The sequence below is a fragment of the Kribbella sp. VKM Ac-2566 genome, assembly GCF_004366005.1.
In the GTDB taxonomy this organism is placed as follows: Bacteria; Actinomycetota; Actinomycetes; order Propionibacteriales; family Kribbellaceae; genus Kribbella; species Kribbella pratensis.
Genome location: NZ_SODT01000013.1, coordinates 1 through 113,212 on the forward strand (window position 1 = coordinate 1; position 113,212 = coordinate 113,212).

Here is a 113,212-nt window from a genome sequence, read left to right on the forward strand (position 1 = left end):
GCCCAGGCTTCCATGCGGGCTGCGGCCTTCATGGCCTCGATCAGCGCGATCGGTGACTCGCACTGTGGCCGCAGCTCCTCCAGCGCCGCGGCGAGTTCGGCGCCGGGCGGCAGGAAGACCCAGGCGGGTGCTTTCAGGCGAAGCATCTCGCGTTCGGCCTCGTCCTGCTCGACCCCGGCCCACAGTTCCCACTCCAGCCCGTCCACCCGCGACATCGGCGGCAGGTCGTCGTACCAGTCCTCCTCGCCCAGATAACGCGGAGGACATGGATCCGCGAGGTCGGGCAAATCATCCGGCGGCACCAGCGCCCACGCAGCCTCGGCTCCGGCGAGTGCCTGCTCGCCGGGAAGCTGCGCCGTCACCACCGCCGTCATGGACCTATATTAGAACATGCGTTCGACTCAAGCAAACACGTGGATGCCGTGGTCGAGCTACCGATCGAGGGCGAGGAAGGTCTAGAAAGTCGCATGCTCGGTTGTCCTGACGACCGATCGCTAGTACTGCGCGCGGAGAAGTGCGGTGCTGTTGGCGGTGCCGCTCGTCGTAGGGCTGGCGGCTTGCGGGTCGGCCGAGCCACCTGCGGCCGGTGCCAAGATCTGCCAGGCGACCGACGCGAGCTGGTGGTACGACGCGACAGTGCCGGTCATCTCACCGGCGCCGTCGACGGCTCGAACCTGCCGCTAAGAATTGGCGACCGGGGCCTCATGTTCCAGCGGTCGGATTGCCGCGTGTTCTCCGGAGAGACGGCCGCTGCCACGCGAAGCAGCGGGTCGAGCTGACGAGGAAGCTTGTGCAGCAGGCGGCCGGCGTGGTCGGCTGTCTTCCTCGGATCCCGTGACCCGCGAGGCCTCCTCGGCGGTCAGATGTAGTGCAGTAGGTCGGCGTTTGACTGCGCTGGTTGTCCTTTGGGGGTGGTGAGCATGTCTTCCAGGCCGGCTCTGAGGTTGTACCCCTCCGACTGCGCCCAGCGCAGTACTGGCCAGGCCCACTCGTTCTCGCCGTGCACCAGTGTGTCGGCGGGTGGCAGGAGGTCCAGTACGGCGCGGGCCGCGGTGACGCCGTCCGGGCCGGGGGAGATGCCTGGGATCGCCTCTACGAGCACATGCGAGGTATTTCCGTGCCGCCTCAGGGGTGAACAGCCCTGCCTCTACACCGATGCCTTTGGCCAGCAAGAGGCCCGCGACGCGTTCGGCGCCTTTCTCGTGGAAGTTGACGCTCGCGAAGTCTGCTACCGATTCCCACGCTGTGATCAACCGGAGCCGCTCGTCCAGATCCGGGACGAGCGGCTTCTCTCGTTGACACGCCGACGGGCACGCCGGGGCAGTTCCGTCGTACGGCGGTCACCGCTGCCTGTACGTCGGCGTACTCGAGGGTCTCGAGCCCGCTCGCTCCGCGAGGGTGGATGTGCAGCGCGTCGGCTCCTGCGGCGACGGCTGCGGCGGCGTCCCGTCCCAGCTCGTCGGGTGTGATCGGCACGCCTTGGTGATCCTCCCCCGTGCGGTCGCCGTTGAGGCAGGCCTTGATCATGGGCACACGGTACGTGGTGAGTGCCACGTGACCGGGGGTGCGTTGTGGCGCGGGGGGATGTGTCATGATCGGGCCGACGGCTGTGGAGGAACACCGGTGACCAGCGTGCTGGGAGTCCGGGGCGGTCCCGCCACTGTGACCGGGAGGAATCCCGGAAGCCAGGACATCTGCCGCCGTCCGCAGGCTCGCGATCATCGTGGGCCGGCGTACCGGCCGTAGCGGGCGTGGACACCCGCTCGACGAAAGGGACCACCGCCGATGCGGGCTCCGTCATTCAGCGGACCGTCGAACTCGTTCCCGTTCACCGCGATCGTCGGGATGGACGATCTCCAGCTCGCGCTGATCCTGGCGACGATCTCGCCGGCCATCGGCGGTGTGCTGATCCGCGGCGAGAAGGGTACGGCGAAGTCGACCGCCGTCCGCGCCCTCACCGAGATCCTGCCGCCCGTCGACGTGGTGCCGGGCTGCCGCTTCTCGTGCGATCCGGACCACCCGGACTCGTCCTGTCCCGATGGCCCGCACGCAGTCCTGGAACCTGCCCCGGACCGTGACGCGCTGGGGCGGGCGGCTGCGGAGCGTGCTGCCTCGCAGGGTGCCGGCGGGCGGGGTGTGCGTGCCGCTCGGCTGGTGGAGTTGCCGGTGGGGGCGACCGAGGATCGGGTGCTCGGGTCGTTGCATCTGGAGAAGGCGCTCGCGGAGGGCGTGACGGCGTACGAGCCTGGTCTGCTCGCCGCGGCGCATCGCGGGTTGCTGTACGTCGACGAGGTCAACCTGCTCCACGACCACCTGGTCGACGTGCTCCTCGACGCCGCCGCGATGGGGCGTGCGAGCGTCGAGCGGGACGGTGTGTCGGTGACCCACCCGGCGCGGTTCGTGCTCGTCGGCACGATGAACCCCGAGGAGGGCGAGCTCCGGCCGCAGCTCCTCGACCGGTTCGGGCTGACCGTCGACGTGGTCGCCAGCCGCGATCCCGCCGTCCGCGTGGAGGTGATGCGCGCGCGGCTCACCTACGAGGCGGACCCGGAGAGCTTCGTTGCCCGGTACGACGGTGCGCAGCGGGAACTCGCCGAACGCATCGTGAAGGCGCGCGACCTGCTGACCGAGGTGATCCTGACCGACTCGGCGCTCCGCCAGATCGCGGAGATCTGCGCGTCGTTCGACGTCGACGGGATGCGCGCCGACCTGGTCACGGCCCGTACGGCGGTCGCCCACGCAGCCTGGTCCGGCCGCACGGTCGTCGAGGTCGACGATGTGCGGGCCGCGGCCAAACTCGCCCTCCCACACCGCCGCCGCCGGAACCCGTTCGACGCCCCCGGCCTGGACGACCAGCAGCTGGAAGAGGCCATCAACAACAGCACCCCACCCGAAGACCCGGACGACGACCCGAGCCCAGGCGGACCGGGCAGCTCCGGCGGATCGGACGGGAACGAGGCCGGCGACCACCGCCAAGCGGACGGATCGGGCGAGTCGACAGACAAGGGCGCTGAACCTGCCGGCACACAGCACGCCGGCACTGACACGGCGGATCCGACCACCGCTGCGGACGCCACCGCACCTGACCGCCTCCCGTCGAACGCGGGTGACCGCCGGAAGGGCCCGGAGGACCAGACGACCGAGTCGGACGGAGCGGGCGTCGCGCCGAGTGGTGAGGTTGTGGGGAGTTCTGCGCCGTACAAGGCTCGGCTGCTGAGTGTCCAGGTGGCAGGGGCGGGTGTTGCGGGGCGGCGGTCGCGGGCGATCACCGAGGTGGGGCGTGTCGTGGGGGATCGCGGCAGGGTTGGGCATGAGGCGGGGCGGCCGCATTTGCTCGGGACGATGCGCAACGCAGCGCCGTACCAGAAGGTTCGCGGGCGCAGCGGTCCTGGACTGGTGGTGCGGGCGGACGATGTGCGGCTCGCGGTGCGGGAAGGGCGTGAGGGCAATCTCGTGCTGTTCTGCGTCGACGCCTCCGGTTCGATGGGGACGAAGAAGCGGATGGGTGAGGTGAAGACGGCGATCGTCTCGCTCCTCCTCGACGCGTACCAGCGCCGCGACACGGTGGGCCTCGTCACGTTCGCCGGCGCCGGAGCGACGGTCGCGTTGCCGCCGACGGGCAGCGTCGAGACCGCCGTACGACGGCTCGAATCCCTCCCGACCGGTGGCCGTACGCCGCTCGCCGAAGGGCTGCTGCAGGCGGCCGAGGTACTGCGGATCGCCGCGATCCGCGATCCGCGCCGACGCCCGCTCCTCGTCCTCGTGACCGACGGCCGCGCGACCCACGGCGAGAACGCGTTCGCCCGCGCCCGCCAGGCGGCCGGATGGCTGGCGCAGCGCGGGATCGCGACCGTCGTGGTGGATTGCGAGCCGCGCCGCGGCATCCGTCTCGGACTTTCGGCGGAGCTCGCCGCGGACCTCGGAGCGGAGTACCTCGACCTCGGAGACGTTGCCGCGGGCAACCTCATCCGGACGGTCACCGAACGGAAGGCGGCCTGAGATGCCGAAGGGACAGCCGGTCGCCGTACCGGAGGACGGCCTGACCACCCGCCAGCGTCGCAACCGTCCGCTGCTGATGGTGCACACCGGCGAGATGAAGGGGAAGTCGACGGCGGCGTTCGGGATGGCGCTGCGGGCCTGGAACCAGGGCTGGAACCTCGGGGTCTTCCAGTTCGTGAAGAGCGCGAAGTGGAAGGTCGGCGAGGAGAGCGCGTTCAAGGCGCTCGGCCGGCTGCACGAATCGACCGGTGAGGGCGGGCCGGTCGAGTGGCACAAGATGGGCGAGGGCTGGAGCTGGTCCCGCAAGGCGGGTACCGAGGAGGACCACGCCGCCGACGCGGTCGAGGGCTGGCGGGAGATCCAGCGCCGGCTGGCCGCCGAGACCCATGACCTGTATGTGCTCGACGAGTTCACGTATCCGATGAAGTGGGGCTGGGTCGACGTGGACGAGGTCGTCGACACGCTCGTCAACCGTCCCGGACACCAGTACGTCGTGATCACCGGACGCGACGCCCATCCCAAGCTCCTCGAGGCCGCCGACCTCGCCACCCAGATGACGAAGCTCAAGCACCCGATGGACGCCGGCCAGAAGGGCCAGAAGGGCATCGAGTGGTGACCCAGGCGAGCCCGCGCGGAGTGGGGTCGGCGAGCCCGCGCGGACTGGGGGAGCAGTCATGATTCCGCGGGTGGTGGTTGCGGCGCCGGCGTCCGGGGCGGGTAAGACCACCGTTGCCGTTGGGTTGATGGCGGCGTTGCGGCGGGCCGGTCATGTGGTGGCCGGGTTCAAGGTGGGGCCGGACTACATCGATCCCGGGTTCCACGCGGTCGCGACCGGACGGCCGGGGCGGAACCTCGATCCGATGCTGTCGGGGGAGGAGCTGGTGGGACCCCTGTTCGAGCACGGTTCCGAGGGTGCGGACCTGGCCGTGGTCGAGGGTGTGATGGGGCTGTACGACGGTGCGCTCGGGACGGAAGGTTTCTCCTCGACGGCCCACGTCGCGAAGTTGCTGAAGGCACCTGTCGTGCTGGTCGTCGACGCGTCGGCGGCGGGCCGGAGCGTCGGCGCCGTAGTGCAAGGTTTCGTTGCCTTCGACACCGAGATCCGCATCGTCGGGGTGATCTTGAACAAGGTGGGTTCGGACCGCCACGAGGCCGAAGTACGAGCCGGGGTCGCGCCGACCGGCGTACCGGTCCTCGGTGTCCTCCGCCGCGACACCCGCCTGACAGTCCCCAGCCGCCACCTCGGCCTGGTTCCGGCCAACGAACAACACACCGAAGCCGAACAAGCCGTGGACGCCGCCGCAGAACTGGTCCGCCAAGGCGTAGACCTTCAGGCAGTAGTAGCCGCGGCCCACTCCGCTCCACCCCACCAAGCCACCCCCTGGACTCCAACCACCGCCCTTGACGCACCCCAGCGCACACCACCGCGAGCTGGCGCAGGTTCGACCGCCCCGGCGGCGAGCGCAGTTCGGCAGGTGCGGCCGGTGGTGGCTGTTGCGGCGGGGCCGGTGTTCTCGTTCCACTACACGGAGACGACCGAGCTGCTCACCGCTGCCGGAGCGGAGATCGTCACCTTCGACCCACTTGCCGATCCGTTGCCCGAGGCAACCGCTGCGCTCTACCTCGGCGGCGGCTTCCCGGAGTTGCATGCCGAGGCGCTCTCCGCGAACGTCGAGCTGCGCAAACAAGTGGCCGCCGCGGTCGCCGACGGTCTCCCGGTGATCGCCGAATGCGCCGGTCTGCTCTACCTCTGCCGCGAACTCGCCGGTCACCCGATGACCGGCGTACTCCCGGCGACCGCCCGCATGACCACCCGCCTCACCCTCGGCTACCGTACGGCGATCGCCGCGACGAGCACCGCGTTCTTCGACGAAGGACGCCGGGTGCGCGGCCACGAGTTCCACCGCACCACGGTCGACCTCGAGGCCGACGTACAACCGGCCTGGCATCTCCCCGGCGGCGTCGAGGGAATCACCCTTCCCCACGTCCACGCGTCGTACCTGCACCTGCACTGGACCGCCACCCCGGACGTCCCGGCCCGCCTGGTCGCTGCCGCCCGCGAGCGTGCGCGGTGAACCTGGTCGTCGGCGTTGGACTCCGCACCGGTACGCCGTCCGCGGAACTGCAGGATCTCGTGACGGCAGCCCTGCACGAACTCGCGGGCGAGGTCCGACTGGTCGTCACGATCACCGGCAAGGAGAACGAGCCTGCGCTGCAAGAACTGGTTGCGCAGCTCGGCGCTGGGCTTCGCACGTTCTCGAAGGACGAGCTCGCCAAGCAGTCGGCGCCGACCCCGAGCGCCCAGGTCGAGCAACTCAAAGGAACCCCGAGCGTCGCCGAAGCAGCCGTCCTCGCAACCGGCGCCCGACTCCTCGTCCCGAAACGGCAAACCCCCAACACCACCATCGCGATCGGTGTCCAGGCGGCGGCTGGGAACGAGGCCCCGGGTCGCGTGGTTGTGCAGCGGGCGGCTGGGAGCGAGGCACCTGGTCGCGCAGTGGTGCAGCGGGCGGCTGGGAGCGAGGCACCTGGTCGCGCAGTGGTGCAGCGGGCGGCTGGGTATGACGTGCGGGATCGGGACGTTGTGCAGCGGGTGATTGCCGAGCGGCGTGACGTACGGCGGGGATTCCTGGACCTGCCCGTCGACGACGTGACGCTCGGGCGGGTGCTGGAGGCCGCGCATCGGGCGCCGAGTGTCGGGCTGAGCCAGCCGTGGGACTTCCTGGTGATCCGCGACCTCGCGACCCGCCGCAAGGTGCACGATCTCGCGACCGCGCAACGGGACGTGTTCGCCGCGTCCCTCCCGGAAGATCGCCGCGCCGCGTTCGACGGACTCAAGATCGAGGCGATCCTCGACACCCCGCTGAACCTCGCGGTGACCTGCGACCCCGGCCGCGGCGGACGGCACGTCCTCGGCCGGCACGCGGATCCGCGGACGACCATGTTCTCCGCGGCGATCGCGATCCAGAACCTCTGGCTCGCCGCCCGCGCCGAGGGCCTCGGCGTCGGCTGGGTCTCGTTCTTCGAACCAGGTGAGGTCGCCGCGGTCCTCGACCTGCCCGCCCACATCGAGTTGGTCGGCTACCTCTGCGTCGGGTACGTCGACGAGTTCGCCGCAGCGCCCGAGCTCGTGCGTTCCGGATGGGCGAAGCGGCGCCCGCTGTCGTGGGCGGTCCACCACGAGGAATGGGGCCGCCGCGACACGTCGATCGTCGACGACGCCCTGCAGGCCGCGCAGAACGCCGTACCGGCAACCGGTCAGCGGGTCCACGTGATCGTCGGCGGCGACGCCACGCAGCTGCGGCAGGCCGAGGCACTGGTCGTCGATCTGAAGGCAGACCGGCCGCCCGCCGACTTCGGGGTGTTGTGGCGGCCGGCGCGCACACCCGCCGAGGCGGTCGAGTTCGGCGTCGAGATCGCCCGCGACCTCGCGCTGCAGGGTGTCGGCAACCTCGTCGTACAGATCGAAGAGAATTCGGAGCGCGCCGAGGCGCTCGCTCGCGGCCTGCAGGTCGGTGCGTCGGCCTGTGGTCTGACACACTCCACGACATGACTGCAGTTATGTACGTGCCCGCGTTCTCGATGAAGCAGCGTGTGACGTTGATGGCGAACAAGTACGAGCTGATCGCCACCAACCCGGACGGGACCGACGGGCAGTTGCTCGCGTTCGCGCAGCAGAAGCGGATGGCGTTCAAGGAGCAGGTGACGTTCTACAGCGACGACACCAAGACCCAGCCGGTGTTCTCGTTCAAGGCGCGCTCGGTGGTCGACCTCGGCTCCGGATACGACGTGTACGACGCCGGCGGGCAGCCGATCGGTGGTTTCAAGAAGGAGTTCGCGAAGAGCCTGCTCCGATCGAGCTGGCAGCTGGGCAACGGCGACGTGCACGCCTACGGGACCGAGCGGAATCAGACGATCGCGATCGTGCGCCGGGTCTGGGACTTCGTGCCGTTCGTCGGGGAGATCCCGCTACCGTTCATCTTCCACTTCGACTTCGTCGAGGACGGCTCCGGCAAGCCAGTGCTGTCGGTGGAGCGGAAGATGTCGGTCCGGGACCGCTACCGGATCACCGTCCAGGACGAGCGCCTGGACTTCCGCGTCGCCGCCGCGATGACGGTCGCCCTCGACGCCCTGCAGTCCCGCTGAGCTCCCCGGCGTACGACCACGGTCGTACGCCGGGCTCACTCTTTCGGGTGAACCTACCCTGAGTGGGCTTGGTTCCGGTCCGGCCCGGTGCGAGGCTGTATCCATGGGCGTAGCACAGCGCAGTCGACGGTGGTTGGTTCCGGTTACGGCAGTCGCGGTTGTGGCAGGGGTGGGGGCACTCGGACCAGTGGTCGCGGATGCCTCGCCGAAGCTGCCCGGGATCTCCGCGCAGGATCTGCTCGCAAAGGTGCAGACAGCGAAGGTCGACGGCCTCAGCGGCACGGTCCGCTCGGACGCGGACCTCGGCCTGCCGGCCATCCCCGGCGCGCCGGCCGGTAGCGAGCAGCTGACCGAGATGCTGAGCGGTCAGCACACCGCGCGGGTCGCGTTCGCGAGCCCGGACAAGGCGCGGGTCTCGGTGCTCGACAACCAGGCCGAGCGGGTCTGGACCACCGACGGCAAGTCCGCCTGGGCGTACGACTCCTCCCGGCGCGAGGCCGTGAAGCTGACGGTCCCCGAGCACAAGACGGCGAAGCCGGAGAAGGCGGTGCCGTCGTACGACCCGCAGGCCGTCGCCAAGCAGTTCCTCGACGCGATCGACCCGACCACCAAGGTCGAGGTCAGCGGCACCGAGAAGGTCGCCGGCCGGGATGCGTACAAGCTGCGCCTGGTGCCGAAGACCGACAAGACGACCGTGGGTTCTGTGACGCTGGCGATCGACTCCAAGACCTGGGTCCCGCTGGACGTGACGGTGATGCCGCGGACCGGCAACGACCCCGCGGTCGAGGTGGGCTTCAGCTCGGTGTCTTTCGACGTACCGTCCGCGAGCACGTTCACGTTCACGCCGCCGCAGGGTGTGAAGGTCACGGACAAGAAGGTGCCGTCGCAGGTCGGACCGAAGCGCGTCGCCCCGAAGCAGATCGAGCCGAAGCAGCTCAAGCCGGGTACGGCGAAGGCGGACGATCCGACCGTGATCGGTGAGGGCTGGGAGAGCGTCGCGATGATCCGCGGTGCGCAGACCGGCCGGCTGACCGGGAACGGGCCGCTCGCGCAGCTGCTCGCGAAGGCGCCGACCGTGTCGGGCACGTGGGGCAAGGGCAAGGTGCTGACCAGCAAGATGGTGAGCGCATTGATCACCGACGACGGCAGAGTCTTCGTCGGCCTGGTCACGCCGGACACCCTGCAGGCCGCCGCGGCGAAGGCCCCCCGCTGAACAGCCAGATGACGAGCGCGCCGGTCGTCACCCACGGGCTGACCAAGCGGTTCCACGGCGGAGAGGTCGCGGTGGACGCGGTCGACCTGGAGGTGCCGGCCGGCAGCGTGTTCGGCTTCCTCGGCCCGAACGGGTCGGGAAAGACGACGACGATCCGGATGCTGCTCGGCCTGATCGCGCCGACCTCCGGCGAGGTCGAGCTGCTCGGCGAGCCGATGCCGAAGGCGCACCTGCGGGTCCTGCCCCGGGTCGGCGCGCTGGTCGAAGGGCCGGCGTTCTACCCGTTCTGGACCGGCCAGGCGAACCTGCTCCGGTTCGACGCCGCCGACCGCACCGCCGATCCGAAGACCCGGAAGGCGCGCGCCGGCGAGGCGCTCGAACGGGTCGGGCTGTCGAACGCGGCCGGCAAGAAGGTCCGCGCATACTCGCTCGGTATGCGGCAACGGCTCGCGATCGCGGTCGCGCTGATGCAGCGCCGCGAGCTGCTCGTGCTGGACGAGCCGACGAACGGCCTCGACCCGCAGGGCACCCGCGAGGTCCGGCACCTGATCCAGGAGTTGGCGAGCGACGGTACGACGGTGTTCACGTCGACCCATCTGCTCGCCGAGGTCGAGCAGGTCTGCACGCACGCGGCCGTGATGAGCCGCGGGAAGCTGCTCCGGCAGTCGACGGTCGAGGACCTGCGCGCCGAGCTCCGCCCGCGGCTGGTCGTCCGTACGCCGGATGCCGGGACGGCGGCCGAGACGTTGCAGGGGCTGGGCGTGACGGATCTGAAGACGAGCGGTGACACGGTCGAGGGTGATCCCGGGGAGCTGCCGATCGAGAAGTTCGCGGCGGCGCTGGTCGCCGCCGACGTCCGCATCCACGGCTTCGGCCTGGAACGGCCAAGCCTCGAAGACGCCTTCGTAGCACTCACCGGGGAGGGCTTCGATGTCGCCGAATGAAGCAACAGCCGAACCGGCCCCGTTGGCCGATGCACAACGACCTGGTGCGGGGCGGCACACTCTCGCGTTGTTCCTCTCCGAACTGCGGCTGGTGTTCGCGCGGACTCGGACCCAGGTGGGGCTCGGGGTGCTGGCCGCCGTACCGCTGCTGATCGGGATCGCGATCAAGATCGCCGGCTCGGACAGCGGCGCCGAGGGCTTCATCGGGCAGATCGCCGGCAACGGCCTGTTCCTGATCGTCGCCAGCCTCGGCCTGTCGCTGCCGTTCTTCCTGCCGACGGCGGTGACCGTGATCTCGGGGGAGTCACTGGCCGGCGAGGCCAGCCTCGGCACGCTGCGCAACCTGCTCACCGCACCGGCCGGCCGGTCCCGGCTGCTCGCCGCCAAGATGGTCGCCCTCGCGGTCTTCTGCCTGGCCGCGACGATGACGATCTGGATCTCCGGCCTGATCGTCGGCTTCATCCTGTTCCCGGTCGGCGACGTCCTGCTGCTGTCCGGCTCGACGGTCTCGCTCGGCGAGGGCCTGCTCCGCGCGCTCGGGATCGCCGTCGTGATCTCGCTGTCGCTGCTCGGACTCGCCGGTATCGGCCTGTTCGTCTCGTCGCTGACCTCGACGCCGCTGGCCGCGATGGCGGCGACGTTCGGCACGTTCATCGTGCTCGGCATCCTGACCGCGATCCCACAGCTGCACGCGATCCACCCGTGGCTGCTGGTCTATCGCTGGCAGTCGTTCGCCGACCTGCTCCGCGACCCGCCGTACTGGCACGAGATAGGCCGCAACCTGCTCCTCCAAGGCGGGTACCTGGTCGTCTTCTACGCCGCCGCCTGGGCGCGAATCACCAGCCGCGACATAACCTAGGCCGCGTGCAAGCTGACCTGGTGGCCGTCCTGCGTTGTCCGGTGTGTGCTGACCGGCTGGCGCTGGACGACCGTACGGCGCGCTGCCCGCGCGGCCATGCCTACGACCTGGCCAAGCAGGGCTACCTGAACTTGTTGCCGTCGGCCTCGAACGGGATCGAGGGCGACTCGGCCGCGATGGTCGGCGCCCGCACGGTCTTCCTCGGCACCGGCCACTACGCCCCGATCCGGGACGCACTGATCCTGCAAGCCGGACTGGGCGAGGACGACCTGGTCGTCGAGGTCGGCGCCGGCACTGCCTACTACCTGTCCGGTGTCCTCGGCCTGTCCCCACGGCGCCGCGGGATCGCGCTGGACGTGTCGAAGTACGCCGCCCGTCGCGCGGCCCGAGCGGACCCGCGGATCGCGTCCGTGGTGTGCGACGCATGGCGTGAACTGCCGTTGATGGACGGCGCGGCGAAACTGCTGCTGAACGTGTTCGCTCCGCGCAACGCCGCCGAGATGGCCCGCGTCCTGGCCCCCGGCGGCCGGTTGCTCGTGGTCACACCGAACCAGCAGCACCTCGGCGAGCTCGTCGACGTACTCGGGATGGTGAGCGTCGACGAGCAGAAGGAACGCCGGCTGGAGGAGTCGCTCGCGGGGGAGTTCGAGCGCGTCGGCACCGAGCTGGTCGAGGAGACCATGCGCCTCGACCGCTCGGCCGTGGAGCAGCTCGTGCTGATGACGCCGAGCGCGCGCCACCTGAACTACCACGAGCTGCTCCAGCGGATCGCCGTACTCCCGGAGCCGGCCATGGTCACGTTGTCGGTGACCCTGTCGACCTGGTCGCGGACCTAGGTACTAGGCCGCCTGGCCGCCGATGAGTTCGCGGGCGACGACGGTGCCGTGGTTCTCGGCCTGCACGTGCGCCTCGGACTCCGAGACCTTGGACGCGTCGATCAGCTCCTCCATGCCCGGGGTGATCGGGGCGAGGGTGAGCTCCGCCGCGGCGGTTCGGATGTTCATCCCGAAGACGTCACCAAAGATGCGCTCGAGGTACGGCGTGGCGTGGTCCCAGCCGTGCTTCGGCGAACCGGGACCGTAGCCGCCGCCCCGGGCGATGGCGAAGATCGCCGGCCTGCCGACGAGCGGGCGCGAACCGAAGGCCAGGTCCTTGTCGATCACCAGCACGTCGATCCAGGTCTTCACGTTCTGTGCGATGCCGTAGTTGTACATCGGTACGGCGAGCAGGACCGCGTCGGCGTTCACGATCTCCGCCTTCAGTTCGTCGGCGATCGCCTGGGCCTCGGCGAGCGGCATCCGGTCCGATTCGGCGACCGGCTCCTGACCCACCTGGGCCGCGGCCAGCGTCGGCCACAAGGTTGCGGGCAGCGGGTGCCGTCCGAGGTCACGCCGTACCACGACACCGTCCGGGTGCTCAGCCTTCCAGGCGGCCTCGGCGCTGTCCGCGAGCGCGCGGGACACCGAGCCGTCCAGCCGGATGCTGGCGTCGACGCGTAGCAGGGTGCTCATTCGTTCTCCATCATGTTGAGGGGGCCGTGCTCTATTGAGCTGTATCGAAGATAATCTGTTGAGCAGAACATATTCAAGTCAGATCGTATTCCGGGTGTCGTACACCACGTACGATGGGGACATGTCCAGTACTCCGCCCGACGTCGCGACCCCAGGTACGCGAGGGGTCGAGCCCGCCGTCGCCAGTGGCGCACCGGTGGAGGCCGACCTCGGCTGGGCGCTGGGCGTCGTCTTCCGGCGGTACGCGAAGGCGTCCGCGGCGGCGCTGGAAGGGTTGCCCGGCGGACCGCGCGGCTACCAAGTGCTCGCCACGACGAGCGCCGAGGGACCGAAACGGCAGCTCGACCTGGCCGCTCAGCTCGGTGTCGACCGGACCGTGATGACCTACCTGCTCGACGACCTGGAGAAGGCAGGGCTGGTGCAGCGCCGGCCCGACCCGGCCGACCGCCGGGCGCGGCTGATCGCGCCCACCGACGAAGGCCACGAGGCCCTCTGTGATCTCGAGCGGCGGCTACGGGCCACCGAGGACGAGATGCTGGGCATCCTCGACGAGTCGGAGCGGTCCAGCTTCCGCATGCTCCTGCAGCGCCTGGCGATGAAGGCCAACGCCGTCGACCCGCTGCACAACGCCTGCACCCTCGCCGAGGCCGACGACCCCGCCAGCACCTAGTCCGGCGATCTAGTCCGGCGATCTAGTGCAGGGGCACGAAGCCTGACTCGTAGGCGCGGATCACCGCTTGGGTGCGATCCCGGGCATTGAGCTTGGCGAGCACGTTCGCGACGTGCGTCTTGACCGTTTGCAGGCCGAGGACCAGCTCCGCGGCGATCTCCGCGTTCGACAGTCCGCGCGCCATCAGCCGGAGCACCTCCTGCTCGCGCTCGGTCAGCTGGTACCGGTCGAGTCCGCTCGCCGCCGGGGCGCCGGCGTGGGCGAGGGCAAGCGCGCGGATCGCCTCCGGGAACAGCAGCGACTCGCTCTTCGCGACCGTCCGGATCGCCGCGATGATGTCGTCCGGCGGGGTCCGCTTGAGCAGGAACCCGGACGCTCCGGCGCGCAGCGCGTCGTACACGTAGTCGTCGTTCTCGAACGTCGTGACGACCAGGACGCGCGGTGCCGGGTCGAGGCTGTCCAGCAGCAGTCTCGTCGCCTGGATGCCGTCCACCGCGGGCATCCGGACGTCCATCAGCACGACGTCCGCGCCGGTACGACGTACCAGCGGGAGCACCTCGGCCCCGTCGCCGGCCTCACCGACGACCGTGAGGTCCTCCTCGGCGTTGATGATGGCCCGCAACCCGCTACGGATCAGCGGCTCGTCATCGACCACGACCACCGACAGGTTCATGTCATCCCTTCGTCACGCTGACGGGTAACCGGACTGCCAGTTGCCATCCCGGGTCGTCGGGCCGAGCGACCGGGCCGGCGTCGACGCTTCCCCGCAGTACGGCGACTCTTTCACGGATCCCGGCCAACCCGCGGCCGCCCCCGGAGTGATCCGACGTGCCGCTCACGGGGTTGGTCACGGGGTTGGTCACGACGAGCCGCAGCCCGGATGCGTCGAGGCAGATCGACAGGTGCACGGTCAGCTCGCCGGCCGGGCGTCCGGCATGCCGGATCGCGTTGGTCAGGCCCTCCTGGACGATCCGGTACGCCTCCCGGGAGACCGCGGCAGGCAGTTGGTCCAGCGCGCCCGACCGTTCGACCTCGATCGTGATCCCGCCGGCCCGGGTGGCGTCGACCAGCCGGTCCAGACCCCCGAGCGTGGTCTGCGGCGTGGTCCGGGAGCCTGGCCGCCGGTCGTCGCGGAGCAGACCGAGTACGTGGTCGAGATCTGCCAGCGCCGCGCGGGCGGAGGTCTCCATCGCGGCCAGCGCGGTCTCGGCGAACTCCGGATCGCTGGCCAGCACGCGACGCGCTGCCGCCGCCTGGATCGTGACCAGGCTCAGCGCATGCCCGACGCTGTCGTGCAGTTCGCGGGCCAGACGGTTGCGCTCGGCAAGGGTCGCGGTCTGCTTCTCGAGGAGCTCGATGCGCTCCGCCGCGGTCGGACCGAGCACGCGGGGCGCCAGGTACGCCAGCAGGGCGCCGACAGCGGCCGACAGCAGGAACAGCCCGACGAGACCGCCGATCGCGGCGGCCGGCATCCACAGGTCGGTCCAGTCGCCGTGGACGTCGTACGACCAGCCGGGGACGACGTCGCGAGCACCGGGGGAGCGGAACGGCGCGGCCAGCCAGATCGCGCCGAGGCCGAAGACGATCGTGCTGAGGATGCCGACGATGCCGCCCGCCAGCAGGTGCAGGCAGAACCACACTGTGGTCCGCCGCCGCTGCGGCCAGGTCCGCGCCGGGCCGAGCGGCCGCTCCTCGAACCGCACCGCGAGCAGCGACTCGACCGCGATGCCCTCGACCTCGCGGACGGCGGGCAGCAGGCCGAGCACGATCGGCGGCACCAGGCCCATCAGGACCCAGATGGTGCTGGTGGCAACCTTCGGCAGGCCGAGATCGGAGACCACCGCGCCGAGCGCGCTGCCGACCAGGATGAACGCCAGGACCAGCGCCGCGCCGAGCAGCAGGTACACCCAGCGCAGGTACGTCGACGGACGCCACAGGCAACTGATCGCCCGCCACACCCGTCGCGTCACCTCGTGCACGCTCACATCCTGTCAAAGCCGGCGGACCGCCACCTCCCTCCCCGGAGTGAACGGAGGTAAACCCGTGATTCCGGCCGGGACCGGGTGGGCCGGCTCACGAAGAAGTTGAGGTTTACGCAAATTTGACGGTGTGTCGCCGAGTTCGGTCTCTGCGGGCGTCGCGATCTGCTGCTGCGGCAGGTACGGTCTGTGGTCGGGGCGGGTGCCCGTCCGGTTACAGCATGTGTTTTCGGACAGGTATGGGGAACGGCTCCAGGACGGGTGGTCAGCAGGACCGCGAGGACCCGGCGCGGTGGACGTTAAGTCCCCGTGAAGACCCCGCGGGTGGATTGACCACCTTTCCGGATTTGATGTTTGATCAAATATCGGGACGAGAGAGGTCGATATGAGGTTGAGGCGTTCCGTCATCGCCCTGATGGCGGTCCTGGGGCTCGCCCTGGTGAGTGCGTGCAACGACGACGACAGCGGCAAGCAGGCCGGCGGCGACGGGTTGCAGAAGGTCAACTACCTGACGTCGTTCAACACCTTCGGGCGTGAGGCGTACGCGTACGTCGCCCTGGAGAAGGGGTACTTCAAGGACGCCGGTTTCGACGTCAAGATCACGCCCGGCAGCGGCACCGTCGACGTGATGAAGCTGGTCGCCGGCGGTCAGGCCGACTACGGCATCGGCGACTTCACCGCGATCGCGATCACCCTCGCCAAGCAGAAGCTCCCGGTCACCACGGCGGGCATGATCCACCAGCGGTCGATGGCCGCGATCATGTCGCTCGAGGGACTGGGCATCAACAGCCCGAAGGATCTGCCCGGCAAGACGATCGGCGACCAGCCGGGCTCCACCAACACGGTGATGTTCCCGGTCTACGCCAAGGCGGTCGGTATCGACCCGGCGTCGGTCACCTTCCTCCCCTCGCCGCCGCCCGGGCTGCCGGCCCTGCTGGCGTCGGGCAAGGTTCAGGGCATCGGGCAGTTCGTGGTCGGCCAGCCGCTGATCGAGAAGGCCGACAAGGACAAGCACCGCAAGGCGGTCGTGCTTCCGTACGGCAAGGCCCTGCCGGACCTGTACGGGAACGCGATCATCACCCGGACGGACATGGCCAAGGACCACCCGGACCAGGTGAAGAAGTTCACCAACGCGCTGCTGAAGGGCCTGCAGGACACGTACGACGACCCGGACGGCGCCGCCGAGATCCTGAAGAAGTACGTGCCGAACACCGATGTCGACGTCGCCAAAGCGGAACTGAAGATCATGAAGGACTACATCAAGCCGACGGGCTTCGAGGGTCCGCTGGGCGACGTCACGCAGGAGCGGGTGCAGAAGGTCATCTCGCTGCTCGAGGAGTCGAACGCGATCGGCAAGGGCGCGGTCAAGCCCGAGGATCTCGTGACGATGAGCCTCGCGCCGAAGAGCTGAGGTTAGGAGTACTGGAACCGGATGATTCGCCTGGACGGCGTGGGACAGGTCTTCGACGGACGCGAGGGCCAGGTGACCGCCCTGGAGAAGATCGACCTGCACGTTCGCGGCGGTGAGTTCGTCACGCTGATCGGCCGGTCCGGCTGTGGCAAGTCCACGCTGCTCCGGCTGATCGCGGGACTCCTGCCTCCGACGTCCGGTGCGGTTCAGGTGGCGGGGCAGCCCGTCACCGGACCGCGCCGGGACGTCTCGTTCATGTTCCAGCGGCCGGCCCTGCTGCCGTGGCGTTCGGTGCTGTCGAACGTGATGCTGCCGGTCGAGATCGACAAGGGCCAGGGGGATCGCGGCAAGGCGGCGTACCGGGACCGGGCCCGTCAGCTGCTCGAGCTGGTCGGGTTGCAGGGGTTCGAGCGGCGGCTGCCGCACGAGCTGTCCGGCGGCATGCAGCAGCGGGTGTCGTTGTGCCGGTCGCTGATCCGCGACCCGCAGGTGATGCTGATGGACGAGCCGTTCTCCGCGCTCGACGCGCTCACCCGGACCGAGCTGTCCGAGGAACTGCAGCGGATCAAGATGGAACTGTCCACCACGATCGTGTTCGTCACGCACTCGATCGAGGAGGCCGTCCTGCTGGCCGACCGGGTGGTCGTGCTGACCCCGCGGCCGGGCCGGATGCGGGAGGTCGTCGACATCGACATCCCGCGGCCGCGCAGCCTCGGCCAGAACGCGCACCTGACCGAGGTCGCCGCGATCAGCGGCCGGTTGCACGCGCTGCTGGCCGAGAAGGAGTCCGGCGAGCCGGGTGTGCCCGGCGAGGTGCGTCCGGTCGACGAGGTGCGGCCGTGACGACCCGGCGGACGATGCCGAAACGGACCTGGCTGACCGATTCCCCGGTGGCCGCCGTCGTACTCCCGATCATCGGCCTGGCCGCCGCGATCGGGTTGTGGTGGGGCGCGACGGTCGCGTTCTCGATCCAGCCGTACCTGCTGCCGAGCCCGTGGGACGTGGTGGTCAAGTTCTTCGAGCAGCCCGGTTACCTGCTGCAGGAAACCGGTACGTCGTTGCTCGAGACGATCGAGGGTTTCCTGCTCGCGATCGTGATCGGTGTGCCGATCGCGCTGGTGATCGTCCGCTCGGTGATCCTCGAGCGGCTGGCGTACCCGCTGCTGCTGATGGTGAACTCGATCCCGAAGGTGGCGATCGCGCCGCTGCTGGTGATCTGGATGGGCTTCGGGCAGTGGCCGAAGGTCGTGATGGTGCTGCTGATGTGCTTCTTCCCGATCGTCATCTCGACCGCGCAGGGCATGAAGTCGACGCCGACCGAGCTGGTCGAGCTGATGCGGTCGCTGAACGCGAGCCGGGCGCAGGAGTTCTTCAAGCTTCGGCTGCGGTACGCGATGCCGCAGATCTTCACCGGGTTCAAGGTGGCGATCTCGCTGGCGGTGATCGGTTCGGTGATCTCCGAGTTCGTTGGCGCCACCAAGGGGCTCGGGTACGTGATCCAGCAGTCCGGCGCGAGCGCGGACACCACCCTCGCGTTCGCCGCGATCACCCTGCTGAGCGTGATGAGCATCGTCTTGTTCTACGCCCTGGTCCTCCTTGAGCACTGGCTCCTGCCTTGGGCACAGGAGAAGCGATGACGGCTCAGGCTTCTGATGCGGATCGGCGGGTGCTGGTTCGGCCGGAGTGGCTGGAGGCGACCGTGGCGGGGGTGTTCACGGCGCTCGGATTCGACTCCGCGGACGCGACCGAGATCGCCACGGCGCTCGTCGAGGCCGACCTGCGGGGCGTCAGCTCGCACGGCGTGATGCTGGTCCCGATGTACGTCGAACGCCTGAACGCCGGCGGTGTGACCCGGGAACGCGAGCTCGACATCCTGTTCGACGCCGGTGCCGCGATGGTGGTGGACGCCCGCGGCGGGATGGGCCAGCTGTCCAGCCCGCAGGCGATGCGGCACGCGATCGAGCGCGCCGGCCGGTACGGGATCGGCATCGTCTCGGTGCGCAACGCCCACCACTTCGGCGCGGCCAGCCGCTGGGCGATGCAAGCCGGCCAGGCGGGGCGGATCGGTATCGCGATGTCGAACACCACGCCGCTGATGCCCGCCCCGGGCGGTGCGGAGCGGCTGGTCGGCAACAACCCCCTCGCCATCGCGGTGCCGACCACGGCCGGTGTGGAGATCGTCCTGGACATGGCGTTGTCGGCTGTTGCCCTGGGCAAGATCCGGCTCGCGGCCTCGGCCGGGCGGCCGATCCCGGACACCTGGGCCACCGACTCCTCGGGCACGCCGACCACGGACCCGGACGAGGCGGTGCTGGGCATGCTGCTGCCGGCCGCGGGCCACAAGGGCTTCGGGCTGGCGCTGATGATCGACGTGCTCACCGGCGTCCTGAGCGGCGGCGGGTGGGGCGACCAGGTCCGCCCGCTGTACCGGGAGCCGGACCGGCCGAACGACTGCGCGCACCTGTTCCTGGCGATCGACCCGGAGCTGATGGGCGGCGTCGAAGACTTCAAGCGCCGCTCGTCCGGGCTGGCCGCCCGGGTCCGGGGGAGTGCGACGGCGCCGGGGGTGAACCGGCTGTACCTGCCGGGGGAGATCGAGGCCGAGCGGGCGGCGCAGCAGCGGCGCAACGGCGTACGGATCGAAAGGTCGGGACTGGACGGGCTGCTGGCGACCGCACGCGCAGTCGGCGCCGTTGTCCCGTCGAGGATGGTGTGAGCTGATGCCGAAGACACAGATTTCTACCGACGCGCTGCGGAGCCCGAACGGGGTGTTCTCACAGGCGACCACGATCGAGGCGACCGGGCGGCTGGTGTTCGTCTCCGGGATGACCGCCCGCAGGCCGGACGGCAGCATCGCCGGCGTCGGGGACGTCCGCGAACAGACCCGGCAGGTGTGCGAGAACGTGAAGTCGGCGGTCGAGGCGGCCGGCGGCACGCTCGCGGACGTCTGCCGGGTGGACGTCTACGTGCGCAACATGGAGGACTTCGCCAAGATCCACGAGATCCGGGCGCAGTACTTCACCGAGCCGCTGCCGGCCTCGACGATGGTCGAGGTCAGCAAGCTCGCGCACCCCGACTACCTGATCGAGATCAACGCGATCGCCGTGGTCGCATGACCAGGGGGGAACTCGTGATGCGTGGCGTCGAGTGGACCTGAGATGAAGTACGTGATGGTGGAGTACGCCGGCAGCGAGCGGCCCGGCGTACTCGACGGCGATGCGGTTCTGTTGCTCGACGCAACGGATCTGACCGAGGTGATCGCCGGCCCGGCCGAGGTGGTGGACAAGATCCCTTACAGCGAAGGGATTCTGCGGGCGCCGCTGCGGCGGTTCCGGCGCGACATCCTGTGCACGGGGTGGAACTACTGGGACCACTTCGAGGAGAGCAAGGGCAAGCGCGAGGGCCAGGACGTGGACCGGCCCGAGCACCCGACGTTCTTCACCAAAGGTCCGGACGTGGTGATCGGCCCGTACGACGACATCGCCTGGGACCCGGCGATCTCGGCAAAGTGGGACTACGAGGCCGAGGTCGCGCTGGTGATCGGCAAGACGGGCAAGAACATCCCGGTCGACGAGGCGCTCGGCCACGTCTGGGGCTACACGCTCGCGAACGACGTGTCGCAGCGGGACCTGCAGCGTGCGCACGGCGGGCAGTGGCTGAAGGGCAAGAGCATCGACGACACCATGCCGCTGGGTCCCTGGATCGTCACCGCCGACGAGGTGGGCGACCCACAGGACATTCACCTGGAGTGCCTGGTGAACGACGAGGTGCGGCAGGACGCGTCGACGCGGCAGATGGCGTTCGATGTCGCAACGCTTATCAGTGAGCTGTCGTTCGGTATGACGTTGCGCCCGGGGGACCTGCTGCTCACGGGTACGCCGGCCGGTATCGGAAACGCCCGCGAGCCACAGGTGTTCCTGCAGGACGGTGACGTGATCGTCACCCGGTCCGACAAGCTCGGCTCGTTGCGTAATCGGGTGGCTCGGGTATGAGCGGGCCGTTGGAGCTGTTGCCAGGTGGCGGCAAGAGTGGTCGCCGTACTCTCGCGGAGCACGCGGCCGCGGAGCTGCACCAGCTGATCCTGTCCGGTGAGCTACCCAGTGGTACGCCTCTTCGCCTTGTGGAGCTGGCCAGTCGGCTCGAGATGAGCCAGATGCCAGTGCGTGAAGGTCTGCGCCGGCTGGAGGCATTGGGGCTGGTCGAGATCATCCCCCACCGTGGCGCGTGGGTGCGTGACCTGTCGCTGTCGGACCTGCGAGACACACACGAGACGCGGCTGGCGTTGGAGAGTCTCGCCGTACGCGCGGCTGCACTCCGCTTCACCGAAGAGGACCTGACGAAGGCAGCGGCCGCCTTGGCCGAGCACCTCCGGTTGTCACGCGCCGAGGACTCCACGGGTGCACGTGAGGCTCACGCGGACTTCCACTTCGCGATCTACCGGGCCAGTGGTTCACAGTGGTTGCCGCGAGCAATCGAGCCGGTCTGGCAGAACAGCGAGCGCTACCGGTTCGGCAGCCGTCCGACCGCGTTCCTGATCGAGCGGAGCCGGCAGGAGCACCAGGCGATCCTGGACGCGTGCGTGGCACGGGACCCGGACGCGGCCGAGCAGGCGCTGCGCAGTCACCTGGCCGGCGCGTTCCAGCGGATCACGGAGACCATGACGTCAAAGAAGGAGACGCCGTGAAGGTGCGCTTCGACGCGACCGGTGAGGTCGTGGTGATCACAGGTGGCGCCCGAGGAATCGGTGCGGCGCTGGCCACCGCAGTGAACGCTGCAGGTGGTACTGCGGTCGTCTTCGACGTCACTGCACCGGTGGAAGGCGTCGAGTACGTCGTGGTGGACGTGGCTGACCGGTCCGCGGTCGAGGCTGCGGTGGCGGGTGTGCTGGAGCGGTACGGGCGTATCGATGGTCTGGTCGCGGGTGCGGCGGTGCAGCCGCGGTCGACGGTGCTGGAGATGGATGCGGCCGAGTGGACCCGGACGTTGCAGGTGAATCTGGACGGTGTTGTCTGGGCGTGTCAGGCCGTCGTACCGCACATGGTGGCGCGGCAGTCCGGTTCGGTGGTGGTGTTCACGTCCGGGATGGCGTCGACCGGGTTTGCGGGCGCTGCGGCGTACGCGGCGAGCAAGGCGGCGCTGGTGGCGTTCGCCAAGACGCTGGCCGTGGAGGTGGCCGGCGACCGGGTCCGGGTGAACGTGGTCGCGCCAGGGGTGATCGACACGGAGCAGTTCCGAGGTGCGAACGCCGGTGCGGACCGGGACCACTGGGAGGACACCATAGGTATCGGCGACCCCGAGGACGTGGTCGGCCCGTTGCTGTTCCTGCTGTCCGACGCGGCCGCGATGACCGGGTCGCTGCTGACCCGGGAACGTGCCTTTGCCAAGCTCACGAGCTTTGTGGAGTAGTAAGTGACTGAACAGCTGCCTGTTGCCGTGGTGGGTGCCGGACCGATCGGTCTGACCACCGCGCTCGGTCTCGCGCACTACGGCATCCCGTACGTGCTGCTGGAGGAGGACGCCGTCCTGTCGTCCGACACCAAGGCCGGTACGACGCTCAGCCGGACGCTTGAGATCTGGAACCGGTACGGCGCGGTCGACGGCATCCTCGGCGCCGCGCTGCGGATCGACGAGATCGGCGACATCGACCGGGCCACCAACACTCCGCGCGCCTCGGTGCAGCTGGCCGAGCTTGTGAACGACACCCAGTTCCCGTTCGTCATCAACCTGCCGCAGCAGAAGATGGAGCCGCTGCTGGCGGCAGCTCTTCCGGAGCCGGTGCGGACGCAGCACCGGATGACGTCGTTCGAGGTCCGCGACGATCGCGTCGTACTGCAACTGGAGACCCCTGACGGCCCGCAGGAGCTGGAAGCGTCGTACCTGCTGGCCTGTGACGGCGGGCGTTCGCGGATCCGTGATGCGCTCGGGGTGAAGGTGGTGGGGGAGACCCTGCCCGAGCGGTACATGCTGATCGACGTCGTGGTGGACCTGGACGTCGACAACGCGCGGGACTACCCGTACCTCGCGTACTTCGCGGACAAGTCCGAGTGGATGGTGCTGATCCGGCAGCCGGACAACTGGCGGTTCCTGTTCCCGCTGGCACCCGGCGCCGACGCGCCGGGTGACGAGGACCTGCTGGTGAAGGTGAAGCAGTTCATCGGCGAGGTGGACCGGATCGAGCTCATGGGCTCGGTCGTCTACAACGTGCACCACCGGGTCGCCGAGCAGTGGACCAAGGACCGCAAGGTCTTCCTGATGGGTGACGCGGCACACCTGATCACTCCGATGTGGGCGCTCGGTCTGAACACGGGTGCGCTGGACGCGTCCAACCTGCCGTGGCGGCTGGCCTGGGTGCTGCGTGGCTGGGCTGATCCGTCGTTGCTGGACGGCTACGAGCGGGAGCAGCGGCCGGTAGCGATCGAGGGCTCGGGCGAGATGGCGGAGGCGGCCCGCAAGTACATGTCCTTCCAGCGCGGTGCTGTCACCGAGGACACGGGAGCGTGGGCCACGGCGTACAACAGGACGCTGCTGAGCGTGCGGCTGGATGTCGAGGGTGTGGGCGACTGGTCGATGGTGGCTACCTCCGCCGCACCGCCCGCCGTACGGGCGGGGGACCGGGCGCCCGACCTGGTGCTGCAGAGCCCGACCGGTCGTACGTCGATCCATGACCTGTGCCGCGACTCGTTCGTGGCGCTCTACTTCACCGACGTACGGCGCCGGCCGGAGATCCCGGTGAACGAGTCGCCCGCGTTGCAGCACTACGCGGTGTCCCGGTGGGATGCGCCGCACGACTCCGGTCTGCGTGACAGGGCCCTGTTCGATCCGGGCAGCGTCGCCACCAAGAGGTACGGCGTACCGGCGGACAGCGTCGTACTGATCCGGCCGGACGGTCACATCGCCGCGGTAGCTCCGATGGGTACTGGTGTGGCGGAGGAGCTGTACATGCGCGTCACAGGACGGGAGGCGCCATGAGTTTTGACCAGCCCTTGCAGGAGATTCTGCTGCAGACGGAGGACCTGGAGTGGGTGGAGAAGTCGCTGGACGGCCTGTCCCACAAGATGCTGTGGCGGGACCCGGTGACCGAGGCGTCGATCGCACTGGTGCGGTTCGAGAAGGGCTCGGGGATCCCGTCGGAGCACAAGCACGCCTCGAACCAGTTCATGTTCTGCCTGTCCGGCCGGTACGTGTACCTGCCGACCGGTACGACGCTGACCAAGGGCAGCTTCTACTGGAACCCGAAGGGCGTCGTCCACGGTCCCACGCGCGCCGAGGAGACCTCTGTCCTGCTGGAGGTGTACGACGGTCCGCACTACCCGGAGCGTCCGGACTTCTACGACAACGACGAGGACGCCCGCTGACATGGCCGGCTGGGACATCCACACGCACCTGATCCCGCCGACCGTGCTGGCGGCGGCACATCGGGGTGAGTTCGGGCTGTCCGTCGACAGAGGCTCGCTGGTCGTCGACGGGGAGCGGCTGCCGCTGCGCCGGCTCGCCGACCCGGCCGCACTGCTGCACTGGATCTCCTCACAGGACCTGGACGGTGCTGTGGTGTCAGTGCCGCCGGCCCTCTTCCGGTACGACGCCAGCCTCGAGTGGACCGAGCTGGTGAACCAGGGGCTCCGGGAGCTCGCCACACCGCAGCTGCGCGTGCTGGGGCACCTACCGCTGCTCGACCCGGCTGCACCCTCTGTAGCTGCCGGACTGGCCAGTGAGGGCGTCTTCAGCGGTTTTGCCCTCGGTACGCCGAGCTACGCCGGGCTGGATCCGGTGTGGCGAGTGCTGGACGCGCTGGAGGCGTTCACGCTGATTCACCCGGGACACAGTGACGACAAGCGCCTTGACTCGTTCTACCTGTCGAACCTGTTGGGGAATCCGTACGAGACCGGACTGGCGGCGGCTTCGCTCGTCTTCGCGGACGTGCCGGGGCGGTTCCCGGGAATCCGGTTCTGTCTGTGCCATGGGGGTGGTGTGACGGCGGCCGTCGCCGGACGGTGGCAGCGCGGGATCGACCAGGAACGCCCGGGGATCGAGCCGGTGTCCTTGCCGGTGGCCGAGGCCCTGCGCCGCTTCTACGTCGACGACCTGGTCCACGACGACGCCGTACTGGAGCTGCTGACGAAGACGTTCGGGCCCGAGCGGGTGCTGGCCGGGAGCGACTGGCCGTTCCCGATGGGCAGCGACGAAGTGTCCACCGACCGGTCCGCCGCGGCCGAGGTGCTGACGCGGCCGCTGGCGAAGGAGGTCGCCGAGTGGTGAGACGTGGGTTGCGTCTGGTCGTGGTTGTGATCAGATATCAAATCGTGGGGAACGGGGAAGAGGCGTGAGTACACGGGGGACTGTCCTGCGCAGTCATGGACCGGGAGAGCAGCTGAAGGCCGAAGAGGTCGAGCTGACCGCCGGTCCGGGTGAGACGTTGGTGGAGATGCGGCTGGCCGCGGTGACTCCACTGGACCGGTCGACACTGGCCGGAAAGCAGCCGTCCGTGCCGTTCATGCCGGGCTCCGAGGGAGCCGGTGTGGTCGTGAGGTCGGACGCTTTTGAGGCGGGCACGCCGGTCGTGGTCCGTGGTGAGGGCGTCGGCGTGACACGGGACGGTGTCTGGGGCCGGTACGCCGTCGTTCCGAATGCCGCCGTACACCGGCTGCCGTCCTCGCTGGAGCCGGGTACGGCGCTCGCGTTGATGACGCCGGCGTTGACGGCACACACCGCCGTACGACGGGTTGCCGACGTACAAGAGGGTGAGACGGTCGTGGTCACCGGTGTCACCGGTCTGGTCGGGCACATGTGTGCTGCGATCGCACGGTCGGCCGGTGCGTCCCGGGTGATCGGCCTGGTGTCGCTGGACGACCGCGCCGACGGTGCGACCGGAGTGGTGGATCAGCTGGTCCGTGTGGACGGTCTGGGACAGGTGGGCCGAGAGCTTCCGTGGTGCGACGCAGTCATCGACACGATGGGCGGTCCGGTGGCCGGTGGGGTGCTCGGGCACATCTCTCCGGGCGGACGGATCGCAGCACTGGGCTACAAGGCCGGTGAGTTCACCACGATCGACTTGCACCAGCTGATCGGCCGGGACCTGCGGGTGCTGCCCGTGAACCTGCAGCGGACCACGCTGGCGCCGGATGCGGTCGGTCAGGCGCTGGCCGATATCGCAGCGGTGTCCTGGCGAGCGGACTACGAGGTCGTACCGGCAGAGCGGATCGGCGACGTGCTGGACCGGCAAGCAGGCCGGGTTCTGCTCGACCTGACAGGTCTCTGAGAGAGCACCAGTGGCCTAGACCGCTCATGTTTGCTGGGCTTTGAGCTGAGCAATCTGTGGTCGAAGGCCGCCAGATACCCGGTCGGCGGCTACGGTACCTCCAGAGCTCAAGAGGAGAGAGGCAGCCCGCTACTGATGATCCGACGACTCGAGCTCACGCCTGGGGGGCCGACCGGGCGTCGTACGCTCGCCGAGGAAGCTGCCGCCGAGCTGCACGAACTCATCCTGTCCGGCGAACTTCCCAGCGGTACGGCGCTCCGGCTGGAGGAGCTCGCCAAGCGACTGGACATGAGCCAGATGCCGATCCGGGAAGGGCTCCGGCGGATGGCGGCGCTCGGACTGGTCGAGATCGTCCCGCACAAGGGCGCCTGGGTGCGTGAGCTGTCGATGGAGGACCTGCGCGACACCCACGAGACCCGGCTGGCACTGGAGTCCCTGGCAGTGCGTGCGGCCGCGACACGCTTCTCCGACTCGGACGCGGCGGCCGCCCGGACCGCACTGGCCGAGCACGTCCGGTTGTCGAAGCTGGGCGACAACATCGCGTCCCGGCAGGCGCACACCGAGTTCCACTTCGCGATCTACCGGGCCGGCGGTTCGCGGTGGCTGCCGCGGGCGATCGAGCCGGTCTGGCAGAACAGCGAGCGCTACCGGTTCGGTTCGCGGCAGACCAAGGCCCGGATCGAGCAGACCCGTCGCGAGCACCAGGCGATTCTCGACGCGTGCCTGGCGCACGACGAGGAGGGTGCGGAGGCAGCGCTGCGCGAGCACCTCGAAGGCGCCATGCAGCGCATCACCGAGACGATGGCGCGTCGCTCGAAGCAGTAAGGGCAGTGAGCTCCTCGAACCGGTCCTGCTGCCAGCCGGTCGCGTCGAACACCGCACGCAGCAGCAGCCCGTCGCTGCTCGCCCGGTGCACTCCTAGGAGTTCTTCGAGCGGCTTGCTGCCCAGGCCGTCGTAGTACTCGTCCAGTGCCTGCCGCCGTCGCTGCTCGGACGCTCCGCCGATCTCCTCCAGCGGTGCATCGCACCCTTTGACGTGGCCTGACCCGACCTGCTGACCCGGCGCGAGTTGCTGGATCAGTTGCTCACCCGCACGCACGTCCTGGGCTCTCACGCGTGCACCCAGCGCACGACAGTCGACGCGCCGGAGTGCGCGCTGCACCCCTTGTGAGATGGCGATGTGGTCCGGGTGACCTGTCAGCCCGTCACTGCCGACTGTGAGGATGAGCTCCGGCTCGATCACGGCGGCCGCGACCTCGATCGCTTCGGCCACGTCGTCCGGCGATGCCGCGGCCAATGACCGTGGTCCAGCGCGACCGCCGTCGTCGACCCACTGGTCCACCGCTCCCAGCCAGTCCCACTCGTTGATCCCGAGCAGTGCGCAGGAGGCGCCGAGATGATCGAGGGCTCCGTGCATGCCGGCGGTAGCGACCCGCAGTACGACGTGCCAGCCCTGCTCGTTCAGCACAGACGTGGCGGCGCCGGTGGCGAACACCTCGTCGTCGGGGTGTGCGTGGACTACCAGCGCCGTCCGCATCTAATCAGCGAGATGTGCTGGGAAGCCGCCGGTGGCGATCGGGCTCCAGCGCTCCGGGGTGATGCGGATGAGGCACTTGCCCTGCTTCACCATCGCCTCGCGGTACTCGTCCCAGTCCGGGTGCTCACCGGAGATGGAGCGGTAGTAGTCGACCAGCGCCTCCACCGCGTCCGGCAGCTCGATCACCTCACCGCTGCCGTCCACCTGCACCCACGCGCCGTTCCACTCGTCCGACAGCACGACCACGCTGGCCTTGCCGGCCCGCTTCACGTTCGTGCTCTTCGCCCGCTCCGGGTACGACGAGATGACGATCCGGCCCTCCGTGTCCACACCGCCCGACACCGGCGAAGCCTGCACCGTCCCGTCGGCCCGGGTGGTCATCAGCAGCATGTGATGACGCGGCCGCACAAACTCCAGCAACCCGTCGAGCCCGACCTTGGTATTGGTCGCAATAGTCCTCGGCATGCCTCCTACCCTATGTGCTGGGCGGCTGTGGGCGACCGGATTGACTTGTTCGAACAGGTGTTCGAACATGGGAGTATGACGGGGAGCGAGGCAACGGCGAGTCGGGTCACGGCGCTCGACCAGGCCCGTCTGCTCCTCGCTCAGGCCAAGGACCGGAAGTCTGCCCAGAAGTCATTGCTGAAGGCCGCCGCCGAGGCGCCGTCGGTGGCTCGGGTGCAGCAGGCTTTGGACACGGCGGGGGTGGACCGGGAGCTGCCGACGCATCCGGCAGTGGGTGAGCTGCTGGCGGGAGCGAGCCTGCGCGGCGGTTCGGTGTACTCGGTGCGGGGGAGTGCCGCGCTGGTGATGGCGCTGATGGCCGGTCCGTCCGCGGAGGGCGCCTGGTGCGGTGTGGTCGGCGTGCCGTCGTTCGGGGCCGAGGCGGCGCGCGGGCTCGGGGTGGACCTGGAGCGTCTCGTGCTCGTTCCGGATCCGGGGCCCGAGTGGCTGAGCGTCGTCGCCGCGCTGGTCGACGCGCTGACCGTGGTGGTCGTCCGCCCGCCCGGTGAGGTGACACCGGGGGAGGCGTCCCGGCTCGCCGCGCGGCTCCGGACCCGCGGCGCGATGCTGATCGCGTACGGGTCCTGGCCCGGCAGCGAGGCCCGGTTCGAGATCGAGAGCAACACCTGGACCGGACTCGGCGACGGCGAAGGCCTGCTCACCGCCCGCCGTGCGACCGTCGCGGTGACCGGCCGGCGCGCCGCCGTACGCGCTCGTCACGAGCTCTGGCTGCCCGCCCCCGACGGCACGATCCGCTCCACCGGGACCTCGGAAGCCCGGCCGGAGGAGTGGGCGGACCAGATCGGCGCGGTGGGCTGATGGGCGGGCTGATGAATGGGCTGGTGAACGGGCTGACCCGGACGATGGTGATCTGGGTGCCGGACTGGCCGGTGGCGGCGGCCGCGGTGGCGACCGGGCGATCACCGGACGAGCCGATCGCCGTACTGGAGAAGGGAAAGGTGCTTGCCACCTCCGCCACCGCGCGCGCCGAAGGGGTGCGGCGCGGGCAGCGGGCCCGGGACGCGCAGTCGCGGTGCCCGGAGCTGGTCGTGCTGAAGTACGACCCGGTGATCGACGCGCGGGCGTTCGACCCGGTGATCTCGTGCCTGGAGGCGATCACGCCGGGCGTGCAGGTGATCCGGCCGGGGATGTGCGCGTTGAAGGCGCGCGGCCCGGCACGGTTCTACGGCAGCGAGGAGGCGGCCGCGGGGAAGCTGCTCGACCGGCTCGAGACGTACGACGTGCACGGCAGCCGGATCGGGATCGCCGACGGGCCGTTCGCCGCGGAGCAGGCGGCCCGGGTGAGTTCCGCGCGGACCCGGGTGCACGTGGTGCCGCCGGACGGTTCACCGGAGTTCCTCGCGCCGCTGTCGGTCGACGTACTCGAGCAGCCGGCGCTCACGGATCTGCTGCGCCGGCTGGGGCTGCGGTCGCTGGGTGCGTTCGCGCAGTTGCCCCGGACCGAGGTGCTGACCCGGTTCGGTCCGGACGGCGCCTTCGCCCATCGGCTGGCCCGTGGGTACGACGACCGCCCGGTGACCGGCCGGGAGATCCCGCCGGAGCTCACCAGGACGCTCGACTTCGAGCCGTCCGTGGACCGGGTCGACCAGGTCGCGTTCGCGGTCCGGGCGGTCGCCGACGAGCTGATCGCCCGGCTGACCGAGCTCGGGCTGGTGTGTACGACGTTGCGGGTCGAGGTCGGCACCGAGTCCGGGCGGATCCACGAGCGGGAGTGGCTGCACCCGCGCTGGTTCACCGCGGCGGACGTGGTGGACCGGGTGCGCTGGCAACTGCAGGGGAGCGGTACGGCGACCAGCGAGCTGACGTCACCGGTCGTCCGGGTGCGGCTGGTCCCGGACCAGGCGGATCCGGTCGGCGCGCATGTCGACGGGTTGTGGGGCGGCGGTCCGGACGAGCGGATCCACCGGGCGTTGTCGCGGGTGCAGAGCATGCTCGGTCACGGTGCGGTGGTGTCGGTGGTGATCGGCGGCGGTCGCGGGTTCGCGGAGCGGCAGACGCTGGTCCCGTGGGGTGATCCGGCGGTCCCGGCACGGCCGCCGGACCAGCCCTGGCCCGGCTCGATCACCGGCTCGATCGGTACGGCGAAGCGCTGGCCGGCGCTGGCGCCGACCATGGTCTTCCCGGAGCCGATCCCCGCGAAGGTGTTCGCCTCGGACGGCACCCAGGTGTCGGTCAGTGCCCGCGGCGAGTTGTCCGGCGTACCCACCGCGTTCACCCTGCTCCCGGCCCGCGGCCCCGGCGTTCAAGTTGCCGACAGCAACAAGATCCACCCGATCACCGCCTGGGCCGGACCCTGGCTCACCGCGGAACGCTGGTGGGACCCCAGCACCGAGTCCCGCCAGGCCCGCTTCCAGTTCCAGACCGCCGACACCCGCGCCTGGCTCTTCACCCTCTGCCGAACCACCTGGCACGCCCAAGCCACTTACGACTGATCAACTCGCCAACATAGGTTGACTTCATGCATCGGAGCCGGATTTCCACGTTTCTGATCGACGTCAAGCGGGACGAGGTGCCGGACGCCACGGCGTTCTGGTCCAAGGCTCTCGGCGTACGGACGTCTTCGCCGGAGGGTGAGCCACAGTTCATCAGCCTCCACGACGCCGTCCCGGGGTACGTGACCGCGATCCAGTCGGTCGACGACGAGCCGCGGTACCACCTGGACATCGAGACCGACGACGTCGCCGCCGAGGTCGCCCGCCTGACCGGGCTCGGCGCGGTCGAGGTCGCGAGCTGGCAGGGGTGCCACACCCTCCGTGCCCCGGGCGGGCATCTGCTGTGCGTCATCCCGGTGCACAGCGACCCGGCGCACTTCGAGCAGCACTCGACCGTCTGGGACAGCGAGTAGGCCGTCAGGCGACGTGGACGGCGGGAGACTCGGCGCGCGCGAAGAGACGGTCGAACACCGCTACCCGGTCGAACTGCAACGCGTACTCCCGAGCGCGCCGCTCGGCCGCCACGCGCTGCTCGCGGGTCCAGTCGCACACGACCTCGTCAAGCACGGTCCGCAGCGTGGCCGGATCACGCTGCGGCACCAGCAAGGCCGTATCACCGACGGCCTCGGGCACACCGCCGGTCGCGCAGGTGATGATCGGCCCGCCACCGGCGAGAGCCTTCTCGACCAGCGCGATTCCGAACGTCTCCACGAACTCCGGCTGCTCGCGTGTCGGCAGCACGAACGCCGCGCTCCCGGCCATCAGCGCCGGCTTCTCCGCGTCGTCCACATCGGTCAGCACCCGCACTCGCTCGCCCAGCCCCGCTGCCGCCACCCGCGCCAGTACCTCGTCTTCCTGCGGACCGCGCCCGGCCAGGACCAGCTGCACCTGCTCGGCCGACCGCGACCCGGCGTAGGCGTCGATCAGGTCGTCGACGCCCTTCGCCGAGGCGATCCGGGACAGGAACAGCACGTACCCGTCCCGCGAAAGGCCCCGACGGGTAAGCGTTTCGCCGATCCCGTCATCGGTGAGTGACAGGTAGGACGAGGAATCGACCGCCGGGTAGGAGATGGCGATCCGCTCACGGCACTGCTGCGCGAACGTCGTGCCGTGCATACCGTCGAGGGTCGCCGCCGAGGCCACGATCAGGTCCCTGGTGTACTCCGAGACCGCCACGCAGTGGTCGGCCGCCAGGTAGACCGAAAGGATGTGCGCGGCCGCCCCGAACCGGCCGGTGTCCACGCACTCGCGCACCACGTTGGTGATGTCGGAGCCCACCGCCTCAGCCACCGTGGTGACCCGCGCCGGCCCGATCCGGCGCGCCACCTGGACGGCCTCCTGTACGGCGATCGCGTGCGGGCTCAGGTACAGCGACATCGCCACCGTCGGCACCCCGTCGCTGAACAGCTCGACCAGCCGCCCGATGAGCCCGGACAGGTAGCGCCCGTCCGGAACCCGGTAGTCGCCGACGGGATCGGGCCGCTCCACGGTGATCCCAGGGCTGTACGGCAGCACGCGGTCGAGTGGTTTCAACGGCAGCCCGGCCGCCTCCAGCGCGTCCAACGGCCAGGTCACGATCCGTACGTCGTCGTACCCGCGGGTGAGCGCCACCTCCGCGAGGCACCGGGCCTCACCGGAGTGCCCGCAGATCACCGGATCGGCGCGGACGACAACGACCAGACGGCGGTTGGGCGTGGACGGGATGTTCATGCGTCACCTCCAGTGGGGTGCAGCGGGTCGGATGTGGACGGTGGCCTGATCCGGGTGCCCCAGCCCGAGGGCCGAGGGCCGAGCTCGATGTGCAGGTTGCGGATGTGCCGCAGTTCCCGGCCGGAGATCCAGGGGCGTTCCAGGGTCTTGCCGTCCACCGCGATGGACTGGACGTAGGAGACCGGTCCTCCTGCCTCGACCGGCTCGAAACCTGTGGTGGTGATGGACAGCTCGCCCTCGGGCAGCCGGGTCGTGGACTCCGCCACGGCCGGCGCGCTCACCAGGAACAGGTTCTGGCCGGCCACCGGGAACAGCCCGAGCGTCGCCCACACGTACCACGCGGACAGCCCGCCGGAGTCGTCGTTACCCGGCAGCCCGCCCCGGCCGGTGCCGAACTGGTTGGCGACCGCAGCATGCACCACCTCGGCGGTTCGGTCCGGCCGTCCGGCGTAGTGGTAGGACCACGGCGCCTCGTAGTCCGGTTCGTTGTTCAGTCCCTCGAACCTGCACAGGCCGTACCCGGCGTCCATCTCGGCCACGCTCGGAGCCACTCCCGGCTGGGTGACCGGTACGGCGCCGTACCCGAAGAACCGGTCGAGCAGCCGGACGAACGCCTCGTCTCCGCCCGTCAGCGCGATCCGGGCGCGCATGTCGTGCAGCAGCCGGAAGGAGTAGTTCCACCGGCCGCCCTCGTAGAACGTCGAGTCGCGCAACAGGCCGGTGCCCGGGTCGTACGCCGCCCGCCAGCCCTGGGCGAGGTCGCGCATCTGCTGGGCCAGCATCCGGTCACGCACCTTGCCGGCGATCGCCGCGGTGCAGTGGTAGGCGTACGCCAGGTCGAGGGTGTGGCTGATCGGATGCGCCACACCGTGCACCAGATAGTCCTCGCCGTACGTCCGGCGCAGGTCCATCTCCAGGTGCACCATGGCCCAGTCCCAGTCGATCCCCGGCAGATCCAGTTGGCACAGGTCGGCGAAGAAGGTGTGCGCGAGGGCGCTGCCCTGCCGGGAGAACCGGTCGGCGCCCTTGGCCATCCGGTAGCCGATCGGCAGGTTGCCCTCCTGCTCGCAGATCGACAGCAGCGCGCCGGCCAGCTCGACCGAACGCTGCGGGAACAGCGTGGTCATCAGCGGCAGTTGGGTGCGGTAGATGTCCCACATGGTGCAGATGTCGAAGGCGTACGGGCCCTCGGTCGTCCACGACGGGCTCTCGTCCGGGGCGAAGCACGGCTTGATCAGCGAGTGGTAGAGCGCGGTGCCGAAAACCGTTGCCTGGTCATCGGACTCGGACTTGATCGAGACCTTGCCGAGGTGGTCGCGCCAGGTGGCTGCCGTGTGATCGCGCCGGCCGGCAAAGGTGGCCTGGATGCTGCCGACGTCCGCGTGCAGGTTGTCGCGGGCTGTCGCACACCCGCGCAGGGAGAACCCCAGCCGCACCTCGACGGTCTGCTCGGCGCGCGAAGGGCCCATGAACATCAGCCCGAAGGGCCGCAGTGTGGTCGGCCGGATGTAGTCGAAGTCGAGGCGGGTGCCGCCGGGCATGAGGCGCCGGTCGTACCACAGCAGCTGCCGCCAGCCGGGGGCGTCGACCTCCAGGTGTACGGCCAGCGGCACACCCTCGACGTGGATCTCCCCTTGAGCCACCCCCGGCTCCAGCATCGCCAGGTGCGCCTTCAGCGGCACGGTCTGGCTGTGCGGGATGGCCAGACCGCCGGTCGAGGCGTCGATGACGATCCGGGCGGCGTCATTCGCCGGGAAGGTGTACCGGTGGACGGCCGATTTGGGGCCGACGGTCACCTCGCACCGCACCCCTGAACTCAGCGTCGCCGCGTAGTACCCGGGCTCGGCCACCTCGTCGAGCAGGTCCCAGGCGGTGCCCAGGTCGTCGAGCGGGCCGAGCATCGGCGTGACCCGGAAGTAGTTGTAGTACTTGCGGATCGCGCCGGTGCCGGACTGCTGGAAGTGGGTGAAGCCGGAGGCGACCGGGCGGTCGTACAACAGGTCGGGCACGCCCTCGGTGTTGAAGTCGTACAGCCCGTAACCGGTCGGGTAGGCCCCGGAGTACGGGCTGGCCGACACCATCCCGAAGGGGTGCGTGGCGCCCGGATGGGTGTTGCCGACCTGCGGCTTGGGCCACCACCAGGTCGCGGCCAGGCCCTTGGGCGTGGGCAGGTCGGTGGCGCCGGTCCCGATGAACGGGTCGACGTGCTCGGACATCATCGGGCCTCACCGCCTCGTGCGGCTGATGTGGACTCTCAAAGTAGGAAGCGCGTGTTTCAGGCGCGTGTTCGAAGGAGTCGGGCAGGTTACGAGCGCGCTCGTCGGCCGGCAGCAGAATCCGGTGATCGGGTGGTGCGGCCCGGTCTAGGCTCCGAGACATGACTGAGCTTGCGGCGACGTTCCAGCAGGAGGCAGTGGCGGAGGCCTATCAGCATCGGCCGCCGTACCCGGACGAGGTGTTCGATCGGCTCGAGGAGCTGATCGCCGACGAGCCGCGGCGGGTGCTCGACATCGGCGCCGGTGAAGGCGCGATCGCGCGGCCGCTCGCGCCGCGGGTCGAGCACATCGACGCGATCGACTTCTCGGCGCCGATGGTCGCGGCGGGCAAGCAGCGCCCGGGTGGCGACCACCCGAACCTCACCTGGCAGGTCAACCCGATCGAGGCCGCCGACCTCGACGGCCCGTACGCACTGGTGACGGCCGGGGCGAGCATCCACTGGATGCCGTGGGAGCAGACGTTCGCGCGAATCGTCCCGCACCTGACGCCGAACGCCCAGCTCGTCGTCATCGAGCACGGCCCGGTCGAGGAGCCGTGGACGGCTGAGCTGATCCCGGTGATCGAGCGGCACTCGCGCAAACAGAACTACGACCCGAAGTTCAACGTCGTCGACGCGATCGTCGAACGCGGCCTGCTCGACCTCACCGGTACGGCGCGCACCACGCGCGTCGAATACCGGCAGACGGTCGCCAACTACATCGAGAGGCTGCACTCCACGTCCAGCCTGGCCCGCGACCTGATGCCCGCCGACGAGGCTGCCGCGTTCGACGCCGGTGTCGCGGAAGCGCTCCGTCCGTACGCGAAGGACGGCGTACTCGACCTGACGATCCAGGCCGAGCTCAGCTGGGGCCGGCCGAAGATCGCAGGTTAGCCGCGCGCGACCGCAGGTAGCGCTGCTCGGGAAGACTCTGGGTGAGCCGCGCGGCGAGCTCGTACGCCGATCGCGCGGCAGCCCCTTCGCCGGACAGGTCGAGCAGATGCGCCCGTACGGCGGCCAGCCGATGGTGCTCCTTCAACGCCGGATCCACGTCGTCGAGCAACGCCAGCCCGGCGGCGGGGCCGTGCACCATCGCGACCGCGACGATCCGGTTCAGCGTCACCATCGGACCCGGCGCGGTCGCCTCGAGCAGTTCGTACAGCATCAGGATCTCGCGCCAGTCGGTCTCGTCGGCGTCCGCCGCCGAGTCGTGGACCGCGGCGATCGCCGCCTGCAGCTGGTACCGCCCGACCGGCGCCGATCGCAACGTCGACTCGATCAACTCGGTGCCCTCGGCGATCGCCGCCTTGTCCCACAACGACCGGTCCTGCTCCGGCAACGGCACCAGCGCCCCGTCCGCCGTCGTACGGGCAGGCCGACGCGCGTCGGTCAGCAGCATCAACGCGAGCAGCCCGGTCACCTCACCCTCGGCCGGCAACGAAGCATGCAGCTGGCGTGTCAACCGGATCGCCTCCGCACTCAGCTCGACCCGGTGCAGCGACGTACCGGACGAGGCCGTGTAGCCCTCGTTGAAGACGAGATACAGCACATGCAGTACGGCGGCCAGCCGTTCGGGCTGCTCCGCCGCCGGCGGCATCGCGAACCGCGCACCCTGGAGCTTCGCCTTCGCCCGGCTGATCCGCTGCCCGATCGTTGCCTCCGGCACCAGAAAGGCCCGCGCGATCTCCCCGGTCGTCAACCCGCCGACGGCGCGCAGTGTGAGCGCCACCTGCGACTGCGGCGTCAGTGCCGGATGACAGCACAGCATCAGCAATGTCAGTGAGTCGTCCTCCGACGACGCAGGCTCCGGGGGAGTCCATGACGCGACGGTCTCCTCCCGCCGCGTCCGGGCCGCCTCGTTCCGCAGTACCTCGATCCGCCGCCGCGAAGCGACCGTGATCAGCCAGCTGCGCGGATTGGCCGGAACACCTTCACCCGGCCACTGCAGCGACGCGGCCAGCAGGGCCTCTTGTACGGCGTCCTCGCACGCGTCGAAGTCGCCGTACCGCCGGACCAGTGCGCCGAGCACCTGGGGCGCCTGCTCGCGGAGCAGCTCCTCGAGCATCAGCTGAACGCGCTGAGGTCACGTACGGGACGCACTTCCACGACGCTGAACGGCGCCTCCGGGATCTGCGCGACGATCTCCACCGCGCGGTCCATCGAGTCGCAGTCCAGCAGGTAGAAGCCGGCCAACTGCTCCTTCACCTCGGCGAACGGGCCGTCCGTCGTCAGCGGCTTACCGTCGCGGACCAGGACCTGTTTGGTCAGCTCCGGGGCGTCGAGCGACTCCGACGCGACCAGCTCACCCTGCACGGCGAGCGCCTCGTGCAGAGCGGCGTACCCGGCCATGCCTTCCTTCTTCTGCTCGTCGGTCAGCGAGTCCCAGACCGCGCGGGACTCCGGGTTGCCGTAGATCAGTACCAGGAACCTCATCTGCTCAGGGTAAGCATCACCCTTGGGTATCGATCGGGTCACCGGTTCGTCGCAGGCGTAGCGGCGGGGAAAACGGCGCGTTCTGGTATCAGGGGAAAGCCGGGGCGTGCCCCGGGACGGCCGGGCGTAAACCTGTCGGGGCTCCCCAGTAGAGTTACGACGGGTATCCAGGGTGGAGAGAGGGAGGGGTCGCGTGCCGGACTTGGAAGTGTCCGACCGGGTGTGGACGATCCCGAACGCGCTCAGCTTCCTGAGGTTGCTGGGGGTGCCACTGTTCCTGTGGCTGGTCCTCGGACCCAAGGAAGACGGCTGGGCCCTGCTCGTGCTGGCCGTGTCCGGGTTCACCGACTGGGCCGACGGCCAGATCGCCCGCCGGATGAACCAGACCAGTCGCCTGGGTCAGATGCTCGACCCGGTGGCCGACCGGCTGTACATCTTCGCGACCGTCATCGGCCTGGCCCTGCGCGACATCATCCCCTGGTGGCTGGCGATCGCGCTGCCGCTGCGGGACCTGCTGCTCACCTTCACGCTGCCGGCGCTGCACCGCCGCGGGTTCAACGCGCTGCCGGTGCACTTCCTCGGCAAGTCCGCCACGTTCTGCCTGCTGTACGCGTTCCCGCTGCTCCTGCTCGGCGACGGCGACAGCACCCTCAACCTGCTCGCCCGCGTGTTCGGCTGGGCGTTCGCGATCTGGGGGACCGGTCTGTACTACTGGGCCGGCGCGCTGTACTTCGCCCAGCTGCGGCACCTGATCCAGACGGTCAAACCGATCAAGGGCCCGGCAGGGTGACCCAGCAAGCCCCAGAGCAGCCGACCCAGCCGCCGACCCAGCAGCCACGGCGCGTCGACGCGTCGATGTCGCTGCTGAACAACCTGATGGCGCACCCCATCGACGAGGGGTACGCCGTCGCCGCTCGCACCCGTTCGAACCAGGACGGCAAGCAGGCCCGATCCCGGCACCGGATCATGCTCGTGGTGGCCGCCGCCGTACTCGGCTTCCTGCTCGCGGTCGCCGCCGCGCAGAACTACCGCAGCGCACCGGAGGCGGAGAAGCAGCGCAAGGAGCTGATCACCCGCATCAACCAGGCCGACAACCGGCTGACCGTGCTGCGCAACAACCAGTCCCGGCTCGCCGACGAGGTACGCCGGTTGCAGGCGAGCGGACTGAGCAACGACAGTACGGGCGCCGCGCTGCAGCAGAAGCTCGACGACCTCGAGCTGCAGACCGGAGCGATCGCGGTGACCGGCCCGGGGATCAAGGCGGTGATCGACGACGCCAAGAATGCCGACGCCAAGGAAGGCCGGCTGCTCGACGTCGACCTGCAGCAGCTGGTCAACGGCCTGTGGACGTCCGGTGCGGAGGCGATCGCGGTGAACGGTCACCGGATCACGTCGCTGACCGCGATCCGCGGTGCGGGCAGTGCCATCACCGTTGACTACAGTTCGCTGACCCCGCCGTACACGGTGCTCGCGATCGGGGACACCGCGACCATGCCGGCCCGGTTCGCGCAGAGCTCGGGCGGGCAGTGGGTGCAGTACCTGGTGAGCAACTTCGATGTCCGGATGACGATCACGACGGAGGACTCCTTGCTGGTGCCGGCCGATGCGACCATCGCGTTGCGCTACGCGAAGGTGGGAACGAGATGATCGCCGTACTCGGGCTGGTGATCGGTGTCGTCGTCGGTCTGCTGGTGGCGCCCGACGTACCGGACTGGGCGCAGCCGTACCTGCCGATCGCGGTCGTGGCCGCGCTGGACGCGGTGTTCGGCGCGCTGCGCGCGTTCCTCGACGGGATCTTCGACGACAAGGTGTTCGTCGTGTCGTTCGTGTCCAACGTGCTGATCGCGGCCCTGATCGTCTACCTGGGCGACCAGCTCGGCGTCGGGTCGCAGCTGTCCACCGGTGTGGTCGTCGTCCTCGGCATCCGCATCTTCACCAACATGGCCGCGATCCGCCGGCACATCTTCCGGGCCTGATCATGAGCGACGAGAAACCTGACAAACCGGACACGCCGGACCAGCCGGACAAGGCCGCGGTCGAGCCGCCGCAGCCGCAGACCCCGACGCCGATGCCGAAGCCGCGGACGCCGAACCTGGCGCTGCGCAGGCTGCGGGCCGGGTTCAAGCCGTCCCGCGGCCAGGCGATCGTCGCGGTCGTGCTCGCCCTGGTGGCCTGTGTCGCGGTCGTGCAGGTCCGGGTGAACCGGGCCGACGACGGCTACCAGAACGCCCGCCGCGAGGACCTGATCGCGATCCTCGACGGGCTCGGGCAGAACACCCGGCGGCTGGAGGGTGAGATCGCCGATCTGGAGGAGCGGAAGAACTCGCTGTCCTCCAGCGCCGACAAGGCACAGACGGCCCGCGAGCAGGCGGAGGCGCAGGTCCGCACCCTCGGCATCCTCGCCGGTACGCTGCCCGCGCAGGGCCCGGGGGTCCGGATCACGCTGAACGACCCGCAGGGCAAGATGACGTCGAGCAACCTGCTGGACGCGATCGAGGAACTGCGGGACGCCGGCGCCGAGGCCATCCAGATCAACGGAGCGGTCCGGGTGGTGGCCAGCACGGACTTCGTGGACGACGCCCCGGGAATCGGGATCGACGGCCAGAAGGTGAACTCGCCGTACGTCATCGAGGCGATCGGGGAGTCCCACAACCTGTCCGAGGCGGCGAACTTCCCGGGCGGTCTGGTCAGTGAGGTGACCGGCCCGCAGGTGGGGGGAACCGCCGAGGTCAACGAGCTCGAGAGCGTCTCGATCACTGCCTTGCACGCGCCGGAGGAGCATCGTTACGCTCGCCCGGCGCCCAGCCCCACGAAGTAGAAACGAGGACAAAGGTGTACCCCGAAGACCTGAAGTACACGGCCGAGCACGAGTGGCTGAAGGCAGGCGAGGAAGGGCCCGTGCGGGTCGGCATCACCGACTTCGCGCAGGACCAGCTCGGTGACATCGTGTTCGTGCAGCTGCCCGACGTCGGCAGCGTCGTGCGGGCCGGCGATGCCTGTGGCGAGCTGGAGTCGACCAAGAGCGTGAGTGACCTGTTCGCCCCGGTGAACGGAACGGTGACCGCTGTCAACGAGGCGCTGGCCGACCAGCCGGACCTGGTGAACAGCGACCCGTACGGCGAGGGCTGGCTGCTCGACATCGACGTCGAGGACACCGCCGAGGTGGCCGCGCTGATGGACGCCGAGGCCTACCAGGCCCAGCTCGACCAAGCCTGAATCAGGGCTGATAAGTTACGGACCTCAACCGCTGGTCGAGGGTTGAGGTCCATGTCCACACTGTTACCACGGGGTCTATCGAAAACGTCGCCGGACCACCGGCGATCGGGAGGATCACAGCATGCCGTTCTGCAACCAGTGCGGGCACGAGAACTCCGAGGGCAGCCGGTTCTGCTCGCAGTGCGGAGCGATGCTGCCTGGCGCGGACCGCCCGGCGGCAGCCCCGGCGGCTCACCAGCCGCAGCAGCCGACGCCGGGCGTCACCGACACGGCGATGCTGACCCCGATCGGCGCCGAGCCGGAGCCGGAACGTACCGGCGAGCCGCTGTCCGCGGACGACGCGGCCGCGGTCGGCGCGCTGCCGGCCGGATCCGCCCTGCTGATCGTCCAGCGCGGACCGAACGCGGGCAGCCGCTTCCTGCTCGACGTCGACGTGGTCACCGCCGGCCGGCACCCGGACAGCGACATCTTCCTCGACGACGTGACGGTGTCGCGCCGGCACGCCGAGTTCCGCCGCGACCCGTACGGCGTGAAGGTCCGCGACGTCGGCAGCCTGAACGGCACGTACGTCAACCGTGACCGGATCGACGAGGTCCAGCTGACCAACGGCGACGAGGTCCAGATCGGCAAGTACCGGCTGGTGTACTACGCCAGTGGCCAAGCCTGATCCCAGCGCCGAAGGCCCTGTGGGAGGCCGCGGCATCGGAGAGGTGCTGCAGCTCCTGCAGGCCGAGTTCGCCGACGTCACGATCTCCAAGATCCGGTTCCTGGAGGCCGAGGGGCTGGTGACGCCTGCCCGTACGGCGTCGGGCTACCGCAAGTTCAGTGCCGCCGACCTCGACCGGTTGCGGTACGTGCTGACGGCGCAACGCGATCAGTACCTGCCGCTGAAAGTGATCAAGGAACACCTCGGTGCGATCGACCGCGGTCTGCAGCCGGCTGCTGCCGGTCCGCCGGTCGCGCCGAGTTCGTTGCCGCAGACACCGGGTCAGCCCGTCCCTGAAGACTTCGGTGCTACCGGCACCGAGCTGCGGCTGACCCGGGACGAGCTGCGGGCCGCTGCCGGCGTACCGTCCGAACTGCTCGACGAGCTGGAGAGTCACGGGCTGGTGGTAGCCAGCGGCAACCACTACGGCGGTGACGCGATCGTGATCGCGCAGGTCGCGGCCGAGCTGGCGGCGTACGGTCTCGAACCTCGGCACCTGCGGGCGTTCCGTACGGCGGCGGACCGCGAGGTCGGCCTGATCGAACAGGTCACCGGGCCCCGCCGTACCGAGCAGACCGGCGAGCTGGCCGCCCTCACCGTCCGTCTCCACACCGCTCTGGTCCGCTCCCGCCTCCCGCGTTCGTAAGGCTGTCCACAGCGAACCCCCGTGGGCCTACCCGGGCCTTCGGCTCGGAGTAGGCTGAACGTGTGCGCGAAGTCGACGTGGTCGGAGTCCGGGTAGAGATGCCCTCGAGTCAGCCGATCGTGCTGCTGAAAGAGGTCGGAGGTGAGCGGTACCTGCCGATCTGGATCGGTGCGGCCGAGGCGAGTGCGATCGCCTTCGCCCAGCAGGGCATGGAGCCGCCCCGGCCGCTGACGCACGACCTGTTCGCGGAGACCATCCGGGTCCTCGGGCACACCCTCAGCCAGGTCCGGATCGTGAACCTGACCGACGGCATCTTCGAGGCGATCCTGGTGTTCGACGACAAGACCGAGATCTCGGCCAGGCCGTCGGACTCGATCGCGATCGCGCTGCGGACCGGGACGCCGGTGTTCTGCGCCGAGGAGATCCTCGCCGAGGCCGGGATCCCGGTCCCGGAGAGTGAGACGAACGGCGCCGACGAGGTGGAGGAGGAAGAGGAGGTCGAGCGGTTCCGGGAGTTTCTCGACCAGGTGACTCCGGAGGACTTCGACAAGAGCTGACAGCAACAGGACCGAGGTAACGATTCGTACGGCGGTCGCGACACGCTCCCGGCTCGATGCGGTTGTCGTTGACCCGGTCAGGGCGGCGGCTTACCGTGAAGAAGTCGTGGGGTGGTGTCACTCCACGGAGATGGCTCGTTCCAGTCGGTATCCAGGGAGGCTCAGGCGTGACACGCACCGGGGACACGGATCTGACGGCGCAGTCGACGTCCGACGCGCACGCAGAGGCTGTGGCAGCCGCTACTGCCACCGCCGGCGTTCAGGGTCTGCTGTTCGACGACGACCTGCGGCCGATGCCGGAGGACGTCGGGTTCCGCGGTCCGACGGCCTGCGCCGCGGCCGGGATCACCTACCGGCAGCTCGACTACTGGGCCCGCACCGGCCTGGTCTCCCCGTCCGTCCGCCCGGCGACCGGCTCGGGGACGCAACGGTTGTACGGTTTCCGTGACGTTCTGTTGCTGAAGGTCATCAAGCGGCTGCTCGACGCCGGGATCTCGCTGCAGCAGATCCGGACCGCGATCGCGCACCTCAGCAAGCGCGGGTTCGACGACCTGACCCAGATCACGCTGATGAGTGACGGCGCGTCGGTCTACATGTGCACGTCGCCCGACGAGGTCATCGACCTGCTGGCCGGCGGCCAGGGCGTGTTCGGGATCGCACTCGGTGGTGTCTGGCGCGAGGTCGAGGGTTCGCTCTCCGAGCTGCCGACCGAGCGGGCCGACGGTCACGACGAGGGTGACGGCGACTCCCACGCGAACGACGAGCTCGCCGCTCGCCGCCGCGCCCGGATGACCGGCTGACCCTGTCAGAACTGTTGCGGGGTTCCTGGTAGCCTCGAGGCAGCCGTTCACAGCACTCGGGAGAGTCCCGTGTCATCGGGCGCCGAAGGGGCAATTCCTCCCCGGAACCTCTCAGGCCCATGGACCGAGTGTCGCAGGCGACTCTGGAGCGCAGCGCGCGTGACAGAGGGGGAGGCCACCGGCAGCGTCTGTCAGCATCGGAGCCTCTAGTGAACGACACCCCCCAGCTCTCGGCGACCTTCGCCGACCGGCACATCGGGCCGCGCCCGGACGAGATCGCCCGGATGGTCGAACTCCTCGGGTACGACGACGTGGACGCGCTCGTGGACGCCGCGGTCCCGGCCTCGATCCGCTCGGCCGAGGCGCTGCGGCTGCCCGAACCGGCCTCCGAGGTCGACGCGCTGACCGAGCTCCGTCAGCTCGCGGCCCGCAACACCGTCGCCACGTCGATGATCGGCCAGGGGTACTACGGCACCTTCACCCCGTCCGTGATCGTCCGCCGCCTGGTCGAGAACCCGGCCTGGTACACGGCGTACACGCCGTACCAGCCGGAGATCTCCCAGGGCCGGCTCGAGGCGCTGCTGAACTTCCAGACCGTCGTCTCCGACCTGACCGGGCTGCCGACCGCGAACGCGTCGCTGCTCGACGAGGGCACCGCGGCCGCCGAGGCGATGACGCTGGCGCACCGGTCGAACAAGAAGAGCAAGTCCGACCGTTTCCTGGTCGACGCCGACACCTTCGCGCAGACGATCGCCGTCGTGCAGACCCGCGCCGAGGCGCTCGGCATCGAGGTCGTCGTCGCCGACACCACCGACGGCCTGCCCGACGGCGACTTCTTCGGCCTCCTCGTGCAGTACCCGGGGTCCAACGGTGTCGTCCGCGACCTCAAGCCGCTGATCGAGGCGGCACACGGGCGCGACACGTTGGTTGCCGTGGCCTCCGATCTGCTCGCCCTGACGGTGCTCGAGGCACCGGGGGAGGCGGGCGCCGACATCGTCATCGGTTCCTCGCAGCGTTTCGGCGTACCGCTGTTCTACGGTGGCCCGCACGCCGGCTTCATGTCGGTCCGGTCCGGCCTGGAGCGGTCGTTGCCAGGCCGCCTCGTCGGCGTATCGGTCGACACCGACGGTGCCCCGGCGTACCGGCTGGCACTGCAGACCCGTGAGCAGCACATCCGTCGCGAGAAGGCGACGTCGAACATCTGTACGGCGCAGGTCCTGCTCGCGGTCGTCGCGTCCATGTACGCCGTCTACCACGGTCCCGACGGACTGCGGGCGATCGCCGAGCGCGTGCACTCGTACGCCGGGAAGCTCGCCGCCTCGCTGCGCGCCGGCGGTGTCGAGGTCGTCCACGGCGACTTCTTCGACACCGTCCTCGCCCGGGTCCCGGGTCGCGCCGCCGACGTGGTGGACGCCGCCCGGCAGAACGGGATCTGGCTGCGGCTCGTCGACGCGGACCACGTCGGCATCTCCTGCGACGAGAAGACCGACGTCGCGACGCTGACCCGCGTCTGCCAGTCCTTCGGCGTGCAGTACGACGACACGCTCGAGGCTGCTGCCCTGAGCGTGCCGCGGACCACGGAGTACCTGACACACCCGGTGTTCAACACACATCGGTCCGAGACGGCGATGCTGCGGTACCTGCGCAAGCTGTCCGACAAGGACTACGCGCTCGACCGCGGCATGATCCCGCTCGGGTCCTGCACCATGAAGCTGAACGCGACCACCGAGATGGAGCCGGTCACCTGGCCGGAGTTCGCCGACCTGCACCCGCTCGCGCCGATCGAGGACGCGGCCGGCTACGTGAAGCTCATCGGTCAACTGGAGCGCTGGCTGGCCGAGGTCACCGGGTACGCGAAGGTCTCGATCCAGCCGAACGCGGGCTCACAGGGTGAACTGGCCGGCCTGCTGGCGATCCGCGGATACCACCGCGCCAACGGCTCCGAGGATCGCAACGTCTGCCTGATCCCGGCGTCCGCGCACGGCACCAACGCCGCCTCCGCGGTGATGGCCGGTATGAAGGTCGTTGTTGTCAAGGGCAACGACGACGGCACGATCGACCTCGACGACCTGCGCGCGAAGGCCTCCGAGCACGCGGCCAAGCTCGCGGCGATCATGATCACGTACCCGTCCACGCACGGCGTGTACGAGGAGAGCGTCCGCGAGGTCTGCCGGATCGTCCACGACCACGGCGGCCAGGTGTACGTCGACGGCGCGAACCTCAACGCCCTGCTCGGGCTCGCGAAGCCGGGCGAGTTCGGCGGCGACGTCAGCCACCTGAACCTGCACAAGACGTTCTGCATCCCGCACGGCGGCGGTGGCCCCGGTGTCGGCCCGGTCGCGGTCGCGGCGCACCTCGCGCCGTACCTGCCGAACCACCCGCTGCTCGACCAGGCCGGTCCGGACTCCGGTGTCGGCCCGATCAGCGCGGCGCCGTTCGGTTCGGCCGGTGTGCTGGCGATCTCCTGGGCGTACATCCGGATGATGGGCGCCGAGGGCCTGACGGCGGCGACGAAGGCCGCCGTACTGACCGCGAACTACGTGGCGAAGCGGCTCGAAGGTGCGTTCCCGGTGCTCTACACCGGCGAGAACGGCCTGGTCGCGCACGAGTGCATCCTGGACCTGCGGCCGATGACCAAGGAGACCGGGATCAGCGTCGACGACGTCGCGAAGCGGCTGATCGACTACGGCTTCCACGCGCCGACGATGTCGTTCCCGGTCGCGGGCACGCTGATGGTCGAGCCGACCGAGTCCGAGGACCTCGGTGAGCTGGACCGCTTCTGCGACGCGATGATCGCGATCCGGCACGAGATCGACCGGGTCGCCGCGGGCGAATGGCCGGCCGCCGACAACCCGCTGGTGAACGCGCCGCACACCGCGGAGTCGGTGATCAACGACAAGTGGGAGCACGCCTACACCCGCGAAGAGGCCGCCTTCCCCCGCTCGGTCGACCGCGCCTCGAAGTACTGGCCGCCGGTCCGCCGCATCGACGGCGCGTACGGCGACCGCAACCTCATCTGCTCCTGCCCTGCACCGGAGGCGTTCGAGTAAAACGGGCATACTGGTCTGCCCACGACCTGCCTGGAGACTCCAGTTGACTCAGCTGACCGACGTACGTCCGGACACCGCCGCTGCTCTGTTCGCCGAGATCGCGACAGCGCAGGGGGAGTCGAAGTTGCCGTCGGTGAACGCCGGGGTGCTGCGGGACGGGGAGCTGGTGTGGACCGGGGCGCGGGGCCGGTTCGCGACGGCTGACGGAGCCTTGCCGGGGGCGGATGTGCAGTACCGGATCGGGTCGATCACGAAGACGATGACGGCGGTCCTGATCATGCAGTGCCGCGACGACGGGCTGCTGTCGCTGAACGATGCTGTCGGCAAGCATCTGCCGGGGATCGCGTTCGGGGACCTGACGATCCGGCACCTGCTCGCGCACAGCGGCGGGATGAACGCGGAGCCCGAGGGCCCTTGGTGGGAACGGAATCCGGGCGTCACGTTCGACGAGCTGGCCGCCGCGATGAACGACTCGCAGGCGGCCGGCCCGGCGGATCGCCGGCACCACTACTCGAACCTCGGGTACGGTTTGCTCGGCGAGATCGTGGCGCGCCTGCGCGGGGTGTCCTGGCTGGAGCTGACGCAGGAGCGCATCCTCGATCCGCTCGAGATGCGGCGTACGTCGTACTTCCCGTCGGCCCCGGCCGCCGACGGATTCTCGGTGCACCCGTTCAGCGGGCAGCTGGACCCGGAGCCGGCGTACGACTCGGGTGCGATGGCACCGGCGGGGCAGTTGTGGAGCACGATCGAGGACCTGGCGCGGTACGCGACGTTCTGGATCGACCCGGTGCACGAGGTGCTGAGCCGGGAGTCGGTCGAGGAGATGGCGGCGCCGGTCGCGTCGGATCCGCGGGAGGGGCTGAATGCGTCGTACGGGCTCGGGCTGCGGCTGATCGCGGACGATCCACATCTGCTGATCGGTCACACCGGTTCGATGCCGGGTTTCCTCGCGGGGCTGTTCGTCGACCGGGTCCGCCGGGTCGGTGCGGTGACGCTCGGCAACGCGACGTACGGACGGGTGGCCTCGCTGGCTCCCGACCTGGTCCGCATCCTGACCCGGTACGAGCCGCCGATCACGCAGGAGTGGGTGCCGGAGCCGCCGCTGGCCCAGGGCGCCGAACTGCTCGGCCACTGGTACTGGGGCAACACGCCGCTGACGATCTCCGTCTGCGCGGGAATCCTGCAACTCTCCGGCGGCCTGACGACCCGCCTGTCACCCCTCGCCCCCGACCTCTACCAGGGCCGAGACGGCTACCTGGCCGGCGAAAAACTCCACGTGATCCGCAACGGCGAAGCCATCACCCACCTGACCGTCGCAACGTTTGTCCTCACGAGAACCCCCTACGGTCGTTAGGCTGTACCGAAGTTGCCTAGACCGCATGGAGTAGATCAGGGGTAGATCGCCCGGCTTCGGACCGGGAGGGCGCAGGTTCGAGTCCTGCCTCCATGTCGAAGCGTTGTTCCATCCAGAGAGCGGGGGGTTCCGGATGTACGCGACGGGCCGGCTTCAGCACGCGCTCGAACGGGCGCTGGTTGCGGACGATCCAGCGGTACGTCGGCGCGCCGCGGTCCGCGTCGATGCCTGGCGCACCGTTCTCGAGGGGATGGCGTCCGGACGGCTGACGATCGGGTCGCGGACGCCCGTCGCCGACACGCCTGTGTGGGTCACGCTGGAAGTGGTGACCGGAGGGTTCGCGACCGGACGGTACGTGGCGGAGTCGCCGCCGAGTGCCGACGAGCTGGCCCGGCTGCCGGTGAATGCGCCGGGGGAGACGGACCGGGAGCGGGTCAATCTCTGGTACCTCGGTGACGAAGGGCTTGCGGAGCTGGGGCAGGCGCTGCGCACCGGGCGTTGCCGCGTCGACGTACCGGAGGAGTCGGCGCTGCTGGTGGTCGCCTGGTTGCTCGAGCACGGGCACTTCGCCGCCGCGCTCGACCTGGTGGCCGAGCTGCGTCCGTTGATGCACCGGCTCCGTTTCACCCCGACGTTCGGTCCGTCGTCGGCTCCGGCCGGGGCGGTCGTACGGCGGCAGTCGGTGGACGAGGTCCGTGCTCAGTTGCGGCAGGCCATGGTGCCGCCGCGGATTGCCGCGATGCGGGAGACCCTCCAGGTCTGGAACCCGCTCCACGACCGGCTGGTGGCGCTGTGGTGCGACACCGTCGACGGTGACCTCCCGGAGCTGGTGTCGGGTACGGTGAGCGGTGGCTGGCCGTGCCGCGTCTGGCCGGACGACTGGGTGGAACGGCGGCGCCAGTGGCTGGACGACTACGCGACCGCGGCCGAGTTGCATCACGCGCGGCACCCGAAGAGCAACTTCGCACGGCTGCAGTCGGCCCTGGAGCGCTGTCGCGTCGACAGCTCGGCCCTGACCGGTCGCGAGGTCGGGTGGATCCGCCGCGCGCTGGCCAACACGATCAGCGCCCACGGAGCGCCCGGATCGGAGGCCCGCGCGGCCTTGCGTACGGCGCAGAACGAGGCGGCGGCGCGTCCGACGTACGCGACTTTGGCACACGTGCTGAGTACGCGGCTGGACCGCTACCCGCGCGACGGCGGACTGCCCGCGCTCGATCCGATCGCGGGGGACGTCGACGGCGCGGAACTACCCGCGGCCGCCGGCGTGGCGATGCCGCCGCACCTGCTGGCGAAGGCGGCCCGGGCGCTCGAGGCGCCGATCGGCGAGCTGGTGGATCGCGGCGTCATCGGCTCGGGGGAGGTGCTGGCCGAGGTCCTGCCGCAGGTCACGTCACAGTTGCTGGCGGCAAATATCGCGGATCCGGTGCTGGCCTCGGTCTATGCGCAGACCTACGCGGCCTTCCGTCGTCGGCGCAGTCTGCTGCTGCTGAACCTCGAACACCAGGTGCGGTTCGACGAGCTGCCGTGGATCTCCGCCGTCGCGCCGTACCGCGACCGCTCTCAGAAGGCGAAGCGAGCCGCCGCGCAGACGTTGCGGGAGACCACGACTGTCGCGCTCGGCGCGTTCCCGCAGACGATCCTGCCGAACCCGCTCGTCCGCGAGTTCCGCACGCTGGTCAAGCAGGCCGATCTCGGACTGCCGCTCGTCGAGGAGGTCGCTGCCGACATCTTCATGGGCACGTTCACGGCGAAGTGGCGGGAGGCGGCGTCGGTCGCGAGCCGGGTGCTGTCCGGAACGTTGTACGGGCGCTACTACGACCTGCCCGCTGCGTGGCCGGCCGCCGAGCAGCGTTCGCTGATCCGCTGGCGCAAGCTGACGTCCGACGACTTCGCGGAGATGTGCCACCGTCGTGCTCGGGAGGCGCACACCTCGCAGACTCCCGGGTACGTCGCCCAGAACGGGACGGTGCTGGAGCAGAGCCAGATCCTGACGTCGCACAACCTCGCCGTACTGATCGAGGCGCTCGACCTGACCGACTGGCTCCGCGAGGTCGGCCCCGAGCTCGCGGACCGCGCGTTCAGCTGGGCGATCCAGCGTCAGACCCAGCCGGTCTCGACCTGGATCAGCGGACTGCAGGGCCTGAAGAACACGGCGTACGCGTGGCGTCAGGGAATCTTCTTCCTCAGCTACAGCGACCAGACGGACGTCCTGACCAAGCTCGAGAAACAGGCTCGCGTCCTGGGCCCACCCTTCGAACCAGCCGTCACCGGGCTCCTCGACGTGGCCGCAGGCGCCCGCTTCGACTCCCAAGGCCGCACCCCCAACGGCGGCCGCCGCCTCCTCGGCTGGACCACCGGCCCCCACTGGTGTTCAGCTACGGCGGGCTGACAGCTCTTCGGCCTCCACGGTGAAGCCTGCTTCCCGCAGCCGATCGGCGGCCCGCGAGAGAGTTTCCGCGCTCAGGGCGTCGGTGTGCTCGCGGGCGACGGCGACCGCCTCGGCTGCCAACTCAGGTACGAGCGTCGTCTGCGTGGCTCGTGCGAGGTCGTCCAGCAGGTCGTCGTACTGTCGCGAATCGAGTGTCGCCAGCGTCCGCCGTACGTCGAGACCGGTACGGAAGACTGCCAGCGACTCCGTGGACTCGCCGACGACACCCAGGCCGTGCCCGATCAGGTTGCACGCGTCCGCATAGCCGGCGCGGTGCTCCTCGCTTTCCGAGACCAGCTGCCGCCAGAGCTCGAGGGACTCGCGCCAACTCGCGATGCCGTCCTCGGTGCGGTGGAGATTGGCCGAGCGGCTGCCGAGCACACGGAGCGCCTCGGCGAGCTCGGGCCTGTGGTCCGGGACCCTGTCGGCCAGCGTGCGCTCGTACTCGACCCACTCCTGCGTCGACTGCAGGGCCTCCAGCGGACGCTCGAGGCGTCGCAGGGTCGTAGCCAAGCCCTCTGTTGTGTCAGCCGCGTTCTCGAGCAGGTCCGGATCTGTCGGCACCAGACGCCGGTAGAGCGTCGCGGCCTCCTCGGCGACAGGAAGCGCCGCCTCCCACCGATCGGTACGCCGCAGCTGGGTGGCGAGGTTCTGCAGGTGCAGAGCGAGTAGTACCTCCTGCGTTGCCACCAGGGACCGCTGGACGACGACCGCTTCCTCGGTGAGTGTGGTCAGCTCACCCTCCCGATTCAGTCCTGCGAGCGTGCCGGTCAGGTGGTGCAGCGCTTTGGACAAGTTCTCGCGGCGGCTCGAGTCAGTGGTCACGACCTCTCGCCACGTCTCGACGGCCTCGCGGGCGACCGGCTCGGCCTCCTCGTGCCTGCCCAGTTCCCGGAGCAGCGCTCGCTGCCAGTCAAGTGTTCCGGCCAGTAACACCAGACCCTCGTCGGGATGCCTGGCAGCGAACTTACGGTAGTGATGCGCCGCCTTGCGCGCGCTGTCCAGTGCCTCCACACCCTTGAGGTGACGGCCGATCAGAACGTGTCCGCCGGCCACGGACCGGCGCGGCCGGAACTTGCCAGGCCACATGCCTGCGATCAGCAACACGAGGCTGAGCGTGACCAGCAGGTGGCCGAACCGCCAACCCAGGATCCAGCCGGCCAGACCGCCGACGACGCCGAGATCGCCGACCGTCATCATGCCGATGCGGACGTAAGTGTCACGCCGGCCCTTTACGGCAGCTGTCATGTCCGTCCCCCTTCGACCCTTGTTCGTGAGATGCCGGAGGGGGTGGGGTGGTTGCGTGGGCCGTGAGGATTGCCACTTCGGACGTGGTCGAGTTGACACGGTGGGTGAGGCGGACAAAGGTTAGGTCTGCCTTAGTAAGGGTTGCCTTACTCGACAACTTCCCGGGAGATCTGGATGTCGCAGCCCGCGCGTCTGTCCGCCGTGACAGCCCCGCCCGCACCTGTTCGCGATCCGTTCGCCGCCCGCTGGCCGCTGGCCTCGACGGTCTCGGACCGTGAGCGCGGACCGTTGCCGCACGGTTCGCCGGGAGCGGTACTGCGGCGCGCTGCCGAGGTGCTGGGTGAGCCGCGGGTGCCGTCGACCGGAGTGGGCGAGTCCGCCGCGCTCGACCTGATCGCGGGGCTGCTCGACGAGCACGGGATCGACCTGAGCCACCCGCACGCCGCGGCGCACCTGCAGCCGCCGGTGCTGCAGGTCGCGGTCGACGCAGACGCGCTGGCCTCGGCGTCGAATGCCTCGATGGACACCTACGACTCCGGTCCCGCGACGCTCGCGATCGAGCAGTGGGTCGTGCGGGCGCTGGCAGCGCTCGCCGGATTCGGCCCGCGGGCGGACGGCGTACTGACGCCCGGCGGCTCGATCTCGAACCTGCTCGCGATCCTGATCGCCCGCGACAGCGCGGCCGCCGTCGCGGGTGTCGACGTACGGCGGAACGGTCTGCAGGGCGTCGACCGGCCGGTCGTGTTCTGCTCCGAACTCGCCCACTTCTCGATCCAGCGAGCCTGCGCCGCGCTCGGGCTCGGCGAGCAGGCCGCGATCACGATCGCCTCCGACGAGAACTTCCGGATGCGGACCGACGTGCTCGCCGACGAGCTCGCGAAGCCCGGCCGTACGCCGGTGGCCGTGATCGCGACCGCGGGTACGACGGACTTCGGATCGGTGGATCCGATCGCGCCGATCGCCGCGCTGGCCCGGCAGTACGGCGTCTGGCTGCACGTCGACGCGGCGTACGGGTTCGGGGCGCTGTTCTCGGACCGGCTGGCGCCGCTGCTCGCCGACGTGCCGCTGGCGGACTCGGTGACGCTCGACCTGCACAAGATCGGCTGGCAGCCGGCCGCGACCAGCGTGCTGCTGGTGGCGGACCGGAGCCGGTTCGCGGCGTTCGACCGCTCGGTGGACTACCTGAACCCGGCCGACGACATCGACTCCGGGCTGGACGGGCTGCTCGGCCGCAGTCTGCAGACCACCCGCCGGCCGGACGCGGTCAAGGTCGCCACCACGCTGACGGCATACGGACGGGCCGGACTGGGAACGATGGTCGACACCTGCCACGAGCTCGCGCACGCCGCCGCGGCCCGGGTCGTTGCCGACAGCAACCTTGAGTTGCTGGCGCCGGTGACCCTGACCACGGTGCTGTTCCGGGTCGCCGGGCAGGGCCTGGACGCGTCCGGACTGGACGCGCTCCAGGGCGAGGTCCGGCGCCGGTTGCTGACGTCGGGGCGGGTGCTGATCGGCCGGACCAAGCTGCCGGCCCGCGGCGGCCGCCCGGCGGCGGTCGCGTTGAAGCTGACGCTGCTGAACCCGAACGCCACCGCGACGGACATCGAGGACCTGCTCGACCAGGTCGTGGCCACCGGCCTCGACGTCCAGACCGGCGAAGGAGCGGCGTGACTATTGCGGCTGATGCTCATCTGAACGCGATCCTGCGGTGTTACACCCGGGAGTCGTCCGTACCGGTCGCGGTCGGTGCGCTGAGCTTGGAGGTCGGCGGTTCGACGGTGACGGCGCGGGTGGCGCACGCGTCGCGGACCGGGTTGCACCAGTTCACCGACGTACAGGTGGACGGCGTACCCGCCGTACCCGAGGAACTCGTGCGGTTGTTGTCCGTCGGCGCGGATCCGGCTGAGATCGACGACCTGGCGGCGCGGACGGCGGAATCAGTGCGCAACGTCGCGCTCTTCGTCGAGCTCGCAGACGGCCGGCGGGGGCCGGGACGCTTCCTGGAGCTCGAGCAGGCGTTGCTGTTCGGGCATCTGAACCACCCGGCGCCGAAGAGCCGGGACGGACTGAGCGGTAACGAGCTTGCGGCGTACTCGCCGGAGCTCGGCGGCCGTTTCGCAGTGCACTGGTTCGAAGCCGACGCCGAACTGGTGTCGTCGGACCAGGTGGCCGGCGCGCCCTCGCTGCAGGGACTGGACGCTGTGCAGTTGATGGGCGCGCTGGCCGGCATCACTCCGTCGTCGGGCCGGGTGCTGATCCCGGCTCATCCGTGGCAGGCGGCGGCGGTGGCCGAGCGTCCGCGGGTCGCGTCGCTGATCTCTGCCGGTCGTGTGAAGGCACTGGGACCTGGCGGCGCCCAGTGGTACCCGACGTCCAGCCTGCGGACCGTGTTCCATCCGGATCTGCCGGTGATGCTGAAGCTGTCGCTCGGACTGCGGATCACGAACTCTCGGCGGGAGTCGACGCCGACCGAACTGCGGCGCGGGCTGGAGATCAATCGACTGCTCGATGCGGCGTACAACGCGGGTACGGCGACCGCGCACCCGCGCTTCACCATCGTTCGCGACCCGGCTTGGGTCGCGCTCGACGAGGGTGGACCGACGTTGACCGGTCTCGACGTTGCTGTGCGGGAGGTCCCGGCGGACGTCAACAGCTACGCCTGCCTGGCGGGGCTCGTCGCTCCGCGTCCGGGCGGTGTGAGTCGGTTGAGTGTCTTCGCGGCGGAGGATCCGGTCGCGTGGGTTTCGGCGTACATCGACAACGTGCTGATCCCGATGCTGCACCTGTACGCCGAGACGGGCATCGGTCTCGAGGCGCACCAGCAGAACACGCTGGTGCGGCTGGACGGGGCAGGGCGGATCAAGGGCGGCGCTTATCGCGACAACCAGGGCTACTACCTCGCGTCGTCGTACCTGCCTAGTCTGCTGGCGGTCACCGGCCTGCGTGACTCGACGCTGGCGGTGGTGGACGACCCGATCGTCGACGACCGGCTGACCTACTACCTGCTGCACAACCAGGCGCTGGCCGTGGTGGGGTGTCTGGCGGCGGACGGGGTCGCCGACGAGGACGAGCTGCTCGGTGTGGTGCGGGAGCGGCTGACACTCGCTCTGCCACTGCTGAAGGCTGCTGGACCTTCTGGCGATCGGCTGGCGCGGCGGTGGCTCGAGGCGGAGATGCTGCCGTGCAAGGCGAACATGCTGACCCGGCTGCGGGGCATAGACGAGGTAGTCGCGCCACTGGACGCACAGTCCGTCTACCTCGACATCCCTAACCCGCTGCGGTGACGTCGTTCGAGCTGCGGCCGGCGGGCCCGTCAGACGCCCCACGCATCGCACTGTGGATGTCGCAGCCACACGTCCGGCGCTGGTGGCAGCAGAGCTGGTCTGTGGAGCGCTGGGCGCAGGAGATCGAGCAACAAGCTGCGGGGGAGCACTCCACGCCCTACTTGGTCGCGGCGGAGGCGGAGGAGTTCGCGTACGTCGAGTTGTACCGGGTCCGGCACGACCGCCTTGCGGGGTACTACGCGTACGGCGAAGAGGACCGGGGCGTGCACGTGGCGATCGGTGAGGTCGCGCGCGTCGGCCAGGGCCTCGGGCGGCAGCTGCTGCGCTGGCTCGCTGATGAGGTGCTGCGCGCAGAGCCGTCCTGTGCGCAGGTGGTCGCCGAACCGGACATCGAGAACACCCCCTCCGTCCGCGCGTTCGCCGCGGCCGGATTCGTCCAGCACGGGGAGCTACAGCTGCCCGAGAAGACAGCACTACTGATGGTCCGTACCCGGGCTGTGCAGGGAGGCATGACGTGTACGACGTGATTGCGATCGGCTGCGGGCCGTTCAACCTCGGACTGGCCGCACTGGCGGACGGTGTGGACGACGTACAGCTGGCTGTGCTCGACAGCCGGCCGGAGTTCACCTGGCATCGCGGGCTGATGTTCGAGGACGCAATGCTGCAGGTGTCGTTCCTGGCGGATCTGGTGTCGTTGGTCGAGCCGGCGCATCACCTGTCGTTTCTGTCGTATTTGAGGGACAACGACCGGCTGTACCAGTTCTACGTGCGGGAGAAGTTCCATCCGACGCGGAGGGAGTACGAAACGTACCTGCGGTGGTGTGCCGCCCAGCTGGACTCACTGCATTTCGGTCACCACGTGCAGGACGTGGAGTGGAACGGCTCGTCGTTCGAGCTGACTGTGGAGCGTGGTGACAGCGTTGAGCAGTTCGAGGCTCGGCATCTGGTGGTCGGCGTCGGCACCGAGCCGTTCGTACCTGCTGCGCTGGCAGGGCTGCCTGCTGAGCGATTCACGCACTCCGCGGACTACCTTTTCCGCAGGGAGGATCTACTGCGCACAGGTCGGGTGACCGTGGTTGGATCCGGGCAGTCGGGTGCTGAGTGCGCTCTGGACCTGCTGCGAGCCAACGGTCCTGCTGTGTCGTGGTTGACCCGTACGCCGTCGTTCGCTCCGCTGGACTACTCCAAGCTGGTGCTGGAGATGACGACCCCGTCGTACGTCGACTACTTCCACGGACTGGATGAGCCGGTACGCGACAAGCTGGTGAAGGAGCAGTGGCGGCACTACAAGGGCATCTCGTCGGAGACGCTGGACGACATCCACGACGTCCTGTACTCGCGGGACCTGCCGGTTGAACTGCAGTGTGGTGTGGCTGTCGTCTCCGCGGTGGCGCGTGCTGACGGGCTGGAACTCACCATGCTGCACGCGGACAGCGGGAAGACCTTCCAGCACCTGACAGGCGCTGTCGTCGCCGCGACCGGGTACCGGAACCGCCCACTGCCGTTCCTGGAGTCGCTGCAATCACAGATCGAGCACGATGCTGCCGGTCGCTGGGTCATCAACCGCGACCACAGCGTACGGGGCGCTCTGGAGGGGCGGATCTTCGTCGCGAACGCGGACCTGCACAGCCATGGCGTCGCTGCACCGGACCTCGGCATCGGAGCGATCCGCAACGCAACGATCCTGAACAGCGTGGCCGGCCGAGAGGTGTTCCGGCTGCCCAAGTCCACCGCGTACACGACGTTTGCGATCCCCGGATGAGTGTCTGGACCGAGTGTTCGTCGGAGCTGCTGGCGAAGCTCATCTCGCAGTTCTGCACGGAGGGTTTGCTGGAGCCCGTCGGCAACCGGCTGGACCTCGGGGCAGTGTCGTACGTGTTCGAGGCGACGCGCGGTGGCTTCGGCAGTTGGCGGGTCGATCCGGCGTCGATCCGACGTACCACGGCCGGCATCCTCGGCAACGACGAGAGCGAGGTCGCCACCGACCCGATCCGGTTCTTCGTCGACGCTGCCGACGTACTGGGGGTCGACGGGTCCACTGTGGCCGGGTACGTCGCGGAGCTGACGAGCACGCTCGCGGCCGACGTACGGATGGCCTCTACGGCAGTGCCCGCTTCTGAGTTGCTAGAGCTGCACCACAGTCGGCTGGAAGGGCACCTGACCGGGCACCCGCTCCTGGTCGCCAACAAGGGCCGCCTGGGCTTCTCGGCCTCCGACAGCGAGCTGTACGCCCCAGAGGCGCGTACTCCGCTGCACCTGGTCTGGCTCGCCGTACGACGTGGTCTCGCCGAGTTCCGCGGTACGCCGGAGCTCTCGGAGCACTCGGTCATCGCCAGAGAGCTGGACCCTCCCACCGTCGAGGCGTTCCGCGCACGGCTGGACGACCCCGACGCGTACGTGTGGCTCCCGTGCCACCCGTGGCAACTGGACCACGTCGTCCGCACCCAATGGGCCCGTGAGCTCGCCACCGGGGAGATCGTGGTGCTGGGGGAGAGCCCCGACGAGTACCTCCCGACCCAGTCGATCCGCACGATGGTCAACATCTCGAATCCTTCGCGCTACCAGGTCAAGCTTCCCCTGAAGATCCTGAACACCTCGGTCTACCGCGGTATCCCGTCGCATTGCACCCTCGCGGCCCCGATGATCACCCAATGGCTGCGCGGCCTCTGGTCCCGCGACCAGACCTTCCACAACCTCGGCACCGAGTTGTTGGGCGAGGTTGCCTCGGTCACCGTCCCGCACCCCGAACTCTCGACCCACACCGGCATCCCCTACCAATGGACCGAGACCGTGGGCGTCATCTGGCGAGACCCCATCGACCCCCGCCTGCGAGACGGTGAGACCGTGTGGCCGCTGGCCGCCGTACTCCATCCCGGCTTCGCACCAGCCGCGATCGCCCGCGCCGGCGTCGACGCCGAAACCTGGCTCGGCCACTTCCTCTCCACCCTGCTACGGCCACTGCTCCACCTGCTCCACCACTACGGCATCACGGTCAACCCGCACGGTGAAAACCTCGCCATCATCTGCTCACCGAGCGGCCTCCCCACGCGCCTCGTCATCAAGGACCTCGTCGACGACATCAACCTCTCCACCGACCCAATAGTTGCCCGCGGCCCCGAACCCGACTCCCACGCGCGAGTCCTCCCACGCAAACCGTGGCCGATCCTCCGCCAGTACGTCGTAGACGCCCTCCTCCTGGGTGTCCTCAACCCTCTCGCCGCCCACCGACTCATCCCGGAGGAAACCTTCTGGGGTGTAGTTCGGGGCGAGGTACACCGCTACACCGAAAAACACCCCGAATACACCGACCGACTGGCAGCCACCGCGCTGACCGGCCCGTCGTTCCTGCGTTACCCCTTGAACGGATACCGCCTGACACTCGGTTACACCGACCTGGACACACGTCCACCGATACCAGTAACCGGCACCATTCCCAATCCCTTGCACACCGTCGAACCGGTATATTTAGAAATAATCTTGCCAACGGAATGAGGCTGCGCGGACAATCGCCAATGACTCGTAGCCGCCGCGCAGGGGGCGGGGCGGGCGAGTCGAGTGGGGAAGGATGACCATGCCTCAGTCCGCCTTGGCAGCAAGCCGTCCGGCGTGCGAAGCCATTTCCGGCGATCTGGTTCCGGATCAGCTCGGCGGCAATTCTCTGACAATTCGTGAATTGCCGCGCGTATTCATGTCCGAGAAATTCTCCAACAATTCCCGCAGCGGTCCCACGGTCACAGAATCCGTGGACCGCCTGCTGCGGCTGGCCCGTCTCTTCGGCGTCGACCGGCGCGAACTCGCCGTACGGACCCGCCTGCATCTGCCCTGCTACGCGGACGGCGCCGGTGCCGTCAGCTACTGGGAGGCGGCGTCCGTTGTCATCAGCAACGCCTTGCGATTGCGCAAGGATCAGTGGGCAGTGCGAGACCTGGTTCCGCGGCGCGAGTACGCCCTGTCGGAACTCGAGTTCCGGCAGATCGGAGACGACGCCGGCCGGGTCTTCGACAGCCTGCACTACCTACGCAACGCCCGGCGCGGCTCGCTCAACTTCGCGCTGGTCGACAAGAACACCGGTGCTCCGCTGACTCTGTGCAGTGCGTCCCCGCTGGAGTGGAAGCGTGTGGCCGACCAGGTGGTGCAGCAGTTCGGTGTGCCGCAGGCGGCGATCTGGGACGTGTCGCGGGTGTACTCGTTCGACGGCGCACCGCCCAACGCGGTGTCCTACTTGCTGGCGCGGGTGCGGAAGTTCCTCCAGAAGAGAGGCGACGTCGACCTGCTGACCACCGTCGTCGACCCGAATCTTGGTTTCACGGGCGCCAGCTACCTGGCGTCCAACTGGCAGCTGTGGATGACCGTCCGGGCCCGGCCGTACCTGTACTACAAGGGTAGGTACATGAGCCTGCGCCAGATGTGGGCGGCCTTCCCGTCGGTCCGGAGCATCGACGAGCTCTGTGCGCTGGACCGGAAGGCGCGGAGGAGTCAGGTCGAGCTCCGTGACTCGTTGATCTTCTGCTGCCGCGTTCGCGGTGCGACGGAACGCGTGCTGCCGGAGCATCAGCACCGCATACTCCGTTGAGCTCTGCTGGAGCGCCGGGCAGATCTGCGGCCGTGGATCTGGTGGTCGTCGAACTGCGCTGCTAGCATCGCCGAGGTGACTCTGAGTGATGATCCAGCTACCGCAGTCTCGGCGTACCACGCGCATGATCAGGCGGCGGCAGACTGGCGTACGGCGCTCACGGCGTACCGAGACCTTGTCTCGAAGGGGTGGGACGAGAAGACGGTTCATTGGCGTTACGCCGATCACCAGGATCGACCTTCGACAGGGCAGTGCGGTGTGACCTCGGCCTGGCTGATGGCCGTCCTGCGAGAGGTCCACGCGGTGCCGGCGATGTACTGCTACGGCGATGTGTGGGCCGTTCGAGAGTCCTCGGAGGATCTGCCGGACCACTGCTGGCTGGAGGTCGGTGATGCCGACGATCCGGACCGGCTCATCGTCGACCTGACCTGCGGCCAGTCCTCGACTTTCGGCGAGGACGAAGTGCTGCACGCGTCGCACAGCAGCATCCGTTCGAGCCACGGCGTCTCGTACGAGTCGGTTCTCCGGCTCGGTCCCGCGGAGCTCGACGATGACGAGGTCCAGGATCGCCTGGGGAGACTCGTCACGGCTCTGGGTCCTGACCACCTTCCGGTCATGCCCGAACGGCTGAGGAGATTCTTCTAGCATTCGGACGTCCTTGCGCCCTCCAGCCGACTGACGTCCAGCAGGTCGTTGATGCGGCGCCGGGTCGGCAGGGGGTTTCGGCGCGGGAAGTCGGAGGCCGCGCAGGACATGGCAGCTGTCGCCCAGCGAGCCACGTCCTCGGAGAACTTGCTCTCGTTGTCGATCAACTGGGCGGCCAGCGCAGCGCAGAAGGCGTCGCGGGCGACCGACGACTCCTTGTAGATCGCGGGCGGCGCAGCGACCCGGAGGACGTCGGGCATCGGACGCGAGTACGCGTTGCAGCCGCCGGTGCCGAGCAGGCAGAGGGTTTCGACGCCGAAGGCAAGCAGCGTGCGGGCCACGGAGTCGGGGTCGAAGGCGGCGTGGCGCGCGAACGGCTCCAGCTCCCAGGCATGTGCGACGAGATAGTCGATCTGCGCGAGGGTGTCGGCCGAGACCGCGTCGTCGCTGTACGGCTGGCCCGGCGTGACGATCACGATCGGGCGCTCGTCGGACCGTTCGTGTGCCAGCGCGACCGTGTCCTCCAACGTGTCGCGGGGCACCTCGAACGTGACCAGGAGTACGTCGCATCCAGCGAGCTCCTCGCGGCGATCGGCCACGTCGCCGGACTCCAGGCGGATCTCCTTATCGTTGCGCCAGTTGGCGGCGATGCTGTCGCCGAGCTGTTGCTGGAACACGCCGGTGAACGGCGTGTCGGCGTTCGGGACGCGTTCGAGGAGCGACGTGTCCACGTGCTCCCGCTCCAGGTACTCGACGATCTCGTCACCGAATCGGTCGGTGGCGACCGCGGCCACGAGTGAGGTGTGCAGGCCGAGCCGCGCTGAGGCAACTGCTTGCATCAGGCCTTTTCCGCCAGGGGAAAGGCTGAAGCCGAGTGCCTCGGCCGAGGTCTCCGGAGCCGGCAACTGCTTGGTCCTGAACGTGGCATCCATGACCGCGCCACCGACAACGACAACCCGGCCAGGCGACGAGTTGTCCGAACTAGATCTGCCGAGCATCGGGTCTCACCGTCTCCTCTTCCGGGCGCCGCGGCCGGGTCGGCCGCGACGCCCGTCCTGTCAGATTGTCAGCGTCCGCGCGGTGCGGCCGACCGTGCGGTCGCGTCTGTGGTCGCGTCGGGGTGACCGGCCTGGATGCCGGCGGGGTCCACGTCGCTGTGGATCGTGTCGATGTCGCGGACCGCCTCGACGATGGAGTAGACACCGAAGAGGGCCGCGGTCATGGCCAGTGCGCCGAGGAAGACGAGTACCTTCCTCCAGTTCTTGGCGATCGCGAACGAAAAGCCGAAGATGAGCATCAATGCGAGTGCCTGGTTGGTTGCCATGGCGTCCCTCGATCCTCGATCTCGCGCGGCCGGCGGTTCCGGGATCGGGTCCCTGCCGACTCCGCTGAAGGCGCGTGGAGTGCCTCTGCTTCGATCGTGACAGGGACACTTGTGACCGCCAGTGCCGGATTTGTTGCGCAGCGGACGGTGTTGGCGCCGCCGCTCCGGTCGTTCGGCGAACGCGGTTGCCAAGTCGGACGGCGGGTTTGCCAAGTGGCAGCCTCAGCTGGCCTCGCCGCGCGGCATCTGGGCGAAGCGTTCGTTGATGGTCGCTCGGCTCGGGTGGGTGGTGGGGGCCTGGTGGTAGTTGTCGGCGAAGCTTGCCATTGCGGCTGCTGCCCACAGGAAGGTGTTTTCCGTGCGGGATCGGTCCTCGATCAGGCGGGCGGCCAACGCGGCACAGAAGGCGTCCCGCGTGATCGACGCCTCCTGGATGTTCCTGTGCGGTCTGGGAATCTGGGCGGTCGGCTTACCGCGCTCGTAAACGCTTCCGCCGTCCGGAACGCTCAGCAGGCAGAGGGATCTCAGGCCGCGGCTCAGCAGGTCGTCGCTGAGCAGTTCGGGGTCGTACTTCGCCTCGTCGGAGAACGCGAATCCCTCCAGCTCCCACAGATGTGCGACGAGATAGTCCATCTGCTTGAGCAGGGGGCTGACCAGGTGACCGTTCGAATAGGGCTGGCCAGGTGTGACGATGACGACGGGAGGATTCGGAGCGTCGGCGACCAGGTCGAGGACGTGTTTCAGGACTGGCATGGGGAGTTCGAAGGTGAGGAGGAGTACGTCGCAGGTGGTGAGGGCGGCCGCATGGCGGTCGATGGTGGGCACGTCGAGGTCGATGTCTCGGAACACTGCGGCCGAACTGTTGCCGTAGGGCAGTTCGTAGATTCCGGTGGCCGGTGTTCTGGCGCTGGGGCGCTCGACTCGGTGGAGCAGGGAGGTGTCGACGCCTTCGCGTTCGAGGTGGGCCTCGATCTCCCGCCCGTCGTCGTCGCGTGCGACGGCGGCTATCAACGACACGTCGAGGTCCAGATGGGCGGCGGCGACGGCTTGGCTGACGCCTTTGCCGCCAGGGGTACGAGCGAACGCCATCGCCATTGTCGACGTTCCCACCGGAGGCACCGAACCGATGCGCCAGGTGTGGTCGAATGCGGCTCCGCCGACCACGATGACCTTCCCGGCAGCTGTTGCGTCGACGGTCTGCGCCGTCGAGGGTGCGATTGGTTCGCCCGGAGCGGAGATCTCGAAGGTGGGTCTGGGATTGACCAGCAAGGTGCTCAGTCGTTCGAAGACTTCTCGTTCCAGGCGGCTGCGCAGCGTGTGCTCGCCGGGAGCCGGCCCGGCGGGTGGTGCGGCGTCGAGCGCCTCGTGCAGGGCCTGCCATTGGTCGACGACAGCGAGTCGGCGGTCGCCCACCCCGCCTGTGGTGAGGCGATGGATGGCTCGACCGGAGATGTTCCGAGACTTGTACGTTTCGCGATAGATGCCGAGGTTGAGGATCGCGTCGGCGATGAGGCGGTCGGTCGGGGACTCCAGTTGCGCGACTTGTTCGACGATGACCGCGAATGCCGCGTCCGCTGGTTTGTTGCCTGTCTGGACAGCCTTGTTCTGGACGATGGGGAGACGCAGCAGGTTCTGGGCGATTCCCGAAGCAGCCAGGCGTTTCGGGGTTACCCCGTCGTGACCTCGCAGCGACAGGAAGACAGGCGCCAAGTAGGAGTCGTTAGGCAGCCCTTGGACCAGAGGGTCGAACATGCGTCCCCCAACGCAGTCAGCGAACACTTTCAGTATGCGATGGATTCCGCGTCGGGGTGCGGCTGTCAGCGCGTCGTGGCAAGCGCTTGAGTCAGCGGAGGTTCGATATCCAGCGGGTGGCTTGTTTGGCTTGGGTCAGGCGGCGTTCGTAGGTTGCGCCGGTGGTGAGGAGGATCAGGCCGGCGGTGGCGAGGGTGATCCAGCGGGGGATCAAGGGGGCTACTTCCAGGAACTGGGCGATGGCGATCTTGGCTACGACGCCGGAGCCGATGACGAAGGGGGACTGGAGGGATTGGCGGACGCCGATCAGGATGAGGAGGACTGCGGCGGCTACCACGAGGGTTGCGCGGAGCCAGTTGTCGGTGGTGTCGGCGATCAGGGCAGAGGGAGCGAGGCCGAGCATCAGGCCGGGGCCGAGGAAGACCCAGCTCGGTTGGTTGCGCCAGGCAACGATGCCGACGGCCAGCAGGATCAGGGCCGGCGGGACGGTGTACCACTCCAGGGTGTGTGCGTCGGCGCCGAGCATGAAGGCGGTGTTGGCGATGATGAGCAGGACCGCGGCCTGTAGCAGGGTCGGGCGGCGGCGCGGATTCATGCCGTAGGCAATCAGCGGGGCGGAGACGATGGTCAGGACTGCGCCGGTTGCGGTGTAGGGGGACGCCGCCACGGCAGCGATCTCGGCCAGTACGGCGGCGCAGGCGGCGGTGGTGAGCAGGACGGGTTCCAGCGGCTTGCCGACGTACCGGCAGGTGACCGCGATGCCGATCGCGGCCACGGCGGCTAGTGCGACGGCGGCCGGCCACGTGTCGACGTACCCATCGAACGCGAACAGGACGATCGCGAGCTGGGCGCTCAGGCTGGCGACGGCTGCGGTGGGGGCGGGGTCGGTGAGTTTGCGGACGGCAGCGAGAACCGCCAGTACGGCGAGGATCGCGGCGAGGTAGCCGAGTTGGCGGATGTCGTCCGTGGCCACGCAGTAGGTGAGGTCGACGGCGGCCACCGTGATGGTTGCGCTGTGCAGGACGACAGCGAGTTTGCCGGTACGGCGGGCAGCGACGAGCTCGATGATGGCGAGGGCCGTGGCGAGTGCTGTGGTGAACCAGCGGCTCGGGCCGGGGAGTTGCGGGAGCGTGGTGGCGACCGCGAAGGCTGCGGCTGCGGCGCAGACGCATTCGCCGAGGCCGGAGGGGAGCGCCGCGGGGAGTGGGCGCTTGTGGAGGATCGCGATGCCGGTCGCTGCGGCGACGCAGACGATTGCGGCGGTCGCGATCGTGATGGACAAGGTGGTCGTGGTGAGGAGGCCCAGGAGCGTGCGGGTCATGCCGGCTACGAGGATGCCGCAGAAGACGATGGCGGCGGTGATGGATCCGGTACGGCGGACGATCGCGGTGCCCTTCGCGGACAGGTACAGCGTGCTGACGACCTGGACCAGGAGCGCGCCGAGCAGGACCGGGAGGCTCGCGCGGTCGATCAGGACGAGCGGGATCGGGAGTTGGGCGGCGATGACCGTGGTGACGCCGTACGTGACGACCTTGGGGGCGAGGCGGGTCATCAGGAGCGCGAGTACGGCGATGATCGCGAAGACGATCGCGCTGTAGGTGAAGCCGTCGACGGCGGTCGGTGGGATCAGGCCGAGGGCGCGGGCGCCGTACAGGTCGACGGTGAGCAGACCGGTGCCGAGGATGGCGAGGGCTTCGGCGGTGCCTGCCAGTTTCCGGCGGCTCGCTGGGATCGAGCCGGCGAAGGAGAGGGCGGCGAGGGTGCCGATGATGGCGGCCTGGGCGGCGACGGGGAGGCTGTCCCAGTTGACGGCGAGGAAAGTGACGCCGGCTGCCAGGAGCAGGAGTACGCCGAGGGTGAGGAGGGTGGCCTGAGGGCTCAGGCGGCGGATCCTGGAGGGCCTCGGGGGCTGGTCGGTCGGGGGTTGGGGGAGCGGGCGGGGATCGCCGAAGGTCGTCGGGTACGGCGGGCGAGCCCCGGACGCCGGCCGCGTCGAACGAGCCGCAACAGGCGGCGCTGCGGACGGTGCGACAGGCGGCGCGGCGGGCGGTGCGACAGGGGGTTCGACAGGGAGTTCTGGGGGAGGGGGTGGGGGATGGATGCCGAGGTGGGGTGGGGCGGCGGGGAGGCGGAGTTCGGGTTGTGGGTGAGGCTGTGGAGAAGGGGCCGGCTCGATCGTCAGGCGCAGCTGGGCGCGGCAGGTGGGGCAGGTGATGGCGGCGGTCGGCATCGAGTCCTCCTCGGGTCCCTTCCACTGTCCCGGCGGGGAACGGCCCGCCGCTTGAGTACGTCTACTCAAAGTTCTGACGTAGGCTGGCGCGGTCTGCCGATCGTCCAGACCGGCGTGACGAACACGGGGAGCACCATGCATAGAGGAAACACTGGGCATGTCGAGCTCGCGAGAGCTCAGCAGGAACGTTGGGACTCGGCGTACGCGAGACGTCCGCAGCTGCACGGACTGGAGCCATCGGCCGCCGCGCAGCAGGCCGTGGCGAGATTCGGTGCCGCAGGCATCGATGACGTGCTGGAACTCGGCGCCGGCCACGGCAGGGACGCGCTTTTCCTGGCCAGACAGGGATTCAGCGTGCACGCCACCGACTTCAGCGAGACCGCGCTCGACCAGCTGCGGCACGAGGCGCAGCGCGAAGGGCTCGACGACCGCGTCACCGCCGCGTTGCACGACGTCCGCGACCCGTTGCCGCCCGCCGACGGCGCAGTGAACGCGGTGTTCGCGAATCTCCTGCTGAACATGACGTTCTCGCCGTCCGAGCTGCGGTCACTCGTGTCCGAGATCCGCCGGGTGCTCAGCCCGGGCGGGGTTTTCGTGTACGCCGTGTGGTCGACCGGCGACCCCTGCTCGCGGGACTGGCAGCAGCTCGGCGACGGGCTGTCCGTGCACGACGGCTTCGTCGGCCGCTTCTTCGACGAGGCCCTGGTGCGTGAGCTCGCCGAGAACTGGCAGCTCGACGAGCTCACGCCGTACCACGAAGGCCAACGCGAGATGTGGCGCGTCGCCCTCACCAAGCACTGATCAGGGCAGTGACCACGACCGTGACCAGGGCAGTGACCAGGACAGTGATCAGTTCGCCTGGCTGACGCTCGACATGTTGAAGTCGGGCACCAGCAGGGGCGGGGTCGCGGTGCGGGAGAAGTAGTCGCCCCATTCCCGCGAGTACGACGGAACGGTCGCGCCGGCCGCGGTGAACCGGGACAGCAGGTCGACCGGGCTTTCGTTGAAACGGAAGTTGTTGACCGCCCCGGTGACCTCGCCGTTCTCGACCAGGTAGACGCCGTCGCGGGTGAGGCCGGTGAGCAGCAGCGTCTGCGGGTCGACCATCCGGATGTACCACAGGCAGGTCAGGAGCAGCCCGTTGCCGAGCCCGGCGACCAGGTCGTCGGTCGAACCGGTCGCACCGTCGACCGAGACCACGTAGTTCTCGATGTCCGGGGTGGCCGTCGGCGCATCGATGAGACCGGCGGTGTACCGGCTCGTCATCAGGTGCTCGAGCTTGCCGCCGCGGATCCAGTCCGTGGCCGCGAGCGTGAGCCCGTTGTCGAAGACGCTCGACGAGCCGCCGGACGAACGCGCCACCGCGAACCCGAACGCTTCGAGCCCGGGGAGCGCCGGGTCGGAGTGCAGGTTCACCGGCTGTGACGACAGGGTTTCGCCGAGCCGGGTGCCGCCACCGGCCTTGGAGAACACGGTCCGGCCCTCGAGCGCGTCCCGGCCGTCGAGCTGCCAGTACAGGTACGTCATCAGGTCCGCGACCGCGGCCGGCGGCAGGATCGTCGGGTGCCGGCCGGCGTCGACGGACACCGTCCGGTTCGCCCAGCCGAGGCGGCGAGTGAGCTCGGCGTCCAGCGCGAGCGGGTCGACGTCGGTGAAGTCGCGCGTGGCGGTGCCGACCCAGGCCGAGTGGCTGAGGTCGGTGTTCTTGCCGGTCGACGACACGTACCCGCGGGGGAGCGCCTGGCGCAGCCGCAGTCCCGTCGAGGAACCGACGTACAGCGTCACGACCTCGTGGTTGGCGAAGCCGTAGAGGTGGCGCGCCTCGGCCGAGGCGCGCTTGAGCGATTCGCCGAGCGACGGTGCGAACTTCTCGAACACGCCGACGGTCGTCTCCTCCGGCTCGAGGTCCCAGTCCGCTCCCGTCGTACCGTCGACGAGCGGGCGGGCGTCCTCGGCCGGGCCCGCCGCGCGGGCGGTCGCGATCGCGGCGGACACGATCTCGCGCAACGAGTCCTCGGTGACCGACGAGCGGCCGATGACGCCGGCCGCCGTGCCCTCGCCGGCACCGACCGTGGCGATCACGGTCACGCTCGAGCCGCGCATCGCGCCGTTCGTGGTCAGGGTGTTGTTCGCCCAGCGCAGGTTGGTGCTGGAGGTCTCGGCGACGAGTACGACGCAACCGTCGGCGCCCTCGGCCGCGGCCAGGGCGAGGCCCCGCTCGATCGTGTCCTGCGGGGTGAGTTGAATGTCCGTCACCGGCCGGCCTCCTGAGTGGTGTTGAGAATGCGGACGCCGCGGAACAGGGCGGACGGGCAACCGTGGCTGACGGCGCCGGACTGTCCGGGCTCGGCCTTGCCACAGTTCAGCGCGCCGCCGAGGACGTACGTCTGCGGACCGCCGACGGCCTCCATCGACCCCCAGAAGTCGGTGGTCGTGGCCTGGTACGCGACGTCGCGGAGCTGGCCCTCGAGCTTGCCGTCGGTGATCTTGTAGAACCGCTGACCGGTGAACTGGAAGTTGTACCGCTGCATGTCGATCGACCAGGACTTGTCGCCGACGATGTAGATCCCGTTCCGCACCCGGCTGATCAGCTCCTCGGTGGACGGGCCGTCCGGGGCGGGCTGCAGCGAGACGTTGGCCATCCGCTGGATCGGGATGTGGCCGGACGAGTCGGCGTACGCGCACCCGTTGGAGCGCGGCGTGCCGAGCACGTCCTCGTTCTTCTTCGCCATCCGGCGGTCGACCTGGTACCCGACCAGGATGCCGTCCTTGACCAGGTCCCACTGCTGGCCGGCGACGCCCTCGTCGTCGTACCCGACGGTGGACAGGCCGTGCTCCGCCGTGCGGTCGCCGGTGACGTGCATGACGGGCGAGCCGTACTTGAGCGTGCCGAGCTGGTCGAGCGTGGCGAAGCTGGTGCCCGCGTAGTTCGCCTCGTAGCCGAGCGCCCGGTCGAGCTCGGTGGCGTGGCCGATCGACTCGTGGATCGTGAGCCAGAGGTTGGACGGGTCGATGACGACGTCGTACGTGCCGGCTTCGACGGTCGGTGCGGCCATCTTCTCGGCCAGCCAGGCGGGGATCTGGGCGAGCTCCTCGTCCCAGTTCCAGCCGGTGCCGGTCATGTACTCCCAGCCGCGGCCGGCCGGCGGGGCGGTGGACGACATCGAGTCGAAGCGGTCCTCGGCGACGGCGTGCGCGGTGATGTCGGGGCCGATCCGGACGCGTTGCTGCGTGTACGACGTACCGGCGGTGTTCGCGTAGTACTTGCACTCGTGGATCGTGGCGACGTGGACGCTCACGTGGGCGACGCCCTCGGCCTTGAGGAGGCGGTCGCTGTAGTCGGTGAGCAGCGCGACCTTCTCGGCCCGCGGAACGCTGAACGGGTCGATCTCGTACGACGAGACCCAGGTGACGTCGTCGTACGTCGGCTCGTCGGCGAGCTCGATCGTCTCGGCGTTGATCGGCCGGGACACCTGGGCCATGTTCACCGCCTGCTCGGCCAGGATGACCGCTTCGTCGGTGGTCAGCGCGACGCCGGCGGCGAAACCCCAGGTGCCGTCGTGGATCACGCGGACGGCGAGACCGAGGTCCTCGTCGTCCTTCGCGCTCTCCAGCACGCTGTCGCGCAGGGAGATGGACTCGGACCGGATCCGTTCCAGCCGGAACTCGGCGAACGTGGCCCCGAGGTCACGGGCCCGTTGCAGGGCGGCCGCCGCCAACTCCTGCCGGGGGAGAGCGAGAAAGCTTGCGTCGATATCAGGCACGACACCGACCCTATACACGGGAACCTGGAGATGATCGGCGGTGTAGTGCCAGTGTCCGGAAGTAGACAGCGGAGCAGATTGGGGGCCCTGGATCAGCCTGGGTGAGGAAGCCGAGATTGTGGCTCGGGTGCGTGGCGGAGACTCGGTCGCGTACAGCGAGCTGGTGGATCGGCATGCCTCCGTGGCGAAGCGGACCGCGGTCTTCCTGGGCGCCGGAGCGGACGCGGACGACGTGGTGCAGGAGGCGTTCGTCAAGGCGTTCAGAGCGCTCGGCGGATTCCGGGAGGGCGCGGCGTTCCGGCCCTGGTTGTTGCGGATCGTGGCCAACGAGACCCGGAACGCTGTCCGTGCCCGCGGACGGCGGGCACGCCGGGAGGAGCTTGCGGCGCCGCTGGACGTCGTACTGGATCCAGCCGACGCGGCTGTGTCGTTGGAGCGACGTACCGAGTTGCTGGCCGCTGTACGCGCGTTGCCCGAGCAGATGCGGCTAGTGGTGACCTGCAGGTACCTGTTGGACCTCGACGAGCAGGAGACCGCCGTTGTACTCGGCTGGCCGCGAGGAACCGTCAAGTCACGGCTACACCGCGCGCTGGGTCGGTTGCGTGACGCTCTACCCGACAAGGAGGTGCAGCGATGAGTCTCGAAGACGAACTGCGATCCGTCGGACACTCAGCCGTCGTACCTCCCGTAGACGACGGACTGACGGCGGCGGTGCTGGCACGGGTCGCCGAGGTCCCGGTGCGGAAGCGGCTGCGGGACAGGTGGCGGGCGTTCCTGGCCGGCTTCCTGATCCTGGTCGCGGGCGCTGCACTCACCCCTCCGGTACGAGCGACAGTCGCGGAGTGGCTGCACATCGGGGGAGTCCAGGCGGAGCCGGTGGGCACCGGACCGAGTACTGCGCCACCACCTCCGACGGTGGGCGGTCACATGTCCCTGGAGGCCGCTGCACGCGTCGCTGGCTTCACGCCACAGCTCCCCAGGGCACTGGGTACGCCGACGGGCGTAGAGGCGTCAAAAGGCTTCCTAGCGACCAGCTGGGACGGCGTACGGCTGGAGCAGTTCCAGTCCGGGCTCGAGCCGAGGTACATCAAGCAGTACTACGGCGAGCTCGGCTACGTCCCCGAGGTCCCCGGCTTCTGGTTCAGTACGCCGCACCAGTTGGTGCTGGTCGACAAGCGCGTCGTACGGATCGCCGGACCGACACTGGTCTGGGAGCGCGGCGGTGTCACGTTCCGTCTCGAAGGTGTCGACAAGGCCCGCGCCGTGGAGCTGGCGACCGGAACCTCCTGACCGCGGGCGGTGTACCAGCAGCAACAGAGAATCCGAGAGGGAGAGCTGCCATGGTCCGCCGCATCCTCATGCTCGTTGTCGTGCTCTTAACGATCGGTGTCACGCCCGCACACGCCGGCGGCCCGACCAGCGTTCTGCTCAGCGCACCGCCGTCGGTCGTCGCTTTCGGCTACAACGACCCGCGGTACGGCGAACTGGTCAAGCTCACCGAGCTGACACCAGGCAAGCCGAGTGGTGAGCACCTGTCCGGCCGGTTCGTCCGCGCTACCTGGCTGATCCACGACATGTCCGTCTGGCGCATCGACATCATTTACCCTGACGCACCGGGCGGACCGTGGATCGCCACCGAGGACCTGATGTCCGGGAGCAAACCCGCGAAGCCCACGTGGCACCGCGCCACCGACCCGGTGAAGCTCCTGAAGCTGCTCAACGACCTCAAGCTGCTCAGCGGCGAGTTCTACGGCGGCCCCAGCCTGAACGACGGCTACACGGCCGAGGAGTCCACGCCAGAACCGGCACCGGCACCTGACCCACCAGCTCAGGCTCAAGCGTCCACGACCACCAACGTCTTCACCGGATGGCGCTGGATCATCCCCGGCGTACTCCTGGGCGCAGCAGCCGCCCTCGTCGCCGTACGCACGTTCCCCAAGCGCCGCTGGGAGCTGATCGACTAGCTAGATGTCGGCAGCCAGCTCGAAACCACTGAACAACCGTCCTCCATAAGCGGCAAGGATGTCGTCCACAGCAGCCACCAGACGGTCGTCCGAGGCCCGCACGCCGTCGAGTAACTTCGCAGCGTGGTCGGTGCCGTGAGCAACGTCGTACGCCCTGACCTCGCGCAGCAGACCCTTGCCGGTCCCGGACCAATGACCGGCGCCCGTCAGCAACAGCCGAGCCGCCTCCTGCCACAGCACCGACGTGATCGCCAGGCGCACATCACCTTCTGCGGCTGACAGGTCTTCCAGGAGGTCCGTGACCGTGTAGCGCAGCAGGTCGAGCTCGTCCGCCGACAGCGGCTTCGGTCCGGCAGCCACCTCGGCCAGGAACTCCTGCTGCAGCCGCGCACCCGACCCGTCAGCGTCCACCAGTACGACGGATTCACCGACCAGCCGCATCATGGTCGGCTGGCGTCGTAGCTGGTCCTTGTCGGCGAAGTAGCGCAGTGACTTCTCGGTGTGCACGAACAGCTCGACCGGCCAACCGCCGTACTCCAGCGACTTCCTCCGCGGTGCCGGCGGTCCGTCCAGCAGCACCGTGATGTCCAGGTCGGACGTCGGACTCGCGTCACCGCGCACCACGCTCCCGCCGAGCCAGGCGGCCCGGGCCTCCGGATACAGCTCCAGAACGAGCTGACGTGCTAGGTCCATCAGGACAGTGTCAGCCACCGCAGCAGTTCGCGGTACGCATTTGTCGGCGGGACATGGCCGCCCACGTAGTACTTGCGTTCGGCGTGCGGGATCGCTGCGGCGAGGTGGTCGGCGTACTTGCCGGCGCGCTCGTCAGCAGAGCCGTGCCAGAGGCTGACCGGGACCCGGATTTCGCCGAGCTCGAAGCCCCACGGCTGAGCGAACGCTCTGTGATCGTCGATCCAGCCGTCGTGACCGGTGACGAAGGTGGCCGTCAGACGAGCCACAGCTTCCGGGTCCTCCCGGGCCGGGGGACCTGGTGGCGAGCCGGGGTCCGGCGGGAACTCGGGTCCGCCCTCCTCCACGGCGGCCATGATCGTGCGAGCTGTTTCCTCGAGCCCAGGTCGCAGGTCCCCGTGAACCGCTCGCCAGGAGGTGCGGTTGCGCCGTGGGTCCGCCCGTTCCTCCTCCTCGGTCGGTTCGGGACCGTCGACGAGCGACGGCGCGTTGCTCCCAGTCACCGCGCAGCGGGTCACGCGATCGGGCAGCAGTGCGGCGCAGGCCAACGCGTGCGGACCGCCTCCCGAGCCGCCCGTGACCGCGAACCGTTCCCAGCCGAGCGAGTCCGCGAGAGCCGCAGCATCAACAGCGACCGAGGCCACGGTCCGGCCAGGTTGCCGGGTCGATCCGCCGTACCCGGGCCGGTCCGGCATCACCATCCGCACCCCGGACGACTCGATCGTCGCGACCACCTCGGGTCGTTTCCACCGCGTACTCGGCGTACCCCCGAACGACATCACGGGTACGCCGCCGTCCGGGCCGTAAACGGCGTACAGCAGCACCCGGTCACCGATCTCCACCATGGCATCCACACGCGGAGCGTAACCACTCGACAGCACCTATCCGAATCCACAGTTAACAACCCGACATTCTCGGGATTCGAGACGCGACCGCCGTGGTGGGAGGATGCCGCCTAGGTTTTGTCAGCTCGAGCTTCGAACCTGTCGGGAGTGCTTGTGAGTTCCTCGGTCGCCGGGACCGTATCGCCCACCCGGCAAGCGATGCGCCGGATGCGGCGTGACCGCAGTGCGCGGGTCGGCCTGGTCGTGGTCGCCCTGCTGATCGTGATCGCCGCCGCCGCGCCCCTGCTGGTGCGGCTGGCCGGTCAGGACGCGACGACGTACCACATCGACCTGCTCGATCCGGCGCGCGGCAACGCGCCACGCGGTGCGATCGGTGGAGCGAGCGGCACCCATTGGTTCGGGGTGGAGCCGCTGACCGGCCGGGACCTGTTCTCGATCGTCGTCCTCGGTCTGCGTACGTCGCTGTTCATCGCGGTCGTCGTCACGCTGATCACCACCGTCGTCGGCACCCTCGCCGGGATCAGCGCGGCGTACCTCGGCGGCTGGTACGACGCGGTGCTGTCGCGGCTGCTCGACTTCCTCTTCGGCTTCCCGCAGCTCGTCTTCATGATTGCCCTGGGCATCGTTGTGCCGGCCAGGTTCCCGCGCTGGCTGCTGCTGATCCTGGTGCTCAGCTTCTTCGGCTGGGCCGGCCTGGCCCGCCTGATCCGGAACCAGGCGCGCTCGCTGGTGGCCCGCGAGTTCGTCGAGGCGGCCCGCAGCGTCGGGTCGAGCGGCTGGATGGTGATCACCCGCGAACTGCTGCCGAACCTGCTCGGCCCGGTCCTCGTCGTCGCCACCCTCGCGATCCCCGGCTACATCGGCGCCGAGGCGGCGCTGTCGTTCCTCGGGGTCGGCGTGCCACCGCCGACACCGAGTCTCGGACGGTCGATCTCGGACTCGATCGCCTGGGTGTACACCGGCGCGGACCCGTGGTTCCTGCTGTTCCCGGGCGCGATGCTGTTCCTGGCGGTCCTCGGGTTCACGTTGCTGGGCGACGGCGTACGGGACGCGTTCGACGTCCGGTTGCGGAGGACGAACTGATGCCCGACCTCGTCTGGTTCCTGATCCGGCGGTTGTTCGGCGCGCTGCTCGTGATGCTGGCGCTGAGCCTCGCCGTCTACCTGATCTTCTACGCGATCCCCGCCGACCCCGCCCACCTGGCGTGCGGCAAGCCCTGTACGCCGGACCGCCTCGAGCAGGCGCGGCATTTCATGCAGCTCGACCAGAGCACCCTGCAGCAGTACCTGAACTTCCTGAAGGGCATCGTCGCCGGCCGCACCTTCGGTGACGGTACGGCGGCCGTGCACTGCAACGCTCCCTGCTTCGGCTACTCGTTCCCGCTCGCTCGACCGGTCACCACGCTGATCACGGACCGGCTGCCGATCACCGCGTCGATCGCGCTCGGTGCCGCCGTTCTCTGGCTGCTGTTCGGCGTCTCGCTCGGCGTGATCGCCGCGTTGAACCGGGGCCGCATCCTCGACCGGTTGGCCGTCGGCGTCGCGCTGGCCGGCGTCTCGACCCCGTCGTTCCTGCTCGGCCTGCTCGCGATCCTGGTGTTCGGGTTCTGGCTGAACATGGTCCCGGTCAACGGCTACGTCCCGTTGACCGAGAGCCCGGTCGACTGGGCCTGGCACCTGATCACGCCCTGGATCGTGCTGGCGATCCTGCAAGCGGCGTCGTACATCCGGCTGACCCGGTCGCAGATGCTCGAGGAGCTCAACCTCGACTACATCACCACGGCCCGGGCGAAGGGTGCCGGCGAGGCGCGGGTGGTCCTGACCCACGGGCTGCGGGGCGTGCTGGTCCCGGTCATCACGCTGTTCGGTCTCGACCTCGGTGGTCTGCTCGGCGGCGCGATCCTGACCGAGAAGGTGTTCAGCATGCAAGGCCTCGGCGACCTGCTGATCAGCGCCGTCGGCCAGCTCGACGTGGCCGTGGTCGTCGGCGTCACGTTGTTCTCGGCGTTCCTGATCATCCTGGCGAACCTGGTGGTGGACATAGTGCACGGTGTGCTCGATCCGAGGGTGAGTCATGGCTGAGCCGGTATTGGAAGTGCACGACCTGCATGTCACGTTCTCGACCGAGAACGGTCCGGTGCCGGCCGTCGACGGTATCGACTTCGCGGTCGCGCCGGGACAGACGCTCGCGATCGTCGGCGAGTCCGGCTCCGGGAAGAGCGTCAGCTCGTCCGCGGTGATGGGTCTGCTGCCGTCGAACGCCGACGTCACCGGCGAGGTGCTGCTCGACGGCCGGCAGCTGGCCGGCCTGCCGAACGACGAGCTCCGCAAGATCCGCGGCAACGACATCGCGATGGTCTTCCAGGACGCCCTGTCCGCGCTGAACCCGTACTACTCCGTCGGCTGGCAGGTCGCCGAGGCCTACCGGCTGCACCACGACGTCCCGAAGAAGGTCGCGCGCCGGCGGGCGGTCGAGATGCTGGACAAGGTCGGCATCCCGGACGCGGCCCGCCGCGCGGACAGCTACCCGCACGAGTTCTCCGGGGGAATGCGGCAGCGGGTCGTGATTGCTATGGCTCTCGTGAACGACCCGAGAGTGCTGATCGCGGACGAGCCGACGACCGCACTCGACGTGACCGTGCAGGCGCAGATCATGCGCTTGCTGGACGACGTCCAGGACGAGTTCGGCACGGCCCTGATCCTGATCTCGCACGACCTCGGAGTGGTCGCGGAGGTCGCGGACGACGTCCTGGTGATGTACGCCGGGCGCGCGGCCGAGCGTGGCACCGTACGCGATCTGTTCTTCCGGGCGGCGCACCCGTACAGCCTCGGGTTGCTGGGTGCGATGCCGCGCGTCGACGTACCGCCGAAACCGCGGCTGACCACGATCCCGGGCACTCCGCCGGGGCCGGGCTCGATCACGACCGGGTGCCCGTTCCAGCCGCGGTGCGCTTACACGCATCTGGTGGGGGAGCGGTGCATCACCGAGCGGCCCGAGCTCACGCCGCGTCCTGGCGAAGGTGATCACGAGGCGGCGTGCCATTTGGGGCGGCGTCCGGAGGTGATCTTGTGAGCGACGAGTTGCTGGCGCTCAAGGACGTCAAGAAGTACTTCGGGTTGCGCGGCGTACCGTGGCAGAAGGCGCAGGCCGTTCGCGCGGTCGACGGCGTCAATCTCGTCGTACGCAAGGGCGAAACCCTCGGTCTCGTGGGCGAATCGGGTTCCGGCAAGTCCACACTGGCCCGGGTCGCGACCCGGCTGCTCGACCCGACGCAGGGCCGGGTCGAGATCGGCGGCAAGGACGTCACCAAGGTCAAGGGCCGCCGGCTGCGCCCGATCCGCCGCCGCATCCAGATGGTCTTCCAGGACCCGCAGGCCTCACTGAACCCGCGGCAGTCGGTGGCGACGATTCTGAGTACGCCGTTCCGCGCCCAAGGACTCCGCCCTACCCGGGCCCAGCTCGTCGAACTGCTCGAACAGGTCGGACTGGCCGAGGAGCACCTGGTGCGGTACCCGCACGAGTTCTCGGGCGGTCAGCGTCAGCGGATCGGGATCGCGCGGGCGCTGTCGGTCAAACCCGATCTACTGGTCTGCGACGAGCCGGTGTCCGCGCTGGACGTGTCGGTGCAGGCCCAGGTGCTGAACCTGCTCGCCGACCTGCGCGACGAGCTCGGCCTGTCGTACGTGCTGGTCGCCCATGACCTGGCCGTCGTCCGTCAGGTCGCCGACCGGATCGCCGTGATGTATCTCGGCACGATCGTCGAAGAAGGCCCGGCGGCGCAGGTGTACGAGTCGCCGGCCCACCCGTACACGAAGGCGTTGCTGTCCGCCGTCCCCGTCCCGGAACCGGGCGTCTCGCGTGATCGCATCGTGCTGACGGGCGACGTACCGACCCCTGTCAACCCGCCATCCGGATGTCCCTTCCGGACCCGCTGTTACAAGGCCGAGGACGTCTGCGCAACGAAACGACCAGTGCTCGAACCCGTCGAAGGTTCCACCGAGCACCGGGCCGCCTGCTATTTCCCTGAGCTCCCCACCTCTGAGAGGACACAATGAAACACCTATCCCGAGCGGTCGCGCTAGCGGCCGTGCTGGCGCTGGCGGCGGCCGCGTGCAACGCCAATGACAAGTCCGGCACCACTGGCGGTAGTACTGCGGCAGCGGAGCAAGGCGGCACCTTCCACATCCTCAGCACCAGCAAGGAAATCAGCTACGACCCCGCCAAGAGCCAGAACCTGGGCATCAGCGGGATCCACCTGGTGCTGCGCGGCCTGACGTCGTGGAAGACCGACCCGAGCAAGCCGACCGAGCTGGTCCCGGACCTCGCTACCGACACGGGGCAGGTCACTGATGGCGGCAAGACGTGGACCTACAAGCTCAAGCCGGGTCTCAAGTACGCCGACGGTTCGCCGATCGTTGCCGCTGACATCAAGTACGGCGTCGAGCGGTCGTTCGCGCCGGAACTGTCCGGCGGTCTCGGCTACCACAAGTCGCTCCTGGTAGGCGGCGACAAGTACACCGGCCCGTACAAGGGCGGCGACCTGGCCTCGATCGAGACGCCGGACGAGACCACGATCGTGTTCAAGCTGAACAAGCCGTACGGCGACTGGCCGTGGATCGTCAGCATGCCGGCGTTCTCCCCGGTGCCGAAGAAGGCCGACACCGACCCGGCGCACTACGGCGAGAAGCCGATGGCCAGCGGCCCGTACCAGGTGCAGTCGTACACGCCGGGCTCGAAGCTGGTCCTGACCCGGAACCCGAACTGGGACAAGTCGACCGACCCGGCCCGGACCGGCCTGCCGGACTCGATCGTGACCGACATGGGCCTGCAGCCCGACGTCGTCAACCAGCGCCTGATCGCCGACGCCGGCGACGACAAGTTCGCCGCCACCACCGGTACGTCGGTCCCGGCGGCGCTGATCCCGACGATCACCGGCAATCCGGCCGTCAAGGCCCGGGTGGCGACCTCGCCGTCCGGCGCGCTGGAGTACCTGGCGATGAACACCAAGCGGCCGGCGCTGGCCAACCCCGCGGTCCGCAAGGCGATCGAGTACGCCGTCGACAAGCAGGCTGTCCAGGTCGCCGAAGGCGGTCCGGAGTACGGCGGTGAGATCGCGTCGACTCTGATCACGCCGGGGATCGACGGGTACACCAAGTACGACTCGTACGAGGCGCCGCCGGCCGGTGACCCTGCGAAGGCCAAGCAGATGCTGGCCGCGGCGGGCGTCAGCAACCTGAACCTGGTGCTGGCCGCCGACAACACGACCGGTCTCGGCGTGGCGCAGGCGATCCAGCAGGGCCTGAAGCGGGCCGGGATCACCGTCACCATCAAGCCGCTGGACAGTGAGCCGCTGACCGACCTCATCACCGGCAACAAGCCGGACTTCGACCTGACCGTGTCGAGCTGGCTGCCGGACTTCCCGAGCGCGATCGGCAACATCCAGCCGCTCTTCGCGTCCTCGGAGATCGGGAACGGCGGCTACAACATCTCCCGCTACTCCAACCCCGCGGTGGACACGGCGATCGCCGCCGCGACGGCCGAGCCGGACCGGACGAAGGCGGCCGGGCTGTGGGCCGCGCTGGACAAGCAGATCATGGCCGACGCACCGGTCGTGCCGCTGATCTACGCGCGGAACGCGTTCCTGCACGGTTCGAAGGTGCAGAACTTCTACCTGTCGTCCTACCCGCCGTACGCCAACACCCTGATCGTCGGCCTCAGCAAGTAGCAGGGTGAGGCGGGCTCAGGTGCGTCCTTCGGATTCCTGGGCTTCGAAGAGGGTCGGCTGGGTCTCGGCGTCGAGTCCCCAGTCGGCCCTCATCACCGTGTAGCCGGCCTTCTCGGCGGCCTTGATGACCGAGATGTCGTCGTCGACCAGGACGGCGACCGGGCGGCGCTCGGCGAGGCGTTTCAGGCGGCCGAGTTTCATCAGCATCGACGGGCGGCGGTCGGTGTTGCCGCGCATGTAGACCTTGCCGTCCGGGAAGCCGTTGTCCTTCAGCCACTTCTCGGTGTCCCGCCGGGTCCGCTCCGGTCGGCCGGTCAGGTAGACGATCTCGTGGTCCGCCGCCAGCGTCGTCGCGACCGCGAGGCCCTCCTCGAGGACGGCATCGTCCTTGGCGTGATCGAAGAACGAGTCCCAGTCCTTCGGTTTCCGCTCGATGAACTGCAGCCGCTTGCTGGTGTCGGACAGGGTCGCGTCGATGTCCAGTACGGCGTACGGTCGCTCGTCACTCATGCGCCTCAGCATCCCAGGTCGCGCGGTCGACGGCGTACAGGACCTCCCCGAACTCGGTTCCGGGCAGCGGGTCGTCGAAGTGTTCGTGGTACACCTTCTCGAACCGCAGCCCGGACCGCCGCATCACGTCCCGCGACCGGTGGTTGACCGCCATCGTGTCCGCCTCCACCCGCTCCATCCCGAGCTCGGTGAACGCGTGCGTGATCAAGGCGCGGGTGCCTTCGGTCGCATATCCTTTGCCCCAGGCGGTCCGCTTCAGCCGGTACCCGACGTTCACGGTCCGCGGATCCGCGGCCGGCTGAAGCCCGAACCACCCGACGAAACCCTCCGCATCCTCGGCCTTGAACGTCCCCAGCTCCGGACGCTCGGCGTACACCTTGAGGATCGCCGGCAGTACGACGCTCTCGACCTCGTCCCGCGGTGTCGCCTGCGCGGTCAGGAACCGCATCACCTCAGGATCGGAGTCCAAGTCCACCAGCAACTCGACGTCGCCGCGGGTGAACCGCCCCAACCGCAAACGCTCCGTCTCCAGATACACATCCGGACCCTCTCATCGTCCTTGAGCCTCCACCAGTCATTTCGAGGGCGGCGAAACGGTTGGTGCAGGCTCAAGGTGCGTCCGGAGTGTGGGCGGTGTGGGGGTTGGGGTGTGTTGGGTTGGGCGGTTGTCGGTGGGGCGGGTTAGCGTTCATTCCGCTATGGACGAGTCGATCACGTTTCTGCACAGCTCGGACTGGCAGCTGGGCATGATGCGCCGGTTCCTGGGGCCGGACGGGCAGGCCCGGTGGGGTCAGGCGCGGCTGGATGCTGTCGCGCGGATCGGCGAGGTCGCGGAGCGGACCGGGGCGGCGTTCGTGGTCGTCACCGGGGACGTGTTCGAGCACAACCAGGTCGAGCGGCAGACCATCCTGCGGGCGTGCGAGGCGCTCAAGCGGATCCCGGTCCCGGTCGTGCTGCTCCCGGGCAACCACGACGCGCTGGAGCCGGGGTCGCTGTGGACCTCGAGCCAGTGGCTGGCGCACGCGCCGGACCACGTGACGGTGCTGACCGAAACGACGCCTTTCCAGATCGTGCCGGGGGTCGAGCTCGTCGGCGCACCGTGGCGGTCGCGGCGCCCGCTCTCGGACCCGGCCGCGCCCGGGTACGCCGACCTGACAGCAGACCCGAAGACGACGCGGATCCTGCTCGCCCACGGCCAGTTGACGAGTCTGTCCGGCGGCATGTCCGACGTACCGACGATCGACCAGGCGGCGCTGGAGGCCGCGGTCGCGGACGGCCGGCTGCAGTACGTCGGCCTCGGCGATCGGCACTCGACGACGCGGGTCACCGACCGGATCTGGTTCTCCGGGACGCAGGAGGTCACGTCGCCCGAAGAGGACGCGCCGGGCAATGTCTTGAAGGTGGTCATCGGCGCCGGCGAGATCGACGTCGAGCCGATCCGCGTCGGGGCGTGGCACATGGTGGATCATCGCGTCGAGCTGTTCGACGAGGAGTCGATCACGGCGCTCGAGGACTGGTTCGCCGAGCTGCCGGACAAGGAGCGGACGTACGTGCGGCTGGCCGGTGACGGATCGCTGTCGTTGCCGTTGCTGGCCCGGCTGGACACGATCATCGACGCGCAGGGCGAGGTCTTCGCGAGCGTCGAGCGCTGGGCGAAGTTCTGGACCGTGCGGCCGGCGCCGGACGCGGCGGACCTGGAGTCGCTGCAGCTGAGCGGACCGGCGCGGGCCGCGATGGAGGAGTTGCGGCAGGCCTTGGCCGGCGGCGACGAGAGCGCGGGTGCGGCGTTGTCGTTGATGCACCGGTTGGCGCGGGACGCGGGATGAGACTGCGGTGAGATTACACAGCTTGGCGCTACGGGACTTCCGTGGCGTCAAGGACCGCATTGTCCGGTTCCGCGCGCTCGGCACCACCGTGGTGGTCGGCGACAACGAGGTCGGGAAGTCCAGCCTGGTCGAGGCGTTCGGGCTGATCTTCGACCTGCCCGACGACTCGAAGTCGACGCGGATCCGCGACATCCAGCCGGTCGGCCAGGACGTCGGGCCGGAAGTGACCGTCGAGCTCAGCCTCGCGGGCCGCGAGCTGACCTACTCGAAGCGCTGGCTGAAGAACCGGTCCACCGAGCTGACGATCGCGGAGCCCGACGGCCGGCGGCAGTCGTGGACCGGGCGCGAGGCGCACAACGAGGCCGAGCGCCTGTTCCACGAGAACGTGGACCCGGTGCTGTGGCAGACCTTGATGGTCAGCCAGGGCCAGTCGTTGGTGCTGCCAACGCCGGCCGACGCCGAGCCGCTGATCACCGCGGTGACCGCGGAGTCGGGCACCCCGGTCGACGGTGCGTCGATGCCGCTGGTGACGGCCGTCGAGCACGAGTTCCTGCGGTACTGGACGCCGCGCGGCAAGCCGACCGGTGACTTCGCGCGCTCGGCGAAGGCCGTGGCCGCCGCCGAGCTGGGGTTCAAGCAGGCGTTGCAGGCGATGGAGGAGGTCCAGTCCGACATCCGTCGCGCCGAGCGGCTGAATCTCGATCTCGCGGACGTGACCGCCCGACTGACCGAGCACCTGGCCGGTGTGGAGGCACTGCGCGAACGCAAGCAGGCGACCGACGAGATCCTGCTCCGCCGCGACTCGGTGAGGTCCCGCGCGGAGACCGCACGAGCCCGGTTGGAGAACCACACTCGCACCCGGCTGGAGCGGGAACGCCTGCTCGACGAGGTCGAGCGGTTCACGAAGGCTCACACCGAGCTCGCCGCGCGGCGGGCCGACGCGGAACTCGTCGCCAAGACCGCGGCCGAGACCGTCCAGGCGGCAGAGGCCGCGCTGGCGGAGGTCGTGGAGCTCAAGGACCTACGGCGTACCGACGTACAGACCGCGGAACGTCGCGTCTCCGACCTGATGGATCGCGCCGAGCTGGACCGGCTGGTCGGCCAGCAGACGGAGCTGATCGACGTCCGGGCGCGGATCGCGGCGGCCTGGACGATCCTGGACCGGATCAAGGTCGACGACGCGTTGGTGGCCGCGTTGGAGGATGCCCGCGCGGCGGTGGTCGAGGCTCGCGCGGCGCTCGCGGCCGGCGTTCCCGAGGTGTCGGTACGGCGACTTGGGTCGGAGCCCGTGGAACTGTCCGGGACCGGGCTCGAAGGCAACGTGCCGGCGGAGCTCGGTTTCGACGAGTCGACCGAGGTTCTCGTCTCCGGTGAGCTCCTGGTCGGCGTGCCGGGACAGGTCGAGGTGACCGTCCGCGCCGGCGGTGACGCGGCGGCGCTGCGCTCGCGCGTCGACGACGCCGTACGGCGGGAGAAGGACCTGCTGAAGAAGGCCGGCGTCAAGGACGTTGCCGCGGCGCGGGAGCTGTTGCGGAAGGCGGACACCGCGACTGCCGAGCTCAACGAGGCGCGGCGGACCGAGAAGTCGCTGACGGCCGGAGGTGATCCGGGGGAGCGGATCGCCGTACTGACCGCCCGGCTCGGCACCGACGAGGAGGCCGAGGACGCCGGCGGCAAAGAGGCCGCGGTCGAGGGCGTTCCAGGGCAGATGTCGCTGTTCGAGGAATTCGCGTCGCCGCACGACACGCTGTTCGACGACTTCGACGTACCGGAGCCGGAGCCGGACGACCTCTCCAGCGCTCAGCGGGTGCTCGAAGAGGCCCGGAGCGGGCTGGCCGACGCCGAGCGGTTGCTGACGGATGCGGAGTTCGCGGCCGCGCAGGCGCGCAAGGCGGCGGACGAGGACCGGTCCGAGGCACAGAACGCGCGAGCCCGGTCCGAGCTGGCAGGAGAGCGGCTGGCTGCGGCCGTCGAGGCGCTCGAGGCCGCGCGGGCGGTGCTCGACGACGAGGCAGTGGCGGCGGCCGAGACCGAGGCGACGGCTGAGGTCGAGGCGGTGCTCGAGGAGCTGACCGCTGTACAGGAGCAGGCGGACGAGGCTGGGGCGGATCAGGTCGCGGGGGAGCTGACGCATGCGTTGGCTGTGGCGACGCGGTTGCAGGGCGAGCGGGACAACTTGCGTGACGCGTTGCGTACGACGGAAGGCCGCCTGGAGCAGTCCGGGCGGGACGGGCTGGCGACGCGACGGGACGTGGCCGAGCTGGAGCTGGCCGCCGTACGCACGGAGCACGACAGCCTCCTGCGGCGGGCCGAGGCGGCACGACGTGTGCACGAGACGCTGAGCCGGCATCGGGCCGAGGCGCAGACGAAGTACTCCGAGCCGTTGCAAAGCCGGATCGAGGCGCTCGGCCGCAGTGTGTACGGACCGTCGTTCCGGGTCTGGCTGGACGACGACCTCGCGGTCGCGGAGCGCGAACTGGACGGTGTCCGGTTGCCGGTCGAGGCATTGTCGACGGGTGCTCAGGAGCAAATGGCGATCATCACGCGACTGGCGATCAGCCACCTCGTCAGCACCGGCGAGGGCAGCGTGCCGGTGATCTTCGACGACGCTCTCGGCTGGTCCGACAAGGCTCGCCTCCGCGACATGGGCGCCCTCCTCGGCCGCGCCGGCGACCACGGCCAGGTCATCATCCTGACCTGCATGCCCGACCGCTACGAGTACGTCCCGAAGGCGACGTTCATCAAGCTGGACGGATGATCCGCTCCGGCGCGGAGTAGACGACGCAGCGGTCGCCGCGGGTGAAGCCGGCGAGGGTGATGCTGGATCGGCGGGCGAGGTCCACGGCGAGGCTCGAGGGTGCGCCGACCGCGACGATCATGCCGAGGCCGGCGGCGACCGCTTTCTGGACGATCTCGTAGCCGGCGCGGCCGCTGACGGCGAGTATCAGGCCCTTGCGGCTGTGCTGGTTGAGGACGGTCCAGCCGACGACCTTGTCGACCGCGTTGTGCCGGCCGATGTCCTCCTTCACCACGACCTTGCGGCCGTCAGCGGTGAACAGGCCCGCGGCGTGCAGACCGCCGGTGCGGCTGAACATCGGCTGAGCTTCGCGGAGGAGGTCGGGAAGGCGGCGTACGACGTCGACCGGTGCCTCGACCGGGTCCACCGGGTCGTACTCGCGCTCGGCGAGTTCGTCGAGGCTCTGCTGCCCGCAGACACCGCAGGCGGCCGACGTCACGCCGTACCGCTGGGGCGGTTCGCGGTCCGGGGGACCGTCGAACGTGACGGTGACGGTGTTGAACTGCTGCTCAGGGGTCAGCGTGACATCGGTGCAGTAGGCAACGGTCCGGATCGCGTCCGGCCGGACCGCGAACCCCTCGCCGAGGCAGAACCCGGCGGCCAGTTCGAAGTCGGAGCCGGGGGTGCGCATCGTGACGACCAGCGGCTCGGGCGGCCGGCCCGGCCATTCGAGCCGAAGCTCCAGCGGTTCCTCGGTGCTGACGACGTCCTCGCGCCGCGACGTCCGGTCGCCGTCGAGCACCTCGACCTTGAACCTGCTGGTGGGAGCCTTCGTCATACCTCCACGGTAGGCCAGTTGCGTCGTACGGCGAGCCAGTCGAGGAATGTCCACGCGTACAGCCGCTGGTGCTCGCGCAGTGTCGGCGTACAGCCGGGCGGGGGCGGGGCCTCGGTGTTCTTCATCATGTACGCCGCGATCACGGCCACGAACGAGTCAAGGTGGTCCTTCGGTACGTCGGCTGTGAGCGGGCTGCGGGTGATGGCGGTGAACGTGTCGATGCCTTGGTGCTGGGCGACCGGCAGCAGGCCGACCCAGTCCACCCAGCGCGGGCCGAGGGCCAGCCAGTTCCAGTCGATGGTCCAGCAGGTGCCGACGTTGTCGATCAGGATGTTGTCCGGGCGGAGATCGGAGTGCGTGGCGGAGTCGCCGGTGAGAGCTTCGGGCGCGAGCTTGGCCAGCTCCGCGAGTTCCGGCAGCACGCGCGGCAGCCAGTCCTGCAGGCCGGTCGGCATCTCCCGCTCACCCGCCAGGATCTGCGCCGGCACGTCGACGTCATCGCCGACCAGATCCGCGAACCTACTGAGCCCACCCAACGGACTCGGCTCCAACACCCCGGCCAACTCCTCACAAGCAGCAGCAACCACCCCAAAGTCCCCCACCGTCCAAGGAGCCCCAGGCATCCGCCCCTCGACAAATTCCGAGACGACGGCGAACCAGCTATCGACGTGGGCGGTGGTGATGATGGCTGGGGCTTGGATTGCTTTCGGGAGTTGGGGGACGACCTCGGCTTCGCGCTGGTACGCCTCGTAGGCGTGCAGGCCTTCCTCGGCTGCCTTGATGAAGACGCGGCGGCCGTCCGCAAGCTGTGCTTGGGCAGCGAAGCCTCCGGTGAAGCCTGAGCTGACCGGCGACGAGACGGAGGCGATCTGAGTGCCTAGGGCAACGGCGAGGGCCTCGTGGAGGGCCGGCGGGAGCGATTCCCAGCCGGGTCGCGACGAGGTGGCGAAGTAGTCGACGTCCGGGGCGCGGCTCATGTCCACGAACGATAGAACCCCGCAGCGGCGCAGCGCTCGTGGTTTAGCGTTCGGGCTGTGAGTGGATCCGTGGTGCTGCAGGTGCTCGATCTGGTCGGGATCTTCGTGTTCGGGATCACTGGTGCGCTGGTCGGCGTACGGAAGAAGCTGGACGTGTTCGGGATCCAGGTGCTCGCGCTGGTCACCGGGCTCGGCGGTGGATTCATCCGGGACGTGCTGATCGGTGAGACCCCGCCGGCCGCGCTCCGCGACTGGCGCTACCTGGTGGTCCCGATCGCGGCCGGTCTGCTGACGTTCTTCCTGCATCCGGGCATCGGCCGCGTCGAGCGGCTGGTGAACATCTTCGACGCGGCCGGCCTCGCCTTGTTCTGCGTGACCGGTGCGCTGAAGGCGATCGACTCCGGGCTGTCGCCGATCTCGGCCGCGCTCCTCGGCACGCTCTCGGGCATCGGCGGGGGAGTACTGCGGGACGTGCTCAGCGGCCGCGTCCCGGTCGTTCTCCGCTCGGAGATCTACGCCACCCCGGCACTGCTCGGGGCCGGCATCGTGGTCGTCGCGTCGGCGTTGGAGTACCACGCCCTGTGGGTCCCGATTTCCGCCGCGGTGGTGTGCTTCGCGATCCGGCTGCTCGCGATCCGCCGCGGCTGGAACGCGCCGCTACCCCGCAATCCGTGACGGCGGGGCCCATCCGTTGACGATGGCAACCAATTCCACGTAGCGGTGCCAGTGCGGTCCGGCCTCGGTACGCCGAAGCTCGATCAGGCGACTGCGGTACGCCGGGTCCGCCCGGAGCGGATCGTCTCCGGCCAGGGCGAGGTAGCCGGCCATAAGACGACGTACCGAATCCCGGAAGTCGGGCGCGGATACCAGCGCCGTCAGCTCCAGCCAGGCCTCGACCTGCTGCGGTTCGGCGTCCTCGGGCAGGACCGGCGTCAGATTCTGGCGGACGGCGGGGGCGGCGCCGGCGAGCGTCGTATCGAGGAAGTCGGCGATCAGCGCGCGGCTGTCCTGCGCGGCCTGCTCGGACTGTTCGGTCATGAGGTACACGTCCTCCGGGTCGGGATGGTTGGCGAGGACCGTGAGCAGGGCGTGCTGCCGGCGTAGCGTGCGGATCTGGATCGCCAGCGCATCGGCGTGGGTCGCCGCGACCTCCGCGAGGGAACGATCGTCCCGCAGTACGGCGTGGATCGTCGGCAGATCCAGGTCCAGGGCACGCAAAGTCCGGATCAGCCGCAGCCGTACGACGGCATTCTCGTCGTACCGTCGATGGCCGGCAGCGGTACGCCGTACCGTCAGCAGCCCGAGGTCGGAGTAGTGCCGCACGGCCTTCACCGACACCCCGGCGAGCCGCGCCGCCGCACCGATCGAGTGGTCCATACCCGCCACCCTCACACCTCCCGTAACAGGAGATGCAAGCCTAATTGTGGGCGAATCGTTCCTTGGGGCGGGCGAAGGTGATGGAGGCCGCGGCGACGAGCGCGCAGGCGATACCGACGCCGAACGGGACCCAGTACGCGTCCGACGGGCCCCAGACGTCGACCGCATGGCCGGCGGCCGCGTTGCCCGGTGCCACGCCGAGCAGGATGCCCGTGACGGTCCAGGTGATCGCTTCGGTCAGCCGCTGCGGCGGCACCCACTCCTCGACACAGGCGGTGACCGCGACCATCGTCGGGGCGATCGTCATACCGCAGCAGAACAGCACGGCGCCGAGCAGCGGGATGCTGTTGACCCAGGGGAGTGGTGCGAGCGTGATCGCGAGCGCGATCGTGCCGAGCAGCAGCCGTCGCTCGACCGGAGCCCGCCAGTGCACCGAGCCGTACCAGAGCCCGGCCAGCAGGCTCCCGAACGCCCAGATCGCCAGTACGACGCCAGCCAGCCCTGCCTGTCCCTTCTCGGTGGTGAACGCCACGGTGATCACCTCCGCGCCACCGAGCGTCGCACCGAGGCCGAGACCGATCAGGCTGAGCAGCAAGATCGAAAGCCAGGGGAGTGGTGCCTGCTCGGTGCCGTCCGACTTGCCACGACCTGGCGGGTCGGAGGCGCGCAGCAGCGCCAGCCAGATGCCACCGGCCAGTCCCAGTACGCCGGCCGCGGACAGAGCGGCGTACGGACTCGCCTGCGTCGCCAGCGTCGTGACGAGCACCGGACCGACGATGAAGACCACCTCGTCGCCGACCGCCTCCAGAGCGAATGCCGTCTGCAGGGCTCGACCACGGCCCAGCAGGTGCGTCCACCGCGCCCGGACGAACGAACCGACCTGGGGACGGGTGCCACCGGCAATGAACGACAGCACGTACAGGACCCACGTAGGCGCGTCGGCACGCACAGCGACGAGCAGTACGGCCAGACCGACCGTGCAGGCGACTGAGCCGATCAGGATCAGCCCGCGCTGCCCGAACCGATCGACCAGCCGGCCCTGGATGGGGCCGGTCAGCGCACCGGCGATCACGGCCACGCCGGAGACCGCGCCGGCGAGACCGTACGAACCGCTCTCCTGGGCGATCAGGATCACGATGCCGAGCCCGATCATCGAGATCGGCATCCGCCCGAGAATCCCGGCAGCGAAGAACGATGCCGCTCCGCGGCGGCGCATGAGATGGAAGTAAGGCTTGAGCATGAGAGACCGGGAGCAGCTTAGGTCATGTCCGTCTGAGAAGCTTGGAATATGTCGCCTGCTGCACCCCCGTACGACGCTGTCCTGCTGCTCTCCTTCGGTGGTCCCGAGAAACCCGACGACGTGCTGCCCTTCCTGCAGAACGTGACCCGCGGCCGCGGGATCCCGGACGAGCGGTTGAAGGAGGTCGGCGAGCACTACTACTCGTTCGGCGGCAAGAGCCCGATCAACGACCAGAACCGGGCGCTGCTCAAGGCGCTGCGGGCGTCGTTCGACGAGATCGGGCTGGACCTGCCGATCTACTGGGGCAACCGCAACTGGGCGCCGTACCTGACCGACACGATGCGTGAGATGGCCGCGGACGGCATCCGCCGCGCGGTGGTGATCGTCACGTCCGCCTACCCGTCTTACTCCGGCTGCCGGCAGTACCGGGAGAACCTCGAGGACGCCGCCCGCGAGGTTCCGGACGCGCCGCGGATCGACAAGCTGCGGCACTACGCGAACCACCCCGGCTTCGTCGGGTCGTTCGTGGAGTCGACCGCCGACGCGCTGAGCAAGCTCCCGGACGGCGCCGCGATCGCCTACGTCACGCACTCGATCCCGGCCGCGATGAACGCGACCAGCGGCCCGGACGGCAACGGGTACGTCGACTGGCACCTGGACGTCGCCGCGGAGATCACGGCCGAGCTCGAGCGGCGCACCGGGCAGACCCGGCGTACCGACCTCGTCTACTGCTCGCGGTCCGGGCCGCCGCAGGTGCCGTGGCTCGAGCCGGACGTCAACGACCACCTGGAGGTGCTGGCCGCCGACGGGGTGCCCGGTGTGGCCGTGGTACCGATCGGCTTCGTGAGCGACCACATGGAGGTCATCTACGACCTCGACACCGAGGCCGCGAAGACGGCCGCGAAGCTCGGACTGCCGATGGCGCGCGCCGCGACGCCGGGGACGGACGAGAAGTTCGTCACCATGCTCCGCGACCTGGTGGTCGAGCGGGCCGCGGCCGAGCGCGGGGAGCAGCCTGCCCGGCCCTGCGTCGGCAAACTCGGGCCGGGCTGGGACGACTGCCGTCACGACTGCTGCCCACCGCTGCGCCGACCTATCGCGAAGGAAGCTGTATGAGTGCCTCTGAGAGCCCGCAGGATCTCCTCAAGCTGGCCGTGGAGGTGGCGGAGGAGGCAGCGCAGCTGATCGTCGAACGCCGCCGCGGCACGATCACCGTCGCCGAGACCAAGAGCACCATCACCGATGTGGTCACGGCGGTCGACCGTGAGTCCGAGGAGCTGATCAGGGCCCGGGTGCTGCGCGCCCGGCCGGACGACTCGTTCCAAGGCGAGGAGGGCGACGACGTGGTCGGCACCAGCGGGGTGCGCTGGGTCGTCGACCCGATCGACGGCACGGTCAACTACCTCTACGACCTCCCGACGTACGCCGTCTCGATCGCGGTGGAGTACGGCGGGGAGACGGTCGCCGGTGTGGTGGTGGACGCGCCCAAGGGCGAGGTGTTCACCGCGACCCTCGGCGGCGGGGCGTTCGCGGACGGCAAGCCGATCCAGGTGTCGGGCGCGACCGAGCTGAGCCAGGCGCTGGTCGGGACCGGGTTCGGGTACGACCCGGCGCGCCGCCAGGTCCAGGCCGAGGTGATCCAGCACCTGATCACGAACGTCCGCGACATCCGCCGGATCGGGGTCGGCGCGATCGACCTGTGCTACGTGGCCTGCGGCCGGCTCGACGTGGTGTACGAACGCGGGCTGAACCCGTGGGACTACGGCGCGGGCGCCCTGATCGCGGCCGAGGCCGGAGCCCGGGTCGGCGGGCTGAACGGCGCCCCGGTGTCGCCGGAGATGTCGATCGCGGCCACTCCGGCTCTGTTCGAGCCGTTCCACGCGTTGCTGGCCGCGGCGAACCCGTTGCGCGTGTAAGTGCCGGTGAGTGCTCGTTTCTGCGCAGTACTGCGCACTAACGAGCATTCTGCTGTTCGGTCCTGACATTTGTGGCGACACGCGGGCCACAGCATGGACCCAGTCGTGCATTGCGGGCCTTTATAGGGCACAATCCCGTCCTCGGGAACGGTGTTTGCCGATCCCGGCCTGGCTGTCAAGGGTTTCGGGGGACGAAAGTTCGGCGCGGTGCTCCGGCGCGGAATTTCTCGGCCGCTCCACCCGTTCAAGGGCTCAGCAGGCAACACCACGGGTACGAAGAGGGCAGGGAAACACCATGGCGACTGATTACGACGCCCCGCGCAAGACGGACGAGGACGCTTCCGAAGAGTCGATCGAGGAACTGAAGACTCGCCGTCACGACAAGAACTCCGGCAAGGTCGACGAGGACGAGGCCGAGGCCGCGGAGAGCTTCGAGCTGCCCGGCGCGGACCTCAGCCACGAAGAGCTGGCGGTCCGGGTCCTCCCGCGTCAGGCCGACGAGTTCACCTGTTCGAGCTGCTTCCTGGTTCACCACCGCAGCCAGCTCGCCGAGACGAAGAACGGGCAGCTGATCTGCCGCGACTGCGCAGCCTGACACCAGCGCCCTACTTCGTAAGCAAACGCACAGCGGGACCGTCCCACTCCGGTGGAACGGTCCCGCTGTCGTGCCTGCTGGTCTTCTTGGCTCAGTCTTTCTTGACCAGCCCGGTGTCGGTGCCCTTCACCAGTCGCGCGGTGGCGTCCGCCTCGTAGCCGGGCGGCGCGTAGCCGGTGGACTTGAGCCAGTACGCGGCCGCGCGGCGCTCTGCGAAGAGCTTGCCGGCGGCTGCGGCGGCAGCGCTCGCAGCGGCCCAGGTCATGACCTCGGCGTACCCGCCGTGGCCGTCCTTCGGCGGCTTCCCGCCCGATCCCAGCTTCCAGGCCGTGCTGACCGCCTTGCTCGCGGCCAGGCCCACCACGATCGTGAAGGCGGCCTGTACCAGCTTCCAGCCGATCTTCGCTCCGACCACAACGCCCTCCTAGTACGACTGCCGACAGTCAGGATCTTCCCACGCTGTGCCCGCTCAGGGCGGCAGCCAATCGGTCCGGGTGGCGCGTCGCGATCAGCCAGTACGGCGCGGGGTCGGCCGGATCGGTGATCTGTACCCGCACGGCCCCGCTGATGTAGCTCCGCAGTACCAGGAACGCCTTCGGGTCGCAATCGCGTCCGAACGCGCGCCGGGCGTCATCGCCGGTCAGCGCCTCGACCGTGCCCAGATACGTCCGGTCGATCTCCGCCCGCCCGGCGTGCAGCCGGGTGTCGTCGACCTCCACGCGAGCGCCGCCGTACCGGAGGAACAGCGCCAGGAGCAGGACCGCGGCGAGCCCACCGACCACGGCGCCGGCCATCGTCCCGACCGGTACGGCGACGATGGCGAACAGCGTGACCACAGCGGCGGCGGCGATGATCCACCACGACACCGGCACCCGCAGACTCTCGCGATACGTACTCTGTTCCAGGCCCACAGGACCAGCCTGGCATGTGGTCCGTCCGGTCCGCTCGATAGGGTCGCCTCTCGTGACCGAGGTACTCATCCAGCGACTCGACCCCGACCTCCCGCTCCCGTCGTACGCGCACCCCGGCGACGCCGGCGCGGACCTGGTGGCGGCCGCCGACCTGACCCTGAAACCGGGCGAGCGCGGCCTGGTCGGGACCGGGATCGCGATCGCCCTGCAGAACGGGTACGCCGCGTTCGTGCACCCGCGCTCCGGGCTGGCCGCGAAGCACGGCGTCTCGATCGTGAACGCCCCCGGAACCGTCGACGCCGGGTACCGCGGCGAGATCAAGGTCTGCCTGATCAACCTCGACCCGCACGCCGAGGTGACCGTGCGGCGCGGCGACCGGATCGCGCAGCTGGTCATCCAGCAGGTCGAGAAGGCCCGGTTCGTCGAAGTAACCTCGCTGCCGGGTTCGGCACGAGGTGACCAGGGGCACGGGTCCACCGGCGGTTTCGCCGATGTGACACGCTGACCAGGTGCACCCGTTGACCTGCCGGATGCGCGAGACTACGGCGCTGTATCAGCGCCGGCACCAAGACCAAGGAAGTAGGCAACAGCTGTGATCTTCCGCCGTAAGGGCAAGAACGACGAGCCCGAGACGGGCGAGACCCTCGACGAGACCGGTACGGCGGACGTCCGCGCCGAAGGCCCGTTCGACTCGACCGAGGTCGACGCCGCCGACCTGGAGGCGGAGGACCGGATCGACCTGGGTGCGCTGGTCGTCACCGGCATGCCCGGCATGGAGCTGGGCCTGCAGGTCGACGAGCAGAGCGGCGTGGTGCAGGCGGTGCTGCTGATGCTGGACGACTCCGCCCTGGAGCTGCGCGCGTTCGCGGCCCCGAAGACCAGCGGCATCTGGGACGAGGTCCGCCAGGAGATCGCCGGCGAGGCAGCCCGGATGGGTGGTACGGCGACAGAGACCGAGGGACCGTTCGGTACCGAACTGGTGCTGGTCGTCCCCGTCGAGGACCCGGAAGGACAGGTCTTCAGCCAGACCTCCCGCGTGATCGGGGTGGACGGCCCGCGCTGGCTGCTCCGCGGCACGGTCCTCGGCCGCGCCGCCGTCGAGCCGGACGCCGCCGAGCCGATGGAAGCGACGCTGCGCAACACTATCGTGGTCCGCGGTAACGAGCCGATGGCTGTCCGCGAGTCGCTGCCGCTGCAGATGCCGCCGGGCGCCCAGCCGAATGAGCCCGAAGAGGCCTAGCGGACTACACTCGACGCCATGGGCAGCAACAAACCCGAGGGGCTGTGGAAGCGTGCCTTCCGCGGCCTGGCCGGGGACCGCGACCAAGAGGATGCGGAGGTCCTGAAGGACTTCGCGCAGGACTGTGGCGCGCGGTCCATCACCGGCTGCCACGACCGAGAGCTCGTCACGCTGTACGGCACGCTGCGCACCATCACGTTCAGCCCACGCGGCGGCGTACCGGCACTGGAGGGTGAGTTGTACGACGGCACCGGCACGGTGAAGCTGATCTGGCTCGGCCGCCGCAAGATCGGCGGCATCCACGCCGGTTCGGAACTGATCGCCTCCGGGCGGATCGGCGTCGTCGACGGCGACCGGGTGATGTTCAACCCGCGCTACGAGCTGCGGCCCCAGGCAGCCCATGGCTGACCCGACGTCCCGCCGGGACCAGATCGACGACGACCTGCAGGAGAAGCTCGTCGAGATCCTGAAGCCCGAGGTGGAGGCTGCCGCCACGCAGCCGCCGCCTCCGAAGTCGACCGACAAGGACTTCTTCCACGCGCTCGGCGGGTGGGGTGCACTGCTCGACATCGGGCTGCCCTGGATCGCCTTCCTGGTCGCGTACGCCGTCACCGACCACAAACTGCAGCTGTCCCTGATCATCGCGGTCGGTATCGCCGCGGTGCTCGCCGTGGTGCGTCTCGTCCGCCGGCAGGCGCTGCGGAACGTGTTCGGCGGCTTCATCGGCGTACTGATCTCGGCCTGGGTCGCGAACCGCACCGGCAACGCCAAGGACTTCTACGTCCCCGGGCTGCTCACCAACCTCGGCTACGGCCTGCTGTACCTGATCACAGTCCTGATCCGCTGGCCCTTGTTCGGCTTCCTGTACGGCGTGATCACACAGACCGGCACCGCCTGGCGCCGCGATCCGGTGCTGCTGAGAGGCTTCTCCCGCGCGACGCTGGTGTTCGTGGGCCTGTTCGCGATCCGGTTGATCGTCCAGGTCCCGCTCTACTTCACCGGCAGCCTGAACGCCCTCGGTATCGCCAAGATCGGCCTCGGCCTCCCGTTCTACGCGCTGGCGATCTGGCTCGCGTACGCCGTACTCCGCGGCTCGATGCCCCCCGAAAAATGGGACGAAGCCCGAGACAGCATCACCCACCTACTCCGCGCCAACAAAAAGTAACCAGCCCAACGCAATCCGGACACAGCCCGGCGTGGGAGGTGGACTCCCGGTCTACCAGCCGACGCGGCAACGAAGTGGGCTCAGGATGTGCTATCCCTCCGGCGGCACGGGCACCCGCACCACGGTGGCGGTGCCGTCCGGGTCCGTCACCGTGCAGCTGACCGCGTTCGAGGCGAGGCCAGTCTTCTTGCCAAATGTCTTGGCGACGATTTCTACGCCCCCGGTAGGCGTAAAGCTGATTGACAGCAGGACCATGTGCTGGTCGTCGATCCACCGGCTCGCCGAGTCGCCGGGCGTGCCGACGACGGTGATCGCGCCCTCGGCGCAGGCCACGGTGAACGTCTCCAGACCGTGTCCGGGCGGGGCGTCGGCGACGGCCGGCAACGCGGGCAACGCGACCGCGGCGACCGTTGACGCGCCAAGTGCGAGATGTCGCTTCATGTGTGTTCCCCTCCTGTGAGGTGGCTTAGAAATCCACTATCCCGCAGGCAACGTGTCCAGTCTCGTGCCGGGGAGGCTTGAGTCGGCAGGCGGTCACGGCCAACCGTTCGTCGCAAAGAAGGAGTGCTTGATGAGTGACGCGTTCTACTCGCACGCGAGGCTTTATGACCTGATGTTTCCGGGTGGTGGGCCTGCGGTTGACTTCTACCGGGCCTACGCCGATCGGCGAGGCGGGCGCGTGCTGGAGCTCGGGTGCGGCACCGGGCACAAGCTGATCCCCATCGCGTCCGACGGGCATCCGTGCGTCGGCGTGGACTTCTCGTCGGAGATGCTCGCTGAGGCTCAGCGTAAGGCGAACGAGCGCGGTGTAGCCGTGGAATGGATGCAGGGCGACATGCGGGCCTTCGACCTGGGCCGCACGTTCGACTTCGTGTTCATCACGGCCAATTCGCTATTGCATCTGCACGTGGCCGAGGACCTGGTGAGCTGCTTCCGGTCCGTTCGAGGACATCTGGCGCCTGGAGCGCGGTTCGTCTTCGATGTGTTCAACCCGAGCGTGCGCCTACTTGCCGAAGCTGACGGCGTACGGCGTGCCCGGGAGTCGTTGTCGTTCATGGATCCTGACCGCGGCGACGTCGGCGTCGAGGTCGCTGAGATCTACGATGCGCCCGCGCAAGTTACCCGCGGGACGTGGTACCTCTCGACCGACTCCGAGCCCGACTTCGTCGTCGCGCCGCTCGAAATCAGGAGCATCTTCCCGCAGGAGCTGCCGCTGCTCGTGTCGCTGGGCGGCCTTCGGCTCGTCGAGCGCTTCGGCGACTGGTCCGGTGGACCGTTCACCACGGATTCGCCGCTTCAACTCTGCATCTGCGAGTCCGCGTGATTGACGGAACTGCGGAGATCAAGCGCGGTTCTGGACGAACTTGAGTTGGTGGGCTTCAGGATCGCGTACCCAGGCGTAGTGCAGGCGGCCGTCCGGGGAGTCGGTCGGTGGGACGACGGCGGTGGCGCCTGCGGCCAGAGCCTGGTCGTACAGGGCGTCCACGTCGTCGCACCAGAACACGAGCTCTGTCGCGGGACGATCAGCCGGCTCGACGCCGAGGTCGACCAGTTCGTTGGCGACGCGCGCCGAGGTCAGGCCGATACGAATCCCGGCTGCCTCGACCTCCACGTGCGCGACGGGACCAGAGGACGGTGCCCGAAACATCTCCGTCAGGCCGAGGCGCGTGTAGAACGCGAGGCAACTGTCCACGTCGTCGCAGAACAAGTTGACCTGGAACTGCTGGATCTGCGCCATCCGGCCACCCTAGGACGTGCTACCCGCTACTCCGACTTGCGGTGGTGGGGGGAGAGCATGTCCTCGAGTTGCTCTTCGGTTTCGTCGGCGGCGACGAAGAGGAGCTCGTCGTTGAGTTCGAGCGTGCCTTCCGGGTCCGGGCGCAGGACGCGGCCTTCGCGGAGGATGACGACCAGGGCCGTGTCCAGCGGCCAGTCGACGTCGCCGACGCGCTGACCGATCATCGGGGAGTCCTCGGGCAGTGTCAGCTCGACCAGGTTCGCGTCGCCCTGGCGGAAGGTGAACAGCCGGACCAGGTCACCGACCGACACCGCCTCCTCGACGAGCGCGGACATGATCCGCGGCGTGGACACCGACACGTCCACGCCCCAGGCCTCGTTGAACATCCACTCGTTGCGCGGGTGGTTGACCCGGGCAACGGTCCGGGGTACTCCGAACTCGGTCTTGGCGAGCAGTGAGACGACCAGGTTGACCTTGTCGTCACCGGTACTGGCGATCGCGACCTGGCAACGCTGCAGCGCGGCCTCCTCGAGCGAGGACAGCTCGCAGGCGTCGGCCAGCAGCCACTCGGCACGCGGCACCGACTCGGCCTTGATCGCCCGGGGGTCCTTGTCGATCAGCAGGACCTCGTGGCCGTTCTCGAGCAGTTCGCCGGCGATCGAACGACCTACGTTGCCGGCTCCCGCGATGGCTACCCGCATCACAGCTCCTCAGGCCTCTTCAGGTTTGGTGCCGAGCTGGGCCTCGATGGCGGCGGCGTCCCGCTCCAGCATCACGACGTGGACCAGGTCACCCTCTTGGACGACTGTGTCGGCCCGGGGCAGGATGCCCTCACCGAGCCGGGTCAGGAACGCGACCCGGGCGCCCGTCGCCTTCTCGATGTCGAACGCGGGCCGGCCGATCCAGTCCGCGTGCACGTGTACCTCGGCCAGCCGGACGGTGGCCGACGGGTCGCGCCACTCCGGCTCGGAGCCCTCGGGCAGCAGCCGGCGCATCATCTGGTCGACGGTCCAGCGGACGGTGCCGACCGTGGGGATGCCGAGCCGCTGGTACACCTCGGCGCGGCCCGGGTCGTAGATCCGGGCCACCACGTTGCTGATCCCGAACGTCTCGCGTGCCACGCGGGCGGCCAGGATGTTCGAGTTGTCGCCGTTCGACACCGCCGCGAACGCCTCGGCGTCCTCGATCCCGGCCTCGATCAGCACCTCGCGGTCGAAGCCCATCCCGACGATGGTCCGGCCGGTGTACGCGGGGCTCAGCCGGCGGAACGCGTCGGCCGACTGGTCGATGATCGCGACCGTGTGGCCGCGTTTCTCCAGACCGCGGGCGAGCATCGACCCGACGCGGCCGCAGCCCATGATGACGACGTGCACTCGCTGATCACTCCCTGCCCCGTGGCGGGCGGCTGGCTCGGTTCGGCAGGGATAGACGCTACACCGACCTGAGGGTGCCTCTAACATCACCGGTGTGACTCCCGCTCTAGGCGATATCAGCAAACGGCTGCTGCTCGGACGCAAACTGCGCAGCACTCAGCTGGGTGAGACCCTGCTGCCGAAGCGCATCGCCCTTCCGGTGTTCGCGAGCGACGCGCTGTCGTCGGTCGCTTACGCCCCCGACGAGATCTTCCTGACCCTGTCGATCGCCGGGCTCGCGGCGCTGACGATCTCGTGGAAGATCTCGCTCGCGGTCGCGGTGGTGCTGGTCGTCGTCGTGCTGTCGTACCGGCAGAACGTGCACGCCTACCCGTCCGGCGGCGGCGACTACGAGGTCGCCAACGTGAACCTCGGCCCGACCGCGGGCCTGACGGTGGCGAGCGCCCTGATGGTCGACTACGTCCTCACCGTCGCGGTGTCGATCTCGTCGGCGGCGCAGTACGCCGCCTCGGCGATCCCGGCACTGGAGGGGCACCAGGCGACCGCGGCCGTGATCGCGGTGCTCTTCCTGACCACGATGAACCTGCGGGGCGTGCGCGAGTCGGGGGCGGCGTTCGCGATCCCGACGTACATCTTCATGTTCACCATCCTCGGGATGGCGGCCTGGGGCTTCGGCCGGTTGCTGTTCGGGCACCTTCCGGACGCGTCGAGCTCCGGCCTCGACATCGCGGCCGAGGACCAGTTCGCGCACGGAGCGAGCGGGATCGCGATGGCGTTCCTGATCCTGCGGGCGTTCTCGTCCGGGTGCGCCGCCCTGACCGGTGTGGAGGCGATCAGCAACGGCGTACCGGCGTTCAAGAAGCCGAAGAGCCGGAACGCGGCGACCACGCTGGCGCTGCTCGGGAGCATCTCGATCGCGATGGTGGTCAGCGTCGTGACGCTGGCGAACGTGATGAAGGTCCGGTTCGCCGAGGACCCCGGGACCCAGCTGCTCCGCGACGGCGTGCCGGTCGGCGAGGGGTACCACCAGGACCCGGTGATCGGCCAGCTCGCCAAGGGCATCTTCGACCACTTCTCGCCCGGCTTCTACCTGGTCGCGGCCGCGACCGGCGTGATCCTGGTACTGGCCGCGAACACCGCGTTCAACGGGTTCCCGGTGCTCGGCTCGATCCTGGCCCGCGACGGGTACCTGCCGCGGCAGCTGCACACCCGCGGCGACCGGCTGGCGTTCAGCAACGGCATCGTCATCCTGGCCGGTTTCGCGATCGTGCTGATCGTCTCGTTCAACGCCGAGGTGACCCGGCTGATCCAGCTCTACATCGTCGGCGTGTTCGTCTCGTTCACGATCAGCCAGATCGGCATGGTCCGGCACTGGACCCGGCTGCTGCGCGACGAGCAGGACCCGGGCAAACGGGCCCGGGCGATCCGGTCCCGGGTGATCAACGCGATCGGCCTGACGCTGACCGGCGTCGTGCTGGTGATCGTGCTGATCACCAAGTTCCTGCTCGGCGCGTACATCGCGATCATCGCGATGGCCTGCCTGTTCCTGCTGATGAAGGGCATCCACCGGCACTACGACACGGTCCGCCGGCAGATGGCGGCCGAGGGCGACGAGCCCTTGATGCTGCCGTCACGGGTGCACGCGATCGTGCTGGTGTCGAAGCTGCACAAGCCGACGCTGCGGGCGCTGGCCTTCGCCAAGGCGGCCCGTCCGTACCAGCTCGAGGCTGTCACCGTCGACGTCGACCGGGACGAGGCGGACCAGCTGCAGGCCGAGTGGGAGACCCGCGGCATCCCGATCCCGCTGAAGCGGCTCGCCTCGCCGTACCGGGAAATCACCCGGCCGATCCTGCAGTACGTGCGCGACATCCGGCGGCAGTCGCCGCGGGACGTGGTGATGGTCTACATCCCGGAGTACGTCGTCGGACACTGGTGGGAGCACCTCCTGCACAACCAGAGTGCGCTGCGGCTCAAGGGGCGGCTCTTGTTCACACCTGGTGTGATGGTTACGTCCGTTCCTTACCAGCTGCTCTCGTCGCAGGGGGCCGAGGAACGGCAGGACCGGGTGGAACGGGTAGCCGGCCAGGTACGGCGCGGTGCCCGCAAGTCGTCAGGAGATCGGTGACAGAACAAATGCCGCGACTCCGTCGCGGCGGGTCATGGGGCTGGAACTCCAGTCCTTCCCTCGTCGCTTCGGTCGCCTCGCTCCCTGCGCTCCTCGGTCCAGGACGGGAGGCCCCATGACCGGCGAGAACAGTCTGGTTGGGGCGGTAGTCGAGCTGGAGGTAGGGCCAGTCGCGCACGGGGGACACTGTGTCGCCCGGCACGAGGGGCAGGTGGTCTTCGTCCGGCACGCGCTGCCGGGCGAGCTGGTGCACGCCCGGATCACGGAACAGACGGCGAAGTACCTGCGGGCCGACGCGGTCCAGGTGCTCACGCCGTCCCCGCAACGGATCGAGCCGCCGTGCCCGTACGCCGGACCGGGCCTGTGCGGCGGGTGCGACTTCCAGCACGCCAACATCGTCGAGCAGCGGCGGCTGAAGGCGACCGTCGTGTCGGACACGCTCCGGCGGATCGGTGGGATCGAACGGACCATCGTGATGGAGTCGCCCGGTGACGACGGGCTGGGGTGGCGGACGCGGATGCGGTACGCCGTCGTGGACGAGCGGCCCGGTATGTACGCGCACCGCTCCCACGACCTGGTCCCGATCGACAAGTGCCTGCTCGCGCATCCGGGGACGCCGGACGTGCTGAGCTCACGGTGGCCGGGGGTGTCGTCGGTGCAGGCGGTGGTGTCCTCAGAGGGGAAGACCGCCGTACTGACCGACAAGGACCCGGGGGAGCGGCTGGTCGAGGTGGTGCGCGACCGGCGGTTCCTGGTGGATGCCGGTGGGTTCTGGCAGGTCCACCCGGCGGCGCCGGAGACGCTGGTGGACGCCGTACTGAGTGGGCTGGAGCCTGCTGCTGGTGAGACCGCGCTCGACCTGTATTCGGGTGTCGGGTTGTTCGCGGCGTTCCTGGCCGAGGCCGGTTGCCCGGTGCTGGCGATCGAGGGCGACAAGGACGCGGTCCGGAACGCCCGGCGGAACCTGCACGACCTGGACGGCGTGACGCTGGAGAACGGCGACGTCGACCGGGTGCTGAATGCGGCGGCCGGCCATGGCCTGGAGCATGTGGACCTGGTCGTCCTGGACCCGCCGCGGACCGGCGCCGGGAAGGACGTCGTACGGCGGATCGCGGCGCTCGGACCGCGGCGGGTGGCGTACGTCGCGTGCGACCCGGCGGCACTGGCCCGGGACCTGAAGACGTTCGGCGGCCTCGGGTACGGGATCGCCTCCCTGCGCGCCTTCGACCTCTTCGGCATGACCCACCACATCGAATGCGTAGCCATCCTCGAGCCTGTGGATAGTGATGTGGCCAGTCAAGGACGGCTCGGGTAGCGTCTGGGCCTGGATCCAAATGCGCTTGGAGACCTGATGCCGCTCGTTGACCTGGACGACCCGGAGGAGTTGCGCGCCCGCTGGAGCGCACTCGCCGCGGTCGCGCACGCCACGGGCTTCGACCGCCGCTGGTACGCCGACGCGGACGGGTACCACCACCAGGACGAGACCGCGTCCGTGCTCCGGATGGCGCGCCTGGAGGACGGGCGGGCGGTGCTGTGGGGATTCCACACGCAGCACAGCCGGACGGCCGGCGAGGACCTGCTGGCCGGGTCGCCGGACTGGATCGGGCAGCCGGAGGTGCGGCAGCGCCAGACGGCGGGCGAGCTCGGGTTCGTGTACGGCGCGTTCAACGGGAGCTGGGCGCGCGCGTCGTACCCGGGCGACCCGTGGCAGCCGGTCGACGACGGGTTCACGCCGATCGGGGAGTGGATCACCTCGGACGAAGCGGCCGCCGACGAGATGGTCCAGTGGGTCGCGGAATGGTCCGACTACCTGGGCAGCCTCGACGAACTCCGCCCGTACGGCGTGGAGCTGATCCGGGCCGCGGCCGGTCCCGGGATCTCGGCGGCGGCGCTCGGGGCGTTCTTCAGCCACTTCGGGATCGACCCGCGGTCACCGGTGCAACCGGACCTGCCGGCCGGCGTCGCCGCGGGCGAGGACTTCACCCGAAACGTTGCAGAACCGGCAAGTTTCGACGCAGACCCTGACACGGCCGAGGTCTCGGTCGTTGAAGATCCCGTGATCGGAGATATCCCGCCAGGCGACGACGAGGAGTCGTACGTCGTCCCACCCGGCATCAGCCCCTTCACCGGCCAGCCGATCGCCGACCCACCGCCGCCCGCGGATCCCTCGACGCCCGGCGCGTACCTTCCGGAGAACATCTCGAGTCCCGGGCTGCCGACGTCCCATGCGTACGATCCGACGCTGCCGTCCTCCGAACCACCACGGGTTGGGGGTGGGGTGTACGAGGGCGATGACTTCTACAACAGCCTCTTCGCGGACGCTCCTGCCAGTGCGGGGTCCGCGGCTGACCAGGACTGGGAGACCGCGGAGCAGTCGTCCTGGGCCGACGAGGAAGCCACCAGCGCATACGACCCCTTCCCTGAGCCGACACCAGACCCGGCCTGGACGGGCCCTGCCTGGATCAACGGTGAGTGGGTGGAGGACCCCGCCGGCTCGGCGCCCGCTGCCGCGGCTGAGGTGGCGCCGGTGGAGTCTCCTGTCGCCTCGAGTGCGGAGTTCGAGGACGACGACGCACCTACTGCTGAGATCGAGGCGGTGCTGGAGCCGGCGCCGGCCGACGAGGAAGACGAGCTGTCGTCCTTCACCGGGCCGTCTCCGTTCGCTCCTGCTCCTGAGCCGGAGCCGCAGGTCGCCGAGTTCGCGGGCGCGGACGAGGATGACGACCAGACGGCCGAAATCCCCGCTGTGGCCGAGGTTGAAGCTCAAGTTGAGCCTCACCCTCAACCCCAGCCTTGGCCGCAACCACAGCCGGAACCGTGGCCTCAGCCGGAGCCCCACCCGGCCCCCTGGCCGCAGCCCACGCCACCCGCTCCAGAGCCCACCCCGCCCGCCCCCGAGCCGACCCCACCCAGCCCCGAGCCGCACCCCGTCCCCGCGCCGGAGCCCGGTCCAGCGCCCTTCCCGGATCCCGAGCCGATCCCAGGGCCAGTTCCGAACCCCGAGCCCGTTCCGGAGCCGCTACCCGAGCCCGAGCCGCAGCCGTTCCCACACCCCGAGCCCGAGCCCGAGCCGTTCCCACAGCCCGAGCCCGAGCCTCAGCCGGGACCGATGCCGGAGCCCGAACCTCACCCGACTCCCGAGCCGGAGCCGGAGCCCTGGTCCGAGCCGCACACCGAGCCGAACACCGAGCCGCATACCGAGCCGCATACCGAGCCGCACGCCGAGCCGCACGTCGTGTCGGCTGGGCTGAAGTCGGTCGCATCCGTCGGCGAACCGGACCGTCTGGACGGGGCGGCTCTTGGTGGGATGTTGGTGGCTGGGTTGGGGTTGGGCGGTGGTGGGCCTCGGCTCGTGCCGGAGCCCGGATCGCTCGAGGAGGCAATGCGGGCCGAGGTGGAGCGGCCCCGGCCGAAGCCGGAGGAGTCGGCTGCCGTGCGGGCGTTGCACGACTGGTGCCGGGCGCGGACGGCGATCGTGCCGTCGGGGTTCACGATCCAGGTGCAGGTGCTCGACCCGGGTGCGCCGTCGTACCGCTTCGACCTGGAACCGCCGGACGTGGACGACCCGGAGTTCGCCGCCGACAAACTCAGCGGCCTGCTCGGCGATCTCTGGCTGACCGAGGCACAAGGTGAGCAGGGCGGCTGGCTGTTCGCGCGGATCGACGCGGCCGGCCGAACGCTGCGGATCGACCGTTGGTACGACCAGGTGCCCGACTGGTGGGACAACCCGGTCGAGGAGCGCTTCGACGTGAACGGGCTGGTCCGCAGGCTGTACAACCGCGGTGCCGAGTGGCAGCCGTCGTACCTGGAGAAGCTGTACACCAGCGCGAGATAGCGTTGGCGCCATGCTTCTCAGGATCTTCACCGAACCTCAGCAGGGCGCCTCGTACGACGACCTTCTCGCGGTCGCCCGCAAGACGGAGGAGAACGGGTTCGACGCGTTCTTCCGTTCCGACCACTACCTCGTCATGGGCGACAACGACGGCCTCCCGGGCCCGACCGACTCGTGGATCACATTGGCCGGTCTGGCCCGTGAGACGCAGCGGATCAAGCTCGGCACGCTGGTCAGCTCCGCGACGTTCCGCAACCCCGGCGTACTGGCGATCTCGGTCGCGCAGGTCGACCAGATGAGCGGCGGCCGCGCCGAACTCGGGCTCGGCGCCGGCTGGTACGAAGCCGAGCACAAGGCGTACGGCCTCGACTTCCCCGACACCCCCGGCCGCTTCGACCTCCTCACCGAACAGCTCGAGCTGATCACCGGCCTGTGGGACACCCCGGTGGGGGAGAAGTACGACTTCCAGGGCGAGCACTACCAGATCAGCGATTCGCCGGCGCTGCCGAAGCCGGTGCAGCAGCCGCACCCGCCGATCATCGTGGGCGGCGCGGGCAAGAAGCGTACGCCGGAGCTCGCCGCGAAGTACGCCGCCGAGTTCAACGCAGGCTTCCGCGGCGTCGAGGTGACCGAGACGTTGTTCCAGCGGGTCCAGGCGGCCTGCACCGCGATCGGCCGTGACCCGAACACGCTCGCGCTGTCCACCGCGCACACCGTGGTGGTCGGCAAGGACGACGCCGAGGTGAAGCAGCGGGCCGAGGCGATCGGCCGCGACGTCGAGGACCTCAAGGCGAACGCCGTCGCGGGGACGCCCGCCGAGGTCGTGGACCGGTTGGGTCGGTTCGCGGCCGTCGGATCGCAGCGGCAGTACGTCCAGATCATGGATCTGCAGGACCTCGACCACCTCGACCTGATCGCGGCCGAAGTTCTTCCACAGGTTTCCTGATCGACCGGAAGGTTGACTCGATGTCGTGTATCTTGATGTCGAGAGAGTTTGCGGCGCAAGGTTAGGGCGACCTGACCTCGCGGCCGGGCGTTGCCCTCGGCAGGATGGGCACAGCGGACACGGACTGGACAGAGGAGCAGGGTGATGGCGAGCGTCGACAGCTTCGGTGCCAAAGGTGCACTCGAGGTCAACGGACAGTCGTACGAGATCTTCAGGTTGGCGGGCATCGAGGGTGCGGACACGCTGCCGTACTCGCTGAAGGTCCTGCTGGAGAACCTGCTGCGCACCGAGGACGGCGCGAACATCACCGCCGAGCACATCACCAAGCTCGGCAACTGGGACCAGAACGCGGCCCCGGACACCGAGATCCAGTTCACCCCGGCCCGGGTGATCATGCAGGACTTCACCGGCGTCCCGTGCGTGGTCGACCTGGCCACGATGCGCGAGGCGGTCGCCGAGCTCGGCGGTGACCCGACCAGGATCAACCCGCTCGCTCCGGCCGAGCTCGTCATCGACCACTCGGTCATCATCGACGTGTTCGGTACGCCGGACGCGTTCGAGCGCAACGTCGAGTTCGAGTACGGGCGGAACCGCGAGCGGTACCAGTTCCTGCGCTGGGGCCAGACCGCGTTCGACGAGTTCAAGGTCGTCCCGCCGGGCACCGGCATCGTGCACCAGGTCAACATCGAGCACCTGGCCCGCACCGTGATGGTCCGCAACGGCCAGGCCTACCCCGACACCTGTGTCGGCACCGACAGCCACACCACGATGGTGAACGGTCTCGGCGTGCTCGGCTGGGGCGTCGGCGGGATCGAGGCCGAGGCCGCGATGCTCGGCCAGCCGGTGTCGATGCTGATCCCGAAGGTCGTCGGCTTCAAGCTGACCGGGTCCGTCCCGGCCGGTGCGACCGCGACCGACGTCGTGCTGACGATCACCCAGATGCTGCGCAAGCACGGTGTGGTCGGCAAGTTCGTCGAGTTCTACGGCGACGGTGTCGCGGCGGTCCCGCTGGCGAACCGCGCCACGATCGGCAACATGAGCCCGGAGTTCGGCTCCACCTGCGCGATCTTCCCGATCGACGACGTCACCCTGGAGTACCTGCGGCTGACCGGGCGCGGCGACGACGAGGTCGCGCTCGTCGAGGCATACGCCAAGGAGCAGGGCCTGTGGCACAACCCGGACGTCGAGCCGCGCTTCTCGGAGTACCTCGAGCTCGACCTGTCGACAGTCGTACCGTCGATCGCGGGCCCGAAGCGGCCGCAGGACCGGGTCGCGCTGAGCGAGGCCAAGGAAGGCTTCCGCGGCGCGCTCGTCGACTACGCGACCGAGGAGCTCGAGGTCGACCCGTCCGAGCTCGGCAGCTTCCCGGCCAGTGACGCCCCGAACGGCCACGGCAACACCGACGACGAGCCGCACGTCCCGCACGGATCGGGAGACGGGGGTCGCCCGTCGAAGAAGACCAAGATCAGCCTGGACGGCCAGGAGGTCGAGCTCGACCACGGTCACGTCGTGATCGCCTCCATCACCTCCTGCACCAACACCTCGAACCCGTCCGTCATGCTCGCCGCGGCGCTGCTGGCGAAGAACGCGGTCGACAAGGGCCTGGCGTCGAAGCCGTGGGTAAAGACGTCGCTCGCGCCCGGGTCGAAGGTCGTCACCGACTACTACGAGAAGGCCGGCGTCACGCCGTACCTGGAGAAGCTCGGCTTCCACCTGGTCGGCTATGGCTGTACGACGTGCATCGGCAACTCCGGCCCGCTGCCGGAGGCCGTGTCGGCCGGGGTGCAGGAAGCCGACCTCGCCGTCGTGAGTGTGCTGTCCGGCAACCGGAACTTCGAGGGCCGGATCAACCCGGACGTGAAGATGAACTACCTCGCGTCGCCGCCGCTGGTGATCGCGTACGCGCTGGCCGGCACCATGGACTTCGACTTCGAGACCGATCCTCTGGGCCAGGACACCGACGGCAACGACGTGTTCCTGAAGGACATCTGGCCGAGCGCCGAGGAGGTCGAGCGGACCATCGCGAGCTCGATCAACAAGGAGATGTTCACCAAGGACTACGCCGACGTGTTCGCCGGTGACGAGCGCTGGCAGTCGCTGCCGACGCCCGAGGGCAAGACGTTCGCCTGGGACCCCGAGTCGACGTACGTCCGGAAGCCTCCGTACTTCGACGGTATGGCGAAGGACCCGTCGCCGGTCACCGACATCGCCGGTGCCCGCGTGCTGGCCAAGCTGGGCGACTCGGTCACCACCGACCACATCTCGCCGGCCGGTTCGATCAAGGCGGACAGCCCCGCGGGCAAGTACCTGGCCGAGCACGGTGTGGACCGCAAGGACTTCAACTCGTACGGTTCCCGCCGGGGCAACCACGAGGTGATGATCCGCGGCACGTTCGCGAACATCCGGCTGCGCAACCAGATCGCGCCGGGCACCGAGGGCGGCTTCACCCGCGACTTCACCAAGGACGACGCGCCGGTCACGACGATCTACGACGCCGCCCAGGCGTACGCCGAGCAGGGCACGCCGCTGGTGATCCTGGCCGGCAAGGAGTACGGCTCGGGCTCGTCGCGGGACTGGGCCGCGAAGGGTACGGCGCTGCTCGGCGCGAAGGCTGTCATCACGGAGTCCTTCGAGCGGATCCACCGGTCGAACCTGATCGGCATGGGCGTGCTGCCGCTGCAGTACCCGGAGGGTGAGAACGCGGAGTCCCTCGGCCTGACCGGCGAGGAGACCTTCGACATCACCGGCGTCACCGCGCTGAACGACGGCGAGATCCCGCGCACGGTGCACGTCAAGGTGACCGCGCCCGACGGCGGCGTGAAGGAGTTCGACGCGGTCGTCCGCATCGACACCCCGGGCGAGGCCGACTACTACCGCAACGGCGGCATCCTGCAGTACGTCCTCCGGTCGCTGATCGCGAGCTGACGGAGCTGACACAGGCGCCAGTAGCCGCGGGTCACCGGAACTGTCGGTGGCCCGCGGTTTACTGATTCCATGGCCGACCGGGAGTCACCGCGCGACGTGGTGCGGGCCGCATGTGCGACGTACGGCGAGGACGCGGTGATCGACTGGTGCGTCGCCTTCCTGACCGGACAGATCCCGGGTGAGGCGGCGTACGGCGCCGAGTTGCCGAAGCTGGTGGCGATCACCGGGTCGGAGAATCCGGGTGGCTGGAAGGCGCCTGTTGATCCGGTCAACTACTACTGCATCCGGGTGTGGGCCGCCCGGGTGTTCTTGTACGTGTGGCGCGACGACGTGGTCGACGCGCTGATGGTCGCGGCACGGGATCCTGCCTGGCGGGTCCGGGAGCACGTCGCGCGGATCACCGCACAGCGCGAGCTCGGCCAACTCGTCGACGCCCTGCTCCCGATGCTCGATCACGAGCTGCCGAGGGTTCGTGCGGCGGCTGTGCGCGCGATCGGCGCCGCGGGGGAGTACGAGCACGCCGACGCGATCCGCGCCCTCGCCGACGATCCCGATCACACCGTCCGCGCGGCTGTCGAGCGCGCGCTCGCGAACCTGGAGGACCGCCTTGACCGACCGGTCCGCTGATACCCCGCAGTCCCGCCGCTTCTAGTCGGACAGGGCGGCGCGGAGTTTGCCGGCGTACTCCTCGGCCTCGGCGGTGTCGGCGTACTTGGTTCGCGGCCAGAAGAAGCCGCGCAGGCCGTCACCCTTCGTGCGCGGTACGACGTGGACGTGCAGGTGCGGCACCGACTGGGACACGACGTTGTTCACGGCAACGAACGACCCCTGCGCGTCGAACGCGGTCCGTACGGCGGTCGCCACCGAGCGGGCCGCGCCGAACAGCGGGACCATCACCTCGTCGGACATCTCGACCATCGTCGGAACATGGGTCCGCGGAACGAGCAACGTGTGCCCTTTGAACACCGGCCGGATGTCGAGGAACCCCACGACCTCCGGCGTGTCCAGAACGATCTGCGCCGGCGTCGTACCGGCGATGATGGAGCAGAAGAGACAGTCCGCCATATCGTCAACCTAGCTTCTCGTCGACGAAGCACCAGCGCCACGTCTCACCCGGCTCGAAGCTGCGCATCACCGGATGCTTGCTCTCGTCGTGGTGCTTGCTCGCGTGCTTCATCACCGACGAGTCGCAGCACCCGACGTGACCACACCCCAGGCAGAGCCGCAGGTGGACCCACGAACCTCCTTCGGCCAGGCACTCCTCGCAGCCGTCCGGTGTGTTCGGCGTGACCACGACCGGTGCCTGTTCCAGGTGCTCGCACGCGCCACCCGGCGTCGTCTTCGGCTTCAGGTCCTCGGAGCGGCCGCCGACGTCGTCGTCCTCGTCGCGGTCCAGGATCGACTCCTCGATGTCGAGCGCGTTCTGCGCCCGCTGAAGCACCTCGTCGGCGACCATCCCGGCGTCGCGGACCTTCAGGATGTGGGCGCGTTCCGCCTCGAGCATCGCGATCCGCAGCCGCCGGTACGCCTCGCTCGGCGTCTCGTACTCGGTCTCCGGCCGCCCCAGCCGCTCCCACGCGGCCTGCGCCCGCGCCTCACCCCGCTGCCGCAGTACATCGAGAACCGCGGGCGGGTCCGTCGGCGTCGAGAGCTCGTCGAGCTTCGCGATCGCGGCGCGATGAGCACCTTGCAGTACGGCGGCCTCCTGCAACGCGTCCTCCGCGGGATCCGGTCCCGGCAGGCGCAGGCGACGTACCAGCCAGGGCAGCGTCGAGCCCTGGACGAGCAGCGTGCCCGCGGTGACGGCCAGTGCGATGAACACGAGAACCTCGCGATGCGGCGTGTCCTCGGGCAGCGTGAAGACCGCGGCCAGGGTGACCACGCCGCGCATCCCGGCCCACGACACCACGATCAGCGCACCGCGCGAAACGGGTCCGGGACGCGAGGGGCCGAGGAAACGCCGGGACAGCATCGTGGTCGGGATGATCCAGATCGGCCGCAGCAGCACCACCGCGACGAACACCGCGACCGTCGTGGCCGCGATCAGCCACGTCGGCAGCGGGCTCTCGGTGAGGTCGTCGAGGATCCACCGGGTCTGCAGCCCGATCAGCAGGAAGACCGTGTTCTCCAGCAGGAACTGGAACGTCCGCCAGTTGGTCCGCTCCGACATCCGCGACTTCGCCGACTGGATGATCGGGGCCTTGTGGCCGAGGAACAGGCCGGTGACGACGACCGCGAGAACACCGGATGCGTGGACGTAGTGGTTCTCGGCCGCGATGTAGGCGATGAACGGCGCGGTCAGGCTGAGCGTGGTGTCCAGCACCGGATCGGTGAACCGGCGCCGGATCTTGGCGAGCACGAACGTCACGACGATGCCCACCAGCACGCCGCCGCCGGCCGCCCGCAGGAAGTCGAGGCCGACGTGCCACACCGTGGGCGCCACCAGGGCGGCACCGATCGCCGTACGCAGGCAGACCAGCGCGGTCGCGTCGTTCATCAGGCTTTCGCCCTCGAGGATCGTGACCACGCGGCGGGGCAGACCGACCCGTTTGGCGATCGCGGTCGCGGCGACCGCGTCGGGCGGCGCGACGACGGCGCCGATCGCGAACGCGGCCCAGAAGGGCAGTGGTTCCTGGCCGATCGACTCCGCCACCCGCCCGAGCAGCCACCAGGCGACGACGCCGACGCCGAGCGCGGTGAACGCGACCAGGCCGACGGACAGCAGCCCGATGGACCGCCGGTGCTTGGAGAAGTCGACCAGGCTGGTCTTGATCGCGGCCGAGTACAGCAGCGGCGGCAGGAACCCGACCAGCACGACCTCGGGCTCGAGCTCGACCCGCGGGATGAACGGCAGGTACGACGCGGCGACCCCGACGACGACCAGGAGCAGAGGGGCCGAGAGCCCTATCCGCCGCGCCAGCGCGGCGACACCCGCGACGACGGCGACGAGGGCCACGACCTCGATCGCGATATGCACGGGCACAGTGTCGCAGCGCGCCGCGGTTTCCACCCAACCGTTCGCCCACGGCTGAGCATCGGATCTGGTCATCGCCTGACCTGTCCTCTAGCGTGTGCGAAGCGAGATCCGTCGATCACTTGGGGTGACTGATGCGTCGTGTGCTTTCGCTGGCCGGTGTGGTCGCTCTGCTGCTCGCGCCGGTGACACCGGCGACCGCTGCCGGCACGGTGACGAACGGATGTGTCGCGTCGGTGCCGGAGCCTGGTACGACGACGCCCGTACGGATCTGCTACTCGCTGTTCAAACCGGCAACCGCCTCGGCCCGGCACACCGTGCCGCTGATCTTCCACAGCCACGGGTGGGGCGGCAGCCGGACCACCGATCCGGCCGCGTTCAAGGCCTGGCTCGACGCGGGCTTCGGCGTACTCAGCTTCGACCAGCGCAGCTTCGGCCAGAGCACCGGCGTCGCGCACGTGATGAACCCGGACTACGAGGGCCGCGACGTGGTGAAGCTCGTCGACCTGGTCGCAAGCCTGGACTGGGTCACGAAGCAACGCCCCGGCGATCCGCTGATCGGCGCCATCGGCGGGTCGTACGGCGGTGGGTACCAGTTCGCCGGCGCCTTCACCGAACTTCGTGACAGCGGACGGACCCGGTTCGACGCGCTCGCTCCGGAGATCACCTGGTGGGACCTCAAGCAGAGCCTTGCGCCGCAGGAGGCCGCCCGGACGATGTGGCTGTCGATCCTGTTCGCGGGCGGCGGCACGCATCTGCCGCCCGCGGTGTCGGCCGCCTTCGTGGCACTCATCACGACCGGCACCTGGCCGGTCGGGAAGGCCGGGCGCGATCTCGACGCGTTCTTCGCGCACAACGGGCCGGCCTGGCACGTGCAACAGGGCCGCAAACTCGATCTCCCGGTGCTGTTCGGGCAGGGCATCTCCGACAATCTGTTCAACCTCAACCAGGGGCTCGCGAACTTCGACCGGGCACTTACCGCGCGGGCCCGGGCCGGGTCGATCTTCGTCGGGTACAACGGCGGTCACACGCTGCCCAGTGTCGTACCGCCCGGCTACGCGACCGCGGGCGACCCGTGCTCGATCGCGCTCGGATCACCCAGTTTCTCGAGCCTGTCGATCCGCTTCATGCAGCTGCAACTCCTGCACCGGTCGACCGGCCTCACCGGCTTCGGCGCGTACCACCTGTCGACCGCCGACGGCCGTTGCCTCACACAACGGAGCCTGACGCCGAACAAGCGGTACCCGCTCGGCAAGATCGTCGCGCCGACCGGTGTCGGACTGCCCGTCAACCTGCCGATCGCCAAGGGCCCGATCACGATCGCCGGCACGCCCACGCTGACCGCTGACGTCTACACCGTCATCCCGCGGTCCGCGGCGTACTTCGCGCTGAGCGTCGGCAAGAACCCGCTCACCGCGAAGATCGTGCAGAACAACACCATGCCGTTGCGCGAGAGGTACACGGCCCGCGGCGTACGGCGCACGATCGAGCTCCCCGCCATCGCCGTCGACGTCCCGGCCGGCCAGAACCTCTACCTCACGGTGGCCCCGATCGCCGACATGTACGCCGGCCAACGCGGCCCGCTCCCCGGCGTGATGATGCTCAAGAACGGCACGCTCAGAGTTCATCTAGCTCGGTAGCACGACGACAACTGTGAACCAGGCAAGGCCGGTCAGCCAGATCACGCCGGCGCCGGCCGACCACCAACTGCGCGCCTTCACCCACCACGGCAGGGCGGCGAGCAGCAGTACGCCGGTCCACGGGGCGAGGTGCGGTACGCCGAGGAGCAGCCGCGCCGGGAGCACGTCGTACTCGGACCACAGCAATGCGCCGAACGAGCCGAGGAACAACAGCCCAAGCACCGGTGGCAGCACGTTCCACAGTCGCACACGGCGGCGGACGATCGCGTGGACGATCCACCCGAGGATCCAGCCCACCACAAGGAGCACGAAGAGCGCCGCGGGCACGATGGGCAGGTAGCGACCGTCCGTCGCACCGGCCGCGGTTGCCGCGAGCCGACTGGTCAGATGCAGATCGATCGGCCGCACGACCTGGTACGGCGGTTCGTGCTGGCACTGCTCGAGTGATCGACCGGGCTGATCGAGCCAAGCCGTCACCACAGTGCGGCCGCAGCGACTGGACAGCACGACCGCGTGTCCGATTCCGGCGAACTCGACGAACTGCCGGTGCGGCAGACCGGCCGACGCGCTCTGAGCGGTCTGCGCCGGCGTGATCGGATCCTGAGCACCCGCCAGAACCAGGGTGGGCTGAGTGAAGTGCACAGGTTCGCGGGTTGCTGCGGGGGAGCGGAGGAGCCCGAGCTGCCCGCAGACCACGTCGTCCGCGGCGAGCCAGGCGATCACCGGGCGGGCGTGGCGAGCTCCCGCCGTACGGTAGGGGACCTCGTCCTGGCACTGCATCAGCCAGTACTGGCCGAGATTGTGGCTCACCAGCTCACCGATGCCGACGGCAACCAACGTGTTGAGTGCGCCGTACCTGCCCTCGGCGAGTTGGTGGAGGAGCAGCGGCAGGATCGGGAGCAGGTCGACCTCGTACGCCGCGGAGTGCACGAGGGTGACGAGATCGTCGCCCGTCAGACGGTACGTGCGGGATTCGTTGGTGACCGGGTTGTGGCCGGGGACCGCTTGTGGATGCGCGTCGAGTTGAGCGGCTGCCTTGACCAGGTCGGCGTAGGCGTCGGGGCCGAGGCTGGTGCGGAGGCCGTCGTACCCGTTCTGGGCGAAGTCGACGGACGGTGGGCTGAACGAGTCGAGCACGACAGCGTCGACACCCGCCGGATCGAGGGTGGCCAGTTGCGCCATCACGCCGGTCGACCAGGACAGGCCGTAGAGCGACCAGTGCGGGTAGCCGAGCGCGACGCGGAGGTCCCGGAGGTCGAGTGCCGCGGCGCGGGCCGTGTAACCGCGGGGATCCCCGCCGGAGCGGCGGAAGTCGTCGAGGCAGGTGCGCATCGCCGCGGCGACGGTGTTCGCCTCGGCGTACGGGTCCTCGGTGCGGGTGAACATGTCCGCGAACCGCTTGTCCGCCTCCTCGCAGTCGAGGTCGGGGGTCGCGCGGTCGCCGCCGCGTTGCTCCACCAGTACGACGTCGCGGTCGGGAGCCAGGCCGGCGAAGAAGTAGGCGAGCTGGATCGTTCCTGAGCCGGGTCCGCCACCCATGAAGACGAGCGGCGGCTTCTTCGCGGCGGCCTCGCGTGCCGGTACGACGACGTACGGGATCGTGATCGTCCGCGTGGCCGGCGCGTCGCGGTTCTCGGGGACCTCGAGGCGGCCGCAGCGGGCGCCGGCAGGCACCTGGACGAGACAGTCCTCCGCCGGCAGTGCCGCCGGCGTCGGTGGTGTGAGTACTGCAAGGAGTGCAGCGACCGCCCCCAGTCCGCGCACCTCGGTTATCTGATCTTGTCGAGGTGGGTCTTGTAGACCGTCAGGAACGGCTCGTCGGTGGAGACTGCGCCGACGAGCCAGTCGCAGGTCCGGCGAGCGGTGGCGATCACGTCGGGCGGGTAGCTGTACTTCACCTGGTGCTCGGCGAACTCGTCCTCGTCGTCGATGAACACGGTCCCGTCGCGGCGCTTGATCACGTCCAGGTCGAGATCGATCATCGTCACCACGTCCGCGGAGAACTCGACCGGCGTGGTGATGTCCGCGTAGATCTCGGTGTACCGCGGCTCATCGTTGAAGATCGCGGTGAACCACATGTCCCGCGGGAACAGTTGCACATGCGCCTGCTCCTGGGTCACCACCGGCTCGTCCCCGCGCTGCGACACGGACCCCGCCGGCGCGCCCAGCCAGAGGCCGTACTCGTCCTCGCCCAGATACCGCATCCACTGATGCCAGTGCAGCTTCTCGTCGAACTTTCGGTACACCACCCGGACATCACGCATGACCTAAACCTATCGGCCGCCGGGTCAGCGGCGGTTGATCTGGGCGACGATCGTGGGGTCCTTGATCGCCGTGTCGTTCGCGAGCAGGAACGCCTTGCTGAGCACCAGGCTGAGGACGGGGTCGTCGTCGAACGGGAGGAACAGCTTCTGCGCCTGGCTGTCGCGAGCGGCGACGATGCAGAGGTACTGGTCGTTCGGTGACATCAGGATGTTGCCGCTGCCCAGATGAATCCGATAGGTCCGCAGATCGCCGCGCACCGTCAGGTAGCGGTCCTCGAACTCGCACCGGTCGGCGATGGCCAGCCGCGGGACGAGTTGTTCGAGCACCTCGCGGCGGATCTCGCCGGCCGCGGACAGTTCGCCGAAGCCGAACGTATGCCAGT

The 113,212-nt window shown here is 69.2% G+C and carries 112 protein-coding genes, 1 tRNA gene and 2 riboswitches (1 of these 115 cut by a window edge); of the genes, 74 read left to right on the forward strand and 39 right to left on the reverse strand.

Annotated features, from left to right (window positions below):
- From EV647_RS30670 to EV647_RS43755, 4 genes are all read right to left on the reverse strand, one after another.
- Positions 1–374: hypothetical protein (locus tag EV647_RS30670; RefSeq protein ID WP_134009197.1), on the reverse strand; the 374-nt coding region annotated here is incomplete at its 3' end.
- A gap of 120 nt (positions 375–494) precedes the next feature.
- Entirely contained in the window at positions 495–647 is a 153-nt protein-coding gene (locus EV647_RS42230; protein ID WP_166679781.1) for a hypothetical protein, read from the reverse strand.
- 212 nt (positions 648–859) lie between these two features.
- Positions 860–1,102 (reverse strand): 3-keto-5-aminohexanoate cleavage protein, encoded by a 243-nt coding sequence (locus tag EV647_RS30675; RefSeq protein ID WP_166679780.1) that lies wholly within the window; start codon positions 1,100–1,102, stop codon positions 860–862.
- A 23-nt stretch (positions 1,103–1,125) separates the two neighbouring features.
- Positions 1,126–1,593: a 3-keto-5-aminohexanoate cleavage protein gene (locus tag EV647_RS43755; protein WP_134009201.1), complete on the reverse strand. Its 468-nt coding sequence runs from the start codon at positions 1,591–1,593 to the stop codon at positions 1,126–1,128.
- Positions 1,588–1,717, forward strand: a riboswitch (cobalamin riboswitch). It overlaps the preceding gene by 6 nt.
- A gap of 68 nt (positions 1,718–1,785) precedes the next feature.
- On the opposite strand from EV647_RS43755, the gene EV647_RS30685 reads away from it, so the two are divergent.
- The 9 genes from EV647_RS30685 (at position 1,786) to EV647_RS30725 (ending at position 11,997) form a co-directional block, all read left to right on the forward strand.
- A complete protein-coding gene (locus EV647_RS30685; protein WP_202876368.1) occupies positions 1,786–3,999 on the forward strand; it encodes a magnesium chelatase subunit D family protein in 2,214 nt (737 codons plus the stop codon).
- A 1-nt stretch (position 4,000) separates the two neighbouring features.
- Positions 4,001–4,615 (forward strand): cob(I)yrinic acid a,c-diamide adenosyltransferase, encoded by a 615-nt coding sequence (gene cobO / locus EV647_RS30690; RefSeq protein ID WP_131341324.1) that lies wholly within the window; start codon positions 4,001–4,003, stop codon positions 4,613–4,615.
- Positions 4,616–4,673: 58 nt separating this feature from the next.
- Positions 4,674–6,074 (forward strand): cobyrinate a,c-diamide synthase, encoded by a 1,401-nt coding sequence (locus EV647_RS30695; RefSeq protein WP_134009203.1) that lies wholly within the window; start codon positions 4,674–4,676, stop codon positions 6,072–6,074.
- On the forward strand, positions 6,071–7,552 hold the full coding sequence (bluB, locus tag EV647_RS30700; protein ID WP_134009205.1) for a 5,6-dimethylbenzimidazole synthase: 1,482 nt from the start codon (positions 6,071–6,073) through the stop codon (positions 7,550–7,552). The genes EV647_RS30695 and bluB overlap by 4 nt, the downstream gene beginning before the upstream one ends.
- Entirely contained in the window at positions 7,549–8,145 is a 597-nt protein-coding gene (locus EV647_RS30705) for a hypothetical protein (protein WP_238175104.1), read from the forward strand. The genes bluB and EV647_RS30705 overlap by 4 nt, the downstream gene beginning before the upstream one ends.
- A gap of 169 nt (positions 8,146–8,314) precedes the next feature.
- Entirely contained in the window at positions 8,315–9,358 is a 1,044-nt protein-coding gene (locus EV647_RS30710) for a hypothetical protein (RefSeq protein ID WP_238177475.1), read from the forward strand.
- An 8-nt stretch (positions 9,359–9,366) separates the two neighbouring features.
- Positions 9,367–10,302 carry an ABC transporter ATP-binding protein gene (locus EV647_RS30715; protein ID WP_134009209.1) on the forward strand — a complete coding sequence of 312 codons (936 nt, stop codon included), beginning with the start codon at positions 9,367–9,369 and terminating at the stop codon, positions 10,300–10,302.
- On the forward strand, positions 10,289–11,161 hold the full coding sequence (locus tag EV647_RS30720) for an ABC transporter permease (protein ID WP_134009211.1): 873 nt from the start codon (positions 10,289–10,291) through the stop codon (positions 11,159–11,161). Before EV647_RS30715 ends, EV647_RS30720 begins: the two co-directional genes overlap by 14 nt.
- Positions 11,162–11,166: 5 nt before the next feature.
- Entirely contained in the window at positions 11,167–11,997 is an 831-nt protein-coding gene (locus tag EV647_RS30725; RefSeq protein WP_134009213.1) for a putative RNA methyltransferase, read from the forward strand.
- A 3-nt stretch (positions 11,998–12,000) separates the two neighbouring features.
- On the opposite strand, the gene EV647_RS30730 is transcribed toward EV647_RS30725, so the two are convergent.
- Positions 12,001–12,672 (reverse strand): FMN-dependent NADH-azoreductase, encoded by a 672-nt coding sequence (locus EV647_RS30730; RefSeq protein ID WP_134009215.1) that lies wholly within the window; start codon positions 12,670–12,672, stop codon positions 12,001–12,003.
- A 121-nt stretch (positions 12,673–12,793) separates the two neighbouring features.
- On the opposite strand from EV647_RS30730, the gene EV647_RS30735 reads away from it, so the two are divergent.
- Positions 12,794–13,342, forward strand: a complete 549-nt coding sequence (locus EV647_RS30735) for a MarR family winged helix-turn-helix transcriptional regulator (RefSeq protein WP_134009217.1) — start codon at positions 12,794–12,796, stop codon at positions 13,340–13,342.
- A gap of 22 nt (positions 13,343–13,364) precedes the next feature.
- Here EV647_RS30735 and EV647_RS30740 read toward each other — a convergent pair whose 3' ends face one another.
- Complete coding sequence (locus EV647_RS30740; RefSeq protein ID WP_134009219.1) at positions 13,365–14,015, reverse strand: response regulator transcription factor; 651 nt, start codon at positions 14,013–14,015, stop codon at positions 13,365–13,367.
- Position 14,016: 1 nt separating this feature from the next.
- Entirely contained in the window at positions 14,017–15,321 is a 1,305-nt protein-coding gene (locus tag EV647_RS30745) for a sensor histidine kinase (RefSeq protein WP_238177476.1), read from the reverse strand.
- A 385-nt stretch (positions 15,322–15,706) separates the two neighbouring features.
- Here EV647_RS30745 and EV647_RS30750 point away from each other — a divergent pair, with 385 nt between their 5' ends.
- From EV647_RS30750 to EV647_RS30810, 13 genes are all read left to right on the forward strand, one after another.
- Positions 15,707–16,732 carry an ABC transporter substrate-binding protein gene (locus tag EV647_RS30750; RefSeq protein WP_134009221.1) on the forward strand — a complete coding sequence of 342 codons (1,026 nt, stop codon included), beginning with the start codon at positions 15,707–15,709 and terminating at the stop codon, positions 16,730–16,732.
- Positions 16,733–16,753: 21 nt separating this feature from the next.
- Positions 16,754–17,575 carry an ABC transporter ATP-binding protein gene (locus EV647_RS30755; protein ID WP_134009223.1) on the forward strand — a complete coding sequence of 274 codons (822 nt, stop codon included), beginning with the start codon at positions 16,754–16,756 and terminating at the stop codon, positions 17,573–17,575.
- Positions 17,572–18,369 carry an ABC transporter permease gene (locus EV647_RS30760; protein WP_238177477.1) on the forward strand — a complete coding sequence of 266 codons (798 nt, stop codon included), beginning with the start codon at positions 17,572–17,574 and terminating at the stop codon, positions 18,367–18,369. Before EV647_RS30755 ends, EV647_RS30760 begins: the two co-directional genes overlap by 4 nt.
- Positions 18,366–19,448, forward strand: coding sequence for an Ldh family oxidoreductase (locus EV647_RS30765; protein WP_134009225.1), 1,083 nt, complete (start codon positions 18,366–18,368; stop codon positions 19,446–19,448). The genes EV647_RS30760 and EV647_RS30765 overlap by 4 nt, the downstream gene beginning before the upstream one ends.
- Before the next feature lie 4 nt (positions 19,449–19,452).
- Positions 19,453–19,848, forward strand: coding sequence for a RidA family protein (locus EV647_RS30770; protein WP_134009227.1), 396 nt, complete (start codon positions 19,453–19,455; stop codon positions 19,846–19,848).
- 42 nt (positions 19,849–19,890) lie between these two features.
- Entirely contained in the window at positions 19,891–20,724 is an 834-nt protein-coding gene (locus EV647_RS30775; protein ID WP_134009229.1) for a fumarylacetoacetate hydrolase family protein, read from the forward strand.
- A complete protein-coding gene (locus EV647_RS30780; RefSeq protein WP_133791234.1) occupies positions 20,721–21,416 on the forward strand; it encodes a GntR family transcriptional regulator in 696 nt (231 codons plus the stop codon). The genes EV647_RS30775 and EV647_RS30780 overlap by 4 nt, the downstream gene beginning before the upstream one ends.
- Positions 21,413–22,138 (forward strand): SDR family NAD(P)-dependent oxidoreductase, encoded by a 726-nt coding sequence (locus EV647_RS30785; protein ID WP_134009231.1) that lies wholly within the window; start codon positions 21,413–21,415, stop codon positions 22,136–22,138. Before EV647_RS30780 ends, EV647_RS30785 begins: the two co-directional genes overlap by 4 nt.
- A 3-nt stretch (positions 22,139–22,141) precedes the next feature.
- A complete protein-coding gene (locus EV647_RS30790) occupies positions 22,142–23,701 on the forward strand; it encodes an FAD-dependent monooxygenase (protein WP_134009233.1) in 1,560 nt (519 codons plus the stop codon).
- Positions 23,698–24,087, forward strand: coding sequence for a cupin domain-containing protein (locus EV647_RS30795; protein ID WP_134009235.1), 390 nt, complete (start codon positions 23,698–23,700; stop codon positions 24,085–24,087). Before EV647_RS30790 ends, EV647_RS30795 begins: the two co-directional genes overlap by 4 nt.
- A 1-nt stretch (position 24,088) precedes the next feature.
- Complete coding sequence (locus EV647_RS30800) at positions 24,089–24,988, forward strand: amidohydrolase family protein (protein ID WP_134009237.1); 900 nt, start codon at positions 24,089–24,091, stop codon at positions 24,986–24,988.
- Positions 24,989–25,052: 64 nt separating this feature from the next.
- Complete coding sequence (locus EV647_RS30805) at positions 25,053–25,988, forward strand: zinc-binding alcohol dehydrogenase family protein (protein WP_134009239.1); 936 nt, start codon at positions 25,053–25,055, stop codon at positions 25,986–25,988.
- A gap of 135 nt (positions 25,989–26,123) precedes the next feature.
- A complete protein-coding gene (locus tag EV647_RS30810) occupies positions 26,124–26,813 on the forward strand; it encodes a GntR family transcriptional regulator (protein ID WP_133791223.1) in 690 nt (229 codons plus the stop codon).
- On the opposite strand, the gene EV647_RS30815 is transcribed toward EV647_RS30810, so the two are convergent.
- Both EV647_RS30815 and EV647_RS30820 read right to left on the reverse strand, forming a co-directional pair.
- On the reverse strand, positions 26,779–27,525 hold the full coding sequence (locus EV647_RS30815) for a PIG-L family deacetylase (protein WP_134009241.1): 747 nt from the start codon (positions 27,523–27,525) through the stop codon (positions 26,779–26,781). The two genes, EV647_RS30810 and EV647_RS30815, sit on opposite strands and share 35 nt — an antisense overlap.
- Complete coding sequence (locus EV647_RS30820; protein WP_134009243.1) at positions 27,526–27,990, reverse strand: PPOX class F420-dependent oxidoreductase; 465 nt, start codon at positions 27,988–27,990, stop codon at positions 27,526–27,528.
- 75 nt (positions 27,991–28,065) lie between these two features.
- On the opposite strand from EV647_RS30820, the gene EV647_RS30825 reads away from it, so the two are divergent.
- From EV647_RS30825 to EV647_RS30835, 3 genes are read left to right on the forward strand one after another with little or no spacing between them, the layout of a single operon-like run.
- Positions 28,066–28,848: a hypothetical protein gene (locus EV647_RS30825; protein WP_238177478.1), complete on the forward strand. Its 783-nt coding sequence runs from the start codon at positions 28,066–28,068 to the stop codon at positions 28,846–28,848.
- Positions 28,848–30,482 carry a DNA polymerase Y family protein gene (locus tag EV647_RS30830; protein WP_238175099.1) on the forward strand — a complete coding sequence of 545 codons (1,635 nt, stop codon included), beginning with the start codon at positions 28,848–28,850 and terminating at the stop codon, positions 30,480–30,482. The genes EV647_RS30825 and EV647_RS30830 overlap by 1 nt, the downstream gene beginning before the upstream one ends.
- A 26-nt stretch (positions 30,483–30,508) precedes the next feature.
- The gene (locus EV647_RS30835; protein WP_134009245.1) at positions 30,509–30,895 is read left to right on the forward strand and encodes a VOC family protein; all 387 of its coding nucleotides are present in this window, start codon (positions 30,509–30,511) and stop codon (positions 30,893–30,895) included.
- Between the two features lie 4 nt (positions 30,896–30,899).
- Here the strand turns inward: EV647_RS30835 and EV647_RS30840 are convergent, their stop codons facing one another.
- A complete protein-coding gene (locus EV647_RS30840; protein ID WP_134009247.1) occupies positions 30,900–32,192 on the reverse strand; it encodes a glycosyltransferase in 1,293 nt (430 codons plus the stop codon).
- Positions 32,189–34,411, reverse strand: a complete 2,223-nt coding sequence (locus tag EV647_RS30845; protein ID WP_238177479.1) for a glycoside hydrolase domain-containing protein — start codon at positions 34,409–34,411, stop codon at positions 32,189–32,191. The genes EV647_RS30840 and EV647_RS30845 overlap by 4 nt, the downstream gene beginning before the upstream one ends.
- Before the next feature lie 158 nt (positions 34,412–34,569).
- On the opposite strand from EV647_RS30845, the gene EV647_RS30850 reads away from it, so the two are divergent.
- The gene (locus EV647_RS30850) at positions 34,570–35,340 is read left to right on the forward strand and encodes a trans-aconitate 2-methyltransferase (protein WP_134009249.1); all 771 of its coding nucleotides are present in this window, start codon (positions 34,570–34,572) and stop codon (positions 35,338–35,340) included.
- Here the strand turns inward: EV647_RS30850 and EV647_RS30855 are convergent.
- On the reverse strand, positions 35,309–36,511 hold the full coding sequence (locus EV647_RS30855) for an RNA polymerase sigma factor (protein WP_134009251.1): 1,203 nt from the start codon (positions 36,509–36,511) through the stop codon (positions 35,309–35,311). The genes EV647_RS30850 and EV647_RS30855 overlap by 32 nt on opposite strands.
- A complete protein-coding gene (locus tag EV647_RS30860) occupies positions 36,511–36,879 on the reverse strand; it encodes a YciI family protein (RefSeq protein WP_134009253.1) in 369 nt (122 codons plus the stop codon). The genes EV647_RS30855 and EV647_RS30860 overlap by 1 nt, the downstream gene beginning before the upstream one ends.
- A gap of 193 nt (positions 36,880–37,072) precedes the next feature.
- Between EV647_RS30860 and EV647_RS30865 the strand changes: the two genes are divergently transcribed.
- From EV647_RS30865 to EV647_RS30925, 13 genes are all read left to right on the forward strand, one after another.
- Positions 37,073–37,669, forward strand: a complete 597-nt coding sequence (locus EV647_RS30865) for a CDP-alcohol phosphatidyltransferase family protein (RefSeq protein WP_134009255.1) — start codon at positions 37,073–37,075, stop codon at positions 37,667–37,669.
- Positions 37,666–38,526 (forward strand): DUF881 domain-containing protein, encoded by an 861-nt coding sequence (locus EV647_RS30870; RefSeq protein ID WP_238175097.1) that lies wholly within the window; start codon positions 37,666–37,668, stop codon positions 38,524–38,526. Before EV647_RS30865 ends, EV647_RS30870 begins: the two co-directional genes overlap by 4 nt.
- Positions 38,523–38,855, forward strand: coding sequence for a small basic family protein (locus EV647_RS30875; protein ID WP_130379362.1), 333 nt, complete (start codon positions 38,523–38,525; stop codon positions 38,853–38,855). Before EV647_RS30870 ends, EV647_RS30875 begins: the two co-directional genes overlap by 4 nt.
- A gap of 2 nt (positions 38,856–38,857) precedes the next feature.
- Positions 38,858–39,697 (forward strand): DUF881 domain-containing protein, encoded by an 840-nt coding sequence (locus EV647_RS30880; RefSeq protein WP_134009257.1) that lies wholly within the window; start codon positions 38,858–38,860, stop codon positions 39,695–39,697.
- 14 nt (positions 39,698–39,711) lie between these two features.
- Positions 39,712–40,095, forward strand: a complete 384-nt coding sequence (gene gcvH, locus EV647_RS30885) for a glycine cleavage system protein GcvH (protein ID WP_134009259.1) — start codon at positions 39,712–39,714, stop codon at positions 40,093–40,095.
- 121 nt (positions 40,096–40,216) lie between these two features.
- Positions 40,217–40,762 carry an FHA domain-containing protein gene (locus EV647_RS30890; RefSeq protein ID WP_133791200.1) on the forward strand — a complete coding sequence of 182 codons (546 nt, stop codon included), beginning with the start codon at positions 40,217–40,219 and terminating at the stop codon, positions 40,760–40,762.
- Positions 40,749–41,447 carry a MerR family transcriptional regulator gene (locus tag EV647_RS30895; protein ID WP_134009261.1) on the forward strand — a complete coding sequence of 233 codons (699 nt, stop codon included), beginning with the start codon at positions 40,749–40,751 and terminating at the stop codon, positions 41,445–41,447. The genes EV647_RS30890 and EV647_RS30895 overlap by 14 nt, the downstream gene beginning before the upstream one ends.
- A gap of 62 nt (positions 41,448–41,509) precedes the next feature.
- Positions 41,510–42,004: a bifunctional nuclease family protein gene (locus EV647_RS30900; RefSeq protein ID WP_134009263.1), complete on the forward strand. Its 495-nt coding sequence runs from the start codon at positions 41,510–41,512 to the stop codon at positions 42,002–42,004.
- A 230-nt stretch (positions 42,005–42,234) separates the two neighbouring features.
- On the forward strand, positions 42,235–42,804 hold the full coding sequence (locus EV647_RS30905; RefSeq protein WP_305000154.1) for a MerR family transcriptional regulator: 570 nt from the start codon (positions 42,235–42,237) through the stop codon (positions 42,802–42,804).
- A gap of 47 nt (positions 42,805–42,851) precedes the next feature.
- Positions 42,852–42,941, forward strand: a riboswitch (glycine riboswitch).
- Positions 42,942–43,013: 72 nt separating this feature from the next.
- Entirely contained in the window at positions 43,014–45,854 is a 2,841-nt protein-coding gene (gene gcvP, locus EV647_RS30910; RefSeq protein WP_134009267.1) for an aminomethyl-transferring glycine dehydrogenase, read from the forward strand.
- A 43-nt stretch (positions 45,855–45,897) separates the two neighbouring features.
- Entirely contained in the window at positions 45,898–47,208 is a 1,311-nt protein-coding gene (locus EV647_RS30915; protein WP_238177480.1) for a serine hydrolase, read from the forward strand.
- 24 nt (positions 47,209–47,232) lie between these two features.
- Positions 47,233–47,304 (forward strand) — tRNA-Arg (locus EV647_RS30920).
- Between the two features lie 37 nt (positions 47,305–47,341).
- Entirely contained in the window at positions 47,342–49,597 is a 2,256-nt protein-coding gene (locus EV647_RS30925; RefSeq protein ID WP_134009269.1) for a hypothetical protein, read from the forward strand.
- On the opposite strand, the gene EV647_RS30930 is transcribed toward EV647_RS30925, so the two are convergent.
- On the reverse strand, positions 49,580–50,884 hold the full coding sequence (locus EV647_RS30930) for a tetratricopeptide repeat protein (protein WP_134009271.1): 1,305 nt from the start codon (positions 50,882–50,884) through the stop codon (positions 49,580–49,582). The two genes, EV647_RS30925 and EV647_RS30930, sit on opposite strands and share 18 nt — an antisense overlap.
- A 174-nt stretch (positions 50,885–51,058) precedes the next feature.
- Between EV647_RS30930 and EV647_RS30935 the strand changes: the two genes are divergently transcribed.
- The 7 genes from EV647_RS30935 (at position 51,059) to EV647_RS30965 (ending at position 59,386) form a co-directional block, all read left to right on the forward strand.
- Positions 51,059–52,555, forward strand: coding sequence for a pyridoxal-dependent decarboxylase (locus EV647_RS30935; protein WP_134009273.1), 1,497 nt, complete (start codon positions 51,059–51,061; stop codon positions 52,553–52,555).
- Positions 52,552–54,168, forward strand: a complete 1,617-nt coding sequence (locus EV647_RS30940) for an IucA/IucC family siderophore biosynthesis protein (protein WP_134009275.1) — start codon at positions 52,552–52,554, stop codon at positions 54,166–54,168. The genes EV647_RS30935 and EV647_RS30940 overlap by 4 nt, the downstream gene beginning before the upstream one ends.
- Complete coding sequence (locus EV647_RS30945; RefSeq protein ID WP_134009277.1) at positions 54,165–54,695, forward strand: GNAT family N-acetyltransferase; 531 nt, start codon at positions 54,165–54,167, stop codon at positions 54,693–54,695. The genes EV647_RS30940 and EV647_RS30945 overlap by 4 nt, the downstream gene beginning before the upstream one ends.
- Positions 54,683–55,930, forward strand: coding sequence for a lysine N(6)-hydroxylase/L-ornithine N(5)-oxygenase family protein (locus EV647_RS30950; RefSeq protein ID WP_134009279.1), 1,248 nt, complete (start codon positions 54,683–54,685; stop codon positions 55,928–55,930). Before EV647_RS30945 ends, EV647_RS30950 begins: the two co-directional genes overlap by 13 nt.
- Positions 55,927–57,660: an IucA/IucC family siderophore biosynthesis protein gene (locus tag EV647_RS30955; protein ID WP_134009281.1), complete on the forward strand. Its 1,734-nt coding sequence runs from the start codon at positions 55,927–55,929 to the stop codon at positions 57,658–57,660. The genes EV647_RS30950 and EV647_RS30955 overlap by 4 nt, the downstream gene beginning before the upstream one ends.
- Before the next feature lie 250 nt (positions 57,661–57,910).
- Positions 57,911–58,741, forward strand: coding sequence for a hypothetical protein (locus tag EV647_RS30960; RefSeq protein WP_134009283.1), 831 nt, complete (start codon positions 57,911–57,913; stop codon positions 58,739–58,741).
- 75 nt (positions 58,742–58,816) lie between these two features.
- Positions 58,817–59,386, forward strand: coding sequence for a hypothetical protein (locus tag EV647_RS30965; protein ID WP_134009285.1), 570 nt, complete (start codon positions 58,817–58,819; stop codon positions 59,384–59,386).
- Here EV647_RS30965 and EV647_RS30970 read toward each other — a convergent pair.
- From EV647_RS30970 to EV647_RS30985, 4 genes are all read right to left on the reverse strand, one after another.
- Complete coding sequence (locus EV647_RS30970) at positions 59,383–60,384, reverse strand: PfkB family carbohydrate kinase (protein ID WP_134009287.1); 1,002 nt, start codon at positions 60,382–60,384, stop codon at positions 59,383–59,385. The genes EV647_RS30965 and EV647_RS30970 overlap by 4 nt on opposite strands.
- 68 nt (positions 60,385–60,452) lie before the next feature.
- Positions 60,453–60,710 carry a hypothetical protein gene (locus EV647_RS30975; RefSeq protein WP_134009289.1) on the reverse strand — a complete coding sequence of 86 codons (258 nt, stop codon included), beginning with the start codon at positions 60,708–60,710 and terminating at the stop codon, positions 60,453–60,455.
- 222 nt (positions 60,711–60,932) lie between these two features.
- Entirely contained in the window at positions 60,933–62,462 is a 1,530-nt protein-coding gene (locus EV647_RS30980) for a PfkB family carbohydrate kinase (RefSeq protein ID WP_134009291.1), read from the reverse strand.
- Positions 62,463–62,553: 91 nt separating this feature from the next.
- Entirely contained in the window at positions 62,554–64,692 is a 2,139-nt protein-coding gene (locus EV647_RS30985; protein ID WP_238177481.1) for an SCO7613 C-terminal domain-containing membrane protein, read from the reverse strand.
- A gap of 135 nt (positions 64,693–64,827) precedes the next feature.
- Between EV647_RS30985 and EV647_RS30990 the strand changes: the two genes are divergently transcribed.
- A complete protein-coding gene (locus EV647_RS30990) occupies positions 64,828–65,493 on the forward strand; it encodes a class I SAM-dependent methyltransferase (RefSeq protein ID WP_134009293.1) in 666 nt (221 codons plus the stop codon).
- A 48-nt stretch (positions 65,494–65,541) separates the two neighbouring features.
- On the opposite strand, the gene EV647_RS30995 is transcribed toward EV647_RS30990, so the two are convergent.
- Positions 65,542–66,948, reverse strand: a complete 1,407-nt coding sequence (locus EV647_RS30995; RefSeq protein ID WP_134009295.1) for a metallopeptidase TldD-related protein — start codon at positions 66,946–66,948, stop codon at positions 65,542–65,544.
- A complete protein-coding gene (locus EV647_RS31000) occupies positions 66,945–68,456 on the reverse strand; it encodes a TldD/PmbA family protein (RefSeq protein ID WP_238177482.1) in 1,512 nt (503 codons plus the stop codon). Before EV647_RS31000 ends, EV647_RS30995 begins: the two co-directional genes overlap by 4 nt.
- Before the next feature lie 127 nt (positions 68,457–68,583).
- On the opposite strand from EV647_RS31000, the gene EV647_RS31005 reads away from it, so the two are divergent.
- From EV647_RS31005 to EV647_RS31015, 3 genes are read left to right on the forward strand one after another with little or no spacing between them, the layout of a single operon-like run.
- Positions 68,584–69,093: an RNA polymerase sigma factor gene (locus tag EV647_RS31005; protein ID WP_238177483.1), complete on the forward strand. Its 510-nt coding sequence runs from the start codon at positions 68,584–68,586 to the stop codon at positions 69,091–69,093.
- Positions 69,090–69,746 carry a hypothetical protein gene (locus EV647_RS31010; protein WP_134009301.1) on the forward strand — a complete coding sequence of 219 codons (657 nt, stop codon included), beginning with the start codon at positions 69,090–69,092 and terminating at the stop codon, positions 69,744–69,746. Before EV647_RS31005 ends, EV647_RS31010 begins: the two co-directional genes overlap by 4 nt.
- Positions 69,747–69,796: 50 nt before the next feature.
- Complete coding sequence (locus EV647_RS31015; protein WP_134009303.1) at positions 69,797–70,420, forward strand: hypothetical protein; 624 nt, start codon at positions 69,797–69,799, stop codon at positions 70,418–70,420.
- Here the strand turns inward: EV647_RS31015 and EV647_RS31020 are convergent, their stop codons facing one another.
- The gene (locus EV647_RS31020) at positions 70,421–71,113 is read right to left on the reverse strand and encodes a nucleotidyltransferase domain-containing protein (protein ID WP_134009305.1); all 693 of its coding nucleotides are present in this window, start codon (positions 71,111–71,113) and stop codon (positions 70,421–70,423) included.
- Entirely contained in the window at positions 71,113–71,955 is an 843-nt protein-coding gene (locus EV647_RS31025) for an alpha/beta fold hydrolase (RefSeq protein ID WP_134010308.1), read from the reverse strand. Before EV647_RS31025 ends, EV647_RS31020 begins: the two co-directional genes overlap by 1 nt.
- Positions 71,956–72,108: 153 nt before the next feature.
- Between EV647_RS31025 and EV647_RS31030 the strand changes: the two genes are divergently transcribed.
- The 5 genes from EV647_RS31030 to EV647_RS31050 are packed head-to-tail and all read left to right on the forward strand — an operon-like array spanning position 72,109 to position 77,680.
- Positions 72,109–73,038, forward strand: coding sequence for an ABC transporter permease (locus EV647_RS31030; protein ID WP_134009307.1), 930 nt, complete (start codon positions 72,109–72,111; stop codon positions 73,036–73,038).
- Positions 73,038–74,036 carry an ABC transporter permease gene (locus tag EV647_RS31035; RefSeq protein WP_134009309.1) on the forward strand — a complete coding sequence of 333 codons (999 nt, stop codon included), beginning with the start codon at positions 73,038–73,040 and terminating at the stop codon, positions 74,034–74,036. The genes EV647_RS31030 and EV647_RS31035 overlap by 1 nt, the downstream gene beginning before the upstream one ends.
- Entirely contained in the window at positions 74,029–75,027 is a 999-nt protein-coding gene (locus tag EV647_RS31040; protein WP_134009311.1) for an ABC transporter ATP-binding protein, read from the forward strand. Before EV647_RS31035 ends, EV647_RS31040 begins: the two co-directional genes overlap by 8 nt.
- On the forward strand, positions 75,024–76,010 hold the full coding sequence (locus tag EV647_RS31045) for an ABC transporter ATP-binding protein (RefSeq protein WP_202870815.1): 987 nt from the start codon (positions 75,024–75,026) through the stop codon (positions 76,008–76,010). The genes EV647_RS31040 and EV647_RS31045 overlap by 4 nt, the downstream gene beginning before the upstream one ends.
- On the forward strand, positions 76,007–77,680 hold the full coding sequence (locus tag EV647_RS31050; protein WP_134009315.1) for an ABC transporter substrate-binding protein: 1,674 nt from the start codon (positions 76,007–76,009) through the stop codon (positions 77,678–77,680). Before EV647_RS31045 ends, EV647_RS31050 begins: the two co-directional genes overlap by 4 nt.
- Positions 77,681–77,695: 15 nt before the next feature.
- Here EV647_RS31050 and EV647_RS31055 read toward each other — a convergent pair whose 3' ends face one another.
- On the reverse strand, positions 77,696–78,190 hold the full coding sequence (locus EV647_RS31055; protein WP_202870814.1) for an HAD family acid phosphatase: 495 nt from the start codon (positions 78,188–78,190) through the stop codon (positions 77,696–77,698).
- On the reverse strand, positions 78,183–78,728 hold the full coding sequence (locus tag EV647_RS31060; protein ID WP_134009319.1) for a GNAT family N-acetyltransferase: 546 nt from the start codon (positions 78,726–78,728) through the stop codon (positions 78,183–78,185). Before EV647_RS31060 ends, EV647_RS31055 begins: the two co-directional genes overlap by 8 nt.
- Positions 78,729–78,888: 160 nt before the next feature.
- Here EV647_RS31060 and EV647_RS31065 point away from each other — a divergent pair, with 160 nt between their 5' ends.
- On the forward strand, positions 78,889–80,016 hold the full coding sequence (locus tag EV647_RS31065) for a metallophosphoesterase (RefSeq protein ID WP_134009321.1): 1,128 nt from the start codon (positions 78,889–78,891) through the stop codon (positions 80,014–80,016).
- A gap of 7 nt (positions 80,017–80,023) precedes the next feature.
- On the forward strand, positions 80,024–82,774 hold the full coding sequence (locus EV647_RS31070) for an AAA family ATPase (protein WP_134009323.1): 2,751 nt from the start codon (positions 80,024–80,026) through the stop codon (positions 82,772–82,774).
- On the opposite strand, the gene fdhD is transcribed toward EV647_RS31070, so the two are convergent.
- Both fdhD and EV647_RS31080 read right to left on the reverse strand, forming a co-directional pair.
- Positions 82,758–83,591, reverse strand: a complete 834-nt coding sequence (gene fdhD, locus EV647_RS31075) for a formate dehydrogenase accessory sulfurtransferase FdhD (RefSeq protein ID WP_134009325.1) — start codon at positions 83,589–83,591, stop codon at positions 82,758–82,760. The two genes, EV647_RS31070 and fdhD, sit on opposite strands and share 17 nt — an antisense overlap.
- Positions 83,588–84,568, reverse strand: a complete 981-nt coding sequence (locus EV647_RS31080; protein ID WP_134009327.1) for a phosphotransferase family protein — start codon at positions 84,566–84,568, stop codon at positions 83,588–83,590. Before EV647_RS31080 ends, fdhD begins: the two co-directional genes overlap by 4 nt.
- Before the next feature lie 57 nt (positions 84,569–84,625).
- Between EV647_RS31080 and EV647_RS31085 the strand changes: the two genes are divergently transcribed.
- Entirely contained in the window at positions 84,626–85,243 is a 618-nt protein-coding gene (locus tag EV647_RS31085) for a trimeric intracellular cation channel family protein (RefSeq protein WP_238157535.1), read from the forward strand.
- Here EV647_RS31085 and EV647_RS42660 read toward each other — a convergent pair.
- Positions 85,226–85,945 carry a MerR family transcriptional regulator gene (locus tag EV647_RS42660; RefSeq protein ID WP_134009329.1) on the reverse strand — a complete coding sequence of 240 codons (720 nt, stop codon included), beginning with the start codon at positions 85,943–85,945 and terminating at the stop codon, positions 85,226–85,228. The two genes, EV647_RS31085 and EV647_RS42660, sit on opposite strands and share 18 nt — an antisense overlap.
- A gap of 40 nt (positions 85,946–85,985) precedes the next feature.
- Positions 85,986–87,185, reverse strand: coding sequence for an MFS transporter (locus tag EV647_RS31095; RefSeq protein ID WP_134009331.1), 1,200 nt, complete (start codon positions 87,183–87,185; stop codon positions 85,986–85,988).
- A gap of 48 nt (positions 87,186–87,233) precedes the next feature.
- Between EV647_RS31095 and EV647_RS31100 the strand changes: the two genes are divergently transcribed.
- The 3 genes from EV647_RS31100 to EV647_RS31110 all read left to right on the forward strand — a co-directional run bounded on the left by EV647_RS31100 (position 87,234) and on the right by EV647_RS31110 (position 89,696).
- The gene (locus tag EV647_RS31100) at positions 87,234–88,301 is read left to right on the forward strand and encodes a ferrochelatase (protein WP_134009333.1); all 1,068 of its coding nucleotides are present in this window, start codon (positions 87,234–87,236) and stop codon (positions 88,299–88,301) included.
- Entirely contained in the window at positions 88,298–89,101 is an 804-nt protein-coding gene (locus EV647_RS31105; RefSeq protein ID WP_134009335.1) for an inositol monophosphatase family protein, read from the forward strand. The genes EV647_RS31100 and EV647_RS31105 overlap by 4 nt, the downstream gene beginning before the upstream one ends.
- A gap of 295 nt (positions 89,102–89,396) precedes the next feature.
- Entirely contained in the window at positions 89,397–89,696 is a 300-nt protein-coding gene (locus EV647_RS31110) for a DUF4193 domain-containing protein (protein ID WP_130379292.1), read from the forward strand.
- A gap of 91 nt (positions 89,697–89,787) precedes the next feature.
- On the opposite strand, the gene EV647_RS31115 is transcribed toward EV647_RS31110, so the two are convergent.
- Both EV647_RS31115 and EV647_RS31120 read right to left on the reverse strand, forming a co-directional pair.
- Positions 89,788–90,111: a DUF4235 domain-containing protein gene (locus EV647_RS31115; protein ID WP_134009337.1), complete on the reverse strand. Its 324-nt coding sequence runs from the start codon at positions 90,109–90,111 to the stop codon at positions 89,788–89,790.
- Between the two features lie 28 nt (positions 90,112–90,139).
- Entirely contained in the window at positions 90,140–90,607 is a 468-nt protein-coding gene (locus EV647_RS31120) for a DUF3093 domain-containing protein (protein ID WP_238175091.1), read from the reverse strand.
- Between the two features lie 52 nt (positions 90,608–90,659).
- Between EV647_RS31120 and dut the strand changes: the two genes are divergently transcribed.
- From dut to EV647_RS31140, 4 genes are all read left to right on the forward strand, one after another.
- Positions 90,660–91,112 carry a dUTP diphosphatase gene (dut, locus tag EV647_RS31125; RefSeq protein ID WP_238177484.1) on the forward strand — a complete coding sequence of 151 codons (453 nt, stop codon included), beginning with the start codon at positions 90,660–90,662 and terminating at the stop codon, positions 91,110–91,112.
- Between the two features lie 87 nt (positions 91,113–91,199).
- Entirely contained in the window at positions 91,200–91,847 is a 648-nt protein-coding gene (locus tag EV647_RS31130) for a DUF3710 domain-containing protein (RefSeq protein ID WP_134009341.1), read from the forward strand.
- 18 nt (positions 91,848–91,865) lie between these two features.
- Entirely contained in the window at positions 91,866–92,255 is a 390-nt protein-coding gene (locus EV647_RS31135) for an OB-fold nucleic acid binding domain-containing protein (protein WP_133791484.1), read from the forward strand.
- Complete coding sequence (locus EV647_RS31140; protein ID WP_134009343.1) at positions 92,248–93,012, forward strand: DUF3159 domain-containing protein; 765 nt, start codon at positions 92,248–92,250, stop codon at positions 93,010–93,012. The genes EV647_RS31135 and EV647_RS31140 overlap by 8 nt, the downstream gene beginning before the upstream one ends.
- Before the next feature lie 90 nt (positions 93,013–93,102).
- On the opposite strand, the gene EV647_RS31145 is transcribed toward EV647_RS31140, so the two are convergent.
- Positions 93,103–93,453, reverse strand: a complete 351-nt coding sequence (locus tag EV647_RS31145) for a hypothetical protein (protein WP_134009345.1) — start codon at positions 93,451–93,453, stop codon at positions 93,103–93,105.
- Positions 93,454–93,583: 130 nt separating this feature from the next.
- Here EV647_RS31145 and EV647_RS31150 point away from each other — a divergent pair, with 130 nt between their 5' ends.
- Positions 93,584–94,336 carry a class I SAM-dependent methyltransferase gene (locus tag EV647_RS31150; protein ID WP_134009347.1) on the forward strand — a complete coding sequence of 251 codons (753 nt, stop codon included), beginning with the start codon at positions 93,584–93,586 and terminating at the stop codon, positions 94,334–94,336.
- 18 nt (positions 94,337–94,354) lie between these two features.
- Here EV647_RS31150 and EV647_RS31155 read toward each other — a convergent pair whose 3' ends face one another.
- The 3 genes from EV647_RS31155 to EV647_RS31165 are packed head-to-tail and all read right to left on the reverse strand — an operon-like array spanning position 94,355 to position 96,123.
- Positions 94,355–94,750 (reverse strand): glyoxalase/bleomycin resistance/extradiol dioxygenase family protein, encoded by a 396-nt coding sequence (locus EV647_RS31155; RefSeq protein WP_134009349.1) that lies wholly within the window; start codon positions 94,748–94,750, stop codon positions 94,355–94,357.
- A gap of 26 nt (positions 94,751–94,776) precedes the next feature.
- Positions 94,777–95,451 carry a TrkA family potassium uptake protein gene (locus tag EV647_RS31160; protein ID WP_131341098.1) on the reverse strand — a complete coding sequence of 225 codons (675 nt, stop codon included), beginning with the start codon at positions 95,449–95,451 and terminating at the stop codon, positions 94,777–94,779.
- A 9-nt stretch (positions 95,452–95,460) separates the two neighbouring features.
- Complete coding sequence (locus EV647_RS31165) at positions 95,461–96,123, reverse strand: TrkA family potassium uptake protein (RefSeq protein ID WP_134009351.1); 663 nt, start codon at positions 96,121–96,123, stop codon at positions 95,461–95,463.
- Positions 96,124–96,217: 94 nt separating this feature from the next.
- On the opposite strand from EV647_RS31165, the gene EV647_RS31170 reads away from it, so the two are divergent.
- From EV647_RS31170 to EV647_RS31195, 6 genes are all read left to right on the forward strand, one after another.
- Positions 96,218–98,248 carry an APC family permease gene (locus EV647_RS31170; RefSeq protein WP_134009353.1) on the forward strand — a complete coding sequence of 677 codons (2,031 nt, stop codon included), beginning with the start codon at positions 96,218–96,220 and terminating at the stop codon, positions 98,246–98,248.
- 115 nt (positions 98,249–98,363) lie between these two features.
- Positions 98,364–99,563 carry a class I SAM-dependent RNA methyltransferase gene (locus tag EV647_RS31175; RefSeq protein ID WP_134009355.1) on the forward strand — a complete coding sequence of 400 codons (1,200 nt, stop codon included), beginning with the start codon at positions 98,364–98,366 and terminating at the stop codon, positions 99,561–99,563.
- A 36-nt stretch (positions 99,564–99,599) separates the two neighbouring features.
- Complete coding sequence (locus EV647_RS42665; protein ID WP_134009357.1) at positions 99,600–102,083, forward strand: hypothetical protein; 2,484 nt, start codon at positions 99,600–99,602, stop codon at positions 102,081–102,083.
- 10 nt (positions 102,084–102,093) lie between these two features.
- On the forward strand, positions 102,094–103,026 hold the full coding sequence (locus EV647_RS31185; RefSeq protein ID WP_134009359.1) for an LLM class F420-dependent oxidoreductase: 933 nt from the start codon (positions 102,094–102,096) through the stop codon (positions 103,024–103,026).
- A 144-nt stretch (positions 103,027–103,170) separates the two neighbouring features.
- A complete protein-coding gene (gene acnA / locus EV647_RS31190; RefSeq protein ID WP_134009361.1) occupies positions 103,171–105,951 on the forward strand; it encodes an aconitate hydratase AcnA in 2,781 nt (926 codons plus the stop codon).
- A gap of 69 nt (positions 105,952–106,020) precedes the next feature.
- Positions 106,021–106,578 (forward strand): HEAT repeat domain-containing protein, encoded by a 558-nt coding sequence (locus EV647_RS31195; RefSeq protein ID WP_134009363.1) that lies wholly within the window; start codon positions 106,021–106,023, stop codon positions 106,576–106,578.
- Positions 106,579–106,599: 21 nt separating this feature from the next.
- Here EV647_RS31195 and EV647_RS31200 read toward each other — a convergent pair whose 3' ends face one another.
- Positions 106,600–107,016, reverse strand: a complete 417-nt coding sequence (locus tag EV647_RS31200) for an HIT family protein (RefSeq protein WP_134009365.1) — start codon at positions 107,014–107,016, stop codon at positions 106,600–106,602.
- A gap of 4 nt (positions 107,017–107,020) precedes the next feature.
- Positions 107,021–109,000, reverse strand: coding sequence for a Na+/H+ antiporter (locus EV647_RS31205; protein WP_202870813.1), 1,980 nt, complete (start codon positions 108,998–109,000; stop codon positions 107,021–107,023).
- A gap of 59 nt (positions 109,001–109,059) precedes the next feature.
- On the opposite strand from EV647_RS31205, the gene EV647_RS31210 reads away from it, so the two are divergent.
- Positions 109,060–110,565: a CocE/NonD family hydrolase gene (locus EV647_RS31210; protein WP_134009367.1), complete on the forward strand. Its 1,506-nt coding sequence runs from the start codon at positions 109,060–109,062 to the stop codon at positions 110,563–110,565.
- Here EV647_RS31210 and EV647_RS31215 read toward each other — a convergent pair.
- The 3 genes in view from EV647_RS31215 to EV647_RS31225 are tightly spaced (at most 24 nt apart) and all read right to left on the reverse strand, a layout consistent with a single transcriptional unit that may run on beyond the window.
- The gene (locus EV647_RS31215) at positions 110,554–112,329 is read right to left on the reverse strand and encodes an alpha/beta fold hydrolase (protein ID WP_134009369.1); all 1,776 of its coding nucleotides are present in this window, start codon (positions 112,327–112,329) and stop codon (positions 110,554–110,556) included. The two genes, EV647_RS31210 and EV647_RS31215, sit on opposite strands and share 12 nt — an antisense overlap.
- A 5-nt stretch (positions 112,330–112,334) precedes the next feature.
- Positions 112,335–112,829 (reverse strand): DUF402 domain-containing protein, encoded by a 495-nt coding sequence (locus EV647_RS31220; protein ID WP_134009371.1) that lies wholly within the window; start codon positions 112,827–112,829, stop codon positions 112,335–112,337.
- A 24-nt stretch (positions 112,830–112,853) separates the two neighbouring features.
- Positions 112,854–113,212 carry the end of a DUF4132 domain-containing protein gene (locus EV647_RS31225; RefSeq protein ID WP_134009373.1) on the reverse strand. It continues 2,053 nt past the right edge of the window, so only the last 359 of its 2,412 coding nucleotides appear in the window; the start codon falls outside the window, past its right edge — the gene reads right to left on this strand; the stop codon is at positions 112,854–112,856.

Excerpts from the sequence above, each read along its gene's own strand:
- EV647_RS30860 (WP_134009253.1), bottom strand. The coding sequence starts at position 36,879 with ATGAGGTTCCTGGTACTGATCTACGGCAACCCGGAGTCCCGCGCGGTC.
- EV647_RS31220 (WP_134009371.1), bottom strand. The coding sequence starts at position 112,829 with ATGCGTGATGTCCGGGTGGTGTACCGAAAGTTCGACGAGAAGCTGCAC.
- EV647_RS43755 (WP_134009201.1), bottom strand. The coding sequence starts at position 1,593 with ATGACACATCCCCCCGCGCCACAACGCACCCCCGGTCACGTGGCACTC.
- EV647_RS31135 (WP_133791484.1), top strand. The coding sequence starts at position 91,866 with ATGGGCAGCAACAAACCCGAGGGGCTGTGGAAGCGTGCCTTCCGCGGC.
- EV647_RS30735 (WP_134009217.1), top strand. The coding sequence starts at position 12,794 with ATGTCCAGTACTCCGCCCGACGTCGCGACCCCAGGTACGCGAGGGGTC.
- EV647_RS30695 (WP_134009203.1), top strand. The coding sequence starts at position 4,674 with ATGATTCCGCGGGTGGTGGTTGCGGCGCCGGCGTCCGGGGCGGGTAAG.
- EV647_RS30730 (WP_134009215.1), bottom strand. The coding sequence starts at position 12,672 with ATGAGCACCCTGCTACGCGTCGACGCCAGCATCCGGCTGGACGGCTCG.
- EV647_RS31105 (WP_134009335.1), top strand. The coding sequence starts at position 88,298 with ATGAGTGCCTCTGAGAGCCCGCAGGATCTCCTCAAGCTGGCCGTGGAG.
- EV647_RS31200 (WP_134009365.1), bottom strand. The coding sequence starts at position 107,016 with ATGGCGGACTGTCTCTTCTGCTCCATCATCGCCGGTACGACGCCGGCG.
- EV647_RS30975 (WP_134009289.1), bottom strand. The coding sequence starts at position 60,710 with ATGGCAACCAACCAGGCACTCGCATTGATGCTCATCTTCGGCTTTTCG.
- EV647_RS31020 (WP_134009305.1), bottom strand. The coding sequence starts at position 71,113 with ATGGACCTAGCACGTCAGCTCGTTCTGGAGCTGTATCCGGAGGCCCGG.
- EV647_RS30855 (WP_134009251.1), bottom strand. The coding sequence starts at position 36,511 with ATGCTCGAGGAGCTGCTCCGCGAGCAGGCGCCCCAGGTGCTCGGCGCA.
- EV647_RS31025 (WP_134010308.1), bottom strand. The coding sequence starts at position 71,955 with ATGGTGGAGATCGGTGACCGGGTGCTGCTGTACGCCGTTTACGGCCCG.
- EV647_RS31040 (WP_134009311.1), top strand. The coding sequence starts at position 74,029 with ATGGCTGAGCCGGTATTGGAAGTGCACGACCTGCATGTCACGTTCTCG.
- EV647_RS31055 (WP_202870814.1), bottom strand. The coding sequence starts at position 78,190 with ATGAGTGACGAGCGACCGTACGCCGTACTGGACATCGACGCGACCCTG.
- EV647_RS30715 (WP_134009209.1), top strand. The coding sequence starts at position 9,367 with ATGACGAGCGCGCCGGTCGTCACCCACGGGCTGACCAAGCGGTTCCAC.
- EV647_RS30795 (WP_134009235.1), top strand. The coding sequence starts at position 23,698 with ATGAGTTTTGACCAGCCCTTGCAGGAGATTCTGCTGCAGACGGAGGAC.
- EV647_RS30750 (WP_134009221.1), top strand. The coding sequence starts at position 15,707 with ATGAGGTTGAGGCGTTCCGTCATCGCCCTGATGGCGGTCCTGGGGCTC.
- EV647_RS30820 (WP_134009243.1), bottom strand. The coding sequence starts at position 27,990 with ATGCCGAGGACTATTGCGACCAATACCAAGGTCGGGCTCGACGGGTTG.
- EV647_RS31185 (WP_134009359.1), top strand. The coding sequence starts at position 102,094 with ATGCTTCTCAGGATCTTCACCGAACCTCAGCAGGGCGCCTCGTACGAC.
- EV647_RS31100 (WP_134009333.1), top strand. The coding sequence starts at position 87,234 with ATGTCGCCTGCTGCACCCCCGTACGACGCTGTCCTGCTGCTCTCCTTC.
- EV647_RS31195 (WP_134009363.1), top strand. The coding sequence starts at position 106,021 with ATGGCCGACCGGGAGTCACCGCGCGACGTGGTGCGGGCCGCATGTGCG.
- EV647_RS31010 (WP_134009301.1), top strand. The coding sequence starts at position 69,090 with ATGAGTCTCGAAGACGAACTGCGATCCGTCGGACACTCAGCCGTCGTA.
- EV647_RS42665 (WP_134009357.1), top strand. The coding sequence starts at position 99,600 with ATGCCGCTCGTTGACCTGGACGACCCGGAGGAGTTGCGCGCCCGCTGG.
- EV647_RS30880 (WP_134009257.1), top strand. The coding sequence starts at position 38,858 with ATGAGCGACGAGAAACCTGACAAACCGGACACGCCGGACCAGCCGGAC.
- EV647_RS30800 (WP_134009237.1), top strand. The coding sequence starts at position 24,089 with ATGGCCGGCTGGGACATCCACACGCACCTGATCCCGCCGACCGTGCTG.
- EV647_RS30685 (WP_202876368.1), top strand. The coding sequence starts at position 1,786 with ATGCGGGCTCCGTCATTCAGCGGACCGTCGAACTCGTTCCCGTTCACC.
- EV647_RS31035 (WP_134009309.1), top strand. The coding sequence starts at position 73,038 with ATGCCCGACCTCGTCTGGTTCCTGATCCGGCGGTTGTTCGGCGCGCTG.
- EV647_RS30775 (WP_134009229.1), top strand. The coding sequence starts at position 19,891 with ATGAAGTACGTGATGGTGGAGTACGCCGGCAGCGAGCGGCCCGGCGTA.
- EV647_RS31205 (WP_202870813.1), bottom strand. The coding sequence starts at position 109,000 with ATGACCAGATCCGATGCTCAGCCGTGGGCGAACGGTTGGGTGGAAACC.
- EV647_RS30985 (WP_238177481.1), bottom strand. The coding sequence starts at position 64,692 with ATGCCGACCGCCGCCATCACCTGCCCCACCTGCCGCGCCCAGCTGCGC.
- fdhD (WP_134009325.1), bottom strand. The coding sequence starts at position 83,591 with ATGACGAAGGCTCCCACCAGCAGGTTCAAGGTCGAGGTGCTCGACGGC.
- EV647_RS31050 (WP_134009315.1), top strand. The coding sequence starts at position 76,007 with ATGAAACACCTATCCCGAGCGGTCGCGCTAGCGGCCGTGCTGGCGCTG.
- EV647_RS30980 (WP_134009291.1), bottom strand. The coding sequence starts at position 62,462 with ATGTTCGACCCTCTGGTCCAAGGGCTGCCTAACGACTCCTACTTGGCG.
- EV647_RS30875 (WP_130379362.1), top strand. The coding sequence starts at position 38,523 with ATGATCGCCGTACTCGGGCTGGTGATCGGTGTCGTCGTCGGTCTGCTG.
- EV647_RS30765 (WP_134009225.1), top strand. The coding sequence starts at position 18,366 with ATGACGGCTCAGGCTTCTGATGCGGATCGGCGGGTGCTGGTTCGGCCG.
- EV647_RS30755 (WP_134009223.1), top strand. The coding sequence starts at position 16,754 with ATGATTCGCCTGGACGGCGTGGGACAGGTCTTCGACGGACGCGAGGGC.
- EV647_RS30935 (WP_134009273.1), top strand. The coding sequence starts at position 51,059 with ATGTCGCAGCCCGCGCGTCTGTCCGCCGTGACAGCCCCGCCCGCACCT.
- EV647_RS30720 (WP_134009211.1), top strand. The coding sequence starts at position 10,289 with ATGTCGCCGAATGAAGCAACAGCCGAACCGGCCCCGTTGGCCGATGCA.
- EV647_RS30815 (WP_134009241.1), bottom strand. The coding sequence starts at position 27,525 with ATGCGGACGGCGCTGGTAGTCCACGCACACCCCGACGACGAGGTGTTC.
- EV647_RS30990 (WP_134009293.1), top strand. The coding sequence starts at position 64,828 with ATGCATAGAGGAAACACTGGGCATGTCGAGCTCGCGAGAGCTCAGCAG.
- EV647_RS31210 (WP_134009367.1), top strand. The coding sequence starts at position 109,060 with ATGCGTCGTGTGCTTTCGCTGGCCGGTGTGGTCGCTCTGCTGCTCGCG.
- EV647_RS31110 (WP_130379292.1), top strand. The coding sequence starts at position 89,397 with ATGGCGACTGATTACGACGCCCCGCGCAAGACGGACGAGGACGCTTCC.
- EV647_RS30780 (WP_133791234.1), top strand. The coding sequence starts at position 20,721 with ATGAGCGGGCCGTTGGAGCTGTTGCCAGGTGGCGGCAAGAGTGGTCGC.
- EV647_RS31140 (WP_134009343.1), top strand. The coding sequence starts at position 92,248 with ATGGCTGACCCGACGTCCCGCCGGGACCAGATCGACGACGACCTGCAG.
- EV647_RS30830 (WP_238175099.1), top strand. The coding sequence starts at position 28,848 with ATGGGCGGGCTGATGAATGGGCTGGTGAACGGGCTGACCCGGACGATG.
- EV647_RS30770 (WP_134009227.1), top strand. The coding sequence starts at position 19,453 with ATGCCGAAGACACAGATTTCTACCGACGCGCTGCGGAGCCCGAACGGG.
- EV647_RS31080 (WP_134009327.1), bottom strand. The coding sequence starts at position 84,568 with ATGAGCCGCGCCCCGGACGTCGACTACTTCGCCACCTCGTCGCGACCC.
- EV647_RS30810 (WP_133791223.1), top strand. The coding sequence starts at position 26,124 with ATGATCCGACGACTCGAGCTCACGCCTGGGGGGCCGACCGGGCGTCGT.
- EV647_RS30705 (WP_238175104.1), top strand. The coding sequence starts at position 7,549 with ATGACTGCAGTTATGTACGTGCCCGCGTTCTCGATGAAGCAGCGTGTG.
- EV647_RS30890 (WP_133791200.1), top strand. The coding sequence starts at position 40,217 with ATGCCGTTCTGCAACCAGTGCGGGCACGAGAACTCCGAGGGCAGCCGG.
- EV647_RS42230 (WP_166679781.1), bottom strand. The coding sequence starts at position 647 with ATGACCGGCACTGTCGCGTCGTACCACCAGCTCGCGTCGGTCGCCTGG.
- EV647_RS31155 (WP_134009349.1), bottom strand. The coding sequence starts at position 94,750 with ATGGCGCAGATCCAGCAGTTCCAGGTCAACTTGTTCTGCGACGACGTG.
- cobO (WP_131341324.1), top strand. The coding sequence starts at position 4,001 with ATGCCGAAGGGACAGCCGGTCGCCGTACCGGAGGACGGCCTGACCACC.
- EV647_RS30840 (WP_134009247.1), bottom strand. The coding sequence starts at position 32,192 with ATGAACATCCCGTCCACGCCCAACCGCCGTCTGGTCGTTGTCGTCCGC.
- EV647_RS30850 (WP_134009249.1), top strand. The coding sequence starts at position 34,570 with ATGACTGAGCTTGCGGCGACGTTCCAGCAGGAGGCAGTGGCGGAGGCC.
- EV647_RS30835 (WP_134009245.1), top strand. The coding sequence starts at position 30,509 with ATGCATCGGAGCCGGATTTCCACGTTTCTGATCGACGTCAAGCGGGAC.
- EV647_RS30925 (WP_134009269.1), top strand. The coding sequence starts at position 47,342 with ATGTACGCGACGGGCCGGCTTCAGCACGCGCTCGAACGGGCGCTGGTT.
- EV647_RS30740 (WP_134009219.1), bottom strand. The coding sequence starts at position 14,015 with ATGAACCTGTCGGTGGTCGTGGTCGATGACGAGCCGCTGATCCGTAGC.
- EV647_RS30970 (WP_134009287.1), bottom strand. The coding sequence starts at position 60,384 with ATGCTCGGCAGATCTAGTTCGGACAACTCGTCGCCTGGCCGGGTTGTC.
- EV647_RS30825 (WP_238177478.1), top strand. The coding sequence starts at position 28,066 with ATGACGGGGAGCGAGGCAACGGCGAGTCGGGTCACGGCGCTCGACCAG.
- EV647_RS31145 (WP_134009345.1), bottom strand. The coding sequence starts at position 93,453 with ATGAAGCGACATCTCGCACTTGGCGCGTCAACGGTCGCCGCGGTCGCG.
- EV647_RS30845 (WP_238177479.1), bottom strand. The coding sequence starts at position 34,411 with ATGATGTCCGAGCACGTCGACCCGTTCATCGGGACCGGCGCCACCGAC.
- EV647_RS31160 (WP_131341098.1), bottom strand. The coding sequence starts at position 95,451 with ATGCGGGTAGCCATCGCGGGAGCCGGCAACGTAGGTCGTTCGATCGCC.
- EV647_RS31015 (WP_134009303.1), top strand. The coding sequence starts at position 69,797 with ATGGTCCGCCGCATCCTCATGCTCGTTGTCGTGCTCTTAACGATCGGT.
- EV647_RS31150 (WP_134009347.1), top strand. The coding sequence starts at position 93,584 with ATGAGTGACGCGTTCTACTCGCACGCGAGGCTTTATGACCTGATGTTT.
- EV647_RS31095 (WP_134009331.1), bottom strand. The coding sequence starts at position 87,185 with ATGCTCAAGCCTTACTTCCATCTCATGCGCCGCCGCGGAGCGGCATCG.
- EV647_RS31175 (WP_134009355.1), top strand. The coding sequence starts at position 98,364 with ATGACCGGCGAGAACAGTCTGGTTGGGGCGGTAGTCGAGCTGGAGGTA.
- EV647_RS42660 (WP_134009329.1), bottom strand. The coding sequence starts at position 85,945 with ATGGACCACTCGATCGGTGCGGCGGCGCGGCTCGCCGGGGTGTCGGTG.
- EV647_RS30930 (WP_134009271.1), bottom strand. The coding sequence starts at position 50,884 with ATGACAGCTGCCGTAAAGGGCCGGCGTGACACTTACGTCCGCATCGGC.
- EV647_RS30955 (WP_134009281.1), top strand. The coding sequence starts at position 55,927 with ATGAGTGTCTGGACCGAGTGTTCGTCGGAGCTGCTGGCGAAGCTCATC.
- EV647_RS31065 (WP_134009321.1), top strand. The coding sequence starts at position 78,889 with ATGGACGAGTCGATCACGTTTCTGCACAGCTCGGACTGGCAGCTGGGC.
- acnA (WP_134009361.1), top strand. The coding sequence starts at position 103,171 with ATGGCGAGCGTCGACAGCTTCGGTGCCAAAGGTGCACTCGAGGTCAAC.